Below are 113,395 nucleotides of genomic sequence, written 5' to 3' on the forward strand. Positions count from 1 at the left end.
CCCCCCCCCCCCCCCCCCCCCCCCCCCCACCCCCCCACCCCCCCCCCCCCCCCCCCCCCGCGGCCGTACCAGGGTCACCGTCCGCCCGTCGATCAGGAAGCCGCGCGGCGCCATCGGGAACACCCGCAGCTTTCCGAAGCGGTCCTCCAACGTCACGGTCAGGCCCTCGGCGGTCTTCTCGACCCGCACCACGGCTCCGCAGAAACCCGTGCTGATCTCTTCGACCACCAGGTCCCGTTCCGCGGCCACTTCCGGGGCCGGGTCGGACTTCTTCCACGGCGGTGTGAGGTCAGGGTCATAACTCCTGCTGCGCATGCGCACGATCGTAGAGCCTGACCCCCCGCCGTTCCCGGATCTGCCGGCTCCGGGACCACCTGTCTTCAATGGCTGGTCGCGCAGTTCCCCGCGCCCCCTGAGTATGTGCGGCTTCTCCGCGAAAGAACGCTGCGTACCCAAAAGGGGCGCGGGGAACTGCGCGACCAGGCCCCACCGGCAGGTGGTCCCGGAGCCGACAGAACGGGGCAGCCTAGGGGGTCAGGGCACCCCGAAACCGGCGGACGAAGCGCGCGTCGACCACCGCGCCGTGCCCGGGGACGTAGCGCGCGGTCTCGCCGCCGAGGGCGAGGAGGGCGTCCAGCGCGGTCGGCCACTGCGCGGGGACGGCGTCGGGTCCGGCCTGGGGCGGCCCGGACTCCTCCACGAGGTCGCCGCAGAACAGCACCGAGGGATCGCTCGGGCTGGTACCGGGCACGTGCACCACGATGTCGTGGCCGGTGTGCCCCGGCCCGGGGTGGAGCAGGGTCACCGGCCGGTCCCCGAGGTCGAGGGCGAGCCGGTCGAGGACGGGCCGGGTCGGCCGGCGCAGCGCGGCGGCCGCGGCGGCGGCCTCCGCCGGATCGACGCCGTGCGCGACCGCGTCCGCCCGCATCGCCTCGGCGTCCCCGGCCGGCGGGCCGCCGAGCGCGCGGTGCCCGTACACCTCGGCCTCGGGGAAGGCCGCAGCGCCGAAGACGTGGTCGAAGTGCCCGTGGGTGAGCACGACATGGGTCACCGGCCGCCCGGTCAGCGCTTCGGCCTGCGCCCGCAGTTCCGCGCCCTCGCGCAGCGTGGACCCGGTGTCCACCATCAGCACCCCGTCCGTGCCGACCACCAGCCCGATGGTCACGTCGAGGTGCGGCAGCCGCCGCCGGGCGACACCCGGGGCGAGCTGCTCCCACCCCGACCCGCCGGCGCCCGGCACCGCCCCGGCTCCGGCCCTCTCCTCATCGCTCACGACCCGACGCTATCGCCCCGCCCGCGCCGCCGCGCGCGGGCACCCGCCCCCGGCGCACCCCCTCACGCCCCCACCCGCCCTCCGTCCGCACGCGCGCCCGGGCCGGCGTACGTACCGCGCGTATCGCCCGTACCGCCCGTACCGGGCCGCCGGGCAAGACCGGATCGCCGTCGCTCTTGCCGAGCCCTTGCCGCCGCGCCGTACACTGACTGCGGGAGTGTTGGCACTCGAAACGGCGGAGTGCCAGGCCGCAGGGTCGGGACAACGGGTTGGAGGTGCGCGATGCTGAGCGAACGCAGACTCGAAGTGCTGCGCGCCATCGTCCAGGACTACGTCGGTACCGAGGAACCCGTCGGATCGAAGGCGCTCACCGAGCGCCACTCGCTCGGCGTCTCCCCGGCCACCGTGCGCAACGACATGGCGGTGCTGGAGGACGAGGGGTACATCGCGCAGCCCCACACCAGCGCCGGCCGTATCCCCACCGACAAGGGCTACCGCCTCTTCGTGGACCGGCTCGCCGGGGTCAAACCCCTGTCGGGCGCCGAGCGCCGCGCCATCCAGAACTTCCTGGAGGGCGCCGTCGACCTCGACGACGTGGTGGCCCGCACGGTCCGGCTGCTCGCCCAGCTCACCCGGCAGGTCGCCGTGGTGCAGTACCCGTCGCTGACCCGCTCGTCGGTGCGGCACGTGGAACTGCTCTCGCTCGCGCCGGCCCGGGTGATGCTGGTGCTGATCACCGACACCGGCCGGGTGGAGCAGCGGATCATCGACTGCCCCGGCCCGGTCGGCGAGACGGTCCTGGCGGACCTGCGCGCCCGGCTCAACAGCCGGGTCACCGGCCGCCGCTTCCCCGATGTGCCGCCGCTCGTGCAGGACCTGGCGGACAGCTTCGACCCCGACGACCGCCCGTCGGTCGCCGCGGTGCTCAGCACCCTCCTCGAAACCCTCGTCGAGGAGAAGGAGGAGCGGATCATGCTGGGCGGCGCCGCCAACCTGACCCGCTTCCACCACGACTTCCCGCTCACGATCCGGCCGGTGCTCGAAGCGCTGGAGGAGCAGATGGTGCTCCTCAAACTCCTCGGGGAGACCGCCGACGGCACCATGACCGTCCGGATCGGGCATGAGAATTTTCACGAGGGCCTCAATTCCACCTCCGTGGTGGCGGTCGGCTACGGTTCGGGCGACGAGGCAGTCGCCAAGCTAGGCGTGGTCGGACCGACCCGCATGGACTACCCCGGAACGATGGGAGCGGTACGCGCAGTGGCACGTTACGTCGGACAGATCCTGGCGGAGTCGTAGGTGGCCACGGACTACTACGCCGTACTCGGCGTGCGTCGCGACGCGGGCCCGGACGAGATCAAGAAGGCGTTCCGCCGCCTCGCCCGTGAGCTGCACCCGGACGTCAACCCCGACCCGAAGACCCAGGAGCGGTTCAAGGAGATCAACGCGGCCTACGAGGTCCTCTCCGATCCGCAGAAGAAGCAGGTCTACGACCTCGGCGGCGACCCGCTGTCCGCGGCGGGCGGCGGGGGCGGTGCGGGCGGCTTCGGCGCCGGCTTCGGCAACTTCAGCGACATCATGGACGCCTTCTTCGGCCAGTCCTCGCAGCGCGGCCCGCGGTCGCGCACCCGGCGCGGCCAGGACGCGATGATCCGGCTGGAGATCGAGCTGGACGAGGCCGCGTTCGGCACCACCAAGGACATCCAGGTGGACACCGCGGTCACCTGCGGCACCTGCAACGGGGAGGGCGCCGCGCCCGGCACCTCCGCGCAGACCTGCGACATGTGCCGCGGCCGCGGTGAGGTCTCCCAGGTCACCCGCTCCTTCCTCGGCCAGGTCATGACCTCCCGGCCCTGCCCGCAGTGCCAGGGCTTCGGCACCGTGGTGCCCACCCCCTGCCCGGAGTGCGCGGGCGACGGGCGGGTGCGCTCGCGCCGGACCCTGACGGTGAAGATCCCGGCCGGTGTCGACAACGGCACCCGTATCCAGCTCGCCGGCGAGGGAGAGGTCGGCCCCGGCGGCGGCCCGGCCGGCGACCTCTACGTCGAGATCCGCGAGTTGCCGCACTCGGTGTTCCAGCGCCGCGGCGACGACCTGCACTGCACCGTCACGATCCCGATGACGGCGGCCGCGCTCGGCACCAAGTGCCCGCTGGAGACGCTGGACGGCCTGGAGGAGATCGACGTACGGCCCGGCACCCAGTCCGGCCAGTCGATCCCGCTGCACCAGCGCGGCATCACGCACCTGCGCGGCGGCGGCCGCGGCGACCTCATCGTGCACGTCGAGGTCGTCACGCCGCACAAGCTCGACGCCGAGCAGGAGGAGCTGCTGCGGCGGCTGGCGAAGCTGCGCGGCGAGGAGCGGCCCACCGGGCAGTTCGCGCCCGGCCAGCAGGGGCTGTTCTCGCGGCTGAAGGACGCGTTCAACGGCCGCTAGACCGTGGGCGGGGGCCGGGTGAACCGGCCCCCGACGCGCGGGGCACCGCACCCTACGTGACACGATGACCACATGCCCGCGTTGACCGATCTCTCCTCCTTTTCGGCGTACCCGATCGTGCAGGCCCCGATGGCCGGGGGTGCCTCCAACCCGCGGTTGGCGGCCGCCGTGTCGGGGGCCGGCGGCCTCGGCTTCCTCGCCGCCGGGTACAAGACGTCCGAGGCGATGTACCAGGAGATCCGGCAGCTGCGCGACGCCACGTCGCAGCCGTTCGGGGTGAACCTGTTCATGCCGCAGCCCGCCACCGTGGACCCGTCCGCGGTCGCGGTCTACGCCGAGCAGCTCGCCGGCGAGGCCGCCTGGTACGACACCGCGCTCGGCGAACCGGACACCGGTTCCGACGACGCCTACGACGCGAAGGTCGCGGTGCTGCTGGAGGACCCCGTGCCGATGGTGAGCTTCACCTTCGGCTGCCCCGACCGGGCCGTGCTGGACGCCTTCACCAAGGCCGGCACGTACACCGTGGTCACCGTCACCACGCCCGCGGAGGCGCTGGCCGCGCAGTGGGCCGGGGCGGACGCGGTGTGCGTCCAGGGCATCGAGGCCGGCGGCCACCAGGGCACCCACCGCGACGACCCGCAGCTCGACGGCACCGGGCTCGGCCTGCTCACGCTGATCACCCAGGTCCGCGAGGCGGTGCAGCTGCCGATGATCGCCGCCGGCGGGCTGATGCGGGGCGAGCAGATCGCCGCGGTGCTCGCCGCGGGCGCCTCCGCGGCCGCGCTGGGCACCGCGTTCCTGGTCTGCCCGGAGTCGGGCGCGTCCCCGCTCCACAAGCAGGCGCTCACCGACCCGGTGTACGCCCGTACCGAGGTGACCCGGGCCTTCAGCGGCCGCCCGGCGCGCGGCCTGCTCAACCGCTTCGTACGCGAGCACGGCCGCTACGCCCCGCCCGGCTATCCGCAGGTGCACCATCTGACGCAGCCGGTGCGCCGGGCCGCGGCCGGGCTCGGCGACCCGCAGGCGATGGCGCTGTGGGCCGGGCAGGGCCACCGGCTGGCGCGGGAGCTGTCGGCGGGCGCGCTCGTGGAGACCCTGGCCGCCGAACTGCACGCCGCGCAGGGGGCCCGCGCATGACCGCCCCGGTGTTCCTCGTCGGCCCCGCCGCGCTCGACGGCGCCCCGGCGGTCGTACGGCTCGACGGCGCCGAGGGGCGGCACGCGGTGTCGGTGCGGCGGCTCCAGCCCGGCGAGGAGATCGTGCTGACCGACGGCGCCGGGCGGGCGGTGAGCGGCGTGGTCGCCGCGGTCGCCGGGAAGGACGTGCTCGACGTCGAGGTGCGCGAGCAGCGGATCGAGGCCGCGCCGGCGGTGTCCGTCACCGTCGTGCAGGCGCTGCCCAAGGGCGACCGCGGCGAGCTGGCGGTGGAGACCATGACCGAGGCCGGGGTGGACGCGGTCGTGCCGTGGGCGGCGTCGCGCTGCGTCACCCAGTGGCGCGGCGAGCGCGGCGCGAAGTCCCTGGCGAAGTGGCGGGCCACCGCCCGCGAGGCGGCCAAGCAGGCGCGGCGCCTGCGTTTCCCCACCGTCGCGGAACAGGTGACGACCCGTCAACTGAGCACCCTGCTCGCCGACGCGGATTTCGCCGCGGTACTCCACGAAGAGGGCGCGTCCCCGCTCGCGACCGCCGAACTGCCCGCCACCGGCTCCGTCATGCTCGTGGTCGGCCCCGAAGGCGGCGTCTCCCCCGAGGAGTTGGCCCTCTTCGCCGCCGCGGGCGCCCCCTCCTACCGCCTGGGCCCCACCGTCCTGCGCACCTCCACCGCCGGCGTAGCAGCCCTCTCCCTCCTGATGACCCGCACCGGCCGCTGGGGGTAGGCCCTTCCACGCCGCGGGGTCGCCCGGCAACCGCTCCGCCCGACGTACCGGGCGCGGCGACGTCGACGCTCAACGCTTACGCCTGCGCTTCTTCCCCCGCGTGCTCCTCCAGCAGCGTACGGAGGAACGTGAGCGATTCCGCCGGGACGAGGGCGCTGTCGCGCAGCGCGTCGAACGCGATCCGCAGCGGCTCCACCTCCTCCGGGTCGTTGGCCAGGTGCCCACTCCAACTTCCCTGTGTGTACGCCAGGCTGGAGCCGTCGCGCAGGTAAACCAGCTCCAGCGGACTACGCAGGTGATGAGGCCCCGTCCCGAACGGCACGACATGCACCGACACGCCTGGCCACTGCGCCGCGCCGATGCCTGGTGGTCGGTCGCCCGCAGGTCGTCGTATCTCTTCTCCACCATGCCGGTGATGACGTAGCTGTCCACCGCGCCCGGCGGCGGCCGGTGGGCCTCCGCGTCGATCGTCAGGCCGTCCTTGCTGCAGGAGAAGCCGTAGCTGTTGTACGGGTACCCGAACTCCTCGTTCACCGCGTCCTCGAAGGCGCTCTCGTCGGGGATCTTGTCGATCGGTGCCTCGGCCAGGACCGGTTCGGCGTCGAAGGCCGAGGCGACCGTGTCCGCGCGCTGCCGCACCGAGGCGTCGGTCCAGTGCGGCGGGCGGTTCTGTGCGTGCAGGTGCACGAAGAAGAGGGCCGTCAGGGCGTAGATCACCATGCGCAGCGCCGCGCGGTACACCGCGGTGTCCGTCGGTACGTCGACGGTGCCGTCGGAGTGCCACCGGTGCGGCAGGTTCCGGTACAGGCCGACCGCGTCGAGCGTCAGGCACACGCCGATGCCGCACTCGGCAATGACGAACTGGGTGGTTTCGCTGAACCCCAAGGAGTCGAATAACGTCACTGCTGCCCCCCTCGTAACTCCCCCATCCGACACCTTGTTCGGGCCCTCCACCTGGCATTTTCGGCAATCGAGACCGTGCGGTGACCTTCCGGTGGCGGAAGCGGGCGCTCCGCTGCCGCGGGAGGGAGGGGCTGGTGCGGGCGTACGGGAGCGTGGTCCGGCGGTCGCTGAGGCGGTGATACCGAACCCGGACATATCGGTGACGCGACTGTGGCGCGATCCGGGTGCTCTTCGCACGTCGGGCGGGCGAGAATCGAGTCGACCTTGGTTCCGCCGGGGAGATCGCGGAGCCGCACCGCAAGACGAGGAGCCCGAGTTGACGCGTCGTACCCACCGGAGGATTGCCGCCACCCTCGCCGCCACCGCACTCCTGGCGGCCACCGGCGCCGGCGTCGCGCAGGCGGCGTCGGCAGGAAGCGGCGCGCCGTCGGCCTGCCGCCCGGCCAACCACCTCGCGAAGATCACGCAGACGGCGAGCAGCGCCGGCCACCGCCACTACCGGGTCACCCTGACCGCGCCGAAGGGGTACGACTCCTGCACGCTGGCCGGCTCGCCGACCGGCGCGCACTTCACCGAGCACGGCAAGAGCGTCAAGCTCACCGCGCAGCGCTACGGCGCCCAGAGCGCCGCCGTGACCTTCGGCCCGGGCCACCCGGTGCACTTCGACATCCAGGTGCCGAGCGGCGCCTCCGCCCTGGCCGCGGACGAGGTGTCGTTCACCCTCCAGGCGCCCGGCGGTGAGATCCCGGGCCTGTCCTACGCCGACGGCCGGCTCCGCGTCGCCAAGGGGACGAAGATCGGGCCCGTCCAGCGCGGCGCCTGACCGCGGGCGCCCCCGGACCCCGAACCTGGACCCGGGAACGGGGACGGGGGCGCCATGCCTGGCCGGCGCGGGCGGGCGCCGGTCAGCTCGGCAGCGCCGGCGGCGACTTGGGCGGGGTGGCCGCCAGCGACTCCAGGGCCATCTCGATGGCCCGGTCGAGCTGGGGGTCGCGGCCGGCGCCGTAGTCCTGCGGGGTGACGACCACCTCGACGTCCGGGTCCACCCCGTGGTTCTCCACCGACCAGCCGAACCCCTCGAACCACAGCGCGTACTTCGGCTGGGTCACCGCGGTGCCGTCGACCAGCTGATAGCGGCTGTCGATGCCGACCACGCCGCCCCAGGTGCGGGTGCCGACCACCGGGCCGATGCCGAGGGTGCGGATCGCGGCGTTGACGATGTCGCCGTCCGACCCGGAGAACTCGTTGGCGACCGCCACCACCGGCCCGCGCGGCGCGTCCTGCGGGTAGCTGAAGGGCAGGCCGTGCCGCGGCAGGTCCCAGCCGATGATCCGGCGGGCGAGCTTCTCCACGACGAGCTGCGAGGTGTGCCCGCCGCGGTTCTCGCGGACGTCGACCACCAGCCCGTCGCGGGCCATCTCCACCCGCAGGTCGCGGTGGAGTTCGGCCCAGCCGTTGCTGACCATGTCGGGCACGTGCAGGTATCCCAGCCGCCCGCCCGAGGCCCGGTGGACGTAGGCGCGCCGGTCGGCGACCCAGTCGTGGTAACGCAGCGCCTCCTCACTGGCCAGCGGCACCGCGACCACGTGCCGGACCTGGCCGCCCGCGGCCGGGGCGACGGTCAGCTCGACCGGCTTGCCCACGGTGCCCACCAGCAGCGGCGCCGGGCCGGTCCGCGGGTCGACCGGCACCCCGTCGACCGCGAGGAGGGCGTCCCCGGCGCGCACCGCCACTCCGGGCGCGGACAGCGGCGAGCGGGCCCGCGGGTCGGACGACTCGCCGGGCAGCACCCGGTCCACCCGCCAACTGCCGTCCTGTGCACGGGAGATGTCCGCGCCGAGCAGCCCCTGGTTGCGGCGCGGGTCGCCGGCGCCGCCGGGCGGGGTGACGTACGCGTGCGAGGTGCGCAGCTCACCGTGCAGCTCCCACAGCAGGTCCACGAGGTCGTCGTGGGTGGCCACCCGGTCCAGCAGCATGCGGTACCGCGCGCCGATCGCGTCCCAGTCGAGGCCGCCCATGTCGGCCCGCCAGAAGTGGTCGCGCGCGAGGCGGTGCGTCTCGTCGAACATCTGCCGCCACTCGTCGGCGGGGTTGACGGTGACCCGCACCCGGGACAGGTCGATGGTCGTCGAACCGTCGGAGTCGTCGTCGTACTTGCTGTCGGCCGGGCCGATCCGCAGCCGCGAGCCGCTGTTGACGAGGACCTTGGTGCCGTCGCCGGAGACCGCGAACGCCTCGGCGTCGGCGGCGATCTCCTCGACCTTCAACTGCCGCAGGTCGTAGCGCTCCAAGACGGACTCCGGCGGCTCCGCCTCGGGGGTGGCCAGCGCGGTGCCGAGGGTGCCGGTGAGCGGGTGGCGCAGCCACAGCACCGCGTTCTTGGCGGCGCGCAGCCCGGAGTAGTGGCCCGCCTCGACGGGGAAGGGCACGATGCGGTCGGCGATGCCCTCCGCGTCGACCTTGGTGGCGCGCGACCGTTCGCGGCTGCCGGGGCGGCCCGCGCCGGTGGACGTACCGGAAGCGGAGGAAGCGGCGGAGGCTGCGGACCCCGTCGGGCCCGCAGCCGGGTCGCCGGCGGCCGGGTCCGCGCCGCCCGCGTCGGCGCCCGCGCCCTCGCCCGCCTCGCCGCTGTCGTCGTCCGCGTCGTCGTCGTACGGGCGGCCGTGCCGCTGCGGGCCGAACGGCGACGGCGTGGTCGCGGCGAGCGTGATCAGGTACGGGCGGCAGGCGTTGGGGAAGGACAGGTCGAACACGTGGGCGTCGTAGACCGGGTCGAAGGCCCGCTCGGACAGGAACGCCAGGTGCCGGCCGTCGGCGGTGAAGGCGGGGGCGTAGTCGATGAAGCGCAGCGGGGTCGCCGTCACCAGGGTCAGGTCCGCGGTGGAGGCGAGCATGATCTGCCGCAGCGAGCCCGGGCCGGGCTGGGACCAGGCCAGCCAGCCGGAGTCGGGGGAGAAGGCCAGGTCGCTCACGTCGGCGTGGTGCCAGGCGGACTCGGCGGCGGGGGTGCCGTCCTCGGCGGTCTCGGCGGCGGTCGGCACCTCGCGGACCTCGCCGGTCTGGGTGTCCACCAGCAGCAGCCGGCCGTCGTGCGAGGCGACCGCGATGCGGTGGCCGTCGGGGGAGACCTCGATCTCGTGCACCCGGCCGAGCCGTCCCGCGGCGAGCCGGCGCGGCGCGGTGTCCCCGGCGGGTCCGGTGGCCGGCCTGGTGGCCGGGGCGATCTCCAGCGCGTCGTCGCCGTCGGCGTCGGTCACCCACACCACGTACTGGTCGTCGCCCTGCGAGAACACCCGCGGGTGCCGGGTGCGTACGCCCGGCCGGGCCGACAGCACCCGCGCCGGGCCGCCGCGGTGGGTGATCCAGTGGGTGGTGCCGCGCACCTCCACCGCGCTGCCGCGGCCGGTGTGGTCGGGGCGGGCGTCGCCCAGGTAGGCGGCCGGGCGGACCGGGTGGGGCTGCAAGTCCGTGCGCTGGCCGCCGAGTTCGATCTCCAGCGGGCGTGGGGCGGTGTCCTCGCCGAGGCCGTCCAGCACATGCAGGGTGCCGGCGCAGGTGTACACCACGCGGGTGCCGTCGGTGGCGGCGTGGCGCGCGTAGAACCCGCCGAGCGGGGTGTGGCGGCGCAGGTCGGTGCCGTCGGGCCGACTGGAGTACAGCGCGCCCTGGCCTTCGTGGTCGGAGAGGAAGGCGATCCGGTCGCCGACCCACATCGGGCACTCGATGTTGCCGTCGATGTCCTGGTGCAGCCGCGCGAACTGCCCGCCGCCGTCCGGGTCGAGCCACAACTTGCCCGCGGTGCCGCCCCGGTAGCCCTTCCAGTACGCGGCCTCGCGCCCCATCGTCACCGACTGGAGCAGCACCGCGCCGTCCGGCCCGTACGCCAGGTCGCCGACCGGGCCGAGCGGGAGCCGGCGCGAGGGGCCGCCGTCCAGCGGCACCTGGTGCGCCCAGGTGCGGCGCAGCGACGCCTCGCCGGCGGTGGTGACCACCACCAGTTCGCCGTCGGGCGTCCAAGTGCGCACCGACGTCAGCGCGTTGCCCCAGTAGGTCAGGCGGCGCGAGGGGCCGCCGGCCAGGTCCGCGACGTGCACCTCGGGGGCGCCGTCGCGGGTGGAGGTCCAGGCGACGACGGCGCCGTCCGGCGAGATCCGCGGGCGTTTGACCGGCATGTTGTCCGCGCTGACCCGCCACGCCCGTCCGCCGTCGAGCGGTGCGACCCACACGTCGTCCTCGGCGGTGAAGACGACCTGGCCGCCGTACGGGTGCGGGTTGCGCAGGTACGACGGGTGGTGCGTGCGGTGGGCGGAACCCGGAGGCTGTGTGGAGAGCGAGGACTGGGTCACGGTGCCAGCCTAGCCAGGATCAACGCCCGCGAGCAGTGGATATCGGATTCGCCCCGGGGGCCGGGGGAGCGGGCCGGTTCGTCAACAGGCCCCGAGTCCGCGCACGTCGAAGACCGTACGGCCGTCGACGGCGGCGGTGAGGTGGCCTTGGAGGCAGCGCAGGTCCGTCTGCCGGGTCACGTCGCCCTTCACCGTGATCTTCCGCTGGTCCTCGGTGCGGCCCAGGCAGTCCACCTTCGGGTCGTGCGCGTCCTCGGTCACGCCGCAGGACAGCCACTGCACCGCGACGTGGTCCCGCTTGAGGGCCTTCGTCGCCAACTGGTTGGTGCTCACCGACACGTTGGAGCTGTCCAGCCCGTCGACCGGCTCGCACCCCGCGACGGCCGCCAGCACCACGGCGGCGCCCGCCAGTCCCACACCCCGGTTCCACCCGATACGTCCCATCCCCCCAACGATGCCCGCCCCGCCCGGCCTCGGCCATCCCCCACACGGTGGACGCGCACCGGACGCGCGGACGCATGAACGCATGGACGCATGGCCGTACGGCTGGGGCGTCGCCCCCCGCGGCGGACCGCGGACCTTCGAGGACCCGGGGCGGCCGGGCCGATACGATGCCGGGTGGCGGGCCGGCGCGGGTGCCGGCGCGGACGGATGAGGCGAGCGGAAGAGCAAGGGGTGCCGCGGTGGCGGGAGAAGCGCAGCCGGACTGCCTGTTCTGCAAGATCGTGGCCGGGGACATCCCGGCGACGATCGTGCGGGAGACGGCGACCACGATCGCGTTCCAGGACATCAACCCCCAGGCGCCGACCCATGTGTTGGTGATCCCGCGGGCGCACTACGCGAACGCGTCCGAGCTGGCCGCCGGCGACCCGGCCGCCGCCGCGGACGTGCTGCGCGAGGCCGCCGCGGTGGCCGAGCAGGAGAAGGTGGCCGACACCGGCTACCGGATCGTCTTCAACACCGGCCCGGGCGCGGGCCAGACGGTCTTCCACGCGCACGCCCACGTGCTGGGCGGCCGCGACCTGCAACGGCTGGTCTGAGCCCCGTACGGGCCCGCGCGCCATGTCGCCCCGCGAACTCGTCGTCCTCGGCACCGCCAGCCAGGTGCCGACCCGGCAGCGCAACCACAACGGCTACGTCCTGCGCTGGGACGACGAGGGCATCCTCTTCGACCCCGGCGACGGCACCCAGCGCCAGATGGCGCACGCCGGGGTGGCCGCACACGACCTGAACCGGATCTGCGTCACCCACTTCCACGGCGACCACAGCCTGGGCCTGGCCGGGGTGGTGCAGCGGATCAACCTGGACCGGGTGCCGCACCCGGTCACCGCGCACTACCCGGCCAGTGGGCAGCGCTACTTCGACCGGCTGCGGTACGCCACCGCCTACCACGAGACCGCCGACCTGCGCGCCCGGCCGCTCGACGCGGACGGCCCGATCGAGACCACCGCGCGCTTCACGCTGTCGGCGCGGCGGCTGTCCCACCCGGTGGAGGCGTACGGCTACCGGCTGGACGAGCCGGACGGGCGGCGGATGCTGCCCGAGCGGCTCGCCGCCCACGGCATCGCCGGACCGGACGTCGGACGGCTGCAACGGGACGGCGTGCTGCGCGGGGTGACGGTCGAGCAGGTCAGCGAGGTCCGGCCGGGCCAGTCCTTCGCCTTCGTGATGGACACCCGGATGTGCTCCGCCGTGCCCGAACTCGCCGACGGCTGCGACATGTTGGTGATCGAGTCCACGTTCCTGGACCAGGACGCCCGGTCCGCCGAGGAGTTCGGCCACCTGACGGCCGGCCAGGCGGGCCGGGTGGCCGCGGAGGCGGGTGTGCGGCACCTGGTGCTCACCCACTTCTCGCAGCGCTACCCCGACCCGGACGACTTCGGGCACCAGGCCCGCGCGGCGGGCTTCACCGGTGAACTCACCGTCGCCCACGACCTGATGCGCGTCCCGGTGCCCAAACGCCGTGCCGGCTGACCGGCTTCATCCGGTTACGGCAGGTAGTACATCGGGTTCGGCAGCTTGAACGAGCGGTCCGCGTGCCCGCCCTCCAGGTCGCTGTACTGGTCGCCGAAGTTGCCGACGATGTCGTAGCCCAGCGACTCGATGTGCGCCCGGGTGCCGGACTTGTACTCCACGGTCGTGCAGGTCGACCCGCACGCCAGGTACGACGGCGGCGTGGCGGTGTTCTTCAGGTACAGGTGCGCGGTGTCGGACGGCGCCTGGAAGCCCTCGGCGGTCAGGTTCCGCGCGGTGTCGGCGCGCTGCGCCTCCGGGCGGCCGGTGATCCAGAAGACCGTGATGCCCTTTGAGGACGCCCAGTTGACCAGGGAGTCGATGCCGAACACCGGCGGCATGTTCTTGGTGTCCAGGTACGCCTGGTTGGTCGCCGTGGTGTAGTTGAAGCCCACCTCCAGCTCGTAGTTGTACGTCAGCAGGCTGGTGTCGTCCACGTCGAGCACGATCGCGGGCTTGCCGCCCTTGCCGTGCCCCTTGTCGTGGCCGGCGGTGGCCGCCGCGTGCGCCAGGTACGCCTTCGCCTTCGCCTCGATACCGGCGACCTGCTTGGCGTAGTTGCTGGTCGCAGACGCCTGGTGCTCGCCCGACGCGTCGACGGTGTCGCCGTAGTACGCCTTGATCTGGCTGACGACGTTGGTGAGGTTCGGGATCTGCTGGTCGCTGCGCGGTGCGGAGTTGTCCGCGGTCGCGACGCCGACGCCGTAGAACGTGGCGCCCAGCGTCACCGCGGTGGCGGTGACGGCCAACGCGCGGGCACGCAGGGACAGTCGGGCACGGGGCATGGCGGTGCTCCTTCAGGACTTGGTGGTGCGGCGGAATGTAGACCCCGCCATCCGAGCAGGTCAAGAGCCGTCTACGCGCGTGGCGACGGCGGACGCGTTCACCAGCGGTTTCCGTTGCGTTAACCCGCAGTTCAGACGCGTGCGGCGGGCCGGGCGGCCGCGTTCACCAGCCGGCGGCGGTGAGGATACGGCTCGCCGCCGCCGCGGAGTCGACCAGCGGGTGCCGTACCAGCGCGCGCAGCGCCGCCGCCCGCGAACCGGTCGTGGCCGCCTCGATCGCCGCCCGCTCCACCGACTTCAGCGCCAGCATCAGACCGGCCTGGTGCTCGTCGGGCGCCGCCACCGCCAGCGGCCGCGCCCCGAACGCCCCCACCTCGCACGGCACTTCGACCACCGCGTCCGGGTCCAACGCCGAAACGACCCCGCCCCCGGGCACGTTGAGGATCAGTACGGTGCGCTCGTCGCGGGCGATGGCCCGCATCAGCGCGAGCGCCACCTTGTCGTAGCCGCCGCCGTCCAGATCGTGCGGGTCGCGCTGCCAACCGCCGGTGGCCGCGCGGTTCTCGGCCATGTACGTCTCCTCGCGCTCCAGCCGGGCGCGCTCCCACAGGTCGTACGCCGACGGGTCGCCGCCCGGCCCGTTCGCGCCGCCCGGCCCGCCCGCCTCGTCCGCGGCGGTGAAGAACTCCGACTGCCGCCGGTGCAGGAACTCCCCCCGGGTGGCGTCCGCGGAGCGCACCGCGGCCAGTGCCTCCCGCCGGAAGTAGTAGTAGTGCAGGTACTCGTTGGGCAGCGAGCCCAGCGCCGACAGCCACTCCGCGCCGAACAGCCGCCCCTCCTCGAACGACCCGAGCGCCGCCGGGTCCGCCAGCAGCCCCGGCAGCAACTCCCGCCCGTCCGCGGTCATTCCGCGCAGCCAGCCGAGGTGGTTCAGACCCACGTAGTCGTACGAGAAGCCCGGCGCGTCCGGGTCCGCGCCCGCCGCCCGCGCGGCCCGCCGCACCAGCCCCACCGGCGAGTCGCAGATGCCGATCACCCGCGGCCCCAGCACCCGGGCCATCGCCTCCGTCACCATCCCCGCCGGGTTGGTGAAGTTGATCACCCACGCCGACGGGGCCACCGCGCGGACCCGTTCCGCGAGGTGCAGCGCCACCGGGATCGTCCGCAGGCCGTACAGCACACCGCCCGCGCCCACCGTCTCCTGGCCGAGCACCCCCTCGGCCAGCGGGACCTGCTCGTCCCGCACCCGGCCCGCGGTGCCGCCCACCCGCATCGCCGAGAAGACGAAGTCCGCGCCGCGCAGGGCCGCGTCCAGCTCCGCCTCCACCCGCACCTCCGGGCCGCGGGGGCCCCGCGCGGACAGCTCCGCGAGGATCTTCGCGACGACCCGCACCCGCAGCGGGTCCGTGTCGTGCAGGACCAGTTCCGTCACCGTCGGGTCCGCCTGGAGCGCCCGGAACACCAGGGGCACCCTGAATCCGCCGCCCCCGAGAATGGTGAGCCTCACGCCGTCACCGTCCCTTCTGCCGCACTGATGCCGTCGCCGGACCCTACGCCGGTGGTGGGCTGGTCGCGCAGTTCCCCGCGCCCCAGGGCGTGCCCGGACGCTTCCTCGCAAGGACGGTCGCCCCAGGGGCGCGGCACCGTAAGGGGGCAACCCGGGGGGGACGGGGCGGCGCGGGCGGGACGTGGCTACCCCGGGGGACAGGGGGCGCCGTGGCACAGTGGGGGGATGGACGATCAACCCGTTCTGGACCCGCTGGCGGGTGTACGGGTGCCGGGCGACCCGGCGACGGACGTGTACCTGACGGGCACCGTCTTCCTGGACATCATCTTCACCGGCCTGGACCAGGCCCCGGTCCGCGGCACCGAGTCATGGGCCCGCGGCATGGGCTCCAGCCCCGGCGGCATCGCCAACATGGCCACCGCTCTGGCCCGCCTCGGCCTGCGGACGACCCTGGCCGCCGCGTTCGGCGACGACATGTACGGCGACTACTGCTGGGAGAGCCTCCGCGAGGGCGAGGGCATCGACCTCGGCCCGTCCCGGCGGGTGCCCGGCTGGCACAGCCCCGTCACCGTGTCGATGGCGTACGAGGGCGAGCGCACCATGGTCAGCCACGGCCACCGCGCCCCGCCGCCGGAAGGCGCCGTCCCCGCCTGCCCGCCGCCGGCCCGCGCCGCGGTCGCCTCGCTCGGCGCCCGGGAGACGGGGGAGGAGCGCGCCGACTGGATCGCCGGCGCCGCCGCGTCCGGCACGAAGGTCTTCGCCGACGTCGGCTGGGACGAGACCGGCCGCTGGGACCCCGCCGACCTCGCCGGGCTGCGGCACTGCGCCGCCTTCCTGCCCAACGCGGAGGAGGCCGTCCGCTACACCCGCGCCGACAGCCCCCGCGAGGCCGCCCGCCGGCTGGCCGAACACGTGCCGCTCGCCGTGGTCACCCTCGGTGCGCAGGGCGCCTACGCCGTGGACTCCGCGGCCGGCCGCACCGCGGAGGTGCCCGCGCTGGCCGTGGAGGCGCTGGACCCGACCGGCGCGGGCGACGTCTTCGTGGCCGGGTTCGTCACCGGCACGTTGGCGGGGTGGCCGCTCACCGACCGGCTGGCGTTCGCCTCGCTGTGCGCGGCGCTGTCGGTGCAGGAGTTCGGCGGGTCGCTGTCGGCGCCCGGCTGGATCGAGATCGCCGGGTGGTGGGCGCAGGCCAAGGCGTACGCGGGCCAGTCCCCGGACCACCGGGAGGCGGTGTGCCGCTACGGCTTCCTGGAGGAGCTGCTGCCCGCGGCCACCCGCCCGTGGCCGCTGCGCCGCGCGGTCCCCACGATCGGCTTCCGCCCGGCCCCGGCGGGACCCGCGCCGGCGCCCCCGGCGGGACCGGCCCCGGCACCCCCGGCGGGACCTCCCTCCGGCCCGCCCGGCAGCACGGTCCGCAACAGCGCGCCGTAATCCCCTCTGCCTGCGCCGTTCCGCGTCGTACGCTTGGTACTCCAAGGCCCCACGGGCCCAGCGACCAGCAGAAGGCGGGATGAGCAGGCCCTAGCGCCGGCCCATGACTCAGACACCGACCCAGCAGCAGCCGCAGCAGCCGCATCAGGCACGCGCGCATTTCGTCGTACCGGCCAAGCACCCCATGGTGACCGTCCTGGGCTCCGGTGACTCCCTTCTCCGGGTGATCGAGCAGGCGTTCCCGGCCGTCGACATCCACGTCCGGGGCAACGAGATCAGCGCCGTCGGCGACGCGGCCGACGTGGCCCTGGTCCAGCGGCTGTTCGACGAGATGATGCTGGTGCTGCGCACCGGCCAGCCCATGACGGAGGACGCCGTGGAGCGCTCCATCGCGATGCTCCGGGCGAACGGCGAGGCGGCCGACGGCGAGGCGGAGACGCCCGCGCAGGTCCTCACGCAGAACATCCTGTCCAGCCGCGGCCGCACCATCCGCCCCAAGACGGTCAACCAGAAGCGGTACGTCGACGCCATCGACCGCCACACCATCGTCTTCGGCATCGGCCCGGCGGGCACCGGCAAGACCTACCTCGCGATGGCCAAGGCCGTGCAGGCCCTCCAGTCCAAGCAGGTCAACCGGATCATCCTCACCCGCCCCGCGGTCGAGGCCGGCGAACGCCTCGGCTTCCTGCCCGGCACCCTCTACGAGAAGATCGACCCCTACCTGCGCCCCCTCTACGACGCCCTGCACGACATGCTCGACCCCGACTCCATCCCCCGCCTGATGGCGGCGGGCACCATCGAGGTCGCCCCCCTCGCATACATGCGTGGTCGCACCCTGAATGACGCGTTCATCATTCTGGACGAGGCGCAGAACACCAGCGCCGAGCAGATGAAGATGTTCCTGACCCGGCTCGGGTTCGACTCGAAGATCGTCATCACCGGCGACATCACGCAGATCGACCTGCCGGGCGGGACGAAGAGCGGGCTGCGGCAGGTGCAGGACATCCTGTTCGACGTGGACGACGTGCACTTCGCCCGGCTCACCAGTACGGACGTGGTCCGCCATAAGCTGGTCGGGCGCATCGTGGACGCGTACGAGCGCTACGACACCGCCCAGGCCGAGGAAGGGGCCGCGCGCGACCGGCAGGCCGGGAGCGGGCGCGGCAGCGGCTCGGGGCCGAAGAGAAAGTAAGCACCCCACCACCATGGCGATCGACGTCAACAACGAGTCCGGCTGGGACATCGACGACGAGGCGGTCCTGGACGCCGCCCGTTACGCCCTGTACCGGATGCGCATCCACCCGCTCTCCGAGCTGTCGGTGATCCTGGTGGACGCCGCGGCGATGGAGCAGCTCCACCTCCAGTGGATGAACCTGCCGGGCCCCACCGATGTCATGTCCTTCCCGATGGACGAGCTGCGCCCGGGCAAGGAGGACGAGGAGCCCGAGCAGGGCCTGCTCGGCGACATCGTGCTCTGCCCGGAGGTGGCGAAGAAGCAGGGCGAGGAGGCGCCGACGAAGCACTCCATGGACGAGGAGCTGCAACTGCTCACCGTGCACGGCGTGCTGCACCTGCTGGGGTACGACCACGAGGAGCCGGAGGAGAAGGCCGAGATGTTCGGCCTCCAGAAGGCGATCCTGGACGGCTGGCGGGCCGAGCGCGGCGTCGAGGGCCCCTCGCCGGCGCCCACCACCCGCTGAGGCGGCGGCTGCACCCCCATGGTCGTCTTCGCCGTACTGCTCGTCATCGTGGCCTGGCTCGCGGCGTGTGCCGAGGCCGGGCTCGCCCGGGTCTCCCGGTTCCGCGCCGAGGACGCGCTGCGCTCCGGCCGGCGCGGGGCCGCGAACCTCGTCGCGGTCGCCTCCGACCCGACCCGCTACCTCAATGTGGCGCTGCTGGTGCGGGTGGCCTGCGAGACGGCGGCGGCCGTGCTCATCACGGTCGTCGCCTACCGCCACTTCGACCGCACCTGGCAGGTGCTGTGCGTCGCGATCGGCGTGATGGTGCTGGTGTCGTACGTGGCGGTGGGCGTCTCGCCGCGCACCATCGGCCGCCAGCACCCGATGAACACCGCCACCGCCGCGTCGTACGTGCTGCTGCCGCTGGCCCGGGTGATGGGCCCGGTGCCGGGGCTGCTGATCCTGCTGGGCAACGCGCTGACGCCGGGGAAGGGTTTCAAGCGCGGGCCGTTCGCGAGTGAGGCGGAGCTGCGGGCGGCGGTGGACCTGGCCGAGTCGGAGTCGCTGATCGAGGACGAGGAGCGCCGGATGGTGCACTCGGTCTTCGAGTTGGGTGACACGATCGTGCGCGAGGTGATGGTGCCGCGCACCGAGCTGGTGATGATCGAGCGGTTCAAGACGGTCCGCCAGGCGATGACGCTGGCGCTGCGCAGCGGGTTCTCCCGGATTCCGGTGACGGGGGAGAGCGAGGACGACGTGGTCGGCTTCGTCTATCTGAAGGACCTGGCGCGGCGGGTGCACATCAACCGCGACGCGGAGTCCGACCCGATCTCCACGGTGATCCGCCCGGCGTTCTTCGTGCCCGACACCAAGAACGCCGGCGACCTGCTGCGTGAGATGCAGCAGCAGCGCAACCACGTGGCGGTCGTCGTCGACGAGTACGGCGGCACCGCGGGGATCGTCACGATCGAGGACATCCTGGAGGAGATCGTCGGGGAGATCACCGACGAGTACGACCGGGAGACGCCGCCGGTGGAGCCGCTGGGCGGCGAGCGGTTCCGGGTGACCGCGCGGCTGGACATCGGGGACCTCGGCGAGCTGTACGGTGTGCCGCTCGACGACGACGACGTGGAGACGGTCGGCGGGCTGCTGGCCAAGGCGCTGGGCCGGGTGCCGATCCCGGGCGCGGGCGCGGTGGTGCCGCTGCCGGTGGACGCCTCGGCGGTCGGCCCGGACGGTACGGTCGCGCTGCGGCTGACCGCGGAGACGCAGGCGGGGCGGCGGAACCGGATCGGCACGGTGCTGGTGGAGCCGGTGACCAGCAGCGAACTGTCGGGCGCGACCCGCGCGTCGGAACCCCGAAACCCGCCCCGCACCGAAGCCCAGCCCGAGGCACACGGGGAAGACTAGGCCGGGTGGGGGGACGGGTGGTTTGCGGGGTGGTGGGGGAGGAGGAGGGGGGTGGTGAGGATGAGGAGGCCGGCGGCTCCGATCGCCAGGCGGGGGGAGGTCGCTGCGGCGAGCAGGCCCCACAGGGCGGTCAGGGCGGCGGTGGCGAGGTTGGTGCTGACCGTCCAGGCGGACAGGGTGCGGGCGACCCGGTCGGTCGGGGTCTGCTCCAGCCGGTAGGTGGCGAGTACCGGGTTGAAGACTCCGATACTCGCGACCAGGCCGAACTGCACGGCCACCACCAGGGCGATGCCGGCCGCGCCCGGGCGCACGAACACCAGCCACAGCGGCCAGCACGCGCGCAGGGCGCCCGAGACGACCATGACGCGGTGCGGCCCGTAGCGTGCGACGAGCCGCTGTGAGAGCCGCGCGCCGAGCAGCCCGCCGGCGCAGGGCAGCGCGAAGGCGAGGCCGTACTGCCAGGGGCGGAAGCGGAGTTCGCCGAGCATGAGGACGGCGAGCAGCGGTTCGGTGGCCAGCAGCAGGGCGCTGAGCAGGACCGTGTTGAGGAAGAGCGGCCGCAGCCGGGGGTGGGTGAGCAGGTGGTGCCAGCCGTCGAGGAGTTCGGCGAGGCGGGCCCGGGGTCGGGGCGCGGTCGGTGCGGTACGGGGCAGCGGGCGCGGCTCGTCCCGGCGGATCGCGCAGACGCCCAGAGCTGACAGCAGGTAGCTGACCGCGTCGGCGGTCACCGTCGTCACCGGGCCGAACAGCCCGACCGCGGCGCCCCCGAGCGGCGGTCCGAGCACGGTGGCGCTCCATGTCGTGGACTCGAAGCGGCTGTTGGCGACGAGCAGCTGCTCCGGGCCGACCAGCGACTTCAGGTAGGCGCCGCTCGCCGAGCGGAACGCGATCTTCGCGGTGGCCGTCACGACGGAGACCAGCAGGAGCTGGACGAAGCCGAGCCTGCCGAGGGCGTAGGCGACCGGGATGCTGGTCATCGCGGCGAACCGGACCACATCCGCCGCGACCATCACCGGCCGTTTGCGGCGGGAGTCCACCCACGGGCCGAGCGGCACCGCCGCCAGGGCCCCCACCGCGAGCCCGGCGGCCGACAGCGCCGACACCTCGCCGGACCCGGCGTGCAGCACGACGATCGCCAGCAGCGGGAACGCGCCGAACCCTAACCCGGTGCCGTAGGCGCTGACCGCGTACGCCGCCCACAGCCACCCGAACGGCCGCCCCAGCGCCCGCCCCCCGACCTCCGCCATGCCCCTGCCCGCCTCGCCCGTACGCCCACCGGTACAACCCGTCGTTGACCGGCGCCATCCAAGCAAGCGCGGCAGCACCCGGGCAAACAACCGTACGACCGGCGAGCCACAACCACGGGTTGTCCGGGCTGGCGGGTGGGTGGGCGGCGGCCCTTGACGGACGGGCCCGGGTCAGGGGCCGAGGTTTCCGATCATGCCGAGCATGCCGGCGCTGGCGGAGTGGATCGAGGTGGCCAGGCTGGTGTCGGCGAGGTAGAAGCCGAAGGCGCCGCAGACCAGCGCGTGGGTCGCCTTGAGGCCGGACTTGCGGCTCAGGAAGAACGTGGCCGCGGCGAGTGCGATGACGAGGGGCATGTGCAGCAGCATCGTCGGATCACCACATCTCCTCATACGAGGGCATTTCTCGTGACGAGGCTATGCGCCCGTGCCGGTGTGCGCATCTTCGGGCACGGAGGGTGAGGGTCAGGCCGGGCGTCCTATGATCACGCGTATGACCGACGCGCAGACGCCCGCCGCCCCCGAGAACCCCGAGGACCGCAAGCTCCTCACGCTCGCCCGCTCCGCCCGGGCCCGCAACGCCGTCCCGGAGGGCGCCGCCGTCCGCGACGAGACCGGCCGCACCTACGTCGCCGGCACCGTGGACCTCCCGTCGCTGCGGCTGACCGCCGTGCAGACCGCCGTCGCGATGGCCGTGGCCAGCGGCGCGACGTCCCTGGAGGCGGCCGCCGTGGTGACCGCCGCCGAGGACGCGGCCGACGCCGACCTCTCGGCCGTCCGCGACCTGGGCGGCCCGGACACCCCGCTGCTGCTGGCCGGCCCGGACGGCGCCGTACGCCGCACCCTGACTGCCTGACTGCCTGACTGCCTGACTGCCTGACCGGCCGACCCCGCGCGCCGGGAGCGCGCCCCGCGCCCTACAGGGCGTCCGGGCCGCGCTCCCCGGTCCGCACCCGTACCGCGGTCTCCACCGGCACCGCCCACACCTTGCCGTCGCCGATCTTCCCGGTCCGCGCGGCCGCCACCAGCGTGTCGATCACCTCGTCGGCCGCCGCGTCCTCCACCAGCACCTCGATCCGCGCCTTCGGCACCAGGTCCACCCGGTACTCCGCGCCCCGGTACACCTCGGTGTGCCCGCGCTGCCGCCCGTAGCCGCTCGCCTCGGTGACGGTCAGGCCCTGCACACCCAGCTCCTGCAACGCCGTCTTCACGTCATCCAGCTTGTACGGCTTGATGACGGCGGTGACCAGCTTCATGCCCGTGGGCTCCTGTCCTTCGCGGCCGCGCCGAGGAACCCACCACCCGCGCCCGCCGGGGTCGGCGCCCCGCCCGCCATGCCGTGGGTGAGTACGCCGTGATCGTAGGCGGTCTCGGCGTGCACGGTCAGGTCCAGGCCGGTCCGCTCCTGCTCCTCGCTGGCGCGGAAGCCCATCAGCCGCTCGATCGCCCGCCCGAGGCCGTACGTCACCGCGAACGCGTACGCCCCGACCGCGGCCACCGCGGCGGCCTGCCGGCCGAGTTGGGCCAGGCCGCCGCCGTAGAACAGGCCGCGCGGGCCGCCGGTCATCGTCGAGGTCGCGAGCAGCCCGATCAGCAGGGTGCCGGCGATGCCGCCCATCAGGTGCACCCCCACCACGTCCAGCGAGTCGTCCACGCCGAAGCGGAACTTCCAGCTCACCGCGTACGAGCAGAGCACCCCGGCGGCCAGGCCCACCACGGCCGCGCCGAGCAGGTCCACGCTGCCGCACGCCGGGGTGATCGCGACCAGCCCGGCCACCGACCCGGACGCGGCGCCCAGCGTCGTGGCGTGGCCGTCCCGGCGCCGCTCCACCACCAGCCAGCCCAGCAACCCCGCGCAGCCGGCCGCCTGGGTGTTGAGGAACGCGGAGGCGGCCAGGCCGTTCGCGCCCAGCGCGGAACCGGCGTTGAAGCCGAACCAGCCGAACCACAGCAGCCCGGCGCCCAGCACCACCAGCGGCAGGTTGTGCGGGCGCATCGCGTCCCGGCGGAAGCCCAGCCGGGGGCCGAGCACCAGCGCCAGCGCCAGCCCCGAGGCCCCCGAGCACACCTCGACCACGGTGCCGCCCGCGAAGTCCAGCGCGTGCAGCTCGCTCACCACCCACCCGCCGGTGCCGAACACCCAGTGCGCGACGGGGACGTATACGGCCAGCGTCCACACCGGCACGAACACCACCCACGCGCCGAACCGGGCCCGGTCCGCGACCGCGCCGCTGATCAGCGCGGCCGTGATGATCGCGAACGACAGCTCGAAGGCGGCGAACAGCGGGGTGGGCACGTGCCCGGTCACGTCGGTCGGGCCGACCCCGCGCATGCCGAGGTGGTCCAGGCCGCCGATCAGGCCCAGCCCGCCCGCGTCCGGGCCGAACGCCAGGGTGTAGCCGGCCACCAGCCACACCAGGGTGACCAGTGCGATCGACACGAAGCTCATCATCAGCATGTTGAGCACGCTCTTGCTGCGGACCATCCCGCCGTAGAACAGCGCCAGGCCCGGCGTCATCAGCAGCACCAGCGCGGTCGCCGCCAGCAGCCACGCGGTGTCGCCCGCGCTGATCGCCGGGTGGCCGCCGCCGGTGGCGGAGGCGAGGGAGAGGACAGGGGGCAGGCCGGCGGACTGGAGCAGCACGGAGAGGTCCCTTCGGTCGCGGCTTGCACGAGCGTGCGACGTACGCGTTACCGGACGTGGGCGGGCGTGTTTCCGCCGCGTTTCGTGTTGCCGCCGGGTTTCGGGCGCCTCACGGTCCGTCGCACCCCCGTACGACCCGGGCGGCGCGGTCCGTACACCTCTGCGGTATCGGGGAGAATGGGGGCCATGAGCGCTCGCACCCCCTCCGCCGGAACCGCCGGTACCGCCGGAGGCACCTCGCACCGGTCCGGTTTCGCCTGCTTCGTCGGCCGCCCCAACGCCGGCAAGTCCACCCTCACGAACGCTCTGGTCGGCCAGAAGGTGGCGATCACCTCCAACCGGCCGCAGACCACGCGGCACACCGTCCGCGGGATCGTGCACCGGCCCGACGCGCAGCTCGTCCTCGTGGACACCCCGGGGCTGCACAAGCCGCGCACGCTGCTCGGCGAGCGGCTCAACGACGTGGTGCGCACCACCTGGGCCGAGGTCGACGTGATCGGTTTCTGCCTGCCCGCCGACCAGAAGCTCGGGCCCGGCGACACCTACATCGCGCGCGAGCTGGCCGGGATCAGGAAGACGCCGAAGGTCGCGATCGTCACCAAGACCGACCTCGTGGATGGCGACCAGCTCGCCCGCCAGCTCATCGCCGTCGACAAGCTCGGCCGGGACCTCGGGCTGGAGTGGGCGGAGATCGTGCCGGTCTCCGCCGTCGGCGACCAGCAGGTCGGGCTCCTCGCCGACCTCCTCGTCCCGCTCCTTCCGGAGGGCCCGCAGCTCTACGCCGAGGGCGACCTCACCGACGAGCCCGAGCAGGTGATGGTGGCCGAGCTGATCCGCGAAGCGGCGCTCGAAGGGGTTCGGGACGAGCTCCCGCACTCCATCGCCGTGGTCGTCGAGGAGATGACGCCCCGCGAAGGGCGGCCCGCCGACCGGCCGCTGCTCGACATCCACGCGAACCTCTACATCGAGCGGCCCAGCCAGAAGGGGATCATCATCGGGCCCAAGGGTGCGCGGCTGAAGGAGGTCGGGACGAAGTCCCGGCGCCAGATCGAGGGGCTGCTCGGGACGGCGGTGTTCCTCGACCTCCACGTGAAGGTGGCGAAGGACTGGCAGCGCGACCCCAAGCAGCTCCGCAAGCTCGGGTTCTGAAGGGTGCCCTGACCCCCCGGGGTGCCCCCTCCTCCGAGCTACGGGACCTTGCGGTCCGCTGTGGCTTGTCGCGCAGTTCCCCGCGCCCCTGGATATGCCCGGGTTCCTCCGGGGCAAGCCGGTGCGAGCCGCAGTTACCCAGGGGCGCGGGGAAGTGCGCGACCAGCCGGCCACCGGCCTGAGGCGGGGACGAGACAGGGACCGTCACGGCGCGGGAGGTCACGCCGGATAAGGGCCGGCCCCCTTGAGGAGACGGTGGATCGGCGCGGTCTCGGTCCGGCGCAAGCCGGGCAACGCGGCGACGGGCCCCGTCAGATAGCGGTAGAGCGCCTCGGGGTCCTTGCAGCTGATCGACGCGTAGACGTTCGTGGTCCCGGTGGTCGCGGCGGCGAACGCCACCTCGGTGTGCCCGGCGAGCGCGGCGCCGACCTCCGCGAGCCGGGCGGGCTCGACCTCCAGCCAGAGGCCGGCGCGCAGTTCGGAGCGGAGCAGCCCGGCACCGAGGTCGAGGTCGTAGTAGAGAGCGCCGCAGGCGCGCAGTTCCGACAGCCGGCGCCGTACGGTGCTGAGCGACCACCCGGTGGCGGCGGCCAGTTCGGCGGCGGGCGTGCGGCCGTCGCGGGCGAGCGCGTCGAGCAGCAGGTGGTCGCCGGGGGCGAGCGGCACGGGCGCGGCGTCGGGCGGCGGGCCGGCGGGCGCGTCGTCCGGGGCGAGCGCGGCGGCCTCCTGCGGGGTGAGCGCGCTGCTGCGGCTGACCGGGCTGAGGTCACGCCCGAAGAAGATGTGCAGCAGCGCGTGCGCGGCCACGTGCACCACCTGCGGGGTGCGCGGCAGCTTCTGGAGCAGCAGCGTGTCGTCGTGGCCGGGCACGGCCGAGTGCGTCACGCAACTGATCTCGGTGCCGCCGGAGATGAGGTTGACCCAGCGGGTGCCGGCGTGCCGGGCCAGCGCCGCGCCGATCGAGGCGGCCGCGTCGGGCGTGCAGCGCACCCGCACCATCCAGGGCGTCAGCCCGGTCCGGAACGGGTCGGTCAGGCCGAGCACCCGGATCGTACGGTCGCCGCGCAGCCGGCCGTAGCGACGCGCCACGGTCTGGTCGGAGACGCCGAGCACCTGCGCGATCCGGCTGAAGGACGCGCGCCCGTCGATCTGGAGGGCGTGCAGCAGCCGCCGGTCGAGCAGGTCGAGTCCGGCCAGCGGGGCCCAGACGGCGTCGGATTCCACCACCACAGGCTACGTTCTGTCGGAATACGCCGCGACCACGGGTGTGGCTGGAGACGCGAACGGGTGTGCCCGAGGGTGGGGTGGTCCTTCCCGCGACACCGGAACGGAGTCCCACCCATGCGCAAGTGGCTGCCACTTGTGGCGATCTGCCTGGGCGCCTTCATCCTGCTGGTCGACGTCACCATCGTGAACGTCGCCCTGCCGAGCATGGCGTCCGACCTCCACGCGTCCTTCACCTCCCTCCAGTGGGTGATGGACATGTACGCCCTCGCGCTGGCCGCGCTGCTGCTCGCCGCGGGTTCGCTCGCCGACCTGTTCGGGCACCGGCGGCTGTACGTCATCGGGTTGGGCGTCTTCGCGCTCTCCTCGCTGGCGGCCGCGCTCTCGCCCGACGCGACGACGCTGATCACCGCGCGGGCGGTGCAGGGCGTCGGCGGGGCCGCGATGTTCGCCACCTCCGCGGCGCTGGTCGCCGCGTCCTACCAGGGCCGCGACCGCGGCACCGCGTTCGGGGTGTGGGGCGCGGTCAACGGCGCCGCGGCCGCACTCGGCCCGGTGCTCGGCGGGCTGCTCACCGAGGGGCTGGGCTGGCAGGCGATCTTCCTGGTCAACCTGCCGATCGCGGTGGTCGCCATCGCGCTGACCCTGCGGGTGCTGCCGGTCGGGCGGCGCGGCACCGGCCGGCTGGACCTGCCCGGCGCGCTCACCTTCACGGTGGCCGCGGCCGCGCTGACGTACGCGCTGATCCGCGGCGGGGAGGACGGCTGGACCGACACGCTGACCGTCGCCTCCTTCGTACTCGCCGCTGTCGCCGTGGTCGCGTTCGTGGTGGTCGAACTGCGGTCCGCGCACCCCATGCTGGACCTGTCCCTGCTGCGCCGACCCACCTTCTCGGGGCTGCTCGGCAGCGCGGTGCTCTTCCAGGCGGGCTCCTTCGGCGCGCTGGTCTACGTCTCCCTCTGGCTCCAGAACGTGCTCGGCCTCAGCCCGATCCGCGGGGGCCTGGCGCTGATGCCGCTGGCGGTGGCCTCGTTCGTGGTCGCCGCGGCTGCCGGGCGGCACGCGCACCGCTTCTCGCCCGCGGTGCCGGTGGGCGTCGGCATGGTGCTCATCGGCATCGGGGCGGGTGTGCTCTGGCAGTCCGTGTCCGCGGGCTCGCACGCCTCCGCCCTCTTCGCGGGGCTCGCCGTCATCGGTGCCGGGGTCGGGCTGGCCACGCCCGTGCTGGTCTCGACCGCGGTCGACGCGGTGCCCGCGCACCGGTCGGGGATGGCCGGCGGCGCCGTCAACACCTTCCGGCAGCTCGGGATGAGCCTGGGGATCGCGTTGTTCGGGTCGATGTTCACGGCCCGCGTGCGGGAGGTCACCTCCCACCGCGGCACGGTGCGGGCGGCGTACGCCGCGGGGTTGGACCGGATCTTCCTGGCGAGTGCGCTGGCCGCGCTGGCGGGAGCGGGGTTGGTCTTCCTCACGGTGCGCCGCTCCCGGGTGGGCGAGACCCCCCAGGGTGCCCCGTCCCCGGATGCCCGGGACCTTGCCGTTCGGGGTGGCTGACCGCGCGGTTCCCCGCTTCCGGGTGGGCGGGACCCTCCGGGGTGCCCCGTCCCCCGGTGCCCGGGATCTTGCTGTTGGGGGTGGCTGGTCGCGCAGTTCCTCGCGCCCCTGCTTGGGCGCCCTTGTGTGCGGCGGGGTTAGGCGCCCTCGTTCAGGACGGTGGTGATGAGGTCGCGTTGGGCGGGGGTGAGGGCGGGGTCGGCGCAGTGGAGGGTGCGGTCGTCGATGGTGAGGACGTAGGTGAAGCCGTCGGGGACCGGGGGGCTGGGGGCGCGGGGGGTGGCGAGGGCCGCGCGGGCGAGGGCTTCGAGCCGGGGGGCGCCGGGGTGGCCGGCGGTGTCGAGGGTGGCCCGCCGGGGGATGCCGGCGAACCCTCCGGAGCGGACCACCTCGATACGCACGAAGTCACGCCTCCTGGGTCTGCTCACCGGGCTGCTGACGCGGCAGTTCGGCGGTGCCGGAGCCCGAGCCGCTGCCGGCGTCGGTGACGCCGACGGTGGACCACGCGGAGCGGACCGCCTGGTACTGGGCACCTTCACCGTAGCGCGCCTTCGCCGCCGCGGCGGTGGCCGCGGCGAACGCCGCGAAGTCGGTGTCGGCGGCGAGCGAGCCGCCGGTGAGGGTGTCGTACCAGATCTGCCCGGCCTGCTCCCAGGCGTGGCCGCCGAGCGCGGCGGCGACGAGGTAGAAGGCGTGGTTGGGGATGCCGGAGTTGATGTGCACCCCGCCGTTGTCGTCCGAGCCGGAGACGTATCCGGCCATGGTGCCCGGCTGCGGGTCCTTGCCCAGGCGCGGGTCGTCGTAGGCGGTGCCGGGGGCCTTCATGGAGCGCAGGGCGACGCCGTGCACGCCGGGGGCGAGCAGCCCGGAGCCGATCAGCCAGTCGGCCTGGTCGGCGGTCTGCCCGAGGGTGAACTGCTTGATCAGGCTGCCGAAGACGTCGGACACCGATTCGTTGAGGGCGCCGGACTGGCCCTGGTAGTCGAGGTTGGCGGTGTACTGGGTGACGCCGTGGGTCAGTTCGTGCCCGATCACGTCGACGGGGATGGTGAAGTCGAGGAAGACCTTGCCGTCGCCGTCGCCGAAGACCATCTGCTCGCCGTTCCAGAAGGCGTTGTTGTAGCCCTTCAGGTAGTGCACGCTGGCGGTCAGCGGCAGTCCGCGGCCGTCGATGGAGTGCCGGCCGTACGCCTTGAGGTAGGTCTCGAAGGTGTCGCCGAGCCCGTCGTACGCGCGGTTGACGCTGGCGTCCTTGGACGGCTGGGCGCCCTCGGCGCGGACCTCGGTGCCGGGCAGGTCGTCCTTGTGGCCGGCGTCGTGGATGGTGCGCTTCGGCTGGTCGGAGGGTGCGGACGGGGCGGCGGCGGTGCGGGCGGCCCCGGCCGGGCCGAGCGCGGCGTTGAGCCGGCGCCGGGTGCGCTCCCGGGCGTCGTGCTCCAGCGTGTGGCGCGCGGGGCCGGACAGGTCGGCGTCGTCGGACCTGGCGAGGCGGTCCAGGATGTGCGGCGGCACGATCGTGCAGAAAACTCCCATGGACGAACTGTGACAGTCACCGCACGTGCTGTCACTCGATTCCCGTCCACACCACGGGAAGGGGGGATTCGGCCGGACCGCGGTGGACGGCCGATCGTCTTGCATGGTGAGAGGAAGTACGCATCGGGTGCGTGTTCCGTCCGCGCGTGGGCTACTGTCGATGCCATGCGTTTCGGGCTGCTTCTCCTTAGCTGCCGCGGCGAGGGCCTGTAGTCGTAGGCCGACCCCCTCCCCGCGGAGTTTCGGCGTTTCCAAGCCGTCGGCCGCCCCGAGCGGAGCCCCGAGGAGAGCCACCCCGATGAACAGCCAGCCCAGCCGGAACCGTGTCGGCCGCCCCACGCCCATCACCGCCGCGACCGTCGCCCAGCGCGCCACGTCGATGCCGATCCACAAGTACGGGCGGTACGAGCAGGTCGACATCCCCGACCGCACCTGGCCGGACGCCCGCGTCACCAAGGCTCCCCGGTGGCTGTCCACCGACCTGCGCGACGGCAACCAGGCGCTGATCGACCCGATGTCGCCGGCCCGCAAGCGGGAGATGTTCGACCTGCTGGTGCGCATGGGCTACAAGGAGATCGAGGTGGGCTTCCCCGCCTCCGGCCAGACCGACTTCGACTTCGTGCGCTCCATCATCGAGCAGGACGCGATCCCGGACGACGTGACGATCTCCGTGCTGACCCAGTCCCGCGAGGAGCTGATCGAGCGGACCGTCCAGTCGCTGGTCGGCGCCCGCCGGGCCACCGTCCACCTGTACAACGCGACCGCGCCGGTCTTCCGGCGGGTGGTCTTCCGCGGCAGCCGCGACCAGGTACGGCAGATCGCGGTGGACGGCACCCGCCTGGTGGTGGAGTACGCCGACAAGATCCTCGGCGACGACACCGTCTTCGGCTACCAGTACAGCCCGGAGATCTTCACCGACACCGAGCTGGACTTCGCGCTGGAGGTCTGCGAGGGCGTGATGGACGTCTGGCAGCCCGAGGAGGGCCGCGAGATCATCCTCAACCTGCCCGCCACGGTGGAGCGTTCCACCCCCTCCACGCACGCCGACCGCTTCGAGTGGATGTCGCGCAACCTGTCCCGGCGGGAGTACGTGTGCCTGTCGGTGCACCCGCACAACGACCGCGGCACCGCGGTGGCCGCCGCCGAACTGGCGCTGATGGCCGGCGCGGACCGCATCGAGGGCTGCCTGTTCGGGCAGGGCGAGCGGACCGGCAACGTGGACCTGGTCACGCTGGGCATGAACCTCTTCAGCCAGGGCATCGACCCGCAGATCGACTTCTCGCAGATCGACGAGATCCGCCGCACTGCCGAGTACTGCAACCAGATGGAGATCCACCCGCGCCACCCCTACGCGGGCGACCTGGTCTACACGTCCTTCTCCGGCTCCCACCAGGACGCCATCAAGAAGGGCTTCGAGGCGATGGAGGCCGACGCCGCCGCCCAGGGCAGGAGCATCGACGAGATCGAGTGGGCGGTGCCCTACCTGCCGATCGACCCCAAGGACGTCGGCCGCTCCTACGAGGCCGTCATCCGGGTCAACTCGCAGTCCGGCAAGGGCGGTATCGCCTACGTGCTGAAGAACGACCACAAGCTGGACCTGCCGCGCCGGATGCAGATCGAGTTCTCGAAGATCATCCAGAACAAGACCGACACCGAGGGCGGCGAGGTCACCCCGGCGCAGATCTGGGCGATCTTCCAGGACGAGTACCTGCCCACCCCGGACAACGCGTGGGGCCGGATCACGCTGCACTCCGCCCAGACCTCCAGCTCCAGCGACGGTGCCGACGAACTGACCGTCGGCGCCGAGGTGGACGGCGAGGCGACCACCCTCACCGGCCGCGGCAACGGCCCGATCTCGGCCTTCTTCGACGCCCTGGCCGGCGTCGGCGTGGACGCCCGGCTGCTGGACTACTCCGAGCACACCCTCAGCGAGGGCGCGTCCGCGCAGGCCGCGTCCTACATCGAGTGCGCCATCGACGGCCGGGTGATGTGGGGCATCGGCATCGACGCCAACACCACCCGCGCCTCGCTGAAGGCCGTCGTCTCGGCCGTCAACCGCGCAGGGCGGTAACGGGACTGCCCGTTCGGCCCGTCGACGCCCGGCCGCCCGTCAACGCGGGTCGGACCTTCCCCCCGGTGAGTGATTCGCGCCCCGGGGGGAGGTCTGCCGGGCGCCGGCCATCCGCTGCGGCAGGTCCCGAAAACGGGCGCGGCGGGCTGCCCGGGAGGGCCGAAAAGCCCCCGGCCGACAGCAACTGACCCCGCACGCGGTACTGACGGCGTAGCCAACTGTGGCTAACATCACGCTCGACGGCACCGTGGCCGCTGCGCACGTTGGCGCCGTTGCGGATGCGTACCGGGACGAGGACGGCCGGAGGGTGCGATGAAACTGGGGCCTATCTGGAGTGTGCGCACATCCTGGCACACCGAGGACGACGGCGAGTTCTACTGCCCCGAGTGCGGCGGCGACCGCGCATACCACCGCAGAACCGGCACCCGCAGGCTGACGGTCTTCAACGTCCCCCTGTTCGCGCGGGGTTCGGCCGGCAGCGTGATCGAGTGCACCGCGTGCCACCGCCAGTACGGCTCCGAGGTGCTGGCCTTCCCGACCACCACCCGCTTCTCCGCGATGCTGCGGGACGCGGTGCACACCATCGCGCTCGCCGTGCTCACCGCGGGCGGCGCCGACGCGAAGCCGACCCGGGAGGCCGCGGTCGGCGCGGTGCGGGCGGCGGGCTTCAGCGACTGCACCGAGGACCAGCTGCTCGGGCTGCTGGCCGCGATCGTCGCCGACGAGGGCCGCTTCCGCCGCTCCGACGAACTCGGCCCGGACTCCTTCGCCGAGGCCGTCGACGGCTGCGGCAGCTGGCTGTCGATCGAGCTGCACGAGGCGCTGGAGCCGCTCACCGACCACCTCGCGCCCCAGGGCCGCGAGCGGGTGCTGCTCGAAGGCGCGCACATCGCGCTCGCCGACGGCCCCTACCGGCCGGCCGAACGCGACGTGCTGGAGGCGATCGGCCGCTGCCTGTCGATCAACACCTCCGACATCGACCGCCTGCTGCGGGCCGCCGCGACAGCGGCCTGACCGGCCCCGGCCAGGGGGCCGCCTCCCGGACCGGCCTCCCCGCCCGGGCCCGGACCGCCGGCGTGCGCGTACGGGGCGTACGGCGGTGGTCCGCGGTCCGGATACGGCGGCGGCCTGGCGCGGCCCGCTGCGGCACGGCACGGCGAACCGTTTCCCCGGGCCGGACCCCGGTAGGCGAGAATGGTCCGCATGAGTCTGTTCCGCGACGACGGCATCGTGCTGCGCACCCAGAAGCTGGGCGAGGCGGACCGGATCATCACCCTGCTGACCCGCAGGAACGGCCGGGTGCGCGCGGTGGCCCGCGGGGTGCGCCGCACCAAGTCGAAGTTCGGCGCCCGGCTGGAGCCGTTCAGCCACGTGGACGTGCAGTTCTTCACCCGGGGCGGCGAACTCGTCGGCCGCGGGCTGCCGTTGTGCACGCAGGGCGAGACCATCGCCCCGTACGGCGGCGCCATCGTCACCGACTACGAGCGCTACACCGCGGGCACCGCCATGCTGGAGACCGCCGAGCGCTTCACCGACCACGAGGGCGAGCCCGCGGTGCAGCAGTACCTGCTGCTGGTCGGCGCGCTGCGCACGCTCGCCGCGGGCGCCCACGAACCGCGGCTGGTGCTGGACGCCTTCCTGCTGCGCTCGCTCGCGGTCAACGGCTACGCCCCGAGCTTCGACGACTGCGCGCGGTGCGGGATGGCCGGGCCGAACCGGTTCTTTTCGGTCGGCTCGGGAGGAGTCGTCTGCGGCGAGTGCCGGGTGCCCGGAAGCGTCGTACCCTCACGGGAGGCACTGGAACTGCTCGGCGCGCTGCTGGGCGGCGACTGGGAGACCGCGGACGCCTGTGAGCCGCGCCACTGCCGCGAGGGCAGCGGGCTGGTGGCGGCCTACCTCCAGTGGCACCTGGAGCGCGGGCTGCGGTCGCTGCGCTTCGTGGAGAAGTGAGGCGGCCGCGGCTCACGCCGTACCCCGCCGCACCGCAGCGCACCGCACCGCCTGATCGCCGCACCGCACCGCATGATCGACGAACGACCTGCCACGACCTGTCGGGAGACGTACCACCATGGCACGACGCGGGATTCTCACCCGTCACCGGAAGACCTACAGCGCGCCCGAGCCGCACCCCTCCGGCGAGCGCCCGCCGAAGATCCCGGGCGAGCTGGTCCCCAAGCACGTCGCCGTGGTGATGGACGGGAACGGCCGCTGGGCGACGGAGCGGGGCCTGCCGCGGACCGAGGGCCACAAGGTCGGTGAGGGCGTCGTCCTCGACGTGCTCAAGGGCTGCCTGGAGATCGGCGTCAAGAACCTGTCGCTGTACGCCTTCTCCACCGAGAACTGGAAGCGCTCGCCGGAGGAGGTGCGCTTCCTGATGAACTTCAACCGCGACGTCATCCGGCGCCGCCGCGACGAGATGGACGAGCTGGGCATCCGCATCCGCTGGGTCGGGCGGATGCCGAAGATGTGGAAGTCCGTGGTGCAGGAGCTCCAAGTAGCGCAGGAGCAGACGGTCGGCAACACCGCGATGACGCTCTACTTCTGCCTGAACTACGGGGGCCGCGCCGAGATCGCCGACGCCGCGCAGGCGCTGGCCCGCGACGTGGCCGCCGGCCGGCTGGACCCGGGGCGGGTCAACGAGAAGACCTTCGCGAAGTACCTGTACTACCCCGACATGCCCGACGTGGACCTCTTCCTGCGGCCCAGCGGCGAGCAGCGCACCTCCAACTACCTGCTGTGGCAGAGCTCTTACGCGGAGATGGTCTTCCAGGACGTCCTGTGGCCGGACTTCGACCGCCGCGACCTGTGGCGCGCCTGCCTGGAGTACGCCCGGCGCGACCGCCGCTTCGGCTCCGCCCAGGCGTAGGCACACGCCGGCGCCCGAAGACAGACGCGAAAGGGGCGCTGGAACCGGCGATCCGGTTCCCGCGCCCCTTTCCGCGCGAGGACTCGCGTCAGAGTCGTGTCGGAGTCGCGTCAGCAGCCCAGCAGGCGGGAGCCGAGGTAGGACTCGACCTGGTCGAGGGAGACGCGCTCCTGCTTCATCGTGTCGCGCTCGCGCACCGTGACGGCGTTGTCATCGAGGGTGTCGAAGTCCACGGTGACGCAGAAGGGCGTGCCGATCTCGTCCTGGCGGCGGTAGCGGCGGCCGATCGCGCCCGCGTCGTCGAACTCGATGTTCCAGTTCTTGCGGAGCGCGGTCGCCAGGCCCTTGGCCTTCGGGGACAGCTGCGGGTTGCGGGACAGCGGCAGTACCGCGACCTTGACCGGCGCCAGCCGCGGGTCGAGCCGCATGACGGTCCGCTTCTCCATGACGCCCTTGGCGTTGGGCGCCTCGTCCTCGTTGTACGCGTCGAGCATGAACGCGAGCATGGCGCGGTTCACGCCCGCCGCCGGCTCGATCACGTACGGGTACCAGCGCTCGCCGGCCTCCTGGTCGAAGTACGACAGGTCCTGGCCGGACGCCTTCGCGTGCGCCGACAGGTCGTAGTCCGTGCGGTTCGCGACGCCCTCCAGCTCGCTGAACTCCTGGCCGCCGAACTGGAAGCGGTACTCGATGTCAGCGGTGCGCTTGGAGTAGTGGGAGAGCTTCTCCTTCGGGTGCTCGTACCACCGGATGTTCTCCTCGCGGATGCCGAGGCCGGTGTACCAGTTCCAGCGCTCCTGCATCCAGTACTCGTGCCACTTCTCGTCCTCGCCCGGCTTGACGAAGAACTCCATCTCCATCTGCTCGAACTCGCGGGTGCGGAAGATGAAGTTGCCGGGCGTGATCTCGTTGCGGAACGACTTGCCCATCTGCGCGATGCCGAACGGCGGCTTGCGGCGGGCGGTGGTCTGCACCTGGGCGAAGTTCACGAAGATGCCCTGCGCGGTCTCCGGCCGCAGGTACGCCACCGAGCCGGCGTCCTGCGTCGGGCCGAGGTGGGTCTGGAGCATGCCGGAGAACTGCTTGGGCTCGGTGAAGGCGCCCTTGGTGCCGCAGTGCGGGCAGTTGATGTCGGCGAGGCCGTTCGCGGGTAGCCTGCCGTGCTTCGCCTCGTACGCCTCCTCCAGGTGGTCGGCGCGGAAGCGCTTGTGGCAGGAGGTGCACTCGGTGAGCGGGTCGGAGAAGGTGGCCACGTGGCCGGAGGCGACCCAGACCTCGGGGGAGAGGATCACCGACGAGTCGAGTCCCACCACGTCGTCACGCGAAATCACCATGGCGCGCCACCACTGGCGCTTGATGTTCTCCTTGAGCTCGACGCCCAGCGGTCCGTAGTCCCAGGCGGCCTTGGAACCGCCGTAGATCTCACTGCTCGGGAAAACGAAGCCACGGCGCTTGCTCAGGCTGACGATGGTGTCGATCTTGTCGGCGGCCACGGTGCTCTCTTCAGTGCGACGGGGGGTTCGGTCGCTCCAGATTACCGGCGGGTGCGGGGCCCATATCAAATCCGTTCCGGCGCGCGGGCCGCCGAGGGCCTCCGCTTCGGCGCCGAGCGCGCAATACTTGACAACGGTTTCCACTTGTCCGGGCCGTGGCGGTCCGGCCGGGGCTGGCACAATGGGCCGCCGGGCCCGGGTCCGGGGACGGCGACCTCGGGACGACCTGAGAAGGAGGCAACCCGTGGACAGCACCAAGCAGCCGGTGCGCGGCCGCTCCACCCGACAGCGCGCCGCGGTCGCGGCGGCCCTCGACGAGGTCGACGAGTTCCGCAGCGCCCAGGACCTGCACGACCTGCTGAAGCACCGCGGCGACTCGGTGGGCCTGACCACGGTCTACCGCACCCTCCAGTCGCTGGCCGACGCCGGCGAGGTGGACGTGCTGCGCACCGGCGACGGCGAGTCCGTCTACCGCCGCTGCTCCGGCGGCGGCCACCACCACCATCTGGTCTGCCGCGGCTGCGGCCGGGCCGTCGAGGTCGAGGGCCCCGCGGTCGAGAAGTGGGCGGAGTCCATCGCGACCACCCACGGGTTCGTGGACGTCTCCCACACCATGGAGATCATCGGGACCTGCGCCGACTGCGCGAGCAGCTAGCCGCTGACCGCTGACTGCTGACCGCGAGCCGCTGACCGTTGGCCGCCGGACGGCCTTAGAGCCAGCTGCGCCGGGCCGCCTCCATGCCGAGCTGGAAGCGGGTCCGCGCGCCCGCGTGCTGCATCAGGTCGTGGATGTGCCGCTGCACCGTGCGGATGCTCCACCCGAAGGTGCGGGCGATCACCTCGTCGGTGGCGCCGCTGGCCAGCAGCCCGAGCAGCTGCCGGTCGCGCGGGTCCATCGTCTCCTGGACACCGTTCGGCCCCGACCGGTTCAGCGGCACCGCGCGGGCCCACACGGACTCGAAGAGGGCCGCCGCCATGTCCAGCAGCGAGGACGGGTGGATGAGGTAGGCGATGCCGTTGTGGTAGTCGTCGGCGGAGCTCATGATCGCCAGGGCGTCGTCGCACATCACCAGCTTCACCGGCAGCGACGTGCCGACCTTGGCGCGTTCGCCGCGCCGGATGCCCTCCCAGATGTTCTCCAGCCGCCCGGGCAGCGCCACCGACTCCTGGTCGTAGACCACGCGGTAGCCGATGGTGCCCGCCTCCAGGAACCGCCGCTCCTCCAGGTTGGGGCCCTCGTCGCCGTGCTCGCCCGCGGCGACGAAGTACGGCGGCTTGTCGAACGCCCGGATCTCGCGCTGCGCGCGGCGCTGCACCCGTACGAAGGTGCGCCAGATCTGCGGCGCGCCCGTGACCACCTCGATCCGGGCGTCGAGCCGGCGTGCGGACTTCTCGGCGTGGAACGCCTCGTCCAGCTTGTTCAGGTGCTGCTGGAGCAGCCGGAGTTCGTGCTCGCGTTTGGCGATCAGCACCGAGCCGGCCAGCGACGGCTCCACCGCCGAGTAGCGGGCCGGGCGGCCGGGTGTGCGCGTCACCAGACCGCGGTCGATCAGGCTGGACAGCGCGCGCGTCGTCGTGGACGTGGTGACGTTGACCCGGCTCGACAGCACGTCGGCGGTGGAGTTGCCGCGCGAGATCAGTGCCTCGTAGACCCGCGCCTCCGTCTCCGGTATGCCGACCGTTTCCCACATGAGCACTCCCTGTCGTGTATACGACACGCGTCGTGTACCCGCAGCCATCCGGTCATGGTCATGGCTGACACAACTGCGCCACGGTCTCATACCGCAGGGCTCACCGGGGAGCGCCCACGAAGGGGGTGCCGGGGCGACTGCCCCGGCACCCCCTCGCTGTTTCGCTCCGGCCCGCTCAGACCACCTTGCGGGGCAGGCGCAGGCTCAGCGCGACCGTTGCCGCCACGGCCACGAGCTGGGCGAGGAGGGTCCACACCAGGGCGTCCTGGATACCGACCGACGACGTCGACAGGCTCAGGAAGAGCGTGCCGAGGGTGGCGACGCCCAGCGCCAGGGCGGACTGCTGGGTGGTGGCCATCGCACCGCTGCCGACGCCCGCCTGGGCCGCGGGCACCTCGCTCAGCACGATCCGCAGGACCACCGGCAGCACGAAGCCCTGCCCGAAGCCGGCCACCGCCATGCCCGGCGCGAGCGCCCACACGCCCAGGTGCGGCCAGCCCCAGAAGAACGTGCCGGCCAGGACCAGCAGGCCCGCCGCCTGGATCAGCGACCCGCCGGTCACCGTCAGCCGCCCCCAGCGCGCCACCGCGCGCGGCCCGAGCAGGGAGGCGGCGAAGAACGCCGCACACAGCGGGGCCAGCGCCGCGCCCGCCTGGAGCGCGCTGAACTCCAGCCCGTCCTGCATCGCCACCGCCAGCACGAACATGAAGCCGCCGAAGCCCAGGCAGAACGGCACGATCAGCAGCAGTCCGCTGCGCACGCTGTGGATACGCACCAGCGACGGCGGCAGCAGCGGGTTGCCGCCGGTGCGCTCCCCGCGCACCTCCACCGCCACGAACGCGGCCCCGGCGAACGGCGACAGCGCCAGCAGCACCCACGCCCACACCGGCCAGCCGGCCGCGCGGCCCTCGGTGAGGGGCAGCAGCAGCGCGACCAGCGTCAGGGCCAGCAGCCCGGTGCCGGCCCGGTCGATCCGCGCCGGGTGCTGCGACTTCGTCTCCGGCACCGCACGCAGCGCCAGGACGAACGCGACCGCGGCGACCGGCACGTTCACCAGGAAGATCGACCGCCAGCCGCTGCCGGCGATGTCCGCGGAGACCAGGACGCCGCCCAGCACCTGCCCGACCACGCTGGCGATGCCCGCGGTCGCGCCGTAGTAGCTCAGCGCCTTGCCGCGGCTGCTGCCGGAGGTCGCGGACTGGATGGTGGCCAGGGCCTGCGGCAGCAGCAGCGCGGACGCCGCGCCCTGCGCGACCCGCGCGCCGACCAGCGTCCACGCGTCGGGGGCGACCCCGCAGGCCAGCGAGGTGAGGGCGAACAGCGCCAGCCCCCACAGGAAGAGGTTGCGGCGGCCGAACATGTCGCCGAGCCGGCCGCCGAGTACGAGCAGCACCGCGTACGCGACGCCGTAGCCGGAGACCACCATCTCCAGCACCGCGGAACCGGCGTGCAGGTCGTGGTCGATGGTGGGCAGGGCGACGTTGACGATGAAGAAGTCGACCATCGGCAGGGCGGCGCCGAGCAGGACGGTCAGCAGGCCCAGGGTGCTCAGGCCGGGAGTGGTCGGGCCGGGGGTGGTCGGGGCCGGGGTGGTCGGGTTCGGGGCGGGGGTGGTGCCCTTGCCCCTTCCGGTGCCGAGGTGAGTGACCCGGGGCAGCACCTGGGCCCGGGACACGAGGGTGGGTTCCATGCGATCGGTCACGTGTTCCACCATGGACCGCTGCTCAGGGGGGTACCAGACAGCGTTTATCCAGGTATACGGACCACCTGGCAATGGGCTGGGGAGTGCGGCACGCTGGAGGCATGACATCCAGCGGGCCCGGCATCCGGGATCGTACGGCTCCCGGCGGCGCGGCGGGCGAGAGCCGGCGGCGCGAACTCGCGTCCTTCCTGCGCAGCCGGCGCGAGCGGATCTCCCCGGAGCAGGTCGGGCTGCCCCCGGGCCGCCGGCGCCGTACGCCCGGGCTGCGCCGCGAGGAGGTCGCGCAGCTCGCCGCGGTGGGGGTCACCTGGTACACGTGGCTGGAGCAGGCCCGGGAGATCCAGGTCTCCGGGCAGGTCGCCGACGCGATCGCCCGGGCGCTGATGCTGGACCGGATCGAGCGGCGCCACCTGTTCACGCTCGCCGGGGCCGCCGACCCGCACCCGGACCTGGACTGCCCGGGCATGTCGACGACCGTCCGCGCCATGATCGACCAGCTCGAACCGCTGCCCGCGGTCGTCCTCAACAGCCGCTACGACATCATCGCCTACAACCGCACCTACGGGCGCCTGGTCACCGACCTCGACGCGATGCCGCCCGAGGACCGCAACCTGATGTGGCTGGCCTTCACCGACCCGCAGTGGCGCGAGCGGATGCTCGACCGGGAGGAGAACATCCGGCTGATGGCCGCGAAGTTCCGCGCCTCCATGGCCGAGCACCTCGCCGACCCCGCCTGGAAGGCCCTGCTCAGGCGCCTCCAGCAGGGCTCGCCCGAGTTCTGCGCGATGTGGGAGCGGCACGAGGTCCTCGTCCAGCCCGACAGCCACGTCAAGCGCTACCTCAACCCCGACGTCGGCCTGCTCGCCTTCGACTTCACCCACCTCTGGCTCGGCCCCCAGCAGGGCCCCCGCCTCACCACCTACGCCCCCGCCGACCCCACCACCCGCGAACGCCTCCACCGCCTCCACCACCTCACCCTCCCCCCAACCCCCCACCCCCTCCCGGCCTGACCCACCTCAGTCCGCCGCCCCGGCGCCCGACGGCACGCGGCACCCGGGCTCGTCGAGCCAGTGGAACTGGCGGTGCGGGCTGATCGTGGTGCCGAAGCGATCACGCGACGGGTTCCCATGGGACTGGAACCATGTGTGGGCAAGTTCCAGAACGTCCCACAGCTTCCGGGGACCCGCCTGCCGGACCGTGCCGCCCTCCACGTGCGCCAGCGAACCATCGGGGGTCCAGACGCGGTACCCCACGGCGCTGCCGTCATGGTCGAGTTCGGTGGCGTCGCTGAACTCGCCCAGCGCGAGAGACCCCACGAAGCGGAACATCTCCCCGCGGAGCAGGGCGATGTCGGTCCCGGCGGTCCGCGCCGTGAAGGGCCCGGCGTCGTGAGGGTAGGGGACCCTGCCGACCGCACCGGCTGCCCGCGCTTTCATGAAGTACGAGCCACCCGGGAGGAAACGGCCTTCCAGTACACCGTTCCCGCTCATGACCAGCCTGGCGGTGCCCCGCCCCAGCGGGCAGACCACCACCCCGCCTCGGCGTACCCCCTTCGCCAGGGCATAGGGAAAGGTGTCGAAGCCGCAGGTGACGATCAGCCGGTCCAGCGGGAAATCGTCGGGAAAGCCGTCCCGGGCGTCTCCGGCCACCACTCGGGGTGTGTAACCGCACGCGCGAAGTCGTGCCTCGGCGATGCGCGCGAGCGTCGCGTCGACTTCGATCGTGATGAGGTTCCTGTCGCCGACCCGGTGGCAGATCAGGCCGCTGTTATAGCCCGTGCCGGTTGCGCCTTCGCCGACCTTGTCACCGTCTTCGACGTCGAGCGCCTCCAGCATGTCGAGCATGAGGCTCGGCTGGCTGGAAGACGATGTCGAGTGGCCGTCGGTGACCTGTGTCGTCAGGGCGTTGTCGCCGTAGACGGCGTCGAAGTATCCCGGAGACTCCGCGGTCACCGGCTCCCACGCACCGTTCGCCTGTCGGTAGAAGACCGGCACGTAGAGGTGGCGGGGGGTCTCCTCGACTGCCTTGCGCCAGCCGGTGGAGCGTAGGACGCCGTCGTTGGTGAGCTGCCGTGCCAGCGCCAGACGCAAGGCCGTCGTGGCTTCGTTGTCGGGACGGCTCACGTGATCACTCCTGTCAACAGGGAGGCGTGCGCCTCCGCGATGGGGAGACCGGTGGCAGCGGCGATGAACTGCCACTGGCCGGCTGGGTTGCACTCGTAGAAGACCCACCGGCCGTCCGGCAGAACGGCGAAGTCGAAGGCTCCGTAGTTCAAGCGGTAGCCGGCCATGAAACGTCGGACGCCCTCGGCGACATCGTCGGGGATCGGGACCTGCTCGTATTCCAGCGCGTCGTAGTCACTGCGCCAGTCGTCCCTGGCCGCATCGCTTCCGGCGTGGATGGCGACGGGGAACATCTGCTGCCCGACGACGGTCAGCCGTACCTCGTATTTCTTCGGAACCCACTCCTGGAGGTAGTGCGCGGTCAGCTCAAAGGACTCGTCCAGGTCCGAGACGTCGATGCGGCGGGTCGGAATCATCGTGGGCGGGGAGTCCGGCAGTTGCAGCGACGCCGCGGCTACCGGCTTCGACGCCAGCGGTCCGCCGATGGTCCGCCCCCAGCGTCGGGCAGCGGCCAGGTCGTTGCCGATGAACGATCGGGGTACTTGCAGGCCGGCTGTCGTGGCGGTAACGAGCTGCCCGGGCTTGTGTGCGCTGGCCCGGTACACATCCGGATGGTGCATCCACGCGGCGGGCAGCGAGGCAAGGATCTGCACCATGCCCACCAATGCCTGGGAGACGGCCCATTCCCGGTAGACCTCGGCGACATCCGGAGAGACGGCCGGGAGCCCAGGCCGCCTGTAGTAGACGGCCCGGACCCCCTCCAGCCGCACCGTTTGCTCGCGCCGTGCCAGCGTGCCGGTCCAACCGTGCGCCACGTCCCGATGTTCGGCCGCCAGGGTGACGGCCACGGGGAACTCGCTCAGGTCGAAACGCAGGACCGGCACATGGCGTTCGTTGAGCGCCTGGACCACGAGGTCAGCGGTCGGGTCGAGTTGTTCTGCGATGACCAGCACATGCCCGCGCGACGCTGTCATGGCCCTACGCGAGCTTCGTCAGTCGGTGGGCCGACGGGAAGTGCCCGGGCTCCGGCTCGGGGAAAGCGTACGGGTCGGCGTCCTCGTCGGGCGGAGTGCCGGGCGAGGTGTCGTTGTTGGTCGCCGTGGACGAGGCCGCGAGCGGTTCACCGGCCCACAGGCTGCCGCCTGCCGTGATGTTCACCTGACGTGTCTCGTCGTAGGTGAACGCCGACGGATCGATGGTCACCACAAACGTGGGCACCGGCACCTTTGCGCCGAACGGTACGAGAGTTGCGGTCATGCCGAGCAGCCTCCTTGTGTAGAGCGAAAAACGAGCGCGTGTGAACAGGGTCCGTGACCGTGCGTGCCGATTCGACACCCGCACGGTAATCTCACCGTGGGATGGTTTCTCATCCCGCCCTGGACGGTGCGGAGTTGAGATGGGCACAGCAGCAGGCCCGCGGTTGGCGATGCCGGAGTGGGCCTGGCAGCGGGCCGAGATGAGAGAGGCCCTGCGGAATCGGGACATCGGTGCTGTGTTCCGCCATGTGCAGCGCTGCTCCGGCGTCAGCCAGGCCCGTATCGCCGGCGCCGTCGACATGACACAGAGCCGGGTGAACGAGATCATCAACGGTCGTCGCGAGATCTCGCGCCTTGATGTGTACGAGCGCGTGGCTGACGGCCTCGGTATGCCCGACGACGCGCGCCGACTGCTCGGCCTGGCTCCTGGCCGACAGGCTCGCTCAAAAGGCGTCGCTTTCGACCTCGCCGCTTTCCCCGAGGTCGTGCGGGTCTACGCGGCTCAGGCGGCTGCGGCCGAGGAGATCCGGCAGCATGCGGCGACCGCGGCGGAGATCGACGTACTCGCGGTGCGCGGGCTCGGCCTGCTCGCTTTGAACGACTCTCTGCTGAGGCCCGGGTTGACCCGCACAAAGCCGCCCCGGGTACGCGTGCTGCTGCTGGACCCGAGAGCCCCTGCCGTCGCCACGCGCGCAGCGGAGATCGGCGAGTCGGCAGAGTCACTGGCCGGTGGCATCCAGTTGGCCGAGGCTCGGCTGCGCGAGCTGGCCGCAGGCAGTCAACTCGCCGTCTACCGCTACCGAGTCCTGCCCACCTGGCGGATCATCCGCCTCGACACCACCATGTACCTCTCGGCGTTCACCGCGGGTTGGGAAGGGCATGAGTCCGCCGTGTACAAGGTGATGCACACGCCGTCGGGGCCGCTGTTCGGGGGGTTTCGGAGGATGCTGGACGCGCTTGTCGCCGAGGCCGAGCGCGTTGTCTGAGGGAGGAGGGCAGTTGATAGAGGCCGAGTTGAAAGCGCGCGTGCGCGACCCCGAGCGGGTGCTCGCCGGACTGGAATCCCGTGCGGCCGGCCGCGCCGAGGTCTACCGCGACACGTACTACGACACCCCCGGCCGGGAGCTGACCGGCGAGGACCGTGAGCTGCGGGTGCGCACCGTGCGCGGGCCGGAGGCCACCCGCACGGTTCTCACGTACAAGGGTGCCCGGGTGGACGAGGCGTCCGGCTCCAAGCCCGAGGCGGAGACCGCCGTCGAGGATGCCGCCGCTGTGCACGAGATCGTGCGCGGCCTCGGGTACACGCCCGTGATCGAGTTCGAGAAGCACTGCCGGAACTACGGCTTCACATCCCGCGGACGCCGGATGCTCGCCACCCTCGTACGGGTGCCCGAGGTCGGCGGGCAGCACTGGATCGAGTTGGAGACGGTCGTGCCGGACGACGAACTCGCCGCGGCGCTCGCCGACGTACGGGAGGTGCTCGCGGACCTGGGGATCGAGGACGGTGATCTGACCACCGAGCAGTACACCGACGCCGTCGCCGCGGCACGGGCATGACGGGTGCCTGGCCCGGCGGCCGGGGGGACTTCGGCAAGGGGGCGGGGGCGGCCGCTTCCGCACGAAGGGGCCGCCCCCGGTGGGGCGGGTCGGGGGATGCCGGTGGTGAGGGTTGGGCGGCCCCGGTGGGGGCCGCCGCCGGCGGGCCGACCCGGCCCCGGTTTCAGGTGGTCAACTCAGCCCCGCCCGCCCGGCTTCGAGGCGGGCGACGGGGATGCGGAAGGGTGAGCAGGAGACGTAGTCCAGGCCCACCCGGTGGAAGAAGTGCACCGACTCCGGGTCGCCGCCGTGCTCGCCGCACACCCCGAGCTTCAGGCCGGGGCGTACCGCGCGCCCCGCCTCCGCGGCCGAGCGGACCAGGGACCCGACCCCGTCGGCGTCGATCGTCTCGAACGGGGACACCCCGAAGATGCCCTTCTCCAGGTAGGCGGTGAAGAACGACGCCTCCACGTCGTCCCGGGAGAAGCCCCACACCGTCTGGGTGAGGTCATTGGTGCCGAAGGAGAAGAACTCGGCCGCCTCCGCGATCTGCCCGGCGGTCAGCGCGGCCCGCGGCAGCTCGATCATGGTGCCGATCGACAGCCTCAGCTCGGTGCCGCTGGCCGCCTCGACCTCGGCGATCACCGCGTCGGCCTCGTCGCGGACGAGTTCCAGCTCCTGCACGGTGCCCACCAGCGGGATCATGATCTCCGGGCGCGGGTCGCCCTTCACCGAGCGCCGGTACGCCGCCGCCTCGGCGATCGCCCGCACCTGCATCGCGAACAGCCCGGGGATGACCAGGCCGAGCCGCACCCCGCGCAGCCCCAGCATCGGGTTCTGCTCGTGCAGCTTGTGCACCGCCTGGAGCAGCCGCAGGTCGTTCTCGTTGGCGTCCTTGCGGGCCTCGGCGAGCGCGACCCGCACCGACAACTCCGTGATGTCCGGCAGGAACTCGTGCAGCGGCGGGTCCAACAGCCGTACGGTGACCGGCAGTCCGTCCATCGCCTCGAAGAGCTCCACGAAGTCGGCCTTCTGCAACGGCAGCAGCGCGCCCAGCGCCTCCTCCCGTTCGGCGTCGGTGTCGGCGAGCACCAGCCGCTCCACCAACTCCCGCCGCTCGCCCAGGAACATGTGCTCGGTGCGGCACAGCCCGATGCCCTGCGCGCCGAACCGCCGGGCCCGCGCGGCGTCCTCGGCGTTGTCGGCGTTGGCCCGCACCCGCAGCCGCCGCACCCGGTCGGCGTACGCCATCACCCGGTGCACCGCCTGCACCAGTTCGTCGGCCTCCTCCGCACCGGCGTGCATCCGGCCCTCGAAGTACTCGACCACCGGAGAGGGCACCACCGGCACCTCCCCGACGTAGACCTTCCCCGAGGACCCGTCGATCGAGATGAGGTCGCCCTCCTCTATCACCACACCGCCCGGCGCGGTCAGCCGGCGCCGCTTGGTGTCGACCTCCAGCTCCTCCGCCCCGCACACGCAGGTCTTGCCCATCCCGCGGGCCACCACGGCCGCGTGCGAGGTCTTTCCGCCGCGCGAGGTGAGGATGCCCTCGGCGGCGATCATGCCGTTCAGGTCGTCCGGGTTGGTCTCGCGCCGGATCAGGATGACCCGTTCACCCGAGCGCGACCACTTCACGGCGGTGTACGAGTCGAAGACCGCCTTGCCGACCGCCGCGCCCGGCGAGGCGGCGATGCCCCAGCCGATCCGCCGGTAGCGGGAGTCCCCGGCGGTCGCGGCGTCCTCGAACCGGGGGAACATCAACTGGGCGAGCTGCGCGCCGTTGACCCGTTGCAGCGCCTCGGCCTCGTCGATCAGCCCCTGGTCGACCAGTTGCGTGGCGATCCGGAACGCGGCGGCCGCGGTCCGCTTGCCGACCCGGGTCTGGAGCATCCACAGCTGGCCGCGCTCGATGGTGAACTCGATGTCGCACAGGTCCCGGTAGTGCGTCTCCAGCGTCTCCATGATCTTCATCAGCTGGTCGTACGACGCCTTGTCGATCGCCTCCAGGTCGGCGAGCGGCACCGTGTTGCGGATGCCGGCCACCACGTCCTCGCCCTGGGCGTTCTGGAGGTAGTCGCCGTAGACGCCCTGCTGGCCGCTGGCCGGGTCGCGGGTGAAGGCCACCCCGGTGCCGGAGTCGGGGCCGAGGTTGCCGAAGACCATCGAGCAGACGTTGACCGCGGTGCCCAGGTCGCCGGGGATGCGCTCCTGGCGGCGGTAGAGCTTGGCCCGCTCGGTGTTCCAGGAGTCGAAGACGGCCCGGATCGCCAGGTCCATCTGCTCGCGCGGCTGCTGCGGGAACTCCCGCCCGGCGTGCGCCTCGACGATCGCCTTGAACTCCTCGACCAGCCGCCGCAGGTCGGCCGCATCCAGCCCGAGGTCGCTGTCGGCGCCCTTGGCCCGCTTCGCCTCCTCCAGCGCCTCCTCGAAGAGGTCGCCGTCCACCCCGAGCACGGTCTTGCCGAACATCTGCACCAGGCGCCGGTAGGAGTCCCAGGCGAACCGCTCGTCGCCGCCGGCCTGCGCGGCCAGCCCCGCCACGGACGCGTCGGACAGCCCGATGTTCAGGACGGTGTCCATCATCCCCGGCATGGAGAACTTCGCCCCGGAACGCACCGACACCAGCAGCGGGTTGTCGTGCTGGCCGAGGGTGCGGCCCATCCGCTGCTCCAGCGCGTCGAGGTGCGCACTCACCTCGTCGCGGAGCGCGGCCGGTTCCGCACCGGACTCCAGGTAGACCTTGCACGCCTCGGTGGTGATGGTGAAGCCCGGCGGGACCGGGAGGCCGAGGTTGGTCATCTCGGCGAGGTTCGCACCCTTCCCGCCGAGCAGATCCTTGAGGTCCTTGTTGCCCTCAGTGAAGTCGTAGACGTACTTGCGCTTCTTCTCGCGTGTCGACACGGGTCCGTTGACTCCTCGCGTCCTGGTTGCCCTGACGGCGGGGAGCGTACCCATCTCGAAGGTGCCCAAGGCCGTCCATCATCACGACACACGGGTGTAACCGCTCGTCTGCCGTCTAATCCAAAGCACGCGGCTACCGGTCGGGTCGGGGCGGTGCGTTCACGAGTCGAACGGACGACCCCGAAGCGCGAGGTGCGACGGCCGATACGGGTACGCACGGTGACGGCTACGCGGGCGGGGTGTACACAACCGAATGGCACTGAGTGCCAAGCATTCGAGAAGTAGCGCGCTCTGATGTGCGCTCATTTGAGCGAATGGCATATCAGACGTGGCGCGAATCACGTGATCCGCCGTCCCCGCGTCTCATCTGTCGGACGTACGAAAGGTACGTATCGCCGGGCCTTGCGCTGCCCGGTTCAGCCGCCCGAGGTGTCCGACTCCGCGTCCTCCGTCAGCGCCGCGCACTCGTACGGGTCGTTCAGCCAGCCGTCCGGCAGGACGACCCGCTTGCCCGCGGCGGTACGGCCCCGCGGCCCGTCGGCGTGCGCCGGCCACGGCTGCGTCTGGTCCAGCGAGCCGAGCAGGTCGGACAGTTCGGCCAGCGACGACGCGGTGGCCAGCGCGCGGCGGACGTCGGAGCCGACCGAGAACCCCTTGGTGTACCAGGGGACGTGCTTGCGGAAGTCGACCACTCCGCGCGTCTCGTCGCCCAGCCACCGCCCGAGGAGGTCGGCGTGCCGCAGCATCACCGCTGCGACCGCGGCGAAGTCGGGGCGGGCGGCGGCCTGGTCGCCGCCCTCGCCCGTACGACCGGGGCCCAGTGCGGCGACCAGGTCGCCGAACAGCCACGGCCGACCCAGGCAGCCGCGGCCGACCACCACCCCGTCGCAGCCGGTCTCGCGCATCATCCGCGCCGCGTCCTCGGCGCACCAGATGTCGCCGTTGCCCAGCACGGGGATCTCCGGGACGTGCTCCTTGAGCCGGGCGATGGCGTCCCAGTCGGCGGTGCCGCCGTAGTGCTGGGCGGCGGTGCGGCCGTGCAGCGCGACCGCGGTCACGCCCTCCTCGACGGCGATCCGGCCGGCGTCGAGGTAGGTCAGGTGGTCGTCGTCGATGCCCTTGCGCATCTTGATGGTGACCGGCAGGTCGCCCGCGCTGCCGACCGCCTCCCGCAGGATCGACCGCAGCAGGTTGCGCTTGAAGGGCAGGGCCGAGCCGCCGCCCTTGCGGGTGACCTTCGGCACCGGGCAGCCGAAGTTGAGGTCGATGTGGTCGGCGAGGTCCTCGTCCACGATCATCCGCACCGCCTTGCCGACGGTCACCGGGTCCACGCCGTACAGCTGGATCGACCGGGGGGTCTCGGCGGCGTCGAAGTGGACGAGCTGCATCGTCTTCTCGTTGCGCTCGACCAGGGCGCGGGTGGTGATCATCTCGCTGACGAAGAGCCCCTGGCCGCCGGAGAACTCGCGGCACAGGGTGCGGAACGGCGCGTTGGTGATCCCGGCCATGGGGGCGAGCACGACCGGGGGCCACACGGTGTGCGGGCCGATCTGGAGGGCACCCGGGGCGGGTGCGGCCTTCGGCTGGGGTGCGCCGGTCGGCTCGAGTGCGGCCTTCGGCCGGGGTGCGCCGGTCGCGGGCGGGGCCAGGGTGGCGTCAGCGGTCATGCGGCCATTGTCCCGTACCGGGGGAGCGGACCCCGAAACGGTTGTACGACAACAACGAAATCGGTTGTAGAGTAGTAATGATTCTACTTGTACAAGCGATGCGAGAGGCCGGGACGCGAAGGTATGCCCGAACTGACCTACCGGCGCCGGATGCTGGTCCTGGCGATCTGCTGCATGAGCCTGCTGATCGTCAGCCTGGACAACACGATCCTCAACGTCGCGCTGCCCTCGATGCAGCGGGACTTCCACGCCTCGCTCTCCGGGCTCCAGTGGACGATCGACGCCTACCTGGTGGTGATCGCCTCGCTGCTGCTGCTGGCCGGCTCCACCGCCGACCGGGTCGGGCGGAAACGGATCTTCCAGATCGGCCTGGTGGTCTTCACCCTCGGGTCGGCGCTGTGCAGCCTCGCTCCCGGGCTGGGCTGGCTGATCGCCTTCCGCATGCTCCAGGCGGTCGGCGGCTCGATGCTCAACCCCGTAGCGATGTCGATCATCACCAACACCTTCGTCGACCCCAAGGAGCGGGCGAAGGCGATCGGCGTGTGGGGCGGTGTGGTCGGCATCAGCATGGCGGCCGGTCCGATCATCGGCGGTGCGCTGGTGGAGTCCGTCGGCTGGCGCTCGATCTTCTGGATCAACGTGCCGGTCGGCCTGGCCGCGCTGGTGCTGACCGCGCGGTTCGTGCCCGAGTCGCGGGCGCCCCGGGCCCGCCGGATCGACCCGGTCGGCCAGGTGCTGGTGATCCTGCTGCTCGGCACCCTCACCTACGGGATCATCGAGGGCACCGGCGCGGGCTGGGGCTCGCCGCTGATCGTCAGCTGCTTCGTGGTGGCCGCGGCGGCGGTGCTGGCGCTGGCCGGCTACGAGCGCCGCAGGTTCGACCCGCTGATCGACGTGCGGTTCTTCCGCAGCGTGCCCTTCAGCGGCGCCACCCTCATCGCGGTGTGCGGCTTCGCCGCGCTCGGCGGGTTCCTCTTCCTCAACACCCTCTACCTCCAGAACGACCGCGGCCTGTCGGCGCTGAAGGCCGGTCTGTACATGGTGCCCATGGCCGTGATGTGCCTGGTCTTCGCGCCGCTGTCCGGCCGGCTGGTCGGCGCCCGCGGGCCGCGGCTGCCGCTGGTGCTCGCCGGGATCACGATGACCGCCAGCGGCGTGCTCTTCTCGGCGTTCCACGCGGAGGAGCACAACGCCGAACTGTTCGCCTCCTACGTCCTGTTCGGCATCGGCTTCGGCCTGATCAACGCGCCGATCACCAACACCGCGGTGTCCGGGATGCCGCGCGCGCAGGCCGGGGTGGCCGCCGCGGTCGCCTCCACCAGCCGGCAGGTCGGCTCGTCGCTCGGCGTCGCGGTGCTGGGCGCGGCACTGGCGGCCGGGCTGCACGAGGGAGCATGGTGGATCATCGCCGGGTGCGGGGCGGCCGTGCTGGCGCTCGGCGTCCTCACGACCGGGCGCTGGGCGCGCGGGACGGCGGAGCGTACGGCGTCGGCGCTGATGGCGCCGGAGGTGGAGAAGGACGAGATGGCGGTGAGCGCGTCGTGACGGCGGCGGAAGCGGCAACGGGTGCGGGCGCGAATTCAGGTGCGGATTCGGGTGCGGCTGCGGGTGCCGAGGTCCGGACGGGGGCGGCCGAGCGGATCTGGAGCAACCTCCGCGCGCTGGTGCTGGAGCAGAACGAACGGCGCAAGGAGACCGCCGAAGCGCTCGGGATGAGCTTCTTCCGGGTCAAGGCGCTGCGCCGGATCGCCGCGCGCCCCTACCGGATGAGCGACCTCGCCACCGAACTCGCCTCCGACCGCCCCTACCTCACGCTCATCGTCGACGACCTGGAGAAACGCGGCCTCGTCGAGCGCCGCCAGCACCCCACCGACCGCCGCTGCAAGATCGTCTCCGCGACCGAGCAGGGGCAGGCCGCCGCGGCCCGCGCGAACGCGATCCTCGGCAACCCCCCGCCCGCGCTCGCCGCCCTCCCCCCGGACGACCTCGCGACCCTCGACCGCGTCATCGCCACCCTCGTCGCCTCCGGCGCCCAGGCCCTGGCCGGCCCCCCTGCCGTCGAACCCGGCGAGTAGCAGCCCGACCGCCGCTGCCCGGTGTGCGGGCAGTGGCGGGTGGGGGTTGGGGGGATGGCGGCGGGGTGGGGAGCGAAAGTTTCGTAAGAGGGAGCGAAGGTTAAGGGCGCTGCTCTTGCGGGGCGGGCGGGCTACGATCACGGGTATGAGTACCACCAGCGTGCAGCCGCCCCGTGACGACCAGCCGGAGCCGTCCGGCGGCGGCACCGCGACGCTTGCCGAGATCGCACGGGCCGCGGGCGTGTCGGCTCCGACTGTTTCGAAGGTCCTCAACGGCCGGGGCGATGTCGCACCCGCCACCCGCAGCCGGGTGGAGGAGCTGCTGCGCCGGCACGGCTACCAGCGGCGGCGCGGCAGCGTGCAGCCGGCGCCGCTGATCGACCTGGTCTTCCACGAGCTGGAGAGCTCCTGGGCGATGGAGGTGATCCGCGGGGTGGAGAACGTGGCCCGGCAGGAGAGCCTGAACGTGGTGCTGTCGGAGTCCGCCGGCCGGCTCAGCCCCGGGCAGACCTGGGTGGACGGGGTGCTCGCCCGCCGCCCCACCGGGGTGATCCTGGTGCTGTCCGGCCTCGACCCGGCGCAGCGCGCCCAGCTGATCAGCCGCGACATCCCGTTCGTGGTGCTGGACCCGGCCGGCGACCCGGGCGAGGACGTCCCCGCGATCGGCGCGGCCAACTGGCAGGGCGGCCTCGCCGCCACCCGCCACCTGCTGGAGCTGGGGCACCGCCGGATCGGCGTGATCGGCGGGCCCGACGGCATGATGTGCAGCCGGGCCCGGATCGACGGCTACCGCGCGGCCCTGGAGACCGCCGGCGTCGGCTACGACCCGGCGCTGGTGCGGTCCGGCGACTTCCACCACGAGGCCGGCTACACCGCCGGACTGGCGCTGCTGGGCCGCCCGGACCGCCCCACCGCCGTCTTCACCGGCAACGACCTCCAGGCCCTGGGGCTCTACGAGGCCGCCCGCGAACTGGGCCTGCGCGTCCCGCAGGACGTGAGCGTGGTCGGCTTCGACGACCTGCCGCTGGCCCGCTGGATCAGCCCGCCGCTGACCACCGTCCGGCAGCCGCTGACGGAGATGGCCGAGGCCGCCGCGCGGCTGGTGCTGGACCTCAGCCGCGGCAAGCAGCCGAGCACCCTGCGGGTGGACCTGGCCACGCGGCTGGTGGAGCGGGCCAGCAGCGCGCCGCCCCCCGCCGCGGACGAAGCGCCGTAGCGCGTCAGGCGAGCCGTACCGGGTAGCTCGCCACGGCCACCGTGTCGTCGTCCAGGCACCGCCCGTCCGCCAGGTCGAACCGCTGCTTGAGCAGGGGCGAGGCCACGTACGGGCGGTGGCCGGGCGCGGTGGAGCCGACCAGGCCGTGGCTGAGCACGCCCGCACCGGTGAACGGGTCCACGTTCCCGATCGCGTACAGCTTCCCGCCGCGCACCCGGAAGAGCGCGGCCTGCGCACCGTCGGGCAGCAGTACCGCCACCCCGCGGCCGGGCTCCAGCGCGTCGAGCCGGCACACCGCGAACCAGCCGCCGGGGACCCGCAGTTCGACCGTGGCCGGGCGGTCGGGAGCTTCCGCGGCGGCGGTCGGCGCGGTCAGATCGGTCGTGGCACTCATACGGTCACCGTCTCGGTCAGGGCCAGCAGTACCGGCTCGGGCTTGATCTGGTCGCGCTCCGGCACGAAGCGGACCGTGGGGTCGGGGGTGTCGGGCGCGTTCACGAAGGACACGAACCGGCGCAGCCGCTCGGGGTCGCCCACGGTGTCCGCCCACTCGTCGCGGTAGTGCGCCACGTGCTCGGCCATCAGCGCCTCCAACTCCGCGCAGATGCCCAGCGAGTCGTGCACCACCACGTCCCGTACGTGGTCCAGGCCGCCCGGGATGCGCTCCAGCCACACGCTGGTGCGCTCCAGCCGGTCCGCGGTGCGCACGTAGAACATCAGGAACCGGTCGATCAGCCGGACGAGTTCGGCGTCCGAGAGGTCCTTGGCGAGCAGGTCCGCGTGGCGCGGGGTGGCGCCGCCGTTGCCGCCGACGTAGAGGTTCCAGCCGGACGCGGTCGCGATCACCCCGAAGTCCTTCGACTGCGCCTCCGCGCACTCCCGGGCGCACCCCGACACCGCCGACTTGAGCTTGTGCGGGGAGCGCAGCCCCCGGTAGCGCAGCTCCAGGTCGATCGCCATCCGCACGCTGTCCTGCACGCCGAACCGGCACCAGCTCTGCCCCACGCAGGACTTCACGGTGCGCAGCGCCTTGCCGTAGGCGTGGCCGGACTCGAACCCGGCGTCGACCAACCGGGCCCAGATCAGCGGGAGCTGCTCCACCCGGGCGCCGAACATGTCGATCCGCTGGCCGCCGGTGATCTTCGTGTAGAGGCCGAAGTCCCGGGCCACCTCGCCGATCACGATCAGCTTCTCCGGGGTGATCTCGCCGCCCGGCACCCGCGGCACGATCGAGTAGGAGCCGTTCTTCTGCATGTTGGCCAGGAACCGGTCGTTGGTGTCCTGCAACGCGGCCTGCTCGCCGTCCAGGACGTGCCCGCTCGCCCCGATCACCGGCGCCAGCGACGCGAGGATCGAGGCGACCGCGGGCTTGCACTCCTCGCACCCCTCGCCGCCGCGCGCCGCCTCCCGCCCGTATCCGTCGAGCAGTTGGCGGTAGGAGGTGATGCGCAGCGCGCGCACGATCTCGTACAGCTCGGTGCGGGTCTGCGGGAAGCAGCGGCACAGGCCGGTGTCCACCTCGACGCCGTTCGCGGCGAGTTCGGCGGTCACGATCTGCCCGAGCACCTTCACGCAGCTGCCGCAGCCGGTGCCGGCCCGGGTGCACTTCTTCACGTCCGGCACCGAGGTGCAGGAGTGGTCGGTGACGGCCGAACGCACCGTGCCCTTCGCCACGTTGTGGCAGGAGCAGATCACGGCGTCGTCGGGCAGCGCGGACACGCCCAGTCCCGCGGCGCCGCCGCCCGCGCCCGCGCTCGCCGGGAGCACCAGGTGCTCGGCCGCGACCGGCGGCACCGTGCCGGTCAGCGGGCGCAGCAGCCCGTACGACTCGGTGTCGCCGACCAGCACCCCGCCGAGCAGCGTGCCGTCCTCGGCGACCACCAGCTTGCGGTAGACCCCGGAGCGCGGGTCGGCGTACACCACGTCCAGGCAGCCGTCGGCGGCGCCGTGCGCGTCGCCGAAGCTCGCCACCTCCACGCCGAGCAGCTTCAGCTTCGCGGAGGTGTCCGCGCCGGTGAACGCGGCCGTCTCGCCCGCGATCCGGCGGGCGGCCGTCTCGGCCATCTCGTAGCCGGGGGCGACCAGGCCGTAGACGCGGCCGTCGGCGGCGAGCGCGCACTCGCCGATCGCGTACACCGAGGGGTCCGCGGTGCGGCAGGACGCGTCGACCACGATGCCGCCGCGTTCGCCGACCGGCAGGCCGCACTCCCGCGCCAGCTGGTCGCGCGGCCGGACTCCCGCGGAGAACACCACCAGGTCGGTGCCGAGCGTCGAACCGTCGGACAGCGCCATCGCGCGCACCCGCCCGTCCGGGCCGGCGACGACCTCCTGGGTGCCGACGCCGGTGTGCACGGCCACGTCCAGCTGCTCGATCCGGCGCCGCAGCGCCCGGCCGCCGCCCTCGTCGACCTGCACCGGCATCAGCCGGGGCGCGAACTCCACGACGTGCGTGTCCAGGCCCAGGCCCTTCAGGGCGCCGGCCGCCTCCAGGCCGAGCAGGCCGCCGCCGACCACGGTGCCGCTGGTCGCGCCCGCCGCGTACGCCTCGATCGCGAGCAGGTCCTCGATGGTGCGGTAGACGAAGCAGCCCGCCGCGTCCCGGCCCGGCACCGGCGGCACGAACGGGTACGAGCCGGTGGCCAGCACCAGCGTGTCGTACGCCACGACCACCCCCGAGCGGGCCGTCACCGTCCGCGCGTCCCGGTCGACGGCCACCGCGGGGTCGCCGAGCCGCAGCTCGATGCCGTGCCGCGCCATGAAGCCGTCCGGTACCAGGCCCAGCTCCTCCGGGGCGGTCCCCTCGGAGAAGTACGAGGTCAGATGGACCCGGTCGTAGGCCGCGCGCGGCTCCTCGCACAGCACCACCACCCGGGCCCTGGCGGTGAGCCCGCGGTCGGCCAGCGCCTCCAGGAAGCGCTGCCCGACCATGCCGTGGCCGACCAGCACGATCGTCGGGCGCGTCTCGGTTCGGTTCTCCATACCCGCAACCCTGCGCCGCCGCTGTTTCCCGAGGACATCCCGCCGATTTCCCGACGGCAACGCTGCCCTCATCCCCCCGGGTGCCCCGGTGTGAGCGCGGCGGCGGCCGCTTCGTGGGCCGGGGTTACGCGGGGGAGGTGGGAACGGGCCTCGCGGTGGGGGCGTGGTGGACGGGGAAGTTGACGGAGTTGGCGATGAAGCAGAGCTCCTGGGCGCGCTCGTGGAGGGCGTGGGCCAGGTCGAGCATGTCGGGGGAGGCGACCTCGACCTCGGGGCGCAGGACGGCCTCGGTGAAGTGGCCGGCGCCGTCGGGCGTCTCGGTCATGGTGCCCTCGGCACGGTCGGTGTAGCCGGTCACCACGACGCCGTTGACCGCGCAGAGGTGGAGGTAGGAGAGCATGTGGCACTGCGAGAGCGCGGCGAGCAGCATCTGCTCGGGGTTCCACCGGTCGGCGTCACCGCGGAAGTGCGGGTCGGCGGACCCGGCGATCACGGGTGTGCCGGGTGCTGTGACCTCGTGGGTACGGCGGTAGGAGCGGTAGGAGTCCGTGCCGGTGCCGACGTTGCCGGTCCAGACCAGCTCGGTCCGGTAGATGTGCTGCCGGGCGGACGGCATGGCGGCTCCCTCGGGTCGGTGGCCGCCATGCTAACCAAGCGGTCGCTTCCCACCGCTCAGCGGGCGGCCAGGGCGCGGGCCACTGCGGTCTCGTGGCGGCCCAGGAACTTCGGGTTCGGTTTGAGTACGACGTCGAGTGCGGCCTTGTCCGCGGCCAGCACCTCCCGGGTGCCGCCGGCGTACCAGGTGGCGTCGTGCCGCTCGTCGACGCCGACGCCGTACGCGTCGATCCCGGCGGCCTTGCACAGCGCCAGCGCCCGGTCGACGTGGAAGCCCTGGGTGACGAGCACCGCGCGCCGCACCCCGAAGATCCGCCGGGCGCGGTCGCAGGAGTCCCAGGTGTCGAAACCGGCGTAGTCCAGCACCACACGGGAGGCGGGCACGCCGTGCGCCTCCAGGTAGGTGCGCATCGCGGCCGGTTCGTTGTAGGAAGGGCGGCTGTTGTCGCCGGTGGCGAGGATCACCCGCACCTTGCCCGCGTCGTAGAGCCGTACCGCCGCGTCGAGCCGGTGCGCGAGGTAGGCCGACGGGACGTTGCCGGTCAGTCCCGCGCCGAACACCACGGCGACGGGCGCGCTCGGCACGTCCTGCTCGGAACGCACCCGGCTGTCCTGGGTGAGCCGCAGCCACGCGGAGGGCAGCAGCGCGAGCACGCACAGGGCCACCGCGCAGCGCAGCAGGCGGCGCCGGGCGCGGCGGGACTCCGGCAGGCGGGGGAGGAGCCGGGGGCGGGCGCCGTCGGGCACGAGCAGGCCGTCCCGGGTGCGCGGGCGGTGCGGCGGGGCCACGCCTCGGCGCGCCCCCGGTGCACGTACGGTCCCCCGCGCACGGAGGGTCCCCGGCACCCGTACGGTCCCCGGCGCGCGGGTCGGACCGGTCCGGTCACGCATGCCGTACTCCCTCGCTCGACGCGGCGGACGCACCCGCGCCCGCCGTACGCACCCCGCCCTACACGCTCAGGGACGTCCGCCCGGCCCACGCGGTTGCGGTGAACTCCCGTGCCGCGGCAGCCGAGTACAGCGCCGCGGCCAGCCAGGCGGTGGCGAACGCGTCCGGGGAGGCGGGCAGCATCGCGCCCAGCCGGTCCGGGCGGCGGGCCCGGGTCGCGGCGGCCAGTGCCCGCGCGCACGCCGCGGCCGTCGGCATCCCGGCGGCCACCAGCCGCGCGGGCAGCTCCGGGTCGACCGCGGCGGCGGCCAGCGCACGGCCGCCCGCCACGGTGCGGCCCACCGCCCGGCTGAGCAGCTCCCACTCCACCGGGGGCGGCGCGAGCGGCGGCACCGGCGGCGGGGCCGCGGCGACTCCGGTAAGCCCGGCGGCGCCGGGCGGGAGGCGGTCCAGCCCCAGGTCGTGGCGGGCGCCGTCCGGCGCCGCCAGGGCCAGCGCCGCGACGCTGGAGGGCCGGTCGGACGTGAGCCGGCCGATCAGCCGGACCCGGCCGCCGGGGCGCTCGGCGAGCCGCCGCAGGTTGTCCGCGTACGTCAACTCCGGCCGCTCGTCCGGCGCGTGGAGCAGCACCGGCGGGCCGTCGTCGGGCACCAGCACGGGCCGGCCGCCGCGGGCGGCCACGGTCCCGTCGAGGAAGAGCAGGTCGGAGCCCGCGGGGCGGCGCTCGGGGTCGGCCGCCTGATGGGCGAGCACCGCCCGGACCTGGTCCGCGGGCGGGCGGCGCCACAGCGCGTCCAGCGGCTCCGCGTACCAGTCCGCGCCGCCCGCGCCGACCGTCCGCAGCCCGGCGCCGCCGCCGATCCGGCCGTCCTCCGTGACGGTCGCGCCGGTGGCGATCAGGCCCGCGCCGCGGCCGAGTGCGCGCAGGGACAGCGCCGCGCCGCCCGGCACCCGGCTGCCGGCGGCGGCCCTGGCCCGGTCCGGCGGCCCGGGCGCGACCACGGCCAGGGTGCGCAGCGTGCCGCCCGGCGCGAGGGCGTACGTCCGCGCGCCCGCGTAACCCGAAGCGGTCACCACCGGCTCGGTGAACAGCCCGTACAGCCGCAGTGATCCGCTCGGGCGGTAGGTCCGGCGGGCCTCGCCCGCTGCCCGGTGCGCGGCGGCCCGGGAGGCGGGGTCGGCCGGGTCGGCGTCCCGCACGGTACGGGCCAGGTCGAGCAGTTCGGCCAGGTCGTCGACCAACTCCGCCAGCCGGAAGGAGGGTTCGGCGGCGCGGGCCTCCCCCAGGCGGCGGGCGGCGCGGACCGCGGCGGCAGCCGGGCGGTGCAGGCCGGCCAGCCGGGCGGAGCGGGCGGCGTGCAGCAGGCCGGTGCGCGGCAGCGTGGAGGCGACGGCGCCCTCGCGCAGGACGGCGACCCCGGCCGCCCACAGGGCATGCGCGGCCTGCCGCACGGCCGGGGACAGCGGGGGCGGGTCCGACGGTGTTCCGGGAGCGGGAGGTGCGGGGGCCGCAGCGGGTGCGGGGGCGGGTGCGGGCGCTGGTGCGTCCGGCAGCGGGTGGGGCCGCTGGGACGGCTCGGGTGCTTCCGCGACGGCAGTGCTGCTTTCCCCCGGGCGCTCTCCGCCTTCGACGCCCCCGGCGCCCTCCGTGTCCTCGGGCTCCTCCGCTTCCTCCTCCGCTTCTTCCTCCGCCTCCTCCGCCAGGGGCGCCGCCGCCAGTACGGCGGCCCGGTGCAGGCAGGCCGGGGCGAGCAGGCAGTCGCAGCGCACCGCGGCGGCCGTCGCCACCGTGCCCCGCGCGGTGAGGGCGAGCAGCACCGAGGTGTCCGCGTCCACCGCCACCCGCACGGCACCCTCCTCCCGGGTCACCTGCCACCCGGCCACCTTCGCCACCGCACCGTCGAGCCGCTTGCGCAGCCTCGGCGGCAGATCCGCCAACGCGTCCGCCGCCGCCCCCGCCGCGACCGGCGGCAGCCCCGTACCCCGCTCCATCCCCGCGCCTTCTTCCCCTCGCACCACGCCCCCCGCCGCCGCTCGTCATCCTGCCCCAGGGGTACGACACTCCCGGCCCGCCGCCCGGGCCCGGCTCAGCGCCCCCGCACCTGGTCCCCGATCCACCCGGCGAGCTGGAGCGGCCCGAGTGCCGCCACGGGCATGCCCGCGCCGACGAGCTGCCCGGCCACGCCCGTGGAGTAGCGCGGCCGCCCCGCGTCGTCCAGCGACGCGCAGCCGAGCACCCGGCAGCCCGCGTCCACCAGTGCCCGTACCTCCGTCAGGAGCGGTCCGACCGGGCCGCCCTCCTCGAAGTCGCTGACCAGGACGACCAGGGTGCGCGAGGGCACCGTGACGAGCGTGCGGGCGTGCCGCAGCCCGCGCGCGATGGACGTGCCGCCGCCGACCTTCACTTCGAGCAGCAGCGACAGCGGGTCGTCCACGTGGTCGGTGAGGTCGAGGACCTCGGTGGAGAACGCCACGAAGTGCGTGGTGAGCGCCGGCACCCCGGCGAGCACCGCCGCGGTGAGCGCGGCCCACACCGTGGACGCCTCCATGGACCCGGACACGTCGACGACCAGCACGACCCGCCAGTCCGCCGACGCGCGGGCGCGGGTGCGGAAGACGGGCCGCTCGGGCCGTACGGTGACCGCGCCGGTGGCCGGGTCGCGCTCGGCCGTGGCGAGGTTCGCCCGCAGGGTGCGGGCCAGGTCCAGCGGGCCGCCCGGGCGCCGGGTGGGCCGGGGGTGGGTCAGGCCGGACAGCGCCGGGCGCAGCCGCACCGCGAGCGCGCGGGTCAGCTCGGCGACGATCCGGGCCACCAGGGGCCGCAGCCGCGCCAACCGGGCCTCGGGCAGGCCGCCGGCGTACGACAGGACCGTGCGCAGCAACTCGACCGAGGGCCGCGCCGACTGCGGGTCGATGGCCAGCGCCGCGTCCAGCCGGCCCGCGGTGGCCGCCGCGGACAGCACCTCCTCGCGCACGTCGGCGCCGAACAGGTCCGCCAGCTCCTCGCCCCAGGCCCGGACGTCCGGGTAGGGCGCGCCCTGCCCGCCGCCCGCGCCGGTCGCGTGCGGCACGCTCGCCGCGCCCTCGCCGCGCCCGGAGCCGTACAACTCGTCGAGCGCGGAGGCGATCCGCCCGGCCCGGCCGCCGTCGGCGCCGCGGTCGGCGACCTGGCCGAGCAGCAACTGCCAGCGGACGTCGGGGGAGATGCCGAAGGGTGCCGGTGCCGGTGCCGGTGCGGGCTCGGGTGCGGGGCGAGGCTGCGGTTCTGGGCCGGGTGCGGGTTCCCGGGCCGCTGCGGGTGCGGGCGCGTCCTCGGCGAGCAGCGCCAGCAGCCCGTGGGCCGCCAGCACTTCGCGCCCGGCGAGGTCCGCCGCCGTGTGCCGGGCCAGGTCGTGCGGGTCGGGCACCGCGGCACCCTGCGCGCCCGGCGCGGACGGGTGGGCGCGGACCGTGTCGAGCAGGCGCGCCCGGGCGGCCGGGGACAGGGCGTCGAAGCCGTGCCGCAGCGCGGGCAGCCGGGTCAGGAACGCCCGGTCCGGCAGCTCCGCGACCAGTTCGGCGACCGGTGCCAGCAGCGGCCCCGACTCCAGCAGCGGTCCGGCCGCGGTGAGCGCACCGGCGAGGAACGCCCCGAGGTCGCGCCGCAGTTCGGGGCTGGCCGCGCCATGCGTACGGGCGGCCAGCGCGGTGCCGAACGCGGCCGGTGCGAGGTCGTCGAGCAGCACTTGGGTGGCGGCCGCGGCGCCCTTGACCAGCGGGCTGCCGTGGGCGGCCAGCCGGGCCAGGGCGTCGCGGACCCGCAGCCCGGGCGTACCGCCGCGGGTGGCGAGTTCGGCGAGCGCGCGGGCGTCGGCCGGGTCGTCGGAACCGGCGAGCCCGTCCAGCGCGCGGACGCCCGCCGCGGTGAGGGCGGCGAGCGCGTCGGCGATCCGCCCGGCCGCCCAGTCCGCGGGCAGCCCGGGCAGCAACCCGGCCGCGATCCGGTCCAGCAGCCGTATGCCGGCGAGCAGTTCGGGCAGTGTCCCGCCGGCGGGCAGCACCTCGGCGGCCTCGGCGAGGCGGTCCGCGGCGGCGTCCGGCAGCCCGCACTCCGCGGCCTCCTCGAAGCCGGCCAGCACCTCCGCCGCCGTGGGGCCGCCGCGGCGCCGCTCGGCCACGGCGCGGGTGCGCAGCAGCCCGGCCGCGGCCTGCGCGAGGTCGCTGCCGTGGGCGGCCACGGCGTCCAGCATCGCCGCGGTGGTCGGGGTCCAGCCGACACTCCAGCGCACGCCGATCGTGCCCGGGCCGTCCTCCGCCTCCCCGCTGCCGCCGCCCGGCGTACCGGTCGGCGGCGATCCGAAGGGCGGGGCGGATGGGGGCGGCCCCAGCGGCGAGCCGCTGCCGTGGACGACCTCGCCGTACGGCACCCGGCACACCGCGAGGCGGCGCAGCGCCAACTCCCGGCGCAGGTCGAGCGGTGAGCGGTGCGGGTCGAGCCGCACCTCGCGCCGCTCGGGTGCCTGGGGTGCGGGCAGCCGCAGTTCGGTGAGCAGTGCCTCAACGGCCGGGCCGAGCCCGGAGCGCGGGGTGCCCGGGGCGAGCCGGCCGTGCCGGGTGCCGACCAGCACCGACTCTAGCGCCTGCGCCACCACCCGCCCCCGGCCCAGCAGTTGGCCCTGCGCGAGGACCGTCTGCGCGGCCTCCAGCAACTCCGACCGCCCGGCGGCCGGCCGGCCCCGCAAGGTCGCCAGGTCCCGTGCGTGCCGCACCATTTCGCGGGCGTCGGGCGGCCCGCACGGGTGGCCGGCGGCGCGTACGGCGGCACAGATCCGCACCGCCGTGGACACCAGCAGCGCGTCCAGCCGCTCCGGGTCGCCCGCCGCCTCCACCGCGCCCTGCTGCCACTGCGGGTCCCGCACCCCGGCCGGATACCCGGACCGCTCGTCCAGCAGCGCGAACGTGTACGGGACGAGGGAGGTCGTCACCTTCGTCACGGTCGTCGCCTTCGCCGCCTTCGCCGCCTTCGCCGCGGCGGCGTCCCCGGGTACGACGTCGGGCGCGGTGCTTCGGGCGGTGCCCGGCGCGGTGCCGCCGTCCGGCAGGGCGCCCTCGGGCCGTACCGGACCGGGCAGGAGCGCCGGCGCGTGGAACGCCCCCACCAGCGCCACCGCCCGCCCCGCCCCGCGCTCGGCCATGACCCGCCGCATGTGCGCCTCGCGCCGCAGGTCGTGCGGGTCGAGGCGGTCCGCGGCGGCCGCGTCCCGGCGCAGCGCCCAGCCGACGAGCAGGGCGGCGCGCCGCAGCGACTCGGGCGAGCCGCCGGGCGCCGCGGACTCCACCAGGCGGTCCCACAGGTCGTCCTCGGCCCGGCCGCCGGCGCGGTCCCGCAGGATGTCCGCGAGACCGCGCCGCGGCGGGCCGTTCACGCCCGCGCCGCCCCCTCCGCGGCGCGGGCTGTCCCCTTCGGGCGCTCCGACCGGCAGGTCGAACGCCACCACCGGCACCCCGGCCGCCCGCGCCCAGCGCAGTGCCGCGAGTTCCGGCGAGAACTCCGCGAAGGGCAGGAACACCAGCCCCCGCGGACCGTGCCCGGCGAGTGCCACCGGCGGCAGCACCTCCGGGTCGGCCAGGTACGGCAGCCAGCTGCCGAAGTCCTCCGGCAGCTCGACGAAGAGCACGTCGGGCGCCGCCTCTTCCAGCAGCCGCGGTACGGCCGCCGCCAGTGCGGGCGAGTGGTGCCGTACCCCGATCAGATACGGCTCCCGGCACCCGGCCAGCCCCGCTGCCTCCGCCGCCACCTCCGCCCGCCCCATCCCCTCGGCCGGCGCGGGGGCGGGGGCGGTGACCTCAGCCGAGGGCATCGCGCAGTTCCCACAGGGTGCGCCACAGGGGCGCGCCCTGTTCGGCGCGGCGGCGGACGGGCCCGTCCCAGTAGCCCAGGAGGCGGGCGTGGTCGGCGGGGTCGTCCTTGCGCACGGTGCCGAGGAGGTGCCCGGGCAGGGTGCGCAGCGGGTCGCGGCCGTCGGGCAGGTAGGCGGCGGCCAGGCCCATCGAGGTGGCGACGTGGACGGCTTCGGCGGTGCTCATCACCGTGGACGGCCGTTCCACCTCCCAGCCCTCCGCGCTGCGGCCGCCGCGCAGGTCGCGGAAGGCGGTGACCAGCGCCTCCAGGACCGCCTGGTCGACGGTGAACTCGGCGCCGCCGCGGGCGAGCGCGGCCGTGGCCTGGGCGCGCACCAGCGCGGTCTCGGTGTCGAGGTCGGCGATCGGCCCGACCGTCTCGAAGTTGAACCGGCGCTTGAGGGCCGCGGACATCTCCGAGACGCCCCGATCGCGGAGGTTGGCGGTGGCGATGACGGTGAACCCGGGCACGGCGTGCACCGTCCCCTCCCCGTCGTCCGCGCTGTCCGCCAACTCCGGTACGGCCATGCGCCGTTCGGACAGAATGGAGACCAGCGCGTCCTGCACCTCCGGCAGGCAGCGGGTGATCTCCTCGACCCTGGCCACCGCGCCGCGGGTCATCGCGGTCAGCACGGGGGAGGGCACGAGGGCCGCGCGGCTGGGCCCCTTGGCGAGCAGCGCCGCGTAGTTCCAGCCGTAGCGGACCTGGTCCTCGGTGGTGCCCGCGGTGCCCTGGACGGTCAGGCCGCTGGTGCCGCACACGGCGGCCGACAGCAGCTCCGACAGCATCGACTTGGCGGTGCCGGGCTCGCCGACCAGCAGCAGGCCCCGCTCCCCGGCGAGTGTCACCACGCACCGCTCCACCAGCGCCCGGTCGCCGACGAACTTGCGGGCCACCACCAGTTCGCGGCCGGACGGTTCCTCCTCGGTGCCGGCGCGCAGCACCTCGCCGCCCGAGCCGCACACGAAGACGACCACGGCGCGCGGCGTCAGCCGCCACCCGGGCGGGCGCGGCCCGCGGTCCCACTCGGCGAGGAAGGCCAGCTCCCGCGCGTACCGGTCCTCGGCCAACTCGATCTGCCGCCGCGCCGGCTGCCCGCTCAACACGCCACCCCCACCCGCGCTTTCGTCTGCTCCCGCACCGGAACCCGCGCCTTTTTCCCTACCGCCGCTCATCGCCGGCCCCGTCCCGTCCTGCGCTGCACGAACTCCTCGAACGCCGGCATGTCCCCGTCCAGAACCCGCTGCCATGCCCGCCGGAACAGCTCGGGCACCGGCTGCTCCGGTATCGGCTGGTAGGTGATCTCCAGTTGGGCGGCGCTGAACAGCGGCTCCTTCCACGACTCCATCGGCAGCGCCGGGGACTTCGCCTCGACCCAGCCGCCGGGCAGGAACAGGGTGCGGCCGGCGCGCGGCCGCTTCGCCTCCACCACCAGGTCGGTGGCGGCCAGTTCGGCCCTGGCCCGCTTCGCCCGGGCGGGCTTCCAGCCGGTCCACACCGCCACATTGCGGTCGGTCGGGTCGGGCAGCGCGAGCAGCATCAGATACAGCGCGGCCGCGTCCGGCGACAGGCCGAGGTGCTGTGCGACCTGCCCGGTCAGCTCGGGCACGCTGCGCGCCGGGTCCTGCGCGGCGCCGGCCGGCCCGTCGGCGGCCACGGCGGCCGCCAGAGCGTCGCCGAGCACGTCCCGCAGCGCCTGCGTGTAGGGCTTGGCCGACCCGCCGAACGCGGCGAGTTGGACGAGTGCGGGGTGGTCGGGGCCGCCGTCCGGGGCCGCGCCGGGAAGTACGGCCGCCGGCCGCAGCCACACCGTCTCCACGTCGATGCCGCGCCGCGACGTGGTGAGTGCCAGGGCCGGGCTGAGCCGGACCAGGCCCTCCGCGTCCTCGCCGCCGGTCTCCGGCAGGCCGTACGCCTGGCGCAGCGCCGGTGCGACCTGCTTGCCCTCGGCGTCCCAGATGAGGTCGGTGTCCAGCAGCAGGTGCTCGTCGGCGAGCCGGGCGCGCAGTGCGGCCAGGGTCTCGCGCAGCGCGGGGCGCAGCGGGTCGCCGTAGGGCAGCCGGTACGCCAGCCAGCGCAACGCACCGGCGTAGCGCCACAGTTCGAGCCCGGTGAGCAGCGCGGCCGGGTCGTCGGCGCGCATCTGGCTGTCCTCGCCGAGGCGCTGGCGGGTGCGGCCGTGCAGGGCCGGGTCGGACTGCGGGTTGGCGGTCTTCCCGATCCAGCCGCCGAGGTCGCCCTCGCGCTCGGCGCGTTCGACCAGTTCGATCGGCACCGGGCGGCGCTTGCCCTGCACGGCCAGCCATGTGTCGGCGAGCGCGTCCGGGTCGAAGCCGTCCTGCCACAGCCGGTCCAGCGCGGCCGGGTCGGCGGGCACCAGGGCGGCGAGCAGGCGGGTGCGGTGGTCGGTGGGCAGCCGGCGCAGCTCGTCCCGTGCGGTCAGGGCGCGGTTCGGCCGCAGGTCGGCCAGGTCCAGCACCTCCGCGGGCGGCAGCCCCCACTTGCCGTGGCCGCCGAGCCCGGGCAGGCCGAGCAGCAGCAGGGCGGCCAACGACACGTCCACGCCGGTGCGTTCGGCGAACCGCGCGGCCGCCTCCGGCCGGTACGGCACCGGGCCGCGCGTGGCGACGGCGGTGAGCAGAGCCGCGATCGCGTGCGCCGGAACCTGCGGTACGGGCGCGGTACCGGTCGTGCCCGGCGGGGTGCCCAGGACGCGGTCCTCGACGAGCGTGTAGCCCTCCCACGGGCCGAAGGCGCCGTCGGGCGCGAACTCGACCGCCTTCCAGGACTGCCGGTCGTCGCTCCGGTCCTGGGTGTGGGCGGCGATCAGCAGGGTGCGGTCGCCGCTGCGCAGCACCTCGCCGATCCGGGTGGTGGCGGGCTTCCCGGTGATCTCCACCAGCCGGAGCCGGCCGCGCGGGTCGGTGAACACGCTGTCGCCGCCGGCCGGGTCCGGGGTGAGCAGCGCGGGCAGGAACTCCAGCAGTGCGGCGCGCTGGTCCTGCGGGGTACCCGGGGCGGCTGCGCGGGCCGCGGCGGCGGCGACGCCGGAGCCGGCGAGCGTGAGCCAGTCGAGGTCGTGCCTGCGCTGCTGGACGAAGTACGGCAGGCGCCGGTCGTCCTGCTCGGGCTCGGCTGCCGGGCGGGCTTCCTGGGTGCCGGCGATGACCGCGTGGAGGGTGTGCAGGGTCTCGATCGTCCCGAAGCTCTGGACGTTCGCGGCGCCGGGGTAGCCGCCGACGGCCACGAAGCCGGTCAGTCCGCGCAGCGCTTCGGTGATCATCCGGTCGTGGGCGTGCTCGGCCACCGCCGGGGGCTTGTCCTCGGCCGCCGGGGTGCGGCGCTCGGCGAGCCGCATGACCAGGCGGGCCGCGGCCGCGGTGACGGCGACGATCGAGGCGACGCCCTTGACCAGCCGCGGGTCGCCGATCCCCGGCAGCACTTCGTGCACGGCCGCGCGCAGGTCCGGGTGGTCGTGCTCGGCGGAGCCGGGCTTGGTGCCGCGCACCGGGGCCAGGAGCGCGGCGGCCTGCTCGTCGGTGACGGCGCGCAGCACCGTGGAGCCGGCCTCGTCGCGCGGGCGCAGCGCGTGCCAGTACCACAGCGGCGGCACGAGGCCGGTGCCCTGTGCGTGCGGCCCGCCGCGGGCGCCGGTCTCCACCTCGCCCAGCTCGACGCCGTCCGTGTCGTACAGCTGGACGGTCCGGGTCCAGGTGTTCCGCGTGCTCGGGTGGAGCACGGCGCCGCCCGGCAGCCGCAGCGGCGGGGCGAGGGTGCCGCGGCCGGCGAGGGCGGGGGTGCGGCTGCCGTCCACGGAGCACGCGGTGTACGTGCCCGCCGCCTTGTCGTGCCGCACCCACCAGCCGAGCAGGCCGTCCTTGCTGCCGAACGGGGTGCCCTCCAGGCCTGGTTGCAGCGGCAGCAGGGACGACCAGGACTCGACGACCTGCTGGCCGGCGCCGTCGTCGGCGAGGGCGCTGTCGAAGAAGGCGGGCAGACTGGCGCGGCCGCGGACCGCGCCGGCCGGGTCGTACTCGTGCCAGCGGTTCTCGTGCAGCACCCAGTACGAGATGCCGTCGGAGGCGATCGGGCGGCGCCCGGCGAACGAGGTGTCGCCCGGCAGCACCGGCCGGGCGCCGAACCAGCGGCCGCCGCCGGGCAGCGCGAGCGACACCGGACCGGCGTCGCGGTGCGGGGCGGCGAGGTCGCCGCCCGGGCGGAAGACGTCCGCGGGGCGGCCGGACCAGGCCGCGCGCCGCTCGTCGCCGTAGCCGGACACGATCAGCCACTGGCCGTCGACCCACCGCACGACGGGCCGCATCCAGGAGTAGCGGTTCGGCGCGGGCAGCGGCAGGGTGCGCTCGTCGAGCACCGCGTCGGGGCCGACGGCGGCCACGTGCGGGCCGTTGGCGACGATCAGCGCGGGCCAGGCGTCGTCGAGTTCGAAGTCCAGGTCGTCGGCCTTGACGGTGGCCCGGTACCGCTCGACATAGGCGTCCAGGGCGGGCCAGCCCAGTTCGTCGAGGATGCCGGCGCGCAGGGTGCGGGCCAGGACGGGCGCCACGTCGAAGGTGGCGAGCCGGTCCACGGCCGCGGGCGCGGTGGCGAGCACCTCGGGGTCGGCGAAGCGGTCGACGCGGGCCAGCAGCCGGCCGAGTTCCGGCAGGCCGAGCGGGCGCGCCAGGTCCTCGGCGCGGGCGGCGAGCCAGCCGGCGACGGCCGCGGACAGCCGGGGGTGGGTCGCCAGCGTCCGCAGGTTCTCCGGGCCTTCGACATGGGTCGCGACCTGTTCGACGGCCGCACCCAGCATCGGTGCGAACCGCGGGTCGGCGACGACCGCGCCCAGGTCGCGGCGGCCGGGGCTGTCGTCGGTGAGCCAGTCGCGCAGGTCGACCGCGACGCCGGGGTGCGGGTCGGCGACCGGCACGCCGGTGGCCAGGCACACGTCCAGCAGGTCGGGGTCGAGCTCGCGGTGGCCGCGCTCGGCGGTCAGCCGGACCGGCTCGCCTTCGCGGGCGAGCTGGGGCGCGAACCGCTCGACCAGCTCCAGTTCGGCCGCGAGCCGCTCCTCCTGGCGGCGGTAGCCGCGCCGGCGGAACTGCGCCCACTGGCTGAACCACCAGGCAGCGCTGGGGACTTCGGCGTCCCGCTCGGACGGGGAAGCCGCAGCGGACTGCGCCGACGTGCCCGCCGCGGTGGCCGCGGGGCCCTCGGCGAGCAGCGCGAACGCGCCCGCCTGCTCCAGCAGTTCCAGCCACATCGTGTCGATCGCGGTCCGGCCGGTGTAGGTGTTCGCCGCCTCGGCGGGGAAGAGGCGCAGCAGCCGGGCCCGGGTGGCGCGGTGGGCGCGGGCGGCGGTGAGCAGGCCGGTGCGGGCGGACTTCCAGAACGACACGGCGGCGCGGTCGATCGCGCTGGTCCCGAGCAACTCCTCGATCAGCGCGGCCTCTTCGGCCGGCGCGTCGCGCCCGGCGGCCTTCGCCAGCCGGCGCAGGTCGTCGATGAGCCCGGCGTACGGCGGCAGCCCGGCGGCGGCCCGCTCCCCGCTCAGCAGCCGGAACTGGGTGAACGCGGCCTCGGGGGAGAGGCGTTCGGACAGCCCGCGGGCCTGTTCGCGCAGCGTCTTCCCGGACAGCGCCCCGGCCGAGGCGAACTCCAGGAACACCTCGCGCAGCCGCTCCTCGTCGACCGCCAGGGCGTGCCGCCGCTCGGCGTCGCGCGCCTTGCCGAAGTACGAGGAGGCGTACGTCGTGGACTCGGCGGCGAGGAAGATCCGCGCCACCTCTTCGTAGTACGTGGGCAGGAAGTGCGGCACCGAGCGGTCCAACCGCTCGCCGATCTCGGTGAAGCCGTCCTTCGCGTGGCCGGGCCGGGAGGCGGCGAGCCGGGTCAGCCGCTCCATCTCCTTGACGACGGCGAGTGCGTGGCGGGCGTTGGCCGGGTCGTTGACCAGGGCCCAGGCGGGGAAGCCGAGGGAGCGCCGCAGGACGTGCCCGACCGGGACCGCGGTCGCGGCCTCGGCGCCGTCCGTGCGGTCGCCCTTCGTGCGGTCGCGCTCCGTCCGGGTGCCCTCGTCGGCCTGCGGCCCGAACCCCGGTGCGAAGCCGAGGTATTCCAGGGACAGGTCCTCCGCCGCGCCCAGCGCCTCGGGTACCAGGCGGACGACGGTGCGGCCGGTGAGCACCGGGTGCGCGTAGGCGCGGGCGACCAGCACATCGGTCGTCGCCTCCCGCTGCCCCGCATCGGCGGAGCCCCCGCCGGCCGCCCGGCCCGTACCGGATTCCGTGCCCGGCCGCCGGTCGAGCGGCAGCACCGCGCCGGCTGCCAGCAGATCCCCGTCGTTCATCGCTTCCCCTCCGCGCCCTCTTCGTTCTCCTCGGGCACGACCCGGCCCGCGTACAGCGCCGACGCCATCCGGTGCCCCTCCGACCAGGCGACGGCGTCCACCTCCGACAGCCGCAGCCGCCCGCCGCCGCTGCCGCGCCACTCCAACTCCCCGGTGACGGCCTCGGCTTCGGGGTAGTCCGCGCCGAGCCACAGCGCCGCCTCCACCGGCCGCCCGTCCGTCACCACCTGGCAGACCGCGTGGCCGCCGCGCACCCGGTAGCCCAACTGCGTGGCGCGCGCGGTGGCGTGCCGCAGCTGCTCGAACCAGCCGCCCGCATAGGTGTCGACCGTCGTGGCCGCGCCGTCGGTCTCCGCGTCGCGCCGCCACACTTCGCGGAACAGCTGGCCGATGCTCTGCCGCACCTCCAACTCGACGGCGAAATCCCGCAGTTCGTCGAGGTCGGCGGGGTCGGTGAGCAGGACGGGGTGGGGTATCAGCACGGCGGGCGCGGCCAGCCGCACCGAGTCGCCGTCGAGGTCCACCACGCCGAGGCCGCGCTCGGGGTCGGCGTCCCGCAGGAAGCCGGCGCGGGCCAGGTCCGGGGTGCCGTCCGCGGCGACCGGCGCCACCACCAGGTCCCGCAGCGCCGCCTGCCAGGACGCGTCGGGCCAGACCCGGGCGACCAGTGCGGCCGGCACCGGCAGGGAGCGGACGAGCCAGCTGTCGGCCTGCGCCAGGCACTCCCGCTCGTGGCGCTCCAGCCACTCCACGAGTTGCTGGAGCCGCACCACCTCCGGGTCCGCCCGCAGCTTGCCCGGCACCTGCTTCAGCGTCCGCCCCGCGGCGTTGCGGCACACCACGCGGGTGCCGTCCAGCGTCACGGCATAGCCGTCCGCCGCCTCGATCCAGCCCATCCCCGGTTCCCTCCCAGCCGTTCGCCCCCCAGGTGAAACACCCTAGGAGCCACCACTGACAATCCCCGCCCGTCCGGGTGAACGCCGGGAACGCCGGGAGCACCGGGAATATCCGGTGGCCGCCGCCGTGCCGCCGCGCCGCCGCGAATCGGAGTAAAAGTGGAGATATGACGTACCGAGCCGGCTCACCATGCCCGCCGCACCGCGGTGAGCGGACCGTGACCCGTCGGTACGCGGCCGCAACGGCGCGGACACAACCGGTGCGCAGGATCGCGGGTATGACAGGGGAGAACAGATGGACCCGACGAGCCGGGGGGACCCGATGAGCCGGGCCGTGCTGTCCGCTGGGGCCGTGACCGGGGCCGCGAGCGCCGCCCCGGCCGGGCCCGTGGTGGGGCCGCGGCCGCCCACGCTCGTCGCCGTCGGGCACGGCAGCCGCGACCCGCGGGCCGCGCGCACCCTGGCCGCGCTGGTCGCCCGGGTCCGGATGGCGCGCCCCGGGCTCGACGCGCGGATCGCGTACGTCGAGATCGACCGCCCGCTGCTCGGCGAGGTGCTCGCGGAGCTGGCCGGGGCCGCCGTCGTCGTACCCCTGCTGTTCGGCCGCGGCCACCACGTCAAGCACGACCTGCCGCAGGCGCTGGCCGGCGCCGGCCACCTGCGGGGCGTCGTCGCCGGCGCGCTCGGCCCGCACCCGCTGCTCGCCCGCGCCCTGCACGACCGGCTCACGCAGGCCGGGTGGGACACCGGCGGCGAGGCGGTGGTGCTGGCCGCCGCGGGCTCCCGCGACACCGACTCGGCGCGTGACACCGAACGCACCGCCGCGCTGCTGTCCGACCGGCTCGGCGGCGTGCCGGTCGTCCCCGGGTACGCCTCCGCCGCCCACCCCACCGTCCCGCAGGCCGTCGCCGCTCTCGCCGAGCGGGGCCTGCGCAAGGTTGCCGTCGCCTCCTGCTTCACCGCGCCCGGGCGGTTCGCCGCGCAGGTCGCCGCTGCCGCCCCCTGGATCGCCGCCGCGCCGCTGGGCACCCACCCGGCGATGGCCGAGCTGGTGCTGCGCCGCTACGACGAGGCGTGCGCCGGGGTGCGCCGTATTCCCGGTTCCTCCTCGTTCATCGGATGATCGCCCGGTCTCCGCGGTGCCCGCACCCGGGCCGGTTACCGTCGTCGGTATGGACGCGAACCAGCCAGGCGGCAACGGGCCGGGCGCACCCCGGACGGACGGCTACCGCGACGCCGACATCGAGCGCTATGTGCCCGAGCCGGACAAGCGGCCCGGGCGGACCGCCTTCCAGCGGGACCGGGCCCGGGTGCTGCACTCCGCGGCGCTGCGCCGGCTGGCCGGTAAGACGCAGGTCGTCGACCCCGAGGCGGGCGGCACCTCCGGCGCCGACACCAGCCCGCGCACCCGGCTCACCCACTCCCTGGAGTGCGCGCAGGTCGGCCGGGAACTCGGGGCCGCGCTCGGCTGCGACCCCGACCTGGTGGAGACCGCGTGCCTCGCGCACGACCTCGGGCACCCGCCCTTCGGGCACAACGGGGAGATGGTGCTCGACGAGTTCGCCGCCCACTGCGGCGGGTTCGAGGGCAACGCGCAGAGCCTGCGGCTGCTGACCCGGATCGAGCCCAAACGGTTCACCGAGGTCGCCGCGGCCGGCGGCGGCGAGCCCGCACTCGTCAGCGTCGGGCTCAACCTCACGCGGGCCGCGCTCGACGCCGCCACCAAGTACCCCTGGCCGCGCGGCTCCCACCCGGCCGACCCCGGCTCCCGCAAGTTCGGGGTCTACCCGGACGACCTGCCCGTCTTCACGTGGGCGCGCGAGGGCGCGCCCGAGGGGCGGACCTGCTTCGAGGCCCAGGTGATGGACTGGGCCGACGACGTCGCGTACTCCGTGCACGACGTGGAGGACGGGCTCCAGGCCGGGCACATCGACCCCCGCGCGCTCTCCTCCCGGCCGGACCGGGACACCGTCTTCGCCTGCGCCGCCGACCGCTACGCCCCCGCGGGCACCGACCCCGAGGAGCTCTCGGCCGCACTCGACCGGCTCCTCGCGCAGCCCTGGTGGCCGCACCGCCACGACGACTCCGCGCTCGGCCAGGCGCGGCTGAAGGACGCGGCGTCCCAACTCATCGGACGTTTCTGCCTCGCCGCGGAAACGGCGACCCGCCGCCGCTACGGCACCGCGCGCCTGACGCGGTACGGTGCCGAGCTTGTCGTGCCCCGCGAGCAGCGGCTCGAATGCGCCGTGCTCAAGGCTGTCGCCGACCGCTACGTCATGCAGCGCGCCGCCCAGGAGCGGCGGCGCGCCGAGCAGCGCGTCGTCATCCGCGAGCTCGCCGAGACGCTTCTCGCGCGGGCGCCCGACGGGCTCGATCCGCAGTTCCGGTCTCTCTTCCTCGCCGCCACCGACGACGCGGGGCGCTGCCGCGCGGTCGTCGACCAGATCGCGTCCCTCACGGACGCCGCCGCCACCTACCGTCTCCGACGGTGAGGCCGCCCCCGGAGGTGGGTGCCCCTTGCGGTGCGGTGCCTTCTTGTGCGGGTGCGTGGTGGTTGGTCGCGCAGTTCCCCGCGCCCCTGGGTCCTGCCCCCTGCGGTGTGTGTTTCGCCTGCGGGTGCGTATGGGCTTGGCGCGCAGTTCCCCGCGCCCCTGATCGGGTTGCTCGCCGCCGTTGGGTGCGGGTCGCGGTGCGCTGCGGAGCAGCCGCACATGCCCAGGGGCGCGGGGAACTGCGCGACCAACCACCACGCGCCCGCAGGCAATGGCACGCGCCGCTAGGGGCACTCACCCAGGGGCGCGGGGAACTGCGCGCTCAGCCACAACGCACCCGGAGGCAATGGCACGCGCCGCTAGGGGCACTCACCTAGGGGCGCGGGGAACTGCGCGGCCAGCCACTACGTGCCCGCAGGGGATGGCACCGCACCGGAAGGGGCTGCCACCCCCGGGGGCGGGGACGCGCCGTAGAGGGGGAGGGGCCCGGGGGCCGTGGGATGATCACGGCGCGGCACCCTTTTCGTTCGGGCCGCCGTGCGGGACGCTCAGCAGGGCAACGGACTACCCGCCGGGGAGGCACACCGTGGTGGACGCGCACCAGACCTTCGTGATCGTCGGAGCCGGCCTGGCCGGAGCGAAGGCCGCGGAGACGTTGCGCGCCGAGGGTTTCACCGGCCGGGTGATACTGATCGGCGACGAGCGCGACCACCCGTACGAGCGCCCACCGCTGTCGAAGGGCTTCCTGACCGGCAGCGCCGCACGCGACTCGGTCTTCGTGGAGCCCGCCTCCTGGTACGCGGAGCACGACGTCGAGCTGCACCTCGGCCAGCCCGTGGTGAACCTGGACCGCGCGGCGCACACCGTGAGCCTGGGCGACGGCACCGTACTCCAGTACGACAAGCTGCTGCTCGCGACGGGCGCGGAGCCGCGCCGCCTGGACATCCCGGGCACCGACCTCGCCGGGGTGCACCACCTGCGCCGGCTCGCCCACGCGGAGCGGCTGAAGCACGTGCTGACCAGCCTGGGCCGGGAGAACGGCCACCTGGTGATCGCGGGGGCCGGATGGATCGGCCTGGAGGTGGCCGCGGCCGCGCGCGGCTACGGCGCCGAGGTGACCGTGGTGGAGCCCGAGCCGACCGCGCTGCACGGCGTGCTCGGCCCGGAGATCGGCTCCGTCTTCACCGACCTGCACAGCGAGCACGGCGTCCGCTTCCACTTCGGCACCCGCCTGACGGAGATCACCGGCCAGGACGGCATGGTGCTGGCGGCGATCACCGACGACGGCACCGAGCACCCCGCGCACGACGTGCTCGCCGCGATCGGCGCGGCCCCGCGCACCGCGCTCGCCGAGGCCGCGGGGCTGGCGCTCGCCGACCGCGCGGAGGGCGGCGGCATCGCCGTGGACGCCTCGCTGCGCACCTCCGACCCGGACATCTTCGCCGCGGGCGATGTCGCCAACGCGGAGCACCCGCTGCTGGGGTCCCCCTCGTCCCGGACCAGGGGCGGCCGGCTGCGGGTGGAGCACTGGGCGAACGCGCTGCACGGCGGCCCCGCCGCGGCCCGCGCCATGCTCGGGCAGCAGGTCGGCTACGACCGCGTCCCGTACTTCTTCTCCGACCAGTACGACCTGGGCATGGAGTTCTCCGGGCACGCCGCGCCCGGGTCGTACGACCAGGTGGTGTGCCGCGGCGACGTCGGCAAGCGCCGGTTCATCGCGTTCTGGCTGCGCGAGGGCCGGGTGCTCGCCGGGATGAACGTCAACGTGTGGGACGTCACCGGGCCGATCCAGAACCTGATCCGCGACGGCCGCCCGGTCGACCCCGAGGCGCTGTCCGACCCGGCGGTGCCGCTAGCCTCGTTCCTGGACCGACCTGCACCGAACGCGGAGGAATGACCGTATGCGCACCGCCGTCGTACCCGTCGAGGAGATCTTCCCGCTGCGGTGGGAGGTGCTGCGCACCGGCATGCCGCGCGAGGCCGCGGTCTACCCGGAGGACGCGCGCGAGGACACCTTCCACATAGCCGCGTACGACGAGCAGGGCGCGGTCCGGGCGTGCGTGACGTTCTTCCCCGACCCCCTGCCGGGCGAGGCGGCACCCGCCTTCCGCTTCCGCGGCATGGGCAGCGCCGCCCAGGTGCGCGGGGGCGGCTTCGGCGCCGCCGCGCTGCGGGCCGGGCTGCGGGAGTCCGCGGCCCGGGGCGCCCAGGTGGTGTGGTGCAACGGCCGGGTCTCCGCCCGCGGCTTCTACGAGCACTTCGGGTTCACCGCGACCGGCGAGGAGTTCCAGCTCGCCCCGAGCGGACCGCACTACGTCTTCGTGACCAAGGAACTGGGCTGACCTGATCCCGGGACTTCCCGGGACAGGCCCGCCCGGGCACGCACGTCCCGCCACCGCCCCGCCGGAGCTGTCGGCGGCGGGCCGTAAACTACTTCCGTGGCAGGAAGGATCAGGGACGACGACGTGAGGGCGGTACGCGACGCCGTCCCGATCGACTCCGTCGTCTCCGACTACCTCCAGCTCAAGAACGCCGGCGGCGGCAACCTCAAGGGCCTGTGCCCCTTTCACGACGAGAAGTCCCCCTCCTTCCAGGTCAGCCCCTCCAAGGGCCTCTACCACTGTTTTGGTTGCGGCGAGGGCGGGGACACGCTCGCGTTCGTGATGAAGGTGGACCATCTGACGTTCGCCGAGGCCGTGGAGCGGCTGGCCGCGCGGGCCGGGATCACCCTGCGGTACGAGGAAGGCAGCGCCGTCCCGGGGCGGCAGCAGGGCGAGCGGATTCGGCTGGTGGAGGCGCACCGCGCGGCCGCCGCCTTCTACGTGGAGCAACTCGGCTCGGCCGAGGCGGAGATCGGGCGGGCCTTCCTCGCCGGGCGGGGCTTCGACCAGGCGGCGGCCGAGCACTTCGGCGTCGGGTACGCACCGGCCGGGTGGGACCACCTGGTGCGCTTCCTGCGCGGGAAGGGCTTCAGCGACAAGGAGCTGATCACCTCCGGGCTCGCCTCCGAGAGCCGCCGGGGCGGCGCCATCGACCGGTTCCGCGGCCGGCTGATCTGGCCGATCCGGGACATCACCGGCGAGGTGATCGGCTTCGGCGCCCGCAAGCTGCGCGAGGACGACCAGGGCCCGAAGTACCTCAACACGCCCGAGACGCCGCTCTACCGCAAGTCCCAGGTGCTGTACGGGATCGACCTCGCCAAGAAGGAGATCGCCAGGACCGGCCGCGCGGTCGTCGTCGAGGGCTACACCGACGTCATGGCCTGCCACCTCGCCGGTGTCACCACCGCCATCGCCACCTGCGGCACCGCGTTCGCCGGGGACCACATCAAGATCTTGCGCCGGCTGCTGATGGACAACTCCACCTCGGAGGTGGTCTTCACCTTCGACGGCGACGCGGCCGGCCAGAAGGCCGCGCTGCGCGCCTTCGAGGACGACCAGAAGTTCGCCGCCGAGACGTCGATCGCGATCACCCCGGGCGGCATGGACCCCTGCGAACTGCGGCTGGCCGAGGGCGATCCGGCGATCCAGCGGCTGATCGACGGCCGCACCCCGCTCTTCGCGTTCGCGCTGCGCTCGATCGTGGGCCGATACAACCTCGACACCGACGAGGGCCGGGTCGCCGCGGTGGACGCCGCGGTGCCGGTGGTCGCCGCGATCAAGAACCAGGCGCTGCGCGACCGTTACGCGATCCGGCTGGTCGGGATGGCGGGGATCTCCACGCAGGCGGAGGAGCAGAGCATGATCCGCCGGGTGCGGGCGATGGCCCGGGCCCGCGCGGCGGGCGGCTCGGCCGGCACCGGCCCCTCCCGCGGCGGGCCGTCCCGTGGCGGGCCGGGCGGACCGTATGCGAACGGGTCGCACCCGAACGGGTCGGGCGGTGGGCCGGAGCGCGCCGAGCGGCGGGCGCCGTCCGGGCCGCGGCTGGACCTGCGCAGCCCCGCGCACCGGGTGGAGCGCGAACTGCTGAAGCTGGCCCTCCAGTTCCCCGCCCTGGTCTCCCCGGCCTTCGACGCCTACGGCGAGGACGAGTTCACCGGCCCGCCCTACGCCGCGGTGCGCCGCGCGATCGCCGAGGCGGGCGGCGCGGAGTACGCCGACGGGGACTATCTGCTGCGGGTGCGCGAGGCCGCGCCCGACGACACGGTGCGCGGCATGGTCACCGAACTGGCCGTCGAACCGGTCATGCACAAGACGCCCGAGGTGTACGCGGGCGAGGTGCTGGTGCGGGTGCGGCTGCTCGCGGTGGACCGCCGGGTGGCGCAGGTCCATGCGACCGGGGCACGGCTGGCGGCGCAGGGCGTGCCGGCGGACGCGCCGGAGGCGGTCGCGGCGGCGAACGAGTTGTGGGCGCTCCAGCAGTACGCCCAGCGGCTGCGGGTCAGCGGAGCAGCGGCGCTCTAGGTCGACACACCTGGGGCAGCGTGGTCAACGGCCGCCTGGTCGACGGCCGCGCGGTGCGGACTGCGCACCGCGCGGCCGGCCGTCACCGAGGCCGCCGTCACCGGGTGCACCGGCGCCGCGGAAGCTCGCACAGACAAGGTGCCGGCCCGGTCAGACCGGTGTGCAGGCGGTGATGCTGAGGTCCGCCGGGCAGGGGGTGATGGACAGCACGTGGAAGCCCGCCTCCTTCGCCTCGCGCCGCATGTCGGCCTCGCTGCGCTCGCGGGCCTGCGCCTCGCCGACCACCATCTTGACCAGGTTGCGGAAGGCGGCCCCCGAGTCGTGCTCCACCAGCGGGTCGATCACCAGGAGCTTCGAGCTGTCCTCGGTCGGCGTCGCGCCCTCGGGAACCACCGCCCGGCGGATGTTCCGCAGGATCTGCACGCCGCTCTCCGAACTCCAGTCGTGCAGCACGTTCTTGAGGATGTAGAGGTCGCCGCCGGCGGGCACCTCGTGCAGGATGTCCGCGGGCTGGAAGGTGAGCCGGTCGGCGAGGTCCGCGCTGCCCGAGGCGGCGAGCTCGGCCTCGGCGCGGCGGCAGGTGTCCGGGCGGTCGACGCAGACGCCCCGCAGATGGGGGTGGGCGGTGAGGATCGCCTTGAGCAGGGTGCCGTTGCCGCCGCCGACGTCGACGACGGTGCGCACGCCGGCGAACGGGACGTGCTCGGCGAGCACGGTGCCGATCGGCCGTGCCCAGTCCTCCATGGCGCGGTCGAAGATCCGGGCGCTGTCGGGGTGCTGGTCCAGGTACTCGTAGAGCGAGACGCCGAACGCGGTGGGCATCACCGACGTCCCGGTCCGTACCGCCTCGGTCAGTCCGCCGGTCGCCGCGTGGCCGTACAGGCCGCACAGCAGCGCCGCCAGGTTGCGGACCGACTCCGGGTGGTCGCTCCTGAGCGGCTCGGACAGCGGGGAGTTGGCGTACCGGCCCTGCTCGTCGCGGGTGAACACGCCCAGCGCGGTGAGGGCTTGCAGGACGGAGCCGAGGGAGTCGGCGTCCGCGTCGACGGCCTTGGCCAGCTCGGGCGCAGTGGCCGGACCCTGCGCCAGCACGTCCGCGACGCCCAGTTGGGCCGCCGTGCCGACCGCGGCGGAGGCCATCGCCCCCATGACCAGACTCATCAACGACATTTCCTGGTTCCCCAATCGCTTGTGCCGCACGCGCGTGTGCCGCACGGCCGACCGCCGGTGGGACCCGGCCGGCCGGTGCGGTGGCACCGTCCGAACACGGCCGTCACAACCTGCCGTTGTGTGAAACGAGTGTGTGCATGAGCACAGTGGTGCCACTGCGCAGGTACGATCCGTGCGGCACACGCTAGACAAACGGCCGCCGTACGTCGTGCCGTTCAACCCGATCGCACCCGACCCGACGGCCCCGCACGGGCCACCTGTTCCCCGTGCAGCCGCATGTGGGCCGACCCGCCCGCCCACGGGGCCCGTTCACGCGCGATCGGTCGGCAGTTGAACGTCGTAGGGCCGAGCCGCAGCGCTCCGGGCCCGGCCGGGCGGCCGGATCGAGTGCCTTGAGAATCCACTGGTACGGGAAGAGGCTGGACACCATGACTGATGAGAAGCCGTCGATCGATGACGGCGCGGAGGACTCGCAGGCAGCGCTGCGGGCGTCGGACGCGGACCGGGAACAGGTGGTGGAGATCCTGCGGGACGCCGCCGGGGACGGCCGGCTGACCTCCGAGGAGGTCAGCGAACGGGTCGAGGCCGCACTGAGCGCCCGCACCGTCAGCGAACTGGCCCAGCTCACCAGGGACCTGCCGGTCTCGCCGGTCCCCGCCGACGCCGGCACCGGGTCCGAGCGGCCCAAGGACGTCGTGGAGATCAACCAGCGGTGGGGCACCCTGCACCGCTCCGGCAGCTGGGAGGTCCCGCGCCACCTGGACATCCGGATGCACGGCGGCGACGTCAAACTCGACTTCACCGAGGCCGTGATCGGCCACGACACGCTGGACATCGACGCGCAGATCAGCATCGGCGGCAACCTCATCCTGGTCGTCCGGCCGGGCATCGTGGTCAGGACCGACGACGTGACCGTGCGGGTGGGAGAGGTCAAGTACCGCAATCCCGCGTCCGACGCGGACGCCCCGGTCGAGCTGCGCGTGAACGTCACCGGACTCCTCAAGGGCGGCGACATCGTGGTCCGCCACCCGCGGCGGACGCTCGGCCAGTGGATGCGCGGGGAAAGCGCCCTGAGCACCTCCGACAGCAAGAGCTGACCCGCCGATTCGGCGCACTCGCGGGGCGGTTGAACGGCCAACGGCCGATTCACCGCCCCGCGCTCGTTTTTCCCCTCGCACCGCCCGAACGGTATCCCCCGCGGCGCCGGCACCGCGTTCAACTGACGCGTTGCGGCACCCATGGGGCCTGGATATGTTCCTGTCGCTGGTGGACTCGACCTCAGGGTAAACATCGGCTTCACCCCGGTATCCCGGTCCGGAAGTTGCTGACGGCAATCGTGAGGTGGCGTGTGCGGCAGAAACTCCCTGGGAGCCCTGCCACGGTGAAAGTGTGACGGTATTCCACTGCCGGGACCGGGTTTTCCAGCCCGTGCTGCCCGCGCACCGATATTGCGTACTTCCTGGATAACGCCACATCGCGTCCCCCGAGATCGACGGCGGATTATCCTCGGCACAGCAGGGATGGCGGATTCAGGTGTCCAACGAAGAAAAGCTTCGCGATTACCTCAAGCTCGTGACGACCAACCTGCGCCAGGTCCGCCGCCGTCTGGCCGAGGTGGAGGAACGCGACCAGGAGCCGATCGCGATCGTCGGGATGGGCTGCCGCTTCCCCGGCGGGGTCCAGGGCCCGGAGGACCTGTGGCGGCTGCTCGCCGCCGGCACCGACGCGATCGGCCCGTTCCCGCAGGACCGCGGCTGGGACCTGGAGAACCTGTACGACCCCGACCCGGACCACCCGGGTACCTCCTACGCCCGGCACGGCGGGTTCATCTACGACGCGACCGACTTCGACGCCGACTTCTTCGAGATCAGCCCGCGCGAGGCGGTCTCGATGGACCCGCAGCAGCGGGTGCTGCTCGAAGTGGCCTGGGAGGCGTTCGAGCAGGCCGGGATCGACGTCAGCGCGCTGCGCGGCACCCCCACCGGCGTGTTCGCCGGGTCCTACGGCCAGGGCTACGGCACCGATCCCTCGATGCGGTCGGGCGCCTCCGAAGGGCACCTCCTCACCGGCGTGTCGACCAGCGTCACCTCCGGGCGGCTGGCGTTCACCTTCGGGCTGGAGGGCCCCGCGGTGACCATCGACACCGCCTGCTCCTCCTCCCTGGTGGCCCTGCACATGGCCGCCCGGTCGCTGCGCGCGGGGGAGTGCTCGCTCGCCCTCGCCGGCGGCTCCACGGTGATCTCCGCCCCGTCCGTGTTCGTGGGCTTCTCCCGGCAGCGCGGCATGTCCGAAGACGGACGCTGCAAGTCCTTCAGCGAGGGTGCGGACGGCTCCGGCTGGGCCGAGGGCGTCGGCATGCTGGTCGTGGAACGCCTCTCCGACGCCCGGCGCAACGGCCACAAGGTCCTTGCGGTGGTGCGGGGTTCGGCGATCAACCAGGACGGCGCGTCCAACGGCCTGACGGCGCCCAACGGCCCCGCGCAGCAGCGCGTCATCCGCGCCGCGCTGGCCGGCGCCGGCCTGACCACCGCCGACATCGACGCGGTCGAGGCGCACGGCTCGGCGACCAGGCTCGGTGACCCGATCGAGGCCGAGGCGCTGCTGGCGACGTACGGCCAGGGGCGTCCCGAGGGCCGGCCGCTGTGGCTGGGCTCGGTGAAGTCGAACATCGGCCACACGCAGGCCGCGGCCGGTGTCGCCGGTGTGATGAAGATGGTGCTGGCGCTCCAGCACGGGCAGTTGCCGCGCACGCTGCATGTCGAGGAGCCGACCAGTGAGGTGGACTGGTCGGTGGGCGGGGTGGAGTTGCTGGCGGAGCCGGTGGCGTGGCCGGGTGGGTCGGGGCGGACGCGGCGGGCGGGTGTGTCCGGTTTCGGGATGAGCGGGACGAACGTCCACGTGATCCTGGAGGAGGCCCCGGCCGCGGAGACGGCTGCGGAGGCGGCTGAGCCCGGGGACGACGGAGACGACGGGGTCGCCGCGGACGTGCCGGAGGCGGCGGAGGAGGTCGCTGCTCCGGCCGTTCTCGCGGGGGGTGGGGTGACGGCGTGGGTGGTGTCGGGTCGGTCGGAGGAGGGGCTTGCGGCGCAGGCGGGGCGGTTGCGGGAGTGGGTGGCGGAGCGGCCGGGGCTTGAGCCGGGGGATGTGGCGTGGTCGTTGGCGGTGACGCGTTCGGTGTTCGAGCGTCGTGGTGTGGTGGTGGGTTCGGGTCGGGGTGAGTTGTTGGCGGGTGTGGCGTCTTTGGCGTCGGGTGGTGCGGCGCCGGGTGCGGGTGCGGGTGTGGTGGGTTCGGGTGGTCGTACGGCGTTCGTGTTCGCGGGTCAGGGTGCGCAGTGGGTGGGGATGGGGCGTGAACTGCTGGGTTCTTCGCCGGTGTTCGCGGCGCGTCTGGCGGAGTGTGAGGCGGCGCTTGCTCCGTATGTGGGGTGGTCGTTGGGTGAGGTGTTGATGGGTGTGGTGGGTGCGCCGGTGTTGGAGGCGGCGGAGGTGGTGCAGCCGGCGTTGTGGGCGGTGATGGTGTCGTTGGCCGCGGTGTGGGAGGCGGCGGGTGTCACTCCCGACGCTGTTATGGGTCATTCGCAGGGTGAGATTGCGGCGGCGACGGTGGCGGGGATGTTGTCGTTGGAGGATGCGGCGCGTGTGGTGGCGGTGCGTTCGCGTGCGTTGTCGGGGTTGTCGGTGGCGGGGTCGATGGTGTCGGTGGTGATGCCGGCTGCTGCGGTGGAGGAGTTGGTGGATGGTTTCGGTGGTCGTTTGTCGGTGGCTGCGGTGAATGGTCCGGCGTCTGTGGTGGTGTCGGGTGATCAGGATGCTCTTGCTGGTTTTGAGCGGGAGTTGGCGTCGCGGCGGGTGTTGCGGTGGCGTGTTCCGGCGTCGGATTTTGTGGCGCATTCGCCGTTGGTGGATTCGTTGGCGGGTGTGCTGGAGGGGGAGTTGGCGGGGATTGCTCCGTGTCGTGGCCGGGTGCCGTTGATGTCGACGGTGACGGGGGAGATGCTGACTGGTGAGGAGTTGGATGGGGGGTATTGGTTTGCGAATGTGCGGCGGATGGTGCGTTTTGAGGAGGCGGTGCGGGGCCTGCTGGGGGTGGGGTTCGGTGCGTTCGTGGAGGTGTCGCCGCATCCGGTGCTGACTGCGGCGATCACGGAGACGGCTGAGGACGCGGGTACCGGGTCGGTGCTGACGGTGGGGACGTTGACGCGTGAGGACGCGGGTGCGGCGCGGGTGCTGCGGGCGTTGGGTGAGGCGTATGTCGGCGGGCTTTCCGTGGACTGGCGCAAGGTGCTCCCGGCCGCCGAGGTCGTCGAACTGCCCACCTACGCCTTCCGGCGCCGCCGCTACTGGCTGGAGTCTTCGGCGGCGGAGGCGGCCGCCGGCGGGGACGCGGTGCCGGGGGGTGTGGAGGAGCGGTTCTGGGCTGCCGTTGAGGGCGGTGATCTGTCGGCTCTCGCCGACTCGCTGTCGGCGGAGGACCGGCGGGACCTGCTGGGGGTGCTGCCGGTTCTGGCGTCCTGGCGGCGGCGTGAGCGGGACCGGTCAGCCACTGCGGACTGGCGTTACCGCGTCGAGTGGGCGCCGGTCGCGGACCCGGTCGCCGCGGTCCTGACCGGTCGCTGGCTGCTGCTGACCGGGCCGGACGGCGACAGCCTGACGGGTGCCTGTGCGGCGGCACTTGCCGCGCGTGGCGCGGACACCACCGTCGTCCGTGTGCCCGCCGAGGCCGTCGATCGTGCGGCGGTGGGCGCCGTACTGGGTCAGGTGCTCCAGGACGCGGCGGCCCCGGCCGGTGTGGTGTCGCTGCTTGCTCTCGACGAGACCCCGGTGCCTGGACACTCGGCGGTGCCGCGTGGCCTGGCGGGTACGTTGGCTGTGGTCCAGGCTCTTGGTGACGCGGGGGTGGACGCGCCGCTGTGGGCGTTGACCCGTGGCGCGGTCAGCGCGGCTCCCGGCGAGGCGACCGTGTCCCCGGTGCAGTCTCTGACGTGGGGCTTCGGCCGCGTTGCCGCGCTGGAACACCCCGACCGCTGGGGCGGCCTGGTCGACCTGCCCGCCGGGTTCGACGGTTCCGACGGTCGGGTTGCCGCGCGTGTGGCCGGGGTGCTGGCGGGGTCTGGTGAGGACCAGGTCGCGATCCGCGCGGCGGGCGTGCTGGGCCGGCGGCTCGTACACGCCGCGTTGCCGGCGGCGCCGGAGCGGGCGTGGAGCCCGCGGGGCAGCGTGCTGATCACCGGCGGCACCGGCCCCATGGCCGGTCCCGTCGCCCACTGGGCGGTCGAACGCGGCGCCGCCAGGCTGCTCCTGACGGGCGGCGGCACCGCGACCGCGCGGACCGCCGCACTCGCCGCCGAACTGGCCGCCGGCGGCGCCCGCGTGGACGTCCTCGCCTGCGACGCGAGCGACCGCGACCAGGCGGCCGGAGCGCTGGCGTGGGCCGGGACGACCGGTCCGGCCGTGTCCTCGGTGCTGCACCTCGCGGAGATCGTCGACAACGTCCTGGTGGACGACCTGGACGTGCCGCACCTGGCCCCGGTGCTCGCCACCAAGGCGGGCGCGGCCGCGGTGCTGGACGAGCTGACCGCCGACCTCGACCTCGACGCGTTCGTGCTGTTCTCCTCCGTCGCCGCGGTCTGGGGCGGCGGCCGCCAGCCCGGCTTCTCCGCGGCCAACGCCCAGCTGGACGCCCTGGCGGAACGCCGCCGGGCCCGCGGCGCGAGCGCCGTCTGCGTGGCCTGGGGCCCCTGGAACGTCGGGACCGCCGGCACCCGCGACGACGGCCTCCAGCTGGAGCGCCGCGGACTGCGGCTCCTCGACCCGGACCTCGCCGTCGGCGCCCTCGCCCGCGTCCTGGACGCCGGCGAGACGAGCCCGGCCGTCGTGGACGTCGACTGGGAGCGCTTCGCGCCGCCGTTCACCCTGCGCCGGCCCAGCCCGCTGATCGAGCAGCTGCCCGAGGTCGCCGCGGCCCTGTCCGGCACCGCCGCCGCAGGCGACGTCGTACCCGGCGCCGACAGCCCGCTGCTCGCGCAGCTCGCCGGGCAGAACACCACCGAGCAGCTGCGCACCCTCACCACCCTGGTCCGCGGCGAGGCGGCGGCCGTCCTGGAGCACTCCTCCGCCGACGCGGTGGGCAGCACGCGCGCCTTCAGCGAGCTGGGCTTCGACTCCCTGACCGCCGTCGAACTGCGCAACCGCCTCGCCACCGCCACCGGCCTCAAGCTGCCCGCCACGCTCCTGTTCGACTACCCCAGCCCCGGGGTGCTGGCCGGCTACCTGGCCACCGAGCTGCTGGGCGGCGGCACCGCGAGCGCCGGCGGCACCGTCGTGCCCGCCACCGCGGCCGCCGACGACGACCCGGTGGTCGTCGTCGGCATGGGCTGCCGTTTCCCCGGCGGCGTGAAGACCCCCGAGGACCTGTGGGAGCTGCTGGCCACCGGCACCGACGCGATCGGGGCCTTCCCGCAGGACCGCGGCTGGGACCTGGACGCCCTCTACGACCCGGACCCGGACGCGCCCGGCACGGCCTACGTGCGCCGGGGCGGATTCGTCTACGACGCCGCCGAGTTCGACGCGGGCTTCTTCGGGATCAGCCCGCGTGAGGCGCTGGCCATGGACCCGCAGCAGCGGCTGCTGCTCGGCACGTGCTGGGAGGCCCTGGAGCGGGCCGGGATCGTGCCCGGCACGCTGCGCGGCTCCCGCACCGGGGTGTTCGCCGGCGGCAGTTTCGCCGGCTACGGCCTGGCCCAGCCGGCCGCCACCGAGGGCCTGGAAGCGCACCTGCTGACCGGCACCACGACCAGCGTGCTGTCCGGCCGGGTCGCCTACACCCTCGGGCTCGAAGGCCCCGCCGTCACCGTGGACACCGCCTGCTCCTCCGCGCTGGTCGCCGTCAACATGGCCGCGCAGGCGCTGCGTTCGGGGGAATGCACGCTGGCCCTCGCCGGCGGCGCCTTCGTCGCGTCCACCCCCGAGCTGTTCGTGTGGGTCAGCAAGCAGCGCGGCCTCGCCCCCGACGGCCGCTCGAAGTCCTTCTCCGCCGACGCCGACGGCATGGGCATCGCCGAGGGCGCCGGCATGGTGGTCCTGGAGCGCCTGTCCGAGGCCCGCCGCAACGGCCACCCGGTGCTCGCCGTGGTCCGCGGCTCGGCCATCAACCAGGACGGCGCGTCAAACGGCCTGACCGCCCCCAACGGCCCGTCCCAGCAGCGCGTGATCCGCGCCGCGCTGGCCAACTCCGGCCTGACCGCCGCCGACATCGACGCGGTCGAGGCGCACGGCTCCGGCACCCCGCTGGGCGACCCGATCGAGGCGCAGGCGGTCCTGGCCACCTACGGCCAGGAGCGCCCCGAGGGCCGCCCGCTGTGGCTGGGCTCGGTGAAGTCCAACATCGGCCACACCCAGGGCGCGGCCGGCATCAGCGGCCTGATCAAGATGGTGCTGGCGCTCCAGCACGAGCAGTTGCCGCAGACCCTCCACGCCGAGCAGCCCTCGCCGCAGATCGACTGGTCGGCCGGCGAGGTGGAACTGCTGCGCGCGGCCCAGCCCTGGCCGGCCGGCACCGGGCGGCCGCGCCGGGCCGGCGTGTCCTCCTTCGGCGTCAGCGGCACCAACGCCCACGTCATCCTCGAAGAGGCCCCGCTCGACGCCGAGCCGCAGGCGGGTCCTTCCGCCGACCCGTCCGGCGCGGGTACCGGCGCCGCTGCCCCGCAGCCGCCCGCGGTGCTGGACACCACCGCCGACACCGCCTGGCTGGTGTCCGGACGCACCGCCGACGCCCTGCGCCGGCAGGCCGCCCGCCTCGCGGAGCACCTGGCGGCCCACCCCGGCAGCGACCCGCGCGATGTCGCCTGGTCGCTCGCGGCGACCCGCTCGGTCCACGAGTACCGGGCCGTGGTCACCGGCGCCGACGGCGGCGAACTCGTCGCCGGGCTCACCGCGCTGGCCGCCGGGACGGGCGACCCCCGGGTGGTGGCCGGCACGACCGCGGCCGCCGAGAGCGGTGAACCCGTCTTCGTCTTCCCCGGGCAGGGCGCCCAGTGGGCCGGCATGGGCCGCGAACTGCTGGCCGCCTCACCGGTGTTCGCCGCCCGCTTCGCGGAGTGCGCGCAGGCCCTCGCCCCGCACGTGGACTGGTCGGACTGGACGCCGGCCCAGGTGCTGGCCGGCGCCGAGGGCGCCCCAGGACTGGAGCGCGCGGACGTGGCGCAGCCCATGCTGTGGGCGGTGATGGTGTCGCTGGCCGCCGTGTGGGAGGCCGCCGGTGTCACCCCCGGCGCGGTGGTCGGCCACTCCCAGGGGGAGATCGCCGCCGCCACGGTGGCCGGTGTGCTCTCCGTCCAGGACGCGGCCCGGGTCGTGGCGGTCCGCAGCCAGGAGCTGTCCGGGCTCGGCACCGGCGGCGGCATGCTGTCCGTGGTGATGCCCGCCGAGGCCGTCCGCGACCTGCTGGCGCCCTGGGGCGACCGGCTGGCCGTCGCCGCGGTGAACGGGCCCGCCGCCACCGTGGTCTCCGGCGAGACGCAGGCGCTGACCGAGTTCGGGGCCGAACTCGCCGCCCGGCGCGTCATGCGCTGGCCGATCCCGGTCAGCGACTTCGTCGCGCACTCCGCCGGCGTCGAGGCGCTCGCCGGCGTCCTGGCCGAACGCCTGGCGGGCATCACCCCGGGACCCGGCCGGGTGCCGCTGTACTCCACCGTCGAGTGCCGCTGGATGGACGGCACGGAACTCGGCGCCGACTACTGGTACGCCAACGTCCGCAGCACCGTCCGCTTCCACGAGGCCGTACGGGAGCTGGCCGCCGCCGGACACGCCACCTTCGTCGAGGTCTCCCCGCAGCCGGTGCTGACCGCCGGGATCACCGAGACCGTCGAGGAACTGGCGACCGCCGACACCCCGATGGCGGTCACCGTCACCGGCACGCTGGACCGCGACAACAGCGGCCCGCTGCGGCTGCTGGCCGCCCTCGCGCAGGTGCACGTGGCCGGGACCGCCGTCGACTGGCGCCGGGTGCTGCCCGCCGGCCGCCGCGTCGACCTGCCCACGTACGCCTTCCGCGACCAGCGCTACTGGCTCGGCGCCGACGCCCCCGCCCAGCAAACGGCCACCGCCGTACACGGCGGGGACAGCGCGGCCACCGAGGCCGAGACCCGCTTCTGGGCCGCCGTCGAGGACGGCGACCTGCGGCGCCTGGCCGACACCCTCGCCGTGGACGCCGCCGAGCCGTTCGGCGCGGTGCTGCCCCGGCTGGCGTCCTGGCGGCGGCGCGAGCGGGACCGCGACGTCACCGGCACCTGGCGCTACCGGGTCAACTGGACCCCGCTCGGCGACCCGGCACCGGCCCACCCGGCCGGCACCTGGCTGGTGGCGGTCCCCGTCGACCCCGCCCCCGGCACCGCGGACCTGCTCCGGGCGTGCGTGACCGCGCTGACCGCACGCGGCGCCCGCGCCGAGGTCGTCGAGGTCGCCGCCGGCACCGCCGAGCGCGGCGCCCTGGCCGCCGAACTCACCCGCGCCCTGCACCCCGACGGCACCGCCGGCGCACCGGACCCGCACCGGTCCGCGCCGCCCGCCGGTGTGCTGTCGCTGCTCGCGCTGGACGAGACCCCGACCCTCCGCCACCCCGAACTGCCCGCCGGGCTGGCCGGCACCCTGACCCTGCTCCAGGCGCTCGCCGACGCGGCGGTCACCGCCCCGCTGTGGATGCTCACCACCGGCGCGGTGGCCACCGCCCCCGGCGACCCCCTGACCCGGCCGGTGCAGGCGCAGACCTGGGGCCTGGGCCGGGTCGTCTCGCTGGAGCAGCCCGACCGCTGGGGCGGCCTCATCGACCTGCCCGTGGTCCTCGACGACCGCGCCGCGAGCCGGCTGCGCACGGTCCTGGCCGGCTGCGGGGAGGACGAGGTCGCCATCCGCCCGGCCGGCATCCTCGCCCGCCGGCTCAGCCGCGCCCCGCAGCCCGCCGCCGACCGCGCGTGGGCGCCGCGCGGCACCGTACTGATCACCGGCGGCACCGGCGCCGTCGGCGGGCACGTGGCCCGCTGGCTCGCCGGCCGCGGCGCCGAACGGCTCGTCCTGGCCAGCCGGTCCGGCGCCGCCGCCCCCGGTGCCGCCGCCCTCGCCGCGAGCGCCGCGGCAGCCGGCAGCACCGTGGAGATCCGCGCCTGCGACAGCGCCGACCGCACGCACCTGGCCGCGCTCCTCGACCGGATCGCCGCCGACGGCCCGCCGCTGACCGCCGTCATGCACACCGCGGGCGTCCTCGACGACGGCGTGCTCGACCGGCTGGACGCCGACCGCCTGGCCAACGCGCTCGCCGCCAAGGCCGCCGGCGCCGCCCACCTCGACGAGCTGACCGCCGGCCTGGACCTCGACGCGTTCGTGCTGTTCTCCTCCGCGGCCGCGACCTTCGGCGGCGCCGGCCAGGCCAACTACGCCGCCGCCAACGCCTACCTGGACGCCCTCGCCGAGAACCGCCGCTCCCGCGGCCTGCCGGCCCTCGCCGTCGCCTGGGGCCCCTGGTCCGGCGACGGCGTGTCCCAGAACACCGAAGCGGCCCGGCAGCGGCTGCGCCGCAACCGCTGGGAGGTCCTGATGGACCCGCAGCTGGCGGTCAAGGCACTGGGCACCGCACTGGCCGGCACCGACACCGTGCTGACCGTCATGGACCTCGACCTCGCCGCCTTCGCCTCCTCCCCCGGACAGGAACAGGCCCTGGAGGCGCCGCTGCTGCGCGACCTCGCCGAGGTCCGGCAGCTCAAGGCGGCCCACCGCCCCGACAGCGGCGCCCAGCGGGTCGAAGGCGACCTGGCGAGGGAGCTCGCCGGCCTGTCCCGGGCCGAACAGGACCGCCTGCTGGTCGACCGGATCAGGGACGAGGCCGCCGGAGTGCTCGGCCACACCGGCTCCGACGAGGTGGAACCCGGACGCGCCTTCAGCGACCTGGGCTTCGACTCGCTGACCTCCGTCGAACTGCGGAACCGGATCGCCGCCGTCACCGGACTCCGGCTGCCGGCGACGCTGATGTTCGACCACCCCACCCCCGCGGTGCTCGCCGCCCACCTGCGGACCGAACTGCTCGGCGCCCTCGACGCGGACGACGCACCGGCCGGTGCCGCCGCCGTTCCCCAGGCCCCGGCGGGTACGGACGACGACCCGATCGCCGTCGTCGGCATGAGCTGCCGCTTCCCCGGCGACCTCAACACCCCCGAAGAACTCTGGGAGTTGCTCGCGGGCGGCGGCGAGGGAATCTCCGGCTACCCGCAGGACCGCGGCTGGGACGAGCACGCCCTCTTCGACCCGGACCCCTCGCGCCCCGGCACCTCCTACACCCGCGAAGGCGGGTTCCTCCACCAGGCCACCCGCTTCGACGCCGGGTTCTTCGGCATCAGCCCGCGCGAGGCACTGGCCATGGACCCGCAGCAGCGCCTGATGCTCGAACTGTCCTGGGAGGCACTGGAGGCCACCGGCCTCGACCCCGCCACCCTGCGCGGCTCCCGCACCGGCGTGTTCATCGGCGGCTACTCCTCCAACTACGCCCTGGCCAGCATGCAGCTCGGCGGGCAGGAGAGCGCCGCCCAGGTCGAGGGCCACCTCGTGACCGGCAACGCGACCAGCATCATCTCCGGCCGCGTCTCCTACACCCTCGGCCTCGAAGGCCCCGCGATGACGGTGGACACCGCCTGCTCCTCCTCGCTGGTCGCCCTGCACACCGCCGCGAAGGCGCTGCGGTCGGGCGAATGCCCGCTGGCCCTGGTCGGCGGCGTCGCGGTGATGGCCACCCCGTGGGAGATGGTCGGCTTCGCCCGGCAGCGCGGACTGGCCGCGGACGGACGCTCCAAGGCCTTCTCCGCCGACGCCGACGGCATGGGCATGGGCGAGGGCGCCGGCATGGTCGTGCTGGAGCGCCTGTCCGACGCGCGCCGCAACGGGCACCACGTGCTCGGCGTCATCCGCGGCTCCGCCGTCAACCAGGACGGCGCCTCCAACGGCCTCACCGCGCCCAACGGCCCCTCCCAGCAGCGGGTCATCCGCGCCGCGCTCGCCGACGCCCGCCTCACTCCCGCCGAGGTGGACGCCGTCGAGGCGCACGGCACCGGCACCCCGCTGGGCGACCCGATCGAGGCACAGGCGCTGCTGGCCACCTACGGCCAGGAGCGTGCCGGGGGCAGGCCGCTGTGGCTGGGCTCGGTGAAGTCCAACATCGGCCACACCCAGGCCGCGGCCGGCATGGCCGGTGTGATCAAGGTGCTGCTGGCGTTGCGGCACGAGGAGCTGCCGCGGACGCTGCACGTGGACGAGCCGTCGCCGCACGTGGACTGGTCCGCGGGTGAGGTGCGGCTGCTGGGTGAGCCGGTGGCGTGGCCGGCCGGCGAGCGTCCGCGCCGGGCGGGCGTGTCGGCGTTCGGGATCAGCGGGACGAACGCCCACGTCATCGTGGAGGAGGCGCCGGCCGAGCAACCGGCCGAGGGTGACTCCGCCACGGCTGTGACGGACCCGGACGCGCTGCCCCTGCTGCCGTACGCGGGTGCCTGGCCGGTGTCGGCCCGTTCCGCGGAGGGGCTGGCGGCGCAGGCGGACCGGCTGCGGGAGTGGGTGGCGGCCCGTCCGGAGCTGCAACCGGCCGATGTGGCGTGGTCGTTGGCGGCGACGCGTACGGCGTTCGAGCACCGTGCGGTCGTGTTGGGCGCGGATCGTGGGGAGTTGCTGGCGGGGGCGCAGGCCGTCGCCGAGGGTGCGTCGTCGGCGTCGGTCGTCTCCGGAGTGGCCCGCTCCGGGGCCAAGGTGGGGCTGGTCTTCGCCGGCCAGGGATCGCAGTGGACCGGCATGGGCCGGGAGTTGTACGGGTCCAGCCCGCTCTTCGCCGAGGTCTTCGACCGGGTGTGCGGGCTGCTGGAGTTGGAGCTCGGGGCTGATGTGCCGGTCCGGGACGTGGTCTTGGGCTCCGAGGGTGTGGACGCCGACCTGGCGGATCAGACGTTGTACGCGCAGACGGGGTTGTTCGCGTTCGAGGTGGCGTTGGCTGGGGTGTTGGAGGCTGCGGGGGTGCGGCCGGATGCGGTGGTGGGTCACTCGGTGGGTGAGGTGGCTGCCGCGTACGTCGCCGGGGTGCTGTCGCTGCCGGACGCCTGCAAGCTCGTCGCGGTACGTGCCCGGCTGATGCAGGAGCTTCCTTCGGGTGGCGCGATGGCGTCGATCAAGGCGCCGGAGGCGGAGGTTGTGGCCTCCTTCGCCGAGGTGACGGGTGCGGTCGCGGTCGCCGCGGTGAACGGTCCGGACTCGGTCGTCGTGTCCGGCGCGGTCGAAGCGGTGGACGCGCTGGTGGAGTTGTGGCGGGAGCGGGGTCGCCGGGTGCGGCCGTTGCGGGTGTCGCACGCGTTCCACTCCCCGGCGATGGACCCCGTCCTCGACGGTCTCAGTGCCGCGGCGCAGGGGATCGAGCACCGCCGGCCCACCGCGCTCTGGGCGGGCGCCCTCAGCGGCGAGTTGGTGTCGGACCCGGACGCCGGGTACTGGCCTGCGCAGGTGCGGCAGGCGGTCCGCTTCGCCGACGCCGTCGCGGCTCTGGCGCGTGAGGGGATCTCGGTCTTCCTGGAGGTCGGCCCGGACGGTTCGCTGTCCTCCCTCGGCCCGGACGCGGTCGCCGAAGTGCAGGGCGTGGAGCCCGCCTTCGTGCCGCTCCAGCGCCGTACCGACGAGGGCGTGACCGGCCTGGAAACGGGCCTGGCGCGGGCCTTCGTCCAGGGTGCCCCGGTGGACTGGAAGCGGGTGCTTCCGCAGGGCGAGACGGTGGAGCTGCCGACGTACGCCTTCCGCCACCAGCGCTACTGGCCGGACGGCATCCAGACCCTCCCGCACGCCTGGGGCGACGGCACCGGAACCGCCACCGACGCCGCGTTCTGGGCCGCGGTCGAGGACGGCGACCTCGCCTCGGTCGCCGACGGCCTGGCCGCCGAGGACCAGCGGCAACTGGCCGACGCCCTGCCCGCGTTGGCGTCCTGGCGGCGCCGGGAGCAGGAGAAGTCGGCCACCGCCGACTGGTGGTACCGCGTGGCCTGGGAGGTGGTCGCCGACCCCGCCCCGGCGGACCCGTCGGGCACATGGCTGCTGGTGGCCCCCGCCGTACCCGCCGCGAAGACGCTGGCCGACCACTGCGCCCAGGCGCTGACCGACGGCGGCGCCGAGGTGGTGCTGCTCACGCCCACCGAGACCACCGACCTGGGGCGGCTGGCGGCCCAGATCGCCGAGGTCGTTCCGCAGGACGGCGTGGCCGGCGTCGTCCATCTGCTCGCCGTCGACGAGACACCGCTGCCCGGGCACCCGGCGCTCGCGACCGGCCTGGCCGGCTCGCAGACACTGGCCCAGGCCCTCGTCATGGAGGGCGTGCTCGCGCCGGTGTGGGGCGTGACCCGCGGCGCCGTCGCCGTCGCACCGGAAAAGGCCCCGGCCAGCGCGGTGCAGGCCCAGGCGTGGGGACTCGGCCGGGTCGTCGTCCTCGAGCACCCCGACCACGGGGGCGGGCTCATCGACCTGCCCGAGGAGTTCGACGAGCGGACCGCACAGCGGCTGCGCGCGGTGATCGCCGGCTGCGGCGAGGACCAGGTCGCCATCCGTCCGTCCGGTATCCACGGCCGCCGCCTGACCCGCGCCGCGCAACCCCGCCGCACCGGCGGGCAGTGGGCGCCGCGCGGCACCGCGCTGATCACCGGCGGCACCGGCGCCCTCGGCGGCCGGGTCGCGCGCTGGCTCGCCGACCGCGGCGCCGAGCGGGTCGTCCTGGCCGGCCGCTCCGGCCCCGGCACCGCCCACAGCGCGGCCCTTGCGGCCGAACTCGCGGAGCGCGGCGCGCACGTGGAGGTCCTCGCCTGCGACGCCGCGCAGGAGTCCGCACTCGCCGGCGCCATCGACTGGATCGGCGCCGGCGGCCCGCCGCTGACCGCCGTCATGCACGCGGCCGGCCTCGGCCAGATGACGGCCCTCGACGACGCGTCCGTGCCGGAACTGGCCGCGATCCTCGCCGCCAAGGCCGGCGGCGCGACCGCCCTCGACCGGCTCACCGCCGACCTGGACCTGGACGCCTTCGTGCTGTTCTCCTCCATCGCCGCCACCTGGGGCAGCGGTATGCAGGCCGGCTACGCGGCCGCCAACGCGCACCTCGACGCCCTGGCCGAGCACCGCAGGGCCCGTGGCCTGGCCGCGACCTCGGTGGCCTGGGGTCCGTGGGGCGGCGGCGGCATGACCGACGAGGAGGCCACCGGGCACATGGAGCGGCGCGGCCTGCGCCTGCTCGACCCGGACGCCGCCATCCGCGCCCTCGACCAGGCGCTTTCCACCGACGAAGCGGCGATCACCGTCGCGGACGTCGACTGGGAGCGGTTCGCACCGCCGTTCACGCTGCGCCGGTCCAGCCCGCTGATCGAGGGCCTGCCCGAGGTCGCCGAGGTGCTGGCCGCCCGCAGTGACGCCGACGGCGCGGACGAGGCGTCGGCGGCCGGCAACGCGCTGGCCGCGCAACTGGCCGCCCTGAGCCGCACGGAACAGGACCGGTTGCTCACCGAAATGGTACGGACCGAGGCCGCCGTCGTCCTGGGCCACGCGAGCGCCGAGACCGTCGCGGCCGACCGGGCGTTCAGCGACCTCGGGGCCGACTCGCTGACGGCCGTGGAACTCCGCGACCGGCTGGGCCGGGCCACCGGGCTGCGGCTCCCCAGCACCCTGCTCTTCGACTACCCCACCTCGGCCGCGCTCGCCGACCACCTGCGCGTCCGCCTGACCGAGGAGGCCAGCCCGGTCAAACCGGTCCTGGCCGAACTGGACCGCCTGGAGCAGATGCTCGCCGCACTGCCCGGCGACGGCGAGTCCGCCCAGATCACCAGCCGCCTCGAGGTCGTCCTTTCCAAGTGGAAGGAGACCCAGGCGAGCGATGCCGCACCCGGAGTTGCCGAGAAGCTCGAATCGTCGTCCGACGACGAGGTCTTCGACTTCATCGGAAAAGAACTCGGAATCTACTGACCGTCCAGCGCTGCGACTTCTTCGAATAGGTGAGTTAAATGAGCGAGGAGAAGCTTCGCTATTTCCTCAAGCGGGTGACCGCCAACCTGCACGAGACCAGGCAGCGCCTACAGGCAGTGGAGGCGGCCGGCGGCGAACCGGTGGCCCTGGTGGGCATGGCCTGCCGCTTCCCCGGCGGGGTCCGCACCCCGCAGGCCCTGTGGCAACTGCTGGACGCCGGGCGGGAGTCGGTGGCCGGGCTGCCGCAGGACCGCGGCTGGGACCTGAGCGGCCCCGACGGCACCGGGCAGGACGCCGCCGAGGTGCAGGCCGGCAACTTCGTCTACGACGCCACCCGGTTCGACCCGGCCTTCTTCGGGATCAGCCCGCGTGAGGCGGTCTCGATGGACCCGCAGCAGCGGGTGCTGCTGGAGGTGGCCTGGGAGGCACTGGAGCGGTCCGGGATCGACCCCGTGTCGCTGCGCGGCTCCGCCACCGGTGTGTTCGCCGGCGGCTCGGCCTCCGGCTACGGCTGGGTCAGCGGCGAACAGGGCGACCTGGACGGGCACGTGATGACCGGCAACGCCATGAGCGTGCTGTCCGGCCGCGTCTCCTACACCCTGGGCCTGGAGGGCCCCGCGGTCACCGTGGACACCGCCTGCTCCTCGGCCCTCGTCTCGCTCCACCTGGCCTGCCAGGCGCTGCGTTCCGGGGAGTGCTCGATGGCACTGGTCGGCGGCGCCTACGTGGCGGCCACCCCGGTGCTGTTCACCGACTTCAGCACCTCCCTCGGGCTCTCCCCGGACGGGCGCTGCCAGGCGTTCGGTTCCGGTGCCGACGGCATGGGCGTCGCCGAGGGCGTCGGCATCGTCGTGGCCGAGCGGCTGTCGGACGCGCGGCGCAACGGCCACAAGGTCCTTGCGGTGGTGCGGGGTTCGGCGATCAACCAGGACGGCGCGTCCAACGGTCTGACGGCGCCCAACGGGCCCTCGCAGCAGCGCGTCATCCGCGCCGCGCTGGCCAGCGCGCGGCTGTCGGCCGCCGATGTGGACGTGGTGGAGGCGCACGGCACCGGTACGCCGCTGGGCGACCCGATCGAGGCGCAGGCGCTGCTGGCCACCTACGGGCAGGAGCGTCCCGAGGGCCGGCCGCTGTGGCTGGGCTCGGTGAAGTCGAACATCGGCCACGCCCAGCAGGCCGCGGGCATGGCCGGAATCATCAAGATGGTGCTGGCGCTCCAGAACGAGCGGTTGCCGCGCACGCTGCATGTTGAAGAGCCGACCAGTGAGGTGGACTGGTCGGTGGGCGGGGTGGAGTTGCTGGCGGAGCCGGTGGAGTGGCCGGGTGGGTCGGGGCGGACGCGGCGGGCGGGTGTGTCCGGTTTCGGGATGAGCGGGACGAACGTCCACGTGATCCTGGAGGAGGCCCCGGCCGCGGAGACGGCTGCGGAGACGCCGGACGACGGGATCGACGCCGACGTCGCCGAGATGGTGGGCGAGGACACCGACGAGGCTCCCGCGCCGGCCCCCGCTGTCCTTGCGGGGGGTGGGGTGACGGCGTGGGTGGTGTCGGGTCGGTCGGAGGAGGGGCTTGCGGCGCAGGCGGGGCGGTTGCGGGAGTGGGTGGCGGAGCGGCCGGAGTTGGAACCGGCCGATGTGGCGTGGTCGTTGGCGGCGACGCGTTCGGTGTTCGAGCGTCGTGGTGTGGTGGTGGGTTCGGGTCGGGGTGAGTTGTTGGCGGGTGTGGCGTCTTTGGCGTCGGGTGGGGTGCCGTCGGGTGTGGTGGGTTCGGGTGGTCGTACGGCGTTCGTGTTCGCGGGTCAGGGTGCGCAGTGGGTGGGGATGGGGCGTGAACTGCTGGGTTCTTCGCCGGTGTTCGCGGCGCGTCTGGCGGAGTGTGAGGCGGCTCTTGCTCCGTATGTGGGGTGGTCGTTGTGTGAGGTGTTGACGGGTGTGGAGGGTGCGCCGGTGTTGGAGGCGGCGGAGGTGGTGCAGCCGGCGTTGTGGGCGGTGATGGTGTCGTTGGCCGCGGTGTGGGAGGCGGCGGGTGTGGTGCCGGATGCGGTGGTGGGGCATTCGCAGGGGGAGATTGCGGCGGCGACGGTGGCGGGGATGTTGTCGTTGGAGGATGCGGCGCGTGTGGTGGCGGTGCGTTCGCGTGCGTTGTCGGGGTTGTCGGTGGCTGGGTCGATGGTGTCGGTGGTGATGCCGGCTGCTGCGGTGCAGGAGTTGGTGGATGGTTTCGGCGGTCGTTTGTCGGTGGCGGCGGTGAACGGTCCGGCGTCTGTGGTGGTGTCGGGTGATCAGGATGCTCTTGCTGGTTTTGAGCGGGAGTTGGCGTCGCGGCGGGTGTTGCGGTGGCGTGTTCCGGCGTCGGATTTCGTGGCGCATTCGCCGTTGGTGGACTCCCTGTCGGATGTGCTGGAGGGGGAGTTGGCGGGGATTGCTCCGTGTCGTGGCCGGGTGCCGTTGATGTCGACGGTGACGGGGGAGATGCTGACTGGTGAGGAGTTGGATGGGGGGTATTGGTTTGCGAATGTGCGGCGGATGGTGCGTTTTGAGGAGGCGGTGCGGGGCCTGCTGGGGGCGGGGTTCGGTGCGTTCGTGGAGGTGTCGCCGCATCCGGTGCTGACTGCGGCGATCACGGAGACGGCTGAGGACGCGGGTACCGGGTCGGTGCTGACGGTGGGGACGTTGACGCGTGAGGACGCGGGTGCGGCGCGGGTGCTGCGGGCGTTGGGTGAGGCGTATGTCGGCGGGCTTTCCGTGGACTGGCGCAAGGTGCTCCCGGCCGCCGAGGTCGTCGAACTGCCCACCTACGCCTTCCAGTACCGCCGCTACTGGCTGGAGCCGTCCACCGCGGAGGCGGCCCCCGCTTCTGCGGAGTCCGGCGCCGACCCGGCCGAGATCCGCTTCTGGAACGCCGTCGACGGCGGCGACGTGGCCCACATCGCCGAGGTCCTGCAACTCGACGACGAGCACTCGCTGGGCGAGGTGCTGGCCGCCCTCACCTCCTGGCGGCGGCGTGAGCGGGACCGGTCGGCCACTGCGGACTGGCGTTACCGCGTCGAGTGGGCGCCGGTCGCGGACCCGGTCGCCGCGGTCCTGACCGGTCGCTGGCTGCTGCTGACCGGGCCGGACGGCGACAGCCTGACGGGTGCCTGTGCGGCGGCACTTGCCGCGCGTGGCGCGGACACCACCGTCGTCCGTGTGCCCGCCGAGGCCGTCGATCGTGCGGCGGTGGGCGCCGTACTGGGTCAGGTGCTCCAGGACGCGGCGGCACCGGCGGGCGTCGTGTCGCTGCTTGCTCTCGACGAGTCCCCGGTGCCTGGACACTCGGCGGTGCCGCGTGGCCTGGCGGGTACGTTGGCTGTGGTCCAGGCTCTTGGTGACGCGGGGGTGGAGGCGCCGCTGTGGGTGCTGACCCGCGGTGCGGTCAGCGCGGCTCCCGGCGAGGCGACCATGTCCCCGGTGCAGTCCCTGACGTGGGGCTTCGGCCGCGTTGCCGCGCTGGAACACCCCGACCGCTGGGGCGGCGTGGTCGACCTGCCCGCCGGGTTCGACGGGCACGAGGACGACGACGCCCAGGTCACCGCGCGGCTCTGCGCGGTGCTGGCCGGCTGCGGCGAGGACCAGGCCGCCGTCCGCCCGTCCGGGATCTACGGCCGCCGGCTGAGCCGGGCCGACCGCCCGGGCGGCGACGCCGGGCGCTGGACGCCCGGCGGCACCGCCCTGGTCACCGGCGGCACCGGCGCCATCGGCGGGCACGTGGCCCGCTGGCTGGCCGGCCGCGGCGCCCAGCGGCTGGTGCTGACCAGCCGCTCCGGCCCGGCCGCCGCGGGAGTGGCGGCCCGCGCCGCCGAACTTGCCGCCCGCGGCAGCCAGGTCGACGTCTTCGCCTGCGACGTCAGCGACCGCGCCCAGGCGGCCGGGACCCTCGACCGCATCGCGGCGCGGGGCCCCGCCCTGACCACGGTGCTGCACACCGCCGGCATCAACCAGGCCACCCTGGTGCAGGACACCGACCTCGCCGAGACCGACGCCGTCCTCGCCGCCAAGGCGGCCGGCGCGCTGCACCTGCACGAACTGACCCGTGCCCTCGACCTCGACGCGTTCGTGCTGTTCTCCTCGATCTCCGCCACCTGGGGCAGCGGCCTCCAGCCCGCCTACGCCGCCGCCAACACCTTCCTCGACGGCCTCGCCGAGTACCGCAGGGCCCAGGGCCTGCCCGCCACCTCGGTGGCCTGGGGCTCCTGGGGCGGCGGCGGCATGACCGACGAGGAGGGCGCGGCCCAGGGCATACGCCGCGGCCTGATCGTCATGGACCAGGACCACGCCGTGCAGGCGCTCGCCCAGGTCCTGGACGCCGGCGAACCCCAGCTGACCGTCGCCCACGTGGACTGGGAGCGGTTCGCGCCGCCCTTCACCCTGCGCCGGCCCAGCCCGCTGATCGAGCACCTCCCCGACGTCGCGAAGGCACTGGCCGGGGACCGGCCCGACGCCTCCGCGGGCAGCGCCGCGGACTCCGGACCGGACTCCTCGGCGTCCTGGCGCAAGCAGCTCGCGGGACTGTCCCGCACCGAGCAGCAGCGGACCCTGGTCACCCTCGTCCAGACCCAGGCGGCCGACGTGCTCGACTACGCCTCGCCGGGCGAGGTCGAGGCCACCCGTGCCTTCAGCGACCTCGGCTTCGACTCGCTGACCTCGGTCGAACTGCGCAACCGGCTGAGCGGCGCCACCGGCCTGCACCTGCCCGCCACGCTGATGTTCGACGCCCCCACCCCGGCCGCGACCGCCGACTTCCTGCTCGCCGAACTCGCCGACACGGCCGACCTGGCCGACCAGGAAGGCGCCGCCCGCTCCACCGGGACGCCCGCGCCGACCGGGCCCGCGGACGAACCGCTGGCCATCGTCGGCATGGCCTGCCGCTACCCGGGCGGCGCCACCGGCCCGGAGGAGCTGTGGAACCTCGTCACCGCCGGGGTCGACGCCGTCTCCGTCCTCCCGGCGGACCGCGGCTGGGTCATCGAGGACCGCGAGGGCGACGCCCCGGGCCCCGTCCGCTCCGGCGGCTTCGTCTACGACGCGAGCGGCTTCGACGCCGGCTTCTTCGGGATCAGCCCGCGTGAGGCGGTCTCGATGGACCCGCAGCAGCGGGTGCTGCTGGAGGTGGCCTGGGAGGCGCTGGAGCGGTCCGGGATCGACCCCGCCTCGCTGCGCGGCTCCGCCACCGGCGTGTTCGCCGGCGCCTCCGCCTCCGGCTACGGCTGGAGCTCCGGCGTCCAGAAGGAACTCGACGGCCACCTGGTGACCGGCATCTCCACCAGCGTGGTGTCCGGCCGGGTCTCCTACGTGCTCGGCCTGGAGGGCCCCGCGGTCACCGTGGACACCGCGTGCTCCTCGTCCCTCGTCGCCCTGCACATGGCCTGCCAGGCGGTGCGCTCGGGGGAGTGTTCCCTCGCGCTGGCCGGCGGTGTCATGGTGGCCGCCAACCCGCTGCTGTTCGACCAGTTCAGCAAGCAGATGGGGCTGGCCCCCGACGGCCGCTGCAAGCCCTTCTCGGCGGGCGCGGACGGCATGGGCCTGGGCGAGGGCGCGGGCATGCTCGTGGTCGAGCGGCTGTCGGACGCGCGGCGCAACGGCCACAAGGTCCTCGCGGTGGTGCGGGGTTCGGCGATCAACCAGGACGGCGCGTCCAACGGCCTGACGGCTCCCAACGGCCCCTCGCAGCAGCGCGTCATCCGGGCGGCGCTCGCCAACTCCGGTCTGACCGCCGCCGATGTGGACGTGGTGGAGGCGCACGGCACCGGCACGCCGCTGGGCGACCCGATCGAGGCGCAGGCGCTGCTGGCGACCTACGGCCAGGAGCGTCCCGAGGGGCGCCCGCTGTGGCTGGGCTCGATCAAGTCCAACATCGGCCACACGCAGGCCGCCGCCGGTGCGGCGGGCGTCATCAAGATGGTGCTCGCCCTCCAGCACCGCACGCTGCCGAAGACGCTGCACGCGGCCGAACGCTCCCCGCACATCGACTGGACCGCAGGCGACGTCCAACTGCTCACCGGGGCGGAACCCTGGACGGCGGAGGGCCGGGTGCGCCGGGCCGGCGTCTCCTCGTTCGGCATGAGCGGCACCAACGCCCACCTCATCCTCGAGGAGGCCCCCGCCGAGGACGCCGCACCGCTGGACACCGAACCGGTTGAGGCTCCACGGGTGGACGCCGACGAGGCTCCCGCATCGGACCCCGCAGTTCTCGCGTCGGGTGACGTGACGGCGTGGGTGGTGTCGGGCCGCTCGGAGGAGGGGCTCGCCGCGCAGGCCGGGCGCCTGCGGGACTGGGCCGCGGAACGGCCGGAGCCGACGCCGGCGGACGTGGCGTGGTCGCTCGCGGCGACGCGTTCGGTGTTCGAGCACCGTGCGGTGGTGGTGGCCGGTGACCGGGACGGGTTCGTGGACGGGGTGCGGTGCCTGGCCGCGGGGACCGGGGCGCCGTCGGTCGTCACCGGCACCGCCCGCCCGGCTGGTCGTACGGCGTTCGTGTTCGCGGGTCAGGGTACGCAGTGGATCGGGATGGGGCGTGAACTGCTGGGCGCGTCCCCGTTGTTCGCCGCGCGTCTGGCGGAGTGTGAGGCGGCTCTGGCTCCGCATGTGGAGTGGTCGCTGCGTGACGTGCTGATGGGTGTGGAGGGTGCGCCCGAGTTGGAGGCTGCGGAGGTCGTGCAGCCGGCGTTGTGGGCGGTGATGGTTGCTCTGGCTGCGGTGTGGGAGGCCGCAGGCGTGACGCCGGACGCGGTGGTGGGGCATTCGCAGGGTGAGATCGCGGCGGCGACGGTGGCGGGGATGCTGTCGTTGGAGGACGCGGCCCATGTGGTGGCGGCGCGTTCGCGTGCGTTGTCGGGGTTGTCGGTGGCGGGGTCGATGGTGTCCGTGGTCATGCCGGTGGGCGCTGTGCAGGAGTTGGTGGACGGCTTCGAGGGTCGTCTGTCGGTGGCGGCGGTGAACGGTCCTGCCGCGGTGGTGGTTTCCGGTGCGCCGGAGGCGTTGGCGGACTTTGAGCGCCAACTGGCCGCCCGTAGGGCGATGCGGTGGCGTATTCCGTCCACGGATTTCGTGGCGCACTCTCCGGCGGTGGAGCCGTTGGCGGAGCAGTTGCACGGCGAGTTGAGCGGTATCGCGCCTCGCGCCGGTCGGGTGCCGATGGTCTCGACGGTGACCGGTGAGTGGTTGACCGGCGTGGAGGTTGATGCGGGGTATTGGTTTGCGAATCTGCGGCGGACGGTGCAGTTCGAGGGTGCTGTGCGGAGTCTGTTGGCTGCCGGGTACGGGGCGTTCGTGGAGGTGTCGCCGCATCCGGTGTTGACCGCGGCGGTCGCGGAGACGGCTGAGGACGCGGGGGCCGCGGATGTTCTGACGGTGGGGACGTTGGAGCGGGAGAACGCGGGGTCGGCGCGGCTGCTCACGTCCCTCGGGCAGGCGCATGTCGGCGGGCTGCCGGTGGACTGGCGGCGGGTGCTACCGGTCGGTGTGACGGTGGATCTGCCGACGTATGCGTTCCAGCGGCGCCGGTACTGGCTGGAGTCGGCGGGTGCGGCGCCCGTCGTCGGCGGGGATGGTGCGTCGTCGGAGGCGGAGGCCCGGTTCTGGGCGGCGGTGGAGGGTGGTGATCTGGCGGGGATCGCGGAGACGCTGTCCATCGAGGACGAGCGCCAGCTGCACGACGTGCTGCCCGCGCTCGCGTCCTGGCGGCGGCGTGAGCGGGAGCGGTCGGTGACGGAGGGATGGCGCTACCGGGTGTCGTGGGTTCCGGTGGCCGATCCGGTGGGCGGGGTGTTGTCAGGTCGGTGGTTGCTGGTGGTTCCGGCAGGTGGTGCCGGTGGTGGGCTGGCGGATCAGTGCCGTGCGGTGGTGGAGGCGCGCGGGGCCGAGGTCGTGGTGGTGGAGGTGGCCGGGGCCGTGAGCCGGGAGGCGGTGGCGGAGCTGGTGCGGGGTGTAGTGCCGGAGGGCGGGTTCGCCGGGGTGTTGTCGTTGCTGGCGGTGGATGAGGCGCCGTTGGAGGGGTACCCGTCGGTGTCGGTGGGGCTGGGCGCCACGTTGGGGTTGGTGCAGGGGCTGGGGGACGCGGGTGTGGGGGCGCCGCTGTGGGTGGCGACGTGCGGGGCGGTGGGCGTGCCGGGTGATGAGCCGGTGCGTGCGGAGCAGACGCAGGTGTGGGGCCTGGGCCGGGTGGTCGGGTTGGAGCACCCCGAGCGGTGGGGTGGCCTCGTGGATCTCCCGGCCGTGTTCGACGGCGCGGACGGCAGGATCGCCGCGCGGTTGGCGGGGGTGCTGGCGGGCTGCGGTGAGGACCAGGTCGCGATCCGTGCGGCGGGCGTGCTGGGCCGGCGGTTGCTGCACGCCGCGTTGCCGGCGGCGCCGGAGCGGGAGTGGAGCCCGCGGGGCAGCGTGCTGCTCACCGGCGGCACCGGCGCCATCGCCGGGCACAGCGCGCGCTGGCTGGCCGGCCGCGGCGCCCAGCGGCTGGTGCTGACCAGCCGGTCCGGTCCGGCCGCCGCCGACGTGGCCGCGCGCGCCGCCGAACTGGCCGCCGGCGGCGCCCGCGTGGACGTCCTCGCCTGCGACGTGAGCGACCGCGCCCAGGTGGCCGGGACCCTCGACCGGATCGCGGCGGAGGGCCCCGCGCTCTCCGCGGTGCTGCACACCGCCGGCATCGGGGAGACCGTGCCGGTGGCGGAAGCCGACCTGGCCGCGACCGACGCGCTCCTGGCCGTCAAGGCGGCGGGCGCCCGGCACCTGGACGAGCTGACCCGCGAACGCGGCCTGGACCTGGACGCGTTCGTGCTCTTCTCGTCGATCTCGGCGGTCTGGGGCAGCGTCGTGCAGCCCGCCTACGCGGCCGCCAACACCTATCTCGACGGCCTCGCCGAACGCCGCAGGGCCCAGGGCCTGGCCGCGACCTCCGTGGCCTGGGGCCCGTGGGGCGGGGGCGGCATGACCGACGACGAGACCGCCGGACGGCTCGCCCGCGGCGGGGTGGCCCTCATGGACGCCGACCTCGCGGTGCAGGCGCTCGCCCAGCTCGTGGACGGCCGCGAGGGGCCGACGACCATCGTGAACGTGGACTGGTCGCGGTTCGCCGTGCCCTTCACGCTGCGCCGGTCCAGCCCGCTGATCGAGAGCCTGCCCGAGGTCGCCGCGGCCCTCGCCGAGGAGGCCGCGGAACCGGCCGGCGACCCGGCCGCGGGCGCCTCGCTCCGCGAGGAACTGGCCGATCTGCCCCGGGCCGAGCAGCACCGGGCGCTGGTCCGGCTGGTGCAGGCGCAGGCCGCCGCGGTCCTCGACTACGCCGCTCCGGAGGACGTGGAGGCCACCCGCCCCTTCAGCGACCTCGGCTTCGACTCTCTGACCTCCGTCGAGCTGCGGAACCGGCTGAGCGGCGCCACCGGCCTGCAACTGCCGGCCACGCTGCTGTTCGACCACCCCACCCCCGAGGCGGTGGCCGGCCACCTGTGGGACGAGGAGTTCCAGGAGCAGACGGGCCCGGCGTCCCTGGTGGAGGAGGTCGACCGGCTGGGGTCGCTGCTCACCGGCACGGCACCGGACGAGAAGACGTACGACCTGGTCACCGAGCGTCTCCAGGGTCTCCTCGCCCAGTGGAAGGAGACCGGCGCCCCGCAGGGGAGCCAGGCGGTCGCGGACAAGATCGGCTCCGCCTCGGACGACGAGATCTTCGAGTTCATCCACCGGGAACTCGGCCGGTAAATGGCCCACGTCAGGTGCGGACGGCACGTACGCGTTTCACGAACTGGACTGGTGACATCCGATGGCAGATGAAGAGGCCCTCCGCGATTACCTCAAGTGGGTGACGACCGACCTCTACCACACGCGGCAGCGCCTGCGTGAGGTCGAGGAGCGCAGCCACGAGCCCATCGCCCTGGTCGGCATCGGCTGCCGCTACCCCGGCGGAGTCGCGAGCCCGGAGGACTTCTGGAACCTGCTGGCCACCGGCCAGGAGGGCATCGTCGACGTCCCCACCGACCGCGGCTGGGACCTGGAGAAGCTGACGGAGCCGGACCCGGACGGCGGCACGCGCCGCCTCCGGGGCGGCTTCGTCGACGACGCCAGCGGCTTCGACGCCGGCTTCTTCGGCGTCAGCCCCCGCGAGGCCGTCGCCATGGACCCGCAGCAGCGGCTGCTGCTGGAGGTGTGCTGGGAGGCGCTGGAGCGGGCCGGTATCGACCCGAACTCCCTGCGCGGTTCGCAGACCGGCGTGTTCGCCGGCGCGTCGCTGTCCGGCTACGGCTTCGGCACCGACGAGGACCTGGACGTCCACCTGATGACGGGGACCTCCACCAGCGTCATCTCCGGCCGGGTCTCCTACTCGCTGGGCCTGGAGGGCCCCGCGGTGACGGTGGACACCGCCTGCTCGTCGTCGCTGGTCGCGCTGCACCTGGCGGTGCAGGCGGTGCGTTCCGGGGAGTGCACGCTCGCGCTGGCCGGCGGCGTCACCGTCACCACCGTCCCCGTGATGTTCACCCAGTTCTCCAAGCAGCTCGGCCTTGCCCAGGACGGCCGCTGCAAGGCGTTCTCCGCCGACGCCGACGGCATGGGGATATCCGAGGGCGCCGGCATGGTCGTGGTGGAGCGCCTGTCCGACGCGCGCCGCAACGGCCACCCGGTGCTCGCCGTGGTCCGCGGCTCCGCCATCAACCAGGACGGCGCCTCCAACGGCCTCGCCGCGCCCAACGGCCCGTCCCAGCAGCGCGTCATCCGCGCCGCGTTGGCCAGCGCCCGCCTGTCCACCGCGGACATCGACCTGGTGGAGGCGCACGGCACCGGCACCACGCTGGGCGACCCGATCGAGGCGCAGGCCGTACTGGCCACCTACGGTCAGGGCCGGCCGGCGGACCAGCCGGTCCGGCTGGGCTCGGTGAAGTCCAACATCGGCCACACCCAGGCCGGCGCCGGCATCGCGGGCGTGATCAAGCTGGTGCTGTCGCTGCAGCACCAGCGGATGCCGCGGACACTGCACGCCGAGGAGCCCTCGCCGCACATCGACTGGTCGGCCGGCGACGTCGAGCTGCTGCGCGAGGCCCGGCCCTGGCCCCGGGGCGAGCGCACCCGCCGCGGCGGCGTCTCCTCGTTCGGCGTCAGCGGGACGAACGCGCACGTCATCGTGGAGGAGGCGCCGGCCGAGGAGCCCGCGGAGGCCGACGGCGAGAACGCCCCGGACACCCCGGACGCCGCCGCAGTAGAGGAGGACGGCGGCCGCACCGCGGAACCGCTGCTGCCCGGTGCCGGCGCCTGGCTGGTGTCGGCCCGTTCCGCGGAGGGGCTGGCGGCGCAGGCGGACCGGCTGCGGGAGTGGGTGGCGGCCCGTCCGGAGCTGCAACCGGCCGATGTGGCGTGGTCGTTGGCGGCGACGCGTACGGCGTTCGAGCACCGTGCGGTCGTGTTGGGCGCGGATCGTGGGGAGTTGCTGGCGGGGGCGCAGGCCGTCGCCGAGGGTGCGTCGTCGGCGTCGGTCGTCTCCGGAGTCGCGCGTTCCGGCGTCCAGGTGGGGCTGGTCTTCGCCGGCCAGGGATCGCAGTGGACCGGCATGGGCCGGGAGTTGTACGGGTCCAGCCCGCTGTTCGCCGAGGTCTTCGACCGGGTGTGCGGGCTGTTGGAACTGGAGTTGGGCGCGGCGGTTCCCGTGCGGGATGTCGTGCTGGGCTCCGAGGGTGTGGACGCGGGTCTGGCGGATCAGACGTTGTACGCGCAGACGGGGTTGTTCGCCTTCGAGGTGGCGTTGGCCGCGGTGTTGGAGGCCGCGGGGGTGCGGCCGGATGCGGTGGTGGGGCATTCGGTGGGTGAGGTGGCTGCCGCGTATGTGGCGGGGGTGTTGTCGCTTCCGGACGCCTGCAAGCTCGTGGCGGTGCGGGCGCGGTTGATGCAGGACTTGCCGTCGGGTGGGGCGATGGCGTCGATCAAGGCGCCGGAGGCGGAGGTTGTGGCCTCTTTCGCCGAGGTGACCGGTGAGGTCGCGGTCGCCGCGGTGAACGGTCCGGACTCGGTCGTCGTGTCCGGCGCGGTCGAAGCGGTCGACGCGCTGGTGGAGTTGTGGCGCGAGCGCGGTCACCGGGTGCGGCCGCTCCGCGTTTCGCATGCGTTCCACTCGCCCGCCATGGACCCCGTACTCGACGGCCTCGGTGCCACGGCGCAGGGGATCGAGCACAGCCGGCCCAAGGTGCTCTGGGCAGGCGCCCTCAGCGGCGCGTTGGTGTCGGACCCGGACGCCGGGTACTGGACCGCGCAGGCACGGCAGGCGGTCCGCTTCGCCGACGCCGTCGCCGCCCTTGCCAGGGAAGGCGTCTCCGTCTTCCTGGAGGTCGGCCCGGACGGCTCCCTGTCCTCCCTCGGCCCGGACGCGGTCGCCGAAGTGCAGGGCGCGGAGCCCGCGTTCGTGCCGCTCCAGCGCCGTACCGACGAGGGCGTGACCGGCCTGGAGACGGGTTTGGCCCGGGCCTTCGTGCACGGCGCCCCAGTCGACTGGCGGTCGGTGCTGCCCACCGCCACCCAGGTGGAGTTGCCGACGTACGCCTTCCGGCACCAGCGGTACTGGCCGAAGGGCATGATGTCGCTGCCCGGCACCGTGAAGCACGGCGCCGGCGACCCGGCCGAACTCGGGCTGGAAGCGTTCGGCCACCCCATGCTGCGCGCCGTCGTCGAACTCGCCGGCGAGGACCAGCTGGTGTGCACCGGACGGCTGTCCGCCCGCGCCCAGAGCTGGCTGACCGACCACACCCTCGGCGGGGTGGCGCTGCTGCCCGGCACCGGCTTCGTGGAACTCGTGGTCAGCGCGGGCCACCAGGCGGGCTGCCCGGTGCTGGCCGAACTCACCCTGGACGAGCCGCTGACGCTCCCCGCCGACGGTGCCGGCACGCAGATCCAGGTGCTCGTCGGCGCCGCGGACGAGGACGGCCGGCGCCGGGTGGACGTCTTCGCCCGCCCCGACCGCTCCGAGGAGGAGCACAGCTGGGTCAGGTACGCCACCGCCCTCGTCGCCCCCGGCCGCATGCCCGCGCGGCAGCCGGTCAGGACCCCCGCCGACCTCACCGCGTGGCCCCCGCGCAACGCCCGCGCCCTGGACGTCGCCGACCTGTACACGGTGCGGCTCGCCGACGTCTACGGCCCGGCGCTCCAGGGCCTGCGCGGCGTCTGGCAGCGCGGCGACGACGTGTTCGCCGAAGTGGCGCTGCCGGAGGACGCCGGCGTCGCCGACACCTACGGAATCCACCCGGTGCTGCTCGACGCCGCCCTGCTCGCCGACTCCGTCGCCGGGCCGGCCCAGGGCCGCGACAACGCCACCGGACCGGACCGCATCCGCGTGCCGCACGCCTGGCGGGGCGTGGAACTGCACGCCGCCGGCGCGTCCGTGCTGCGGGTCCGGCTGCGCCGGGACGCCGACGGCACCCTGGCGCTGACCGCGGCCGACACCGCCGGCACCATGGTGCTGTCGGTGGACTCCGTCGCGACCCGGCCGCTCTTGGCTGACCAGGTGCGGGCCGACGACGCCTGGGTCCGGGACGCTCTGTTCACCGTCGAATGGCTCCCGCAGCAGCGCGGCGGCTCGCGCGGCAGCGCGGCCAACCCCGCCCTGCACCCGCCGCAGCAGGGGGAGTGGGCCCTGATCGGCGCCGACCGCTTCGCCGCGGCCGAGCAGCTGAACGCCGCCGGGACACCGGTACGCACCTACCCCGGCGTCGCCGAACTCGCGGCGGACGCCGCCGCGGGCGCCATCGTGCCGCGCACCGTGCTCGCCTGCCTCAGCGGCGGCGCGGCCGACGACCCGTCCGCCCCGGCGGACCGAAGCGGTGTCGCCGCGGCCGCCCGGCGCGTCACCACCGAAATGCTGACGCTCCTTCAAGAATGGCTCGCCACAACGGAGTTGCAGCCCGCGCAGCTCGTCCTGCTCACCCGTGGCGGCGTCCCGGTGCACCCCGGCGAGCGCGTCGCCGACCCGGCGGCGGGAGCCGTACGGGGCCTGCTGCGCTCCGCCCAGATGGAGCACCCCGGCCGCTTCGTGCTCGCCGACCTCCCCGCCGACGGCGACGCCGCTGACACCGCCGCGCTGCCCGCCGCCCTGGCCGTCGGCGAACCCGAACTCGCCCTACGGCAACGGCAGCCGTACGTCCGCCGCATGGTCCGCCCCACCGGCGGACCCGCCTCCGACGACCGCCCCGGGACGCGAGAGACCGCGGGCCCGCGCACGGTACTGGTCACCGGCGGCACCGGAACCCTCGGCGGCGTCGTCGCCCGGCACCTCGCCGCCACCGGCCGGGCCGACGAGGCCCTCCTCCTCAGCCGCTCGGGACCGGCCGCCGCCGGCGTCGCCGCACTGGCCGCCGACGTGGCCGCGCACGGCGCCGACGTGCGGGTCGTCGCCTGCGACGCCGCGGACCGCGACGCGCTGTCCCGCGTCCTGGACGGCATCCCCGCCGGCCGCCCCCTGCGGACGGTCGTGCACACCGCCGGCATCATCGACGACGGCCTCGTCGACTCGCTCACCGCCGAGCAGGTGGCCGCGGTGCTGCGCCCCAAGGTCGACGCCGCCTGGCACCTGCACGAGCTGACCCGCGACAGCGACCTGGACCACTTCGTGCTGTTCTCCTCCGTGGCCTCCGCGTTCGGCGGCGCGGGACAGGGCAACTACGCGGCCGCCAACTCCTTCCTCGACACCCTGGCCGGCCACCGCCGGGCCGCCGGACTGGCCGGCACCGCCCTGGCCTGGGGCCCCTGGATGCCGGAAGCCGGCATCGGCCGGGACCTCGACGAGGTGATGCTCCGCCGCATGACCGGCTCCGGCCTCGCCGCACTCAGCGAGGACGAGGGCCTGACCCTGCTGGACCTGGCCCTGGACCGCCCCGAGGCCGTCCTCGTCCCGGCCCGCCTGCACAAGGCCGGGCTGCGGGCCCAGGCCGCCGCCACCGGTATCCCCACCCTGTGGACGGAACTCGCCGACGACCTCGCCCCGCGCCGGGCCGCCGTCACCTCCGCCGCCGGCGCCACCGCCGCGGCCGGCGCCGACGCAGCCCAGCAACTCCGGGAGCAGCTGTCCGCGCTGACCGGCCCCGAACGCGACCGGCTCCTGCTCGACCTGGTCCGCAGCCACGCGGCCGCCGTCCTCGGCCACCCCTCCGGTGACGCCGTGGAGGCCGGCCGGCCCTTCACCGACCTGGGCTTCGACTCGCTGATCGCCGTCGAGTTCCGCAACCGGCTGAACCCGGCGACCGGCCTGCGCCTGTCGTCCACCCTGGTCTTCGACTACCCCACCCCGGTGGAACTTGCCGCACACCTGCGGGAGCAGCTCGCCGACGACCTCACGGACGCCGCCACTGCCGTCCCGGAGACCTTCGCCGCGTCCGCCGCCGACGAGCCCATCGCGATCGTCGGTATGGCCTGCCGCTTCCCCGGCGGCGTGACCAGCCCGGACGAGCTGTGGCAGATGCTCACCGACGGCACCGAGGGCCTGTCGACCTTCCCCACCGACCGCGGTTGGGACCTCGAATCCCTCTACAACCCGGACATCGAGCACGCCGGCACCTCCTACACCCAGGTCGGCGGCTTCCTCCAGGAAGCCGGCGCCTTCGACCCCGGCTTCTTCGGGATCAGCCCGCGCGAGGCGCTGGCGATGGACCCGCAGCAGCGCCTGCTGCTGGAGACGTCCTGGGAGGCGCTGGAGCGCGCCGGGATCGACCCGGCCACCCTGCGCGGCAGCCGCACCGGCGCCTTCGTCGGCGGCTACGGCTCCTCCTACCTCGCCGTCAGCGTCACCGACGAAGAGGAACTCGAAAGCCTCGGTGCCCACCTGATGACCGGCAACGCCGCCAGCGTGCTGTCCGGCCGCGTCTCCTACACCCTCGGCCTGGAGGGCCCCGCGGTCACCATCGACACCGCGTGCTCCTCCTCGCTCGTCGCCCTCCACCTGGCGGCACAGGCCCTGCGCGCCGGGGAGTGCTCCCTGGCGCTGGCCGGCGGTGTCACCATCATGGCCAGCCCCGACGGCTTCCTGGCGTTCTCGCACGCCCGGGGCCTCGCGGCGGACGGACGCTCCAAGGCGTTCTCCGACGACGCCGACGGCATGGGCATGGCCGAGGGCGCCGGCATGCTCGTGGTCGAGCGGCTGTCGGACGCCCGCCGCAACGGCCACGAGGTCCTCGCCGTGCTGCGCGGCTCCGCCATCAACCAGGACGGCGCCTCCAACGGCCTGACGGCTCCCAACGGCCCTTCGCAGCAGCGCGTGATCCGGGCGGCGCTCGCCAACTCCGGCCTGAGCACGGCCGATGTGGACGTGGTGGAGGCGCACGGCACCGGTACGACGCTGGGTGACCCGATCGAGGCGCAGGCGCTGCTGGCCACCTACGGCCAGGACCGCGGCGACCGCGGCTCGCTGCTGCTGGGCTCGGTGAAGTCCAACATCGGCCACACGCAGGCCGCCGCCGGTGTCGCCGGCGTCATCAAGATGGTGCTGGCCCTCCGGCACGAGCAGCTGCCGCAGACGCTGCACGCCGAGGTGCCGTCCTCGCACGTGGACTGGACCGCCGGTGAGGTGCGGCTGCTCACCGAGGCCCTTCCGTGGCAGTCCGACGGCCGGGTGCGCCGGGCCGGCGTCTCCTCGTTCGGCATCAGCGGGACGAACGCGCACGTCATCCTGGAAGAGGCCCCCGCGGCGGAGCCTGTGGAGGCGGCCGGGGAATCCGGGGACTCCTCGGACCCCGAGGCCGCGGCGGTGGCGGCGGTCGCGGTCGCCGTCGCGCCGGACGCCGGCGCCGGGGCCTGGGTGGTCTCGGGGCGCACCGCCGAAGCGCTCGCCGCGCAGGCGGGCCGGCTGCGGGAGTGGGTCTCGGCCCGTCCCGAGCTGCAACCGGCCGACGTGGCCTGGTCGTTGGCGGCCACCCGCTCGGTCTTCGAGCACCGCGCGGTGATCGTCGGCGGTGACCGCCAGGAACTCCTGTCCGGCCTGGCGAGCGTGGTGTCCGGTACGCCGTCGGGTGCGGTGGTGTCGGGGAAGGCCCGTTCGGCGGCGCGTCCGGTGTTCGCGTTCGCGGGTCAGGGGTCGCAGTGGGTGGGGATGGGGCGTGAACTGGCGTCGGTGTCGCCGGTGTTCGCGGCTCGGTTGGCGGAGTGTGCGGCGGCTTTGGCGCCGTATGTGGAGTGGTCGCTGCATGAGGTGTTGGCGGGGGCTGAGGGTGCTCCGGCGTTGGAGGCGGCTGATGTGGTGCAGCCGGCGTTGTGGGCGGTGATGGTGTCTTTGGCGGCGGTGTGGGAGGCGGCCGGGGTGTCGCCCGAGGCTGTCGTGGGTCACTCGCAGGGTGAGATCGCGGCGGCCACGGTCGCCGGGATGCTGTCGCTGGAGGACGGTGCCCGGGTGGTGGCGTTGCGGTCGCAGTCGTTGAAGGTGTTGGCGGGTGCGGGCGGGATGCTGTCGGTGAGCAGGTCTGCCGAACAGGTTGAGGAGCGGTTGGTCCGGTTCGGGGACACCGTGGCGTTGGCGGCGGTCAATGGGCCTTCGGTGGTGGTGGTGTCGGGTGAGCCCGCAGCTCTGGAGGAGTTGAAGGCGGAGTTCGAGGCCGAGGGCGTCCGGGCGCGGATGGTGGCGGTGGACTACGCGTCCCATTCGGCGCAGGTGGACCGCCTGGAGGAGGAGATCACCTCGGTCCTGGCGGGGATCAGTCCGCGTCGGGGCCGGGTGCCGATGGTGTCGGCGATGACGGGGGAGACGCTGACCGGTGAGGAGTTGGACGCGGGGTACTGGTTCCGGAGTCTGCGGGCGACGGTCCATTTCGACCGTGCGGTGCGGACGTTGGCGGGGCGCGGCCATCAGCTGTTCGTCGAGGTGACTCCGCACCCGGTCCTGATGGGTGCCATGAACGACACCCTGGAAGAGGTCGCCCAGGAGGCGGGCCATGGCGCCGAACCCGCTGCCGTCTGCGCGACGTTGCGGCGTGACGAGGGCGGCACGGACCGCCTGGTGACCTCGCTCGCCGAAGCCTTCGCCGGCGGTGCGCCGGTGGACTGGACGTCGGTCCTGCCCGCCGGGCAGCAGGTGGAGCTGCCGACGTACGCCTTCCGCCACCGGCGCTACTGGCCGGAAGGCATGCTGGCGCTGCCCACCGGCGGCTTGGCCGCGACGGGCGGCGGCAGTGCGAGCCCCGATGTCGAGGCCGCGTTCTGGGCGGCCGTCGAGGGCGGCGACCTGACCCGCCTCGGGGGCACCCTCGCGTTGGACGCCGGGCGCCCGTTCCACGAGGTGCTGCCGGCGCTGGCGTCCTGGCGGCGGCGCGAGCAGGACCGTTCCACCACCGCCGGCTGGCGCTACCGGATCACCTGGTCGGCCGTCGCCGAGCCGGACTCCCGGCTGCTGTCCGGCCGGTGGCTGGTGGTGACCCCGGCCGGAGCCGACGACGACACGGCCGGGCAGTGTGTCGCCGCGCTCTCCGCCCGCGGCGCCGAGGTCACACGGGTCGAGGTCCCCGCCGGAACCGCCGACCGGACGGAGACGGCCGAACTGCTGGCCCAGGCCGCCGAAGTGTCCGCCGTCGCCGGTGTGTTGTCGCTGCTGGCGCTGGACGAGACGCCCCTGCCCGACCACCCCGTGGTCACCGCCGGCCTGGCCGGCACCCTCGCGCTCGTCCAGGCACTCGGGGACACCGGCATCGGGGCCCCGCTGTGGCTCGCCACCCGCGGCGCCGTCGCGGCCGGCCGGGGCGAGGCGCTGACGCACCCCGTGCAGGCGCAGGTGTGGGGCCTCGGCCGCGTGGTCGGGATCGAACACCCGGAGCGCTGGGGCGGGTTGGTGGACCTGCCGGAGACAGTGGACGAACGGGCCGGCGCGCGGCTGGTCGCGGTCCTGGCCGGCTGCGGCGAGAACGAGGTCGCCGTCCGGCGCGCGGGCATCCTGGGACGTCGGCTGTCGAGCGTCGCACGCGGCAGCGGCTCCGCCGACGGCTGGACCCCGCGCGGCAGTGTGCTGCTCACCGGCGGCACCGGGGCGATCGCCGGGCATGTGGCGCGCCGGCTCGCCGGCCGGGGCGCCGAGCGCCTGGTGCTGACCAGCCGTTCCGGCCCCGCGGCCGAGGGCGCGGCGGCGCTGGCCGCCGAACTCGCCGCGGCCGGCACGCGAGTGGACCTCGTCTCCTGCGACGTGAGCGAGCGCCCGGCCCTGTCCTCGCTGCTGGCGCGGATCGCGGCGACCGGCCCGGCCCTGTCGTCGGTGCTGCACACCGCGGCGGTGCTCGACGACGGCGTGGTGGACCGCCTGACCCCGGACCGCCTGGCCTCCGTGCTGCACGTGAAGGTCCGCGGCGCGGAGCTGCTGGACGAGTTGACCGCGGAGCTGGACCTGGACGCGTTCGTGCTGTTCTCCTCGGCGGCCTCCACGCTCGGTGGCCCGGGGCAGGGCAACTACGCCGCGGCGAACGCGTACTTGGACGCGCTGGCGGAGAACCGCCGTTCGCGCGGCCTGGCCGGTCTCTCGGTCGCCTGGGGCCTGTGGGGCGGTGCCGGGCTGGCGCAGTCCAACGAGGCGATCCGCTCCCGTATGCGCCGGACCGCCATGCCGCCGATGGACCCGCAGCTCGCGGTGGAGGCCCTGGTCGAGACCGTCAACGGCCCGCACGCCGCGGTGACGGTGATGGACTTCGACCCGGAGCAGCTGGGATCGGCACCGGGCACGGCGCACGTCCTCGACATGCCGCTGGTCCGTGACATGCCGGAGATCCGGCGGCTGGCCGCCGCCCGCGCCGGTGCGGGCAGCACCGTCGCCGCGCCGCGCGCCGAGGGCGAACTCGCCGCCCGGCTGGCCGGTGTGAGCCGGTACGAGCAGGACCGGATACTGACCGACCTGGTCCGTGCCGAGGCCGCCGCCGTACTCGGCCACGACTCGGCCGACCTGGTGCAGGCCCGGCAGGCGTTCCGCGACCTCGGCTTCGACTCGCTGACCTCCGTCGAACTGCGCAACCAGCTCAACGCGGTGACCGGGCTCCGGCTGCCGGCCACCCTCGCCTTCGACCACCCGACCCCGGTGGAGCTGGCCGCCTTCCTGCACGGCGAACTCGTCGGCGAGCAGGCGCTCGCCGGTCCCGCCGAAACCGC

At 74.1% G+C, this 113,395-nt stretch carries 66 protein-coding genes; 34 read left to right on the forward strand and 32 right to left on the reverse strand.

What is annotated here, in order from left to right:
• Positions 1-315 (reverse strand): DUF3097 family protein (locus AC3ERT_RS26190; protein ID WP_435177123.1); only part of this gene is annotated, 315 nt, incomplete at its 3' end.
• 211 nt (positions 316-526) lie between these two features.
• Complete coding sequence (locus AC3ERT_RS26195; RefSeq protein WP_435130456.1) at positions 527-1,273, reverse strand: MBL fold metallo-hydrolase; 747 nt, start codon at positions 1,271-1,273, stop codon at positions 527-529.
• A 282-nt stretch (positions 1,274-1,555) separates the two neighbouring features.
• On the opposite strand from AC3ERT_RS26195, the gene hrcA reads away from it, so the two are divergent.
• From hrcA to AC3ERT_RS26215, 4 genes are all read left to right on the forward strand, one after another.
• Entirely contained in the window at positions 1,556-2,572 is a 1,017-nt protein-coding gene (hrcA, locus tag AC3ERT_RS26200; protein ID WP_335982056.1) for a heat-inducible transcriptional repressor HrcA, read from the forward strand.
• The gene (gene dnaJ, locus AC3ERT_RS26205) at positions 2,573-3,709 is read left to right on the forward strand and encodes a molecular chaperone DnaJ (RefSeq protein WP_335982054.1); all 1,137 of its coding nucleotides are present in this window, start codon (positions 2,573-2,575) and stop codon (positions 3,707-3,709) included.
• Positions 3,710-3,781: 72 nt separating this feature from the next.
• Positions 3,782-4,846, forward strand: a complete 1,065-nt coding sequence (locus AC3ERT_RS26210) for a nitronate monooxygenase (protein ID WP_435177125.1) — start codon at positions 3,782-3,784, stop codon at positions 4,844-4,846.
• On the forward strand, positions 4,843-5,586 hold the full coding sequence (locus tag AC3ERT_RS26215; RefSeq protein WP_435130460.1) for a 16S rRNA (uracil(1498)-N(3))-methyltransferase: 744 nt from the start codon (positions 4,843-4,845) through the stop codon (positions 5,584-5,586). Before AC3ERT_RS26210 ends, AC3ERT_RS26215 begins: the two co-directional genes overlap by 4 nt.
• A 76-nt stretch (positions 5,587-5,662) precedes the next feature.
• Here AC3ERT_RS26215 and AC3ERT_RS26220 read toward each other — a convergent pair whose 3' ends face one another.
• Positions 5,663-6,547, reverse strand: a complete 885-nt coding sequence (locus AC3ERT_RS26220) for a Scr1 family TA system antitoxin-like transcriptional regulator (protein ID WP_435177127.1) — start codon at positions 6,545-6,547, stop codon at positions 5,663-5,665.
• Positions 6,548-6,805: 258 nt separating this feature from the next.
• Here AC3ERT_RS26220 and AC3ERT_RS26225 point away from each other — a divergent pair, with 258 nt between their 5' ends.
• Positions 6,806-7,312, forward strand: a complete 507-nt coding sequence (locus AC3ERT_RS26225; RefSeq protein ID WP_335982047.1) for a DUF4232 domain-containing protein — start codon at positions 6,806-6,808, stop codon at positions 7,310-7,312.
• A gap of 82 nt (positions 7,313-7,394) precedes the next feature.
• On the opposite strand, the gene AC3ERT_RS26230 is transcribed toward AC3ERT_RS26225, so the two are convergent.
• Entirely contained in the window at positions 7,395-10,835 is a 3,441-nt protein-coding gene (locus AC3ERT_RS26230) for a S41 family peptidase (protein ID WP_435177129.1), read from the reverse strand.
• 81 nt (positions 10,836-10,916) lie between these two features.
• Positions 10,917-11,279: a hypothetical protein gene (locus AC3ERT_RS26235; protein WP_335982043.1), complete on the reverse strand. Its 363-nt coding sequence runs from the start codon at positions 11,277-11,279 to the stop codon at positions 10,917-10,919.
• Between the two features lie 239 nt (positions 11,280-11,518).
• On the opposite strand from AC3ERT_RS26235, the gene AC3ERT_RS26240 reads away from it, so the two are divergent.
• Together AC3ERT_RS26240 and AC3ERT_RS26245 are read left to right on the forward strand one after the other, a co-directional pair.
• A complete protein-coding gene (locus AC3ERT_RS26240) occupies positions 11,519-11,875 on the forward strand; it encodes a histidine triad nucleotide-binding protein (RefSeq protein ID WP_335982042.1) in 357 nt (118 codons plus the stop codon).
• 22 nt (positions 11,876-11,897) lie between these two features.
• Positions 11,898-12,809, forward strand: coding sequence for a ribonuclease Z (locus tag AC3ERT_RS26245; RefSeq protein ID WP_435177132.1), 912 nt, complete (start codon positions 11,898-11,900; stop codon positions 12,807-12,809).
• Between the two features lie 14 nt (positions 12,810-12,823).
• On the opposite strand, the gene AC3ERT_RS26250 is transcribed toward AC3ERT_RS26245, so the two are convergent.
• Together AC3ERT_RS26250 and AC3ERT_RS26255 are read right to left on the reverse strand one after the other, a co-directional pair.
• Positions 12,824-13,633, reverse strand: coding sequence for an HAD family acid phosphatase (locus AC3ERT_RS26250; RefSeq protein ID WP_335982039.1), 810 nt, complete (start codon positions 13,631-13,633; stop codon positions 12,824-12,826).
• A 163-nt stretch (positions 13,634-13,796) separates the two neighbouring features.
• On the reverse strand, positions 13,797-15,140 hold the full coding sequence (locus AC3ERT_RS26255) for a family 4 glycosyl hydrolase (protein ID WP_435177134.1): 1,344 nt from the start codon (positions 15,138-15,140) through the stop codon (positions 13,797-13,799).
• 225 nt (positions 15,141-15,365) lie between these two features.
• Between AC3ERT_RS26255 and AC3ERT_RS26260 the strand changes: the two genes are divergently transcribed.
• The 4 genes from AC3ERT_RS26260 (at position 15,366) to AC3ERT_RS26275 (ending at position 19,663) form a co-directional block, all read left to right on the forward strand.
• On the forward strand, positions 15,366-16,574 hold the full coding sequence (locus tag AC3ERT_RS26260) for a carbohydrate kinase family protein (RefSeq protein ID WP_435177136.1): 1,209 nt from the start codon (positions 15,366-15,368) through the stop codon (positions 16,572-16,574).
• A gap of 103 nt (positions 16,575-16,677) precedes the next feature.
• The gene (locus tag AC3ERT_RS26265; RefSeq protein ID WP_335983336.1) at positions 16,678-17,766 is read left to right on the forward strand and encodes a PhoH family protein; all 1,089 of its coding nucleotides are present in this window, start codon (positions 16,678-16,680) and stop codon (positions 17,764-17,766) included.
• 13 nt (positions 17,767-17,779) lie between these two features.
• Positions 17,780-18,274: an rRNA maturation RNase YbeY gene (gene ybeY / locus AC3ERT_RS26270; protein WP_335983338.1), complete on the forward strand. Its 495-nt coding sequence runs from the start codon at positions 17,780-17,782 to the stop codon at positions 18,272-18,274.
• An 18-nt stretch (positions 18,275-18,292) separates the two neighbouring features.
• Positions 18,293-19,663, forward strand: coding sequence for a hemolysin family protein (locus AC3ERT_RS26275; RefSeq protein WP_435177138.1), 1,371 nt, complete (start codon positions 18,293-18,295; stop codon positions 19,661-19,663).
• Here the strand turns inward: AC3ERT_RS26275 and AC3ERT_RS26280 are convergent.
• Positions 19,660-20,910: an MFS transporter gene (locus AC3ERT_RS26280; RefSeq protein WP_435177140.1), complete on the reverse strand. Its 1,251-nt coding sequence runs from the start codon at positions 20,908-20,910 to the stop codon at positions 19,660-19,662. The two genes, AC3ERT_RS26275 and AC3ERT_RS26280, sit on opposite strands and share 4 nt — an antisense overlap.
• A 171-nt stretch (positions 20,911-21,081) precedes the next feature.
• Positions 21,082-21,264, reverse strand: a complete 183-nt coding sequence (locus AC3ERT_RS26285; protein WP_335983345.1) for a hypothetical protein — start codon at positions 21,262-21,264, stop codon at positions 21,082-21,084.
• Between the two features lie 124 nt (positions 21,265-21,388).
• On the opposite strand from AC3ERT_RS26285, the gene AC3ERT_RS26290 reads away from it, so the two are divergent.
• Positions 21,389-21,763, forward strand: coding sequence for a cytidine deaminase (locus AC3ERT_RS26290; protein ID WP_435177141.1), 375 nt, complete (start codon positions 21,389-21,391; stop codon positions 21,761-21,763).
• 61 nt (positions 21,764-21,824) lie between these two features.
• Here AC3ERT_RS26290 and AC3ERT_RS26295 read toward each other — a convergent pair whose 3' ends face one another.
• Positions 21,825-22,163: a P-II family nitrogen regulator gene (locus AC3ERT_RS26295; protein WP_335983349.1), complete on the reverse strand. Its 339-nt coding sequence runs from the start codon at positions 22,161-22,163 to the stop codon at positions 21,825-21,827.
• Complete coding sequence (locus AC3ERT_RS26300) at positions 22,160-23,530, reverse strand: ammonium transporter (protein WP_435130542.1); 1,371 nt, start codon at positions 23,528-23,530, stop codon at positions 22,160-22,162. Before AC3ERT_RS26300 ends, AC3ERT_RS26295 begins: the two co-directional genes overlap by 4 nt.
• Positions 23,531-23,728: 198 nt before the next feature.
• Between AC3ERT_RS26300 and era the strand changes: the two genes are divergently transcribed.
• Positions 23,729-24,700 (forward strand): GTPase Era, encoded by a 972-nt coding sequence (gene era, locus AC3ERT_RS26305; protein ID WP_435130485.1) that lies wholly within the window; start codon positions 23,729-23,731, stop codon positions 24,698-24,700.
• 219 nt (positions 24,701-24,919) lie between these two features.
• On the opposite strand, the gene AC3ERT_RS26310 is transcribed toward era, so the two are convergent.
• The gene (locus AC3ERT_RS26310) at positions 24,920-25,924 is read right to left on the reverse strand and encodes an Lrp/AsnC family transcriptional regulator (RefSeq protein WP_335983353.1); all 1,005 of its coding nucleotides are present in this window, start codon (positions 25,922-25,924) and stop codon (positions 24,920-24,922) included.
• Positions 25,925-26,041: 117 nt separating this feature from the next.
• On the opposite strand from AC3ERT_RS26310, the gene AC3ERT_RS26315 reads away from it, so the two are divergent.
• Complete coding sequence (locus AC3ERT_RS26315) at positions 26,042-27,478, forward strand: MFS transporter (RefSeq protein ID WP_435177144.1); 1,437 nt, start codon at positions 26,042-26,044, stop codon at positions 27,476-27,478.
• A 137-nt stretch (positions 27,479-27,615) separates the two neighbouring features.
• On the opposite strand, the gene AC3ERT_RS26320 is transcribed toward AC3ERT_RS26315, so the two are convergent.
• Complete coding sequence (locus AC3ERT_RS26320) at positions 27,616-27,879, reverse strand: protealysin inhibitor emfourin (protein ID WP_435177146.1); 264 nt, start codon at positions 27,877-27,879, stop codon at positions 27,616-27,618.
• Between the two features lie 4 nt (positions 27,880-27,883).
• A complete protein-coding gene (locus tag AC3ERT_RS26325; RefSeq protein ID WP_335983359.1) occupies positions 27,884-29,011 on the reverse strand; it encodes a M4 family metallopeptidase in 1,128 nt (375 codons plus the stop codon).
• A 298-nt stretch (positions 29,012-29,309) separates the two neighbouring features.
• Between AC3ERT_RS26325 and leuA the strand changes: the two genes are divergently transcribed.
• From leuA to AC3ERT_RS26345, 4 genes are all read left to right on the forward strand, one after another.
• Positions 29,310-31,082, forward strand: coding sequence for a 2-isopropylmalate synthase (gene leuA / locus AC3ERT_RS26330; protein WP_435130495.1), 1,773 nt, complete (start codon positions 29,310-29,312; stop codon positions 31,080-31,082).
• A 312-nt stretch (positions 31,083-31,394) separates the two neighbouring features.
• Positions 31,395-32,096 (forward strand): TerB family tellurite resistance protein, encoded by a 702-nt coding sequence (locus AC3ERT_RS26335; protein WP_335983363.1) that lies wholly within the window; start codon positions 31,395-31,397, stop codon positions 32,094-32,096.
• Between the two features lie 189 nt (positions 32,097-32,285).
• Positions 32,286-33,032: a DNA repair protein RecO gene (gene recO / locus AC3ERT_RS26340; RefSeq protein WP_335983366.1), complete on the forward strand. Its 747-nt coding sequence runs from the start codon at positions 32,286-32,288 to the stop codon at positions 33,030-33,032.
• Between the two features lie 118 nt (positions 33,033-33,150).
• The gene (locus AC3ERT_RS26345; protein ID WP_335983368.1) at positions 33,151-33,948 is read left to right on the forward strand and encodes an isoprenyl transferase; all 798 of its coding nucleotides are present in this window, start codon (positions 33,151-33,153) and stop codon (positions 33,946-33,948) included.
• 110 nt (positions 33,949-34,058) lie between these two features.
• Here AC3ERT_RS26345 and AC3ERT_RS26350 read toward each other — a convergent pair whose 3' ends face one another.
• The gene (locus AC3ERT_RS26350; protein ID WP_335983372.1) at positions 34,059-35,441 is read right to left on the reverse strand and encodes a glycine--tRNA ligase; all 1,383 of its coding nucleotides are present in this window, start codon (positions 35,439-35,441) and stop codon (positions 34,059-34,061) included.
• Between the two features lie 244 nt (positions 35,442-35,685).
• Here AC3ERT_RS26350 and AC3ERT_RS26355 point away from each other — a divergent pair, with 244 nt between their 5' ends.
• On the forward strand, positions 35,686-36,096 hold the full coding sequence (locus tag AC3ERT_RS26355; RefSeq protein WP_335983376.1) for a Fur family transcriptional regulator: 411 nt from the start codon (positions 35,686-35,688) through the stop codon (positions 36,094-36,096).
• Between the two features lie 55 nt (positions 36,097-36,151).
• Here the strand turns inward: AC3ERT_RS26355 and AC3ERT_RS26360 are convergent, their stop codons facing one another.
• Positions 36,152-37,132: a helix-turn-helix domain-containing protein gene (locus AC3ERT_RS26360; RefSeq protein WP_335983378.1), complete on the reverse strand. Its 981-nt coding sequence runs from the start codon at positions 37,130-37,132 to the stop codon at positions 36,152-36,154.
• 175 nt (positions 37,133-37,307) lie between these two features.
• A complete protein-coding gene (locus AC3ERT_RS26365) occupies positions 37,308-38,846 on the reverse strand; it encodes an MFS transporter (RefSeq protein ID WP_435177149.1) in 1,539 nt (512 codons plus the stop codon).
• An 89-nt stretch (positions 38,847-38,935) separates the two neighbouring features.
• Here AC3ERT_RS26365 and AC3ERT_RS26370 point away from each other — a divergent pair, with 89 nt between their 5' ends.
• Positions 38,936-39,844 carry a helix-turn-helix transcriptional regulator gene (locus AC3ERT_RS26370; protein WP_335983380.1) on the forward strand — a complete coding sequence of 303 codons (909 nt, stop codon included), beginning with the start codon at positions 38,936-38,938 and terminating at the stop codon, positions 39,842-39,844.
• Positions 39,845-39,850: 6 nt separating this feature from the next.
• On the opposite strand, the gene AC3ERT_RS26375 is transcribed toward AC3ERT_RS26370, so the two are convergent.
• The 3 genes from AC3ERT_RS26375 to AC3ERT_RS26385 are packed head-to-tail and all read right to left on the reverse strand — an operon-like array spanning position 39,851 to position 42,214.
• On the reverse strand, positions 39,851-40,957 hold the full coding sequence (locus AC3ERT_RS26375) for a methyltransferase domain-containing protein (protein ID WP_435177151.1): 1,107 nt from the start codon (positions 40,955-40,957) through the stop codon (positions 39,851-39,853).
• Positions 40,954-41,931 carry an MvdC/MvdD family ATP grasp protein gene (locus tag AC3ERT_RS26380; protein ID WP_435177153.1) on the reverse strand — a complete coding sequence of 326 codons (978 nt, stop codon included), beginning with the start codon at positions 41,929-41,931 and terminating at the stop codon, positions 40,954-40,956. Before AC3ERT_RS26380 ends, AC3ERT_RS26375 begins: the two co-directional genes overlap by 4 nt.
• Before the next feature lie 4 nt (positions 41,932-41,935).
• Complete coding sequence (locus AC3ERT_RS26385) at positions 41,936-42,214, reverse strand: hypothetical protein (RefSeq protein WP_435177155.1); 279 nt, start codon at positions 42,212-42,214, stop codon at positions 41,936-41,938.
• 139 nt (positions 42,215-42,353) lie between these two features.
• Here AC3ERT_RS26385 and AC3ERT_RS26390 point away from each other — a divergent pair, with 139 nt between their 5' ends.
• Both AC3ERT_RS26390 and cyaB read left to right on the forward strand, forming a co-directional pair.
• Positions 42,354-43,199 (forward strand): helix-turn-helix domain-containing protein, encoded by an 846-nt coding sequence (locus AC3ERT_RS26390; RefSeq protein WP_335983388.1) that lies wholly within the window; start codon positions 42,354-42,356, stop codon positions 43,197-43,199.
• Positions 43,200-43,212: 13 nt separating this feature from the next.
• Positions 43,213-43,770 carry a class IV adenylate cyclase gene (gene cyaB, locus AC3ERT_RS26395; RefSeq protein ID WP_435177157.1) on the forward strand — a complete coding sequence of 186 codons (558 nt, stop codon included), beginning with the start codon at positions 43,213-43,215 and terminating at the stop codon, positions 43,768-43,770.
• 171 nt (positions 43,771-43,941) lie between these two features.
• On the opposite strand, the gene ppdK is transcribed toward cyaB, so the two are convergent.
• Complete coding sequence (gene ppdK / locus AC3ERT_RS26400) at positions 43,942-46,707, reverse strand: pyruvate, phosphate dikinase (protein WP_335983420.1); 2,766 nt, start codon at positions 46,705-46,707, stop codon at positions 43,942-43,944.
• Between the two features lie 362 nt (positions 46,708-47,069).
• Positions 47,070-48,320 (reverse strand): tRNA dihydrouridine synthase DusB, encoded by a 1,251-nt coding sequence (gene dusB, locus AC3ERT_RS26405; protein WP_435177159.1) that lies wholly within the window; start codon positions 48,318-48,320, stop codon positions 47,070-47,072.
• 123 nt (positions 48,321-48,443) lie between these two features.
• Between dusB and AC3ERT_RS26410 the strand changes: the two genes are divergently transcribed.
• The 3 genes from AC3ERT_RS26410 to AC3ERT_RS26420 all read left to right on the forward strand — a co-directional run bounded on the left by AC3ERT_RS26410 (position 48,444) and on the right by AC3ERT_RS26420 (position 51,611).
• A complete protein-coding gene (locus AC3ERT_RS26410; RefSeq protein WP_435130503.1) occupies positions 48,444-49,865 on the forward strand; it encodes an MFS transporter in 1,422 nt (473 codons plus the stop codon).
• Positions 49,862-50,395: a MarR family winged helix-turn-helix transcriptional regulator gene (locus AC3ERT_RS26415; RefSeq protein ID WP_435177161.1), complete on the forward strand. Its 534-nt coding sequence runs from the start codon at positions 49,862-49,864 to the stop codon at positions 50,393-50,395. Before AC3ERT_RS26410 ends, AC3ERT_RS26415 begins: the two co-directional genes overlap by 4 nt.
• Before the next feature lie 145 nt (positions 50,396-50,540).
• The gene (locus tag AC3ERT_RS26420; RefSeq protein WP_335983396.1) at positions 50,541-51,611 is read left to right on the forward strand and encodes a LacI family DNA-binding transcriptional regulator; all 1,071 of its coding nucleotides are present in this window, start codon (positions 50,541-50,543) and stop codon (positions 51,609-51,611) included.
• A 4-nt stretch (positions 51,612-51,615) separates the two neighbouring features.
• On the opposite strand, the gene nirD is transcribed toward AC3ERT_RS26420, so the two are convergent.
• The 9 genes from nirD to AC3ERT_RS26465 all read right to left on the reverse strand — a co-directional run bounded on the left by nirD (position 51,616) and on the right by AC3ERT_RS26465 (position 69,217).
• Positions 51,616-52,005 (reverse strand): nitrite reductase small subunit NirD, encoded by a 390-nt coding sequence (nirD, locus tag AC3ERT_RS26425; RefSeq protein WP_335983399.1) that lies wholly within the window; start codon positions 52,003-52,005, stop codon positions 51,616-51,618.
• Positions 52,002-54,590 carry a nitrite reductase large subunit NirB gene (gene nirB / locus AC3ERT_RS26430; protein ID WP_435177164.1) on the reverse strand — a complete coding sequence of 863 codons (2,589 nt, stop codon included), beginning with the start codon at positions 54,588-54,590 and terminating at the stop codon, positions 52,002-52,004. The genes nirD and nirB overlap by 4 nt, the downstream gene beginning before the upstream one ends.
• A 124-nt stretch (positions 54,591-54,714) precedes the next feature.
• Positions 54,715-55,206 (reverse strand): OsmC family protein, encoded by a 492-nt coding sequence (locus tag AC3ERT_RS26435; RefSeq protein ID WP_435130511.1) that lies wholly within the window; start codon positions 55,204-55,206, stop codon positions 54,715-54,717.
• 56 nt (positions 55,207-55,262) lie between these two features.
• Positions 55,263-55,952 (reverse strand): SanA/YdcF family protein, encoded by a 690-nt coding sequence (locus tag AC3ERT_RS26440; RefSeq protein WP_435177195.1) that lies wholly within the window; start codon positions 55,950-55,952, stop codon positions 55,263-55,265.
• 202 nt (positions 55,953-56,154) lie between these two features.
• Positions 56,155-58,086, reverse strand: a complete 1,932-nt coding sequence (locus tag AC3ERT_RS26445) for a hypothetical protein (protein ID WP_435177166.1) — start codon at positions 58,084-58,086, stop codon at positions 56,155-56,157.
• Between the two features lie 95 nt (positions 58,087-58,181).
• Positions 58,182-61,934 carry a DUF5682 family protein gene (locus AC3ERT_RS26450; protein WP_435177168.1) on the reverse strand — a complete coding sequence of 1,251 codons (3,753 nt, stop codon included), beginning with the start codon at positions 61,932-61,934 and terminating at the stop codon, positions 58,182-58,184.
• Entirely contained in the window at positions 61,921-63,150 is a 1,230-nt protein-coding gene (locus AC3ERT_RS26455; RefSeq protein ID WP_435177170.1) for an ATP-binding protein, read from the reverse strand. Before AC3ERT_RS26455 ends, AC3ERT_RS26450 begins: the two co-directional genes overlap by 14 nt.
• On the reverse strand, positions 63,147-68,321 hold the full coding sequence (locus tag AC3ERT_RS26460) for a hypothetical protein (protein ID WP_435177172.1): 5,175 nt from the start codon (positions 68,319-68,321) through the stop codon (positions 63,147-63,149). Before AC3ERT_RS26460 ends, AC3ERT_RS26455 begins: the two co-directional genes overlap by 4 nt.
• Positions 68,318-69,217 carry a DUF4132 domain-containing protein gene (locus AC3ERT_RS26465; protein WP_435177174.1) on the reverse strand — a complete coding sequence of 300 codons (900 nt, stop codon included), beginning with the start codon at positions 69,215-69,217 and terminating at the stop codon, positions 68,318-68,320. The genes AC3ERT_RS26460 and AC3ERT_RS26465 overlap by 4 nt, the downstream gene beginning before the upstream one ends.
• 295 nt (positions 69,218-69,512) lie before the next feature.
• On the opposite strand from AC3ERT_RS26465, the gene AC3ERT_RS26470 reads away from it, so the two are divergent.
• The 5 genes from AC3ERT_RS26470 (at position 69,513) to dnaG (ending at position 76,112) form a co-directional block, all read left to right on the forward strand.
• Positions 69,513-70,340 (forward strand): sirohydrochlorin chelatase, encoded by an 828-nt coding sequence (locus AC3ERT_RS26470; protein ID WP_435177176.1) that lies wholly within the window; start codon positions 69,513-69,515, stop codon positions 70,338-70,340.
• Between the two features lie 49 nt (positions 70,341-70,389).
• Positions 70,390-71,709 (forward strand): deoxyguanosinetriphosphate triphosphohydrolase, encoded by a 1,320-nt coding sequence (locus AC3ERT_RS26475; protein WP_435177178.1) that lies wholly within the window; start codon positions 70,390-70,392, stop codon positions 71,707-71,709.
• Between the two features lie 586 nt (positions 71,710-72,295).
• Positions 72,296-73,606: an NAD(P)/FAD-dependent oxidoreductase gene (locus AC3ERT_RS26480; protein WP_435177180.1), complete on the forward strand. Its 1,311-nt coding sequence runs from the start codon at positions 72,296-72,298 to the stop codon at positions 73,604-73,606.
• A gap of 4 nt (positions 73,607-73,610) precedes the next feature.
• Positions 73,611-74,051 (forward strand): GNAT family N-acetyltransferase, encoded by a 441-nt coding sequence (locus AC3ERT_RS26485; protein WP_335984378.1) that lies wholly within the window; start codon positions 73,611-73,613, stop codon positions 74,049-74,051.
• A gap of 96 nt (positions 74,052-74,147) precedes the next feature.
• On the forward strand, positions 74,148-76,112 hold the full coding sequence (gene dnaG / locus AC3ERT_RS26490) for a DNA primase (RefSeq protein WP_435177182.1): 1,965 nt from the start codon (positions 74,148-74,150) through the stop codon (positions 76,110-76,112).
• A 150-nt stretch (positions 76,113-76,262) separates the two neighbouring features.
• Here the strand turns inward: dnaG and AC3ERT_RS26495 are convergent, their stop codons facing one another.
• Entirely contained in the window at positions 76,263-77,273 is a 1,011-nt protein-coding gene (locus AC3ERT_RS26495; protein WP_435177184.1) for a methyltransferase, read from the reverse strand.
• Positions 77,274-77,710: 437 nt separating this feature from the next.
• Between AC3ERT_RS26495 and AC3ERT_RS26500 the strand changes: the two genes are divergently transcribed.
• From AC3ERT_RS26500 to AC3ERT_RS26515, 4 genes are all read left to right on the forward strand, one after another.
• Positions 77,711-78,379, forward strand: coding sequence for a DUF1707 domain-containing protein (locus AC3ERT_RS26500; protein ID WP_435177186.1), 669 nt, complete (start codon positions 77,711-77,713; stop codon positions 78,377-78,379).
• A 436-nt stretch (positions 78,380-78,815) separates the two neighbouring features.
• Positions 78,816-93,287, forward strand: coding sequence for a type I polyketide synthase (locus tag AC3ERT_RS26505; RefSeq protein ID WP_435177188.1), 14,472 nt, complete (start codon positions 78,816-78,818; stop codon positions 93,285-93,287).
• A gap of 38 nt (positions 93,288-93,325) precedes the next feature.
• Positions 93,326-103,021: a type I polyketide synthase gene (locus tag AC3ERT_RS26510; protein WP_435177190.1), complete on the forward strand. Its 9,696-nt coding sequence runs from the start codon at positions 93,326-93,328 to the stop codon at positions 103,019-103,021.
• 61 nt (positions 103,022-103,082) lie between these two features.
• The coding region (locus tag AC3ERT_RS26515) for a type I polyketide synthase (protein WP_435177192.1) at positions 103,083-113,395 on the forward strand (10,313 nt) is incomplete at its 3' end.

It is taken from the genome of Actinacidiphila sp. bgisy145 (assembly GCF_057708125.1).

Excerpts from the sequence above, each read along its gene's own strand:
- hrcA (WP_335982056.1), top strand. The coding sequence starts at position 1,556 with ATGCTGAGCGAACGCAGACTCGAAGTGCTGCGCGCCATCGTCCAGGAC.
- AC3ERT_RS26210 (WP_435177125.1), top strand. The coding sequence starts at position 3,782 with ATGCCCGCGTTGACCGATCTCTCCTCCTTTTCGGCGTACCCGATCGTG.
- AC3ERT_RS26215 (WP_435130460.1), top strand. The coding sequence starts at position 4,843 with ATGACCGCCCCGGTGTTCCTCGTCGGCCCCGCCGCGCTCGACGGCGCC.
- AC3ERT_RS26220 (WP_435177127.1), bottom strand. The coding sequence starts at position 6,547 with ATGCCAGGTGGAGGGCCCGAACAAGGTGTCGGATGGGGGAGTTACGAG.
- AC3ERT_RS26235 (WP_335982043.1), bottom strand. The coding sequence starts at position 11,279 with ATGGGACGTATCGGGTGGAACCGGGGTGTGGGACTGGCGGGCGCCGCC.
- AC3ERT_RS26245 (WP_435177132.1), top strand. The coding sequence starts at position 11,898 with ATGTCGCCCCGCGAACTCGTCGTCCTCGGCACCGCCAGCCAGGTGCCG.
- AC3ERT_RS26250 (WP_335982039.1), bottom strand. The coding sequence starts at position 13,633 with ATGCCCCGTGCCCGACTGTCCCTGCGTGCCCGCGCGTTGGCCGTCACC.
- AC3ERT_RS26260 (WP_435177136.1), top strand. The coding sequence starts at position 15,366 with ATGGACGATCAACCCGTTCTGGACCCGCTGGCGGGTGTACGGGTGCCG.
- AC3ERT_RS26265 (WP_335983336.1), top strand. The coding sequence starts at position 16,678 with ATGACTCAGACACCGACCCAGCAGCAGCCGCAGCAGCCGCATCAGGCA.
- ybeY (WP_335983338.1), top strand. The coding sequence starts at position 17,780 with ATGGCGATCGACGTCAACAACGAGTCCGGCTGGGACATCGACGACGAG.
- AC3ERT_RS26275 (WP_435177138.1), top strand. The coding sequence starts at position 18,293 with ATGGTCGTCTTCGCCGTACTGCTCGTCATCGTGGCCTGGCTCGCGGCG.
- AC3ERT_RS26280 (WP_435177140.1), bottom strand. The coding sequence starts at position 20,910 with ATGGCGGAGGTCGGGGGGCGGGCGCTGGGGCGGCCGTTCGGGTGGCTG.
- AC3ERT_RS26285 (WP_335983345.1), bottom strand. The coding sequence starts at position 21,264 with ATGCCCCTCGTCATCGCACTCGCCGCGGCCACGTTCTTCCTGAGCCGC.
- AC3ERT_RS26290 (WP_435177141.1), top strand. The coding sequence starts at position 21,389 with ATGATCACGCGTATGACCGACGCGCAGACGCCCGCCGCCCCCGAGAAC.
- AC3ERT_RS26295 (WP_335983349.1), bottom strand. The coding sequence starts at position 22,163 with ATGAAGCTGGTCACCGCCGTCATCAAGCCGTACAAGCTGGATGACGTG.
- era (WP_435130485.1), top strand. The coding sequence starts at position 23,729 with ATGGGGGCCATGAGCGCTCGCACCCCCTCCGCCGGAACCGCCGGTACC.
- AC3ERT_RS26315 (WP_435177144.1), top strand. The coding sequence starts at position 26,042 with ATGCGCAAGTGGCTGCCACTTGTGGCGATCTGCCTGGGCGCCTTCATC.
- AC3ERT_RS26325 (WP_335983359.1), bottom strand. The coding sequence starts at position 29,011 with ATGGGAGTTTTCTGCACGATCGTGCCGCCGCACATCCTGGACCGCCTC.
- leuA (WP_435130495.1), top strand. The coding sequence starts at position 29,310 with ATGAACAGCCAGCCCAGCCGGAACCGTGTCGGCCGCCCCACGCCCATC.
- AC3ERT_RS26335 (WP_335983363.1), top strand. The coding sequence starts at position 31,395 with ATGAAACTGGGGCCTATCTGGAGTGTGCGCACATCCTGGCACACCGAG.
- recO (WP_335983366.1), top strand. The coding sequence starts at position 32,286 with ATGAGTCTGTTCCGCGACGACGGCATCGTGCTGCGCACCCAGAAGCTG.
- AC3ERT_RS26345 (WP_335983368.1), top strand. The coding sequence starts at position 33,151 with ATGGCACGACGCGGGATTCTCACCCGTCACCGGAAGACCTACAGCGCG.
- AC3ERT_RS26360 (WP_335983378.1), bottom strand. The coding sequence starts at position 37,132 with ATGTGGGAAACGGTCGGCATACCGGAGACGGAGGCGCGGGTCTACGAG.
- AC3ERT_RS26365 (WP_435177149.1), bottom strand. The coding sequence starts at position 38,846 with ATGGTGGAACACGTGACCGATCGCATGGAACCCACCCTCGTGTCCCGG.
- AC3ERT_RS26370 (WP_335983380.1), top strand. The coding sequence starts at position 38,936 with ATGACATCCAGCGGGCCCGGCATCCGGGATCGTACGGCTCCCGGCGGC.
- AC3ERT_RS26380 (WP_435177153.1), bottom strand. The coding sequence starts at position 41,931 with ATGACAGCGTCGCGCGGGCATGTGCTGGTCATCGCAGAACAACTCGAC.
- AC3ERT_RS26385 (WP_435177155.1), bottom strand. The coding sequence starts at position 42,214 with ATGACCGCAACTCTCGTACCGTTCGGCGCAAAGGTGCCGGTGCCCACG.
- AC3ERT_RS26390 (WP_335983388.1), top strand. The coding sequence starts at position 42,354 with ATGGGCACAGCAGCAGGCCCGCGGTTGGCGATGCCGGAGTGGGCCTGG.
- ppdK (WP_335983420.1), bottom strand. The coding sequence starts at position 46,707 with ATGGGTACGCTCCCCGCCGTCAGGGCAACCAGGACGCGAGGAGTCAAC.
- dusB (WP_435177159.1), bottom strand. The coding sequence starts at position 48,320 with ATGACCGCTGACGCCACCCTGGCCCCGCCCGCGACCGGCGCACCCCGG.
- AC3ERT_RS26410 (WP_435130503.1), top strand. The coding sequence starts at position 48,444 with ATGCCCGAACTGACCTACCGGCGCCGGATGCTGGTCCTGGCGATCTGC.
- AC3ERT_RS26420 (WP_335983396.1), top strand. The coding sequence starts at position 50,541 with ATGAGTACCACCAGCGTGCAGCCGCCCCGTGACGACCAGCCGGAGCCG.
- nirD (WP_335983399.1), bottom strand. The coding sequence starts at position 52,005 with ATGAGTGCCACGACCGATCTGACCGCGCCGACCGCCGCCGCGGAAGCT.
- nirB (WP_435177164.1), bottom strand. The coding sequence starts at position 54,590 with ATGGAGAACCGAACCGAGACGCGCCCGACGATCGTGCTGGTCGGCCAC.
- AC3ERT_RS26435 (WP_435130511.1), bottom strand. The coding sequence starts at position 55,206 with ATGCCGTCCGCCCGGCAGCACATCTACCGGACCGAGCTGGTCTGGACC.
- AC3ERT_RS26445 (WP_435177166.1), bottom strand. The coding sequence starts at position 58,086 with ATGGAGCGGGGTACGGGGCTGCCGCCGGTCGCGGCGGGGGCGGCGGCG.
- AC3ERT_RS26450 (WP_435177168.1), bottom strand. The coding sequence starts at position 61,934 with ATGCCCTCGGCTGAGGTCACCGCCCCCGCCCCCGCGCCGGCCGAGGGG.
- AC3ERT_RS26455 (WP_435177170.1), bottom strand. The coding sequence starts at position 63,150 with ATGAGCGGCGGTAGGGAAAAAGGCGCGGGTTCCGGTGCGGGAGCAGAC.
- AC3ERT_RS26460 (WP_435177172.1), bottom strand. The coding sequence starts at position 68,321 with ATGAACGACGGGGATCTGCTGGCAGCCGGCGCGGTGCTGCCGCTCGAC.
- AC3ERT_RS26465 (WP_435177174.1), bottom strand. The coding sequence starts at position 69,217 with ATGGGCTGGATCGAGGCGGCGGACGGCTATGCCGTGACGCTGGACGGC.
- AC3ERT_RS26470 (WP_435177176.1), top strand. The coding sequence starts at position 69,513 with ATGGACCCGACGAGCCGGGGGGACCCGATGAGCCGGGCCGTGCTGTCC.
- AC3ERT_RS26475 (WP_435177178.1), top strand. The coding sequence starts at position 70,390 with ATGGACGCGAACCAGCCAGGCGGCAACGGGCCGGGCGCACCCCGGACG.
- AC3ERT_RS26485 (WP_335984378.1), top strand. The coding sequence starts at position 73,611 with ATGCGCACCGCCGTCGTACCCGTCGAGGAGATCTTCCCGCTGCGGTGG.
- AC3ERT_RS26495 (WP_435177184.1), bottom strand. The coding sequence starts at position 77,273 with ATGAGTCTGGTCATGGGGGCGATGGCCTCCGCCGCGGTCGGCACGGCG.
- AC3ERT_RS26500 (WP_435177186.1), top strand. The coding sequence starts at position 77,711 with ATGACTGATGAGAAGCCGTCGATCGATGACGGCGCGGAGGACTCGCAG.
- AC3ERT_RS26510 (WP_435177190.1), top strand. The coding sequence starts at position 93,326 with ATGAGCGAGGAGAAGCTTCGCTATTTCCTCAAGCGGGTGACCGCCAAC.